This window comes from Pseudomonas sp. L13 (genome assembly GCF_009935965.1).
Classification (GTDB): Bacteria; Pseudomonadota; Gammaproteobacteria; order Pseudomonadales; family Pseudomonadaceae; genus Aquipseudomonas; species Aquipseudomonas lactis.
Map to the genome: position 1 here is coordinate 1 of NZ_QODJ01000006.1, position 113,252 is coordinate 113,252.

108 protein-coding genes and 12 pseudogenes (1 of these 120 running past the window's edge) are annotated in these 113,252 nt (G+C 57.7%); 59 read left to right on the plus strand and 61 right to left on the minus strand.

Annotation, left to right across the window (positions count from 1 at the left end):
- From DK871_RS05500 to DK871_RS05515, 4 genes are all read left to right on the plus strand, one after another.
- Window positions 1-342 (plus strand): transposase (locus tag DK871_RS05500; RefSeq protein ID WP_178116026.1); only part of this gene is annotated, 342 nt, incomplete at its 5' end.
- A gap of 40 nt (window positions 343-382) precedes the next feature.
- Complete coding sequence (locus DK871_RS05505; protein ID WP_161904266.1) at window positions 383-1,303, plus strand: ATP-dependent endonuclease; 921 nt, start codon at window positions 383-385, stop codon at window positions 1,301-1,303.
- Window positions 1,296-2,732 carry a UvrD-helicase domain-containing protein gene (locus DK871_RS05510; RefSeq protein WP_161904267.1) on the plus strand — a complete coding sequence of 479 codons (1,437 nt, stop codon included), beginning with the start codon at window positions 1,296-1,298 and terminating at the stop codon, window positions 2,730-2,732. Before DK871_RS05505 ends, DK871_RS05510 begins: the two co-directional genes overlap by 8 nt.
- Entirely contained in the window at window positions 2,729-4,030 is a 1,302-nt protein-coding gene (locus DK871_RS05515; RefSeq protein WP_161904268.1) for a HEPN/Toprim-associated domain-containing protein, read from the plus strand. Before DK871_RS05510 ends, DK871_RS05515 begins: the two co-directional genes overlap by 4 nt.
- Before the next feature lie 307 nt (window positions 4,031-4,337).
- Here DK871_RS05515 and mobH read toward each other — a convergent pair whose 3' ends face one another.
- The gene (gene mobH, locus DK871_RS05520; protein WP_161904381.1) at window positions 4,338-6,071 is read right to left on the minus strand and encodes a MobH family relaxase; all 1,734 of its coding nucleotides are present in this window, start codon (window positions 6,069-6,071) and stop codon (window positions 4,338-4,340) included.
- Window positions 6,072-6,302: 231 nt separating this feature from the next.
- On the opposite strand from mobH, the gene DK871_RS05525 reads away from it, so the two are divergent.
- Window positions 6,303-6,497, plus strand: coding sequence for a hypothetical protein (locus tag DK871_RS05525; protein ID WP_027912535.1), 195 nt, complete (start codon window positions 6,303-6,305; stop codon window positions 6,495-6,497).
- Window positions 6,498-6,631: 134 nt separating this feature from the next.
- On the opposite strand, the gene DK871_RS05530 is transcribed toward DK871_RS05525, so the two are convergent.
- Window positions 6,632-7,594, minus strand: a complete 963-nt coding sequence (locus DK871_RS05530; protein WP_161904269.1) for an ArdC family protein — start codon at window positions 7,592-7,594, stop codon at window positions 6,632-6,634.
- Window positions 7,595-7,724: 130 nt separating this feature from the next.
- Window positions 7,725-8,054 (minus strand): hypothetical protein, encoded by a 330-nt coding sequence (locus DK871_RS05535; protein ID WP_161904270.1) that lies wholly within the window; start codon window positions 8,052-8,054, stop codon window positions 7,725-7,727.
- A gap of 454 nt (window positions 8,055-8,508) precedes the next feature.
- Here DK871_RS05535 and DK871_RS05540 point away from each other — a divergent pair, with 454 nt between their 5' ends.
- Window positions 8,509-8,907, plus strand: coding sequence for a DUF3742 family protein (locus DK871_RS05540; protein WP_161904271.1), 399 nt, complete (start codon window positions 8,509-8,511; stop codon window positions 8,905-8,907).
- On the opposite strand, the gene DK871_RS05545 is transcribed toward DK871_RS05540, so the two are convergent.
- The 5 genes from DK871_RS05545 to DK871_RS05565 all read right to left on the minus strand — a co-directional run bounded on the left by DK871_RS05545 (window position 8,896) and on the right by DK871_RS05565 (window position 13,455).
- Window positions 8,896-10,437, minus strand: coding sequence for a conjugal transfer protein TraG N-terminal domain-containing protein (locus DK871_RS05545; protein ID WP_161904272.1), 1,542 nt, complete (start codon window positions 10,435-10,437; stop codon window positions 8,896-8,898). The genes DK871_RS05540 and DK871_RS05545 overlap by 12 nt on opposite strands.
- A gap of 10 nt (window positions 10,438-10,447) precedes the next feature.
- Window positions 10,448-10,756: a hypothetical protein gene (locus DK871_RS05550; protein WP_161904273.1), complete on the minus strand. Its 309-nt coding sequence runs from the start codon at window positions 10,754-10,756 to the stop codon at window positions 10,448-10,450.
- Between the two features lie 3 nt (window positions 10,757-10,759).
- Complete coding sequence (locus DK871_RS05555; protein WP_161904274.1) at window positions 10,760-12,142, minus strand: integrating conjugative element protein; 1,383 nt, start codon at window positions 12,140-12,142, stop codon at window positions 10,760-10,762.
- Window positions 12,139-13,095, minus strand: a complete 957-nt coding sequence (locus tag DK871_RS05560; protein WP_161904275.1) for a TIGR03756 family integrating conjugative element protein — start codon at window positions 13,093-13,095, stop codon at window positions 12,139-12,141. The genes DK871_RS05555 and DK871_RS05560 overlap by 4 nt, the downstream gene beginning before the upstream one ends.
- A gap of 105 nt (window positions 13,096-13,200) precedes the next feature.
- Window positions 13,201-13,455, minus strand: a complete 255-nt coding sequence (locus DK871_RS05565) for a helix-turn-helix domain-containing protein (RefSeq protein WP_069787775.1) — start codon at window positions 13,453-13,455, stop codon at window positions 13,201-13,203.
- A gap of 168 nt (window positions 13,456-13,623) precedes the next feature.
- Here DK871_RS05565 and DK871_RS05570 point away from each other — a divergent pair, with 168 nt between their 5' ends.
- The gene (locus DK871_RS05570; protein ID WP_161904276.1) at window positions 13,624-13,896 is read left to right on the plus strand and encodes a LasR-specific antiactivator QslA; all 273 of its coding nucleotides are present in this window, start codon (window positions 13,624-13,626) and stop codon (window positions 13,894-13,896) included.
- A gap of 129 nt (window positions 13,897-14,025) precedes the next feature.
- On the opposite strand, the gene DK871_RS05575 is transcribed toward DK871_RS05570, so the two are convergent.
- From DK871_RS05575 to DK871_RS05620, 10 genes are all read right to left on the minus strand, one after another.
- Complete coding sequence (locus tag DK871_RS05575; RefSeq protein WP_108538386.1) at window positions 14,026-14,298, minus strand: HU family DNA-binding protein; 273 nt, start codon at window positions 14,296-14,298, stop codon at window positions 14,026-14,028.
- A gap of 113 nt (window positions 14,299-14,411) precedes the next feature.
- Window positions 14,412-17,174: a conjugative transfer ATPase gene (locus DK871_RS05580; RefSeq protein WP_161904277.1), complete on the minus strand. Its 2,763-nt coding sequence runs from the start codon at window positions 17,172-17,174 to the stop codon at window positions 14,412-14,414.
- On the minus strand, window positions 17,174-17,590 hold the full coding sequence (locus tag DK871_RS05585; protein ID WP_161904278.1) for a TIGR03751 family conjugal transfer lipoprotein: 417 nt from the start codon (window positions 17,588-17,590) through the stop codon (window positions 17,174-17,176). Before DK871_RS05585 ends, DK871_RS05580 begins: the two co-directional genes overlap by 1 nt.
- Window positions 17,553-19,070 carry a TIGR03752 family integrating conjugative element protein gene (locus DK871_RS05590; RefSeq protein ID WP_161904279.1) on the minus strand — a complete coding sequence of 506 codons (1,518 nt, stop codon included), beginning with the start codon at window positions 19,068-19,070 and terminating at the stop codon, window positions 17,553-17,555. The genes DK871_RS05585 and DK871_RS05590 overlap by 38 nt, the downstream gene beginning before the upstream one ends.
- On the minus strand, window positions 19,060-19,872 hold the full coding sequence (locus DK871_RS05595; RefSeq protein ID WP_161904280.1) for a TIGR03749 family integrating conjugative element protein: 813 nt from the start codon (window positions 19,870-19,872) through the stop codon (window positions 19,060-19,062). The genes DK871_RS05590 and DK871_RS05595 overlap by 11 nt, the downstream gene beginning before the upstream one ends.
- Window positions 19,869-20,510 carry a PFL_4703 family integrating conjugative element protein gene (locus DK871_RS05600; protein ID WP_161904281.1) on the minus strand — a complete coding sequence of 214 codons (642 nt, stop codon included), beginning with the start codon at window positions 20,508-20,510 and terminating at the stop codon, window positions 19,869-19,871. Before DK871_RS05600 ends, DK871_RS05595 begins: the two co-directional genes overlap by 4 nt.
- Window positions 20,507-20,920 (minus strand): TIGR03750 family conjugal transfer protein, encoded by a 414-nt coding sequence (locus DK871_RS05605; protein WP_161904282.1) that lies wholly within the window; start codon window positions 20,918-20,920, stop codon window positions 20,507-20,509. The genes DK871_RS05600 and DK871_RS05605 overlap by 4 nt, the downstream gene beginning before the upstream one ends.
- Window positions 20,921-20,927: 7 nt before the next feature.
- Window positions 20,928-21,299: a TIGR03745 family integrating conjugative element membrane protein gene (locus DK871_RS05610; RefSeq protein WP_046509162.1), complete on the minus strand. Its 372-nt coding sequence runs from the start codon at window positions 21,297-21,299 to the stop codon at window positions 20,928-20,930.
- Window positions 21,300-21,316: 17 nt separating this feature from the next.
- A complete protein-coding gene (locus DK871_RS05615; RefSeq protein WP_161904283.1) occupies window positions 21,317-21,556 on the minus strand; it encodes a TIGR03758 family integrating conjugative element protein in 240 nt (79 codons plus the stop codon).
- Window positions 21,553-21,888, minus strand: coding sequence for an RAQPRD family integrative conjugative element protein (locus tag DK871_RS05620; protein ID WP_161904284.1), 336 nt, complete (start codon window positions 21,886-21,888; stop codon window positions 21,553-21,555). The genes DK871_RS05615 and DK871_RS05620 overlap by 4 nt, the downstream gene beginning before the upstream one ends.
- A gap of 212 nt (window positions 21,889-22,100) precedes the next feature.
- Between DK871_RS05620 and DK871_RS05625 the strand changes: the two genes are divergently transcribed.
- Both DK871_RS05625 and DK871_RS05630 read left to right on the plus strand, forming a co-directional pair.
- Complete coding sequence (locus DK871_RS05625; RefSeq protein ID WP_161904285.1) at window positions 22,101-22,253, plus strand: hypothetical protein; 153 nt, start codon at window positions 22,101-22,103, stop codon at window positions 22,251-22,253.
- Between the two features lie 62 nt (window positions 22,254-22,315).
- Window positions 22,316-22,804, plus strand: coding sequence for a hypothetical protein (locus tag DK871_RS05630; RefSeq protein ID WP_161904286.1), 489 nt, complete (start codon window positions 22,316-22,318; stop codon window positions 22,802-22,804).
- Window positions 22,805-22,881: 77 nt separating this feature from the next.
- Here the strand turns inward: DK871_RS05630 and DK871_RS05635 are convergent, their stop codons facing one another.
- The 12 genes from DK871_RS05635 to DK871_RS05685 all read right to left on the minus strand — a co-directional run bounded on the left by DK871_RS05635 (window position 22,882) and on the right by DK871_RS05685 (window position 32,416).
- A complete protein-coding gene (locus DK871_RS05635; protein WP_161904287.1) occupies window positions 22,882-23,613 on the minus strand; it encodes a TIGR03747 family integrating conjugative element membrane protein in 732 nt (243 codons plus the stop codon).
- An 89-nt stretch (window positions 23,614-23,702) separates the two neighbouring features.
- Window positions 23,703-25,808 (minus strand): type IV conjugative transfer system coupling protein TraD, encoded by a 2,106-nt coding sequence (gene traD, locus DK871_RS05640; RefSeq protein WP_161904288.1) that lies wholly within the window; start codon window positions 25,806-25,808, stop codon window positions 23,703-23,705.
- A 9-nt stretch (window positions 25,809-25,817) separates the two neighbouring features.
- Window positions 25,818-26,333, minus strand: a complete 516-nt coding sequence (locus DK871_RS05645) for an integrating conjugative element protein (RefSeq protein WP_161904289.1) — start codon at window positions 26,331-26,333, stop codon at window positions 25,818-25,820.
- Window positions 26,330-26,878 (minus strand): lytic transglycosylase domain-containing protein, encoded by a 549-nt coding sequence (locus tag DK871_RS05650; protein ID WP_161904290.1) that lies wholly within the window; start codon window positions 26,876-26,878, stop codon window positions 26,330-26,332. Before DK871_RS05650 ends, DK871_RS05645 begins: the two co-directional genes overlap by 4 nt.
- Window positions 26,860-27,579, minus strand: coding sequence for a TIGR03759 family integrating conjugative element protein (locus tag DK871_RS05655; protein WP_161904291.1), 720 nt, complete (start codon window positions 27,577-27,579; stop codon window positions 26,860-26,862). Before DK871_RS05655 ends, DK871_RS05650 begins: the two co-directional genes overlap by 19 nt.
- Window positions 27,580-27,588: 9 nt before the next feature.
- Window positions 27,589-28,260: a chemotaxis protein gene (locus tag DK871_RS05660; RefSeq protein ID WP_161904292.1), complete on the minus strand. Its 672-nt coding sequence runs from the start codon at window positions 28,258-28,260 to the stop codon at window positions 27,589-27,591.
- The gene (locus DK871_RS05665) at window positions 28,257-28,799 is read right to left on the minus strand and encodes a PilL N-terminal domain-containing protein (protein WP_161904293.1); all 543 of its coding nucleotides are present in this window, start codon (window positions 28,797-28,799) and stop codon (window positions 28,257-28,259) included. The genes DK871_RS05660 and DK871_RS05665 overlap by 4 nt, the downstream gene beginning before the upstream one ends.
- Before the next feature lie 106 nt (window positions 28,800-28,905).
- Window positions 28,906-29,652, minus strand: a complete 747-nt coding sequence (locus DK871_RS05670; protein WP_161904294.1) for an ABC transporter substrate-binding protein — start codon at window positions 29,650-29,652, stop codon at window positions 28,906-28,908.
- Window positions 29,653-29,707: 55 nt separating this feature from the next.
- A complete protein-coding gene (gene radC, locus DK871_RS05675) occupies window positions 29,708-30,202 on the minus strand; it encodes a DNA repair protein RadC (protein WP_161904295.1) in 495 nt (164 codons plus the stop codon).
- Between the two features lie 99 nt (window positions 30,203-30,301).
- Window positions 30,302-30,559 (minus strand): hypothetical protein, encoded by a 258-nt coding sequence (locus DK871_RS28965; RefSeq protein ID WP_256677381.1) that lies wholly within the window; start codon window positions 30,557-30,559, stop codon window positions 30,302-30,304.
- Window positions 30,560-30,629: 70 nt separating this feature from the next.
- Window positions 30,630-31,211, minus strand: a complete 582-nt coding sequence (locus DK871_RS05680) for an STY4534 family ICE replication protein (RefSeq protein ID WP_161904296.1) — start codon at window positions 31,209-31,211, stop codon at window positions 30,630-30,632.
- Between the two features lie 863 nt (window positions 31,212-32,074).
- Entirely contained in the window at window positions 32,075-32,416 is a 342-nt protein-coding gene (locus DK871_RS05685) for a helix-turn-helix domain-containing protein (RefSeq protein WP_161904297.1), read from the minus strand.
- Between the two features lie 209 nt (window positions 32,417-32,625).
- Here DK871_RS05685 and DK871_RS05690 point away from each other — a divergent pair, with 209 nt between their 5' ends.
- Window positions 32,626-32,883, plus strand: a complete 258-nt coding sequence (locus DK871_RS05690; RefSeq protein ID WP_161904298.1) for a hypothetical protein — start codon at window positions 32,626-32,628, stop codon at window positions 32,881-32,883.
- 44 nt (window positions 32,884-32,927) lie between these two features.
- On the opposite strand, the gene DK871_RS05695 is transcribed toward DK871_RS05690, so the two are convergent.
- From DK871_RS05695 to DK871_RS05745, 11 genes are all read right to left on the minus strand, one after another.
- Entirely contained in the window at window positions 32,928-34,895 is a 1,968-nt protein-coding gene (locus tag DK871_RS05695; protein WP_161904299.1) for a DNA topoisomerase III, read from the minus strand.
- 221 nt (window positions 34,896-35,116) lie between these two features.
- Complete coding sequence (locus tag DK871_RS05700; RefSeq protein WP_014338763.1) at window positions 35,117-35,587, minus strand: single-stranded DNA-binding protein; 471 nt, start codon at window positions 35,585-35,587, stop codon at window positions 35,117-35,119.
- Window positions 35,584-36,102 (minus strand): DUF3158 family protein, encoded by a 519-nt coding sequence (locus tag DK871_RS05705; RefSeq protein WP_161904300.1) that lies wholly within the window; start codon window positions 36,100-36,102, stop codon window positions 35,584-35,586. Before DK871_RS05705 ends, DK871_RS05700 begins: the two co-directional genes overlap by 4 nt.
- On the minus strand, window positions 36,099-36,854 hold the full coding sequence (locus tag DK871_RS05710) for a PFL_4669 family integrating conjugative element protein (RefSeq protein WP_161904301.1): 756 nt from the start codon (window positions 36,852-36,854) through the stop codon (window positions 36,099-36,101). Before DK871_RS05710 ends, DK871_RS05705 begins: the two co-directional genes overlap by 4 nt.
- A gap of 144 nt (window positions 36,855-36,998) precedes the next feature.
- On the minus strand, window positions 36,999-38,186 hold the full coding sequence (locus tag DK871_RS05715; RefSeq protein WP_161904302.1) for an STY4528 family pathogenicity island replication protein: 1,188 nt from the start codon (window positions 38,184-38,186) through the stop codon (window positions 36,999-37,001).
- Window positions 38,183-38,731, minus strand: a complete 549-nt coding sequence (locus DK871_RS05720) for a DUF2857 domain-containing protein (RefSeq protein ID WP_161904303.1) — start codon at window positions 38,729-38,731, stop codon at window positions 38,183-38,185. Before DK871_RS05720 ends, DK871_RS05715 begins: the two co-directional genes overlap by 4 nt.
- On the minus strand, window positions 38,728-40,311 hold the full coding sequence (locus tag DK871_RS05725; protein WP_161904304.1) for a ParB family protein: 1,584 nt from the start codon (window positions 40,309-40,311) through the stop codon (window positions 38,728-38,730). Before DK871_RS05725 ends, DK871_RS05720 begins: the two co-directional genes overlap by 4 nt.
- 14 nt (window positions 40,312-40,325) lie before the next feature.
- Window positions 40,326-40,460, minus strand: a complete 135-nt coding sequence (locus tag DK871_RS05730) for a hypothetical protein (RefSeq protein WP_256677382.1) — start codon at window positions 40,458-40,460, stop codon at window positions 40,326-40,328.
- Between the two features lie 155 nt (window positions 40,461-40,615).
- Complete coding sequence (locus DK871_RS05735) at window positions 40,616-41,458, minus strand: ParA family protein (RefSeq protein ID WP_161904305.1); 843 nt, start codon at window positions 41,456-41,458, stop codon at window positions 40,616-40,618.
- 4 nt (window positions 41,459-41,462) lie between these two features.
- Window positions 41,463-41,693: an AlpA family phage regulatory protein gene (locus DK871_RS05740; RefSeq protein ID WP_161904306.1), complete on the minus strand. Its 231-nt coding sequence runs from the start codon at window positions 41,691-41,693 to the stop codon at window positions 41,463-41,465.
- A 120-nt stretch (window positions 41,694-41,813) separates the two neighbouring features.
- Window positions 41,814-42,557 carry a hypothetical protein gene (locus DK871_RS05745; protein ID WP_161904307.1) on the minus strand — a complete coding sequence of 248 codons (744 nt, stop codon included), beginning with the start codon at window positions 42,555-42,557 and terminating at the stop codon, window positions 41,814-41,816.
- Window positions 42,558-43,044: 487 nt separating this feature from the next.
- Between DK871_RS05745 and DK871_RS05750 the strand changes: the two genes are divergently transcribed.
- From DK871_RS05750 to DK871_RS05795, 10 genes and pseudogenes are all read left to right on the plus strand, one after another.
- Window positions 43,045-43,395 (plus strand): hypothetical protein, encoded by a 351-nt coding sequence (locus DK871_RS05750; protein WP_161904308.1) that lies wholly within the window; start codon window positions 43,045-43,047, stop codon window positions 43,393-43,395.
- A gap of 374 nt (window positions 43,396-43,769) precedes the next feature.
- Window positions 43,770-44,699, plus strand: a complete 930-nt coding sequence (locus DK871_RS05755; protein ID WP_161904309.1) for a LysR family transcriptional regulator — start codon at window positions 43,770-43,772, stop codon at window positions 44,697-44,699.
- 124 nt (window positions 44,700-44,823) lie between these two features.
- Window positions 44,824-45,318 (plus strand): hydroxyquinol 1,2-dioxygenase, encoded by a 495-nt coding sequence (locus DK871_RS05760; RefSeq protein WP_161904383.1) that lies wholly within the window; start codon window positions 44,824-44,826, stop codon window positions 45,316-45,318.
- Window positions 45,319-45,372: 54 nt separating this feature from the next.
- On the plus strand, window positions 45,373-46,392 hold the full coding sequence (locus tag DK871_RS05765; RefSeq protein ID WP_161904310.1) for a hydroxyquinol 1,2-dioxygenase: 1,020 nt from the start codon (window positions 45,373-45,375) through the stop codon (window positions 46,390-46,392).
- Between the two features lie 92 nt (window positions 46,393-46,484).
- Window positions 46,485-47,948: an aldehyde dehydrogenase family protein gene (locus DK871_RS05770; RefSeq protein WP_161904311.1), complete on the plus strand. Its 1,464-nt coding sequence runs from the start codon at window positions 46,485-46,487 to the stop codon at window positions 47,946-47,948.
- Between the two features lie 8 nt (window positions 47,949-47,956).
- Window positions 47,957-49,027, plus strand: coding sequence for a maleylacetate reductase (locus DK871_RS05775; protein ID WP_161904312.1), 1,071 nt, complete (start codon window positions 47,957-47,959; stop codon window positions 49,025-49,027).
- A gap of 43 nt (window positions 49,028-49,070) precedes the next feature.
- On the plus strand, window positions 49,071-49,943 hold the full coding sequence (locus DK871_RS05780; RefSeq protein ID WP_161904313.1) for a dioxygenase: 873 nt from the start codon (window positions 49,071-49,073) through the stop codon (window positions 49,941-49,943).
- Between the two features lie 3 nt (window positions 49,944-49,946).
- The gene (locus DK871_RS05785; protein WP_161904314.1) at window positions 49,947-50,264 is read left to right on the plus strand and encodes a YciI family protein; all 318 of its coding nucleotides are present in this window, start codon (window positions 49,947-49,949) and stop codon (window positions 50,262-50,264) included.
- Entirely contained in the window at window positions 50,261-50,596 is a 336-nt protein-coding gene (locus DK871_RS05790; protein ID WP_161904315.1) for a Rieske 2Fe-2S domain-containing protein, read from the plus strand. Before DK871_RS05785 ends, DK871_RS05790 begins: the two co-directional genes overlap by 4 nt.
- Window positions 50,597-50,680: 84 nt before the next feature.
- Window positions 50,681-51,085: pseudogene (locus DK871_RS05795) on the plus strand (DDE-type integrase/transposase/recombinase); the annotation flags it as partial.
- 629 nt (window positions 51,086-51,714) lie between these two features.
- On the opposite strand, the gene DK871_RS05800 reads toward DK871_RS05795, so the two are convergent.
- Window positions 51,715-54,861 carry an efflux RND transporter permease subunit gene (locus DK871_RS05800; protein ID WP_161904316.1) on the minus strand — a complete coding sequence of 1,049 codons (3,147 nt, stop codon included), beginning with the start codon at window positions 54,859-54,861 and terminating at the stop codon, window positions 51,715-51,717.
- Between the two features lie 30 nt (window positions 54,862-54,891).
- The gene (locus DK871_RS05805; RefSeq protein WP_161904317.1) at window positions 54,892-56,052 is read right to left on the minus strand and encodes an efflux RND transporter periplasmic adaptor subunit; all 1,161 of its coding nucleotides are present in this window, start codon (window positions 56,050-56,052) and stop codon (window positions 54,892-54,894) included.
- 171 nt (window positions 56,053-56,223) lie between these two features.
- Between DK871_RS05805 and DK871_RS05810 the strand changes: the two genes are divergently transcribed.
- Window positions 56,224-56,802: a TetR/AcrR family transcriptional regulator gene (locus DK871_RS05810; RefSeq protein ID WP_161904318.1), complete on the plus strand. Its 579-nt coding sequence runs from the start codon at window positions 56,224-56,226 to the stop codon at window positions 56,800-56,802.
- On the opposite strand, the gene DK871_RS05815 is transcribed toward DK871_RS05810, so the two are convergent.
- The gene (locus DK871_RS05815; protein WP_161904319.1) at window positions 56,773-57,702 is read right to left on the minus strand and encodes a helix-turn-helix domain-containing protein; all 930 of its coding nucleotides are present in this window, start codon (window positions 57,700-57,702) and stop codon (window positions 56,773-56,775) included. The genes DK871_RS05810 and DK871_RS05815 overlap by 30 nt on opposite strands.
- A gap of 199 nt (window positions 57,703-57,901) precedes the next feature.
- Between DK871_RS05815 and DK871_RS05820 the strand changes: the two genes are divergently transcribed.
- Together DK871_RS05820 and DK871_RS05825 are read left to right on the plus strand one after the other, a co-directional pair.
- Window positions 57,902-59,248 carry an aminotransferase class III-fold pyridoxal phosphate-dependent enzyme gene (locus tag DK871_RS05820; protein WP_161904320.1) on the plus strand — a complete coding sequence of 449 codons (1,347 nt, stop codon included), beginning with the start codon at window positions 57,902-57,904 and terminating at the stop codon, window positions 59,246-59,248.
- 61 nt (window positions 59,249-59,309) lie between these two features.
- Entirely contained in the window at window positions 59,310-60,797 is a 1,488-nt protein-coding gene (locus tag DK871_RS05825) for an aldehyde dehydrogenase family protein (RefSeq protein WP_161904321.1), read from the plus strand.
- A gap of 112 nt (window positions 60,798-60,909) precedes the next feature.
- Here the strand turns inward: DK871_RS05825 and DK871_RS05830 are convergent, their stop codons facing one another.
- The 5 genes from DK871_RS05830 to DK871_RS05850 all read right to left on the minus strand — a co-directional run bounded on the left by DK871_RS05830 (window position 60,910) and on the right by DK871_RS05850 (window position 66,322).
- The gene (locus tag DK871_RS05830) at window positions 60,910-61,386 is read right to left on the minus strand and encodes a MarR family winged helix-turn-helix transcriptional regulator (RefSeq protein ID WP_032803452.1); all 477 of its coding nucleotides are present in this window, start codon (window positions 61,384-61,386) and stop codon (window positions 60,910-60,912) included.
- 109 nt (window positions 61,387-61,495) lie between these two features.
- Complete coding sequence (locus tag DK871_RS05835; protein ID WP_032863778.1) at window positions 61,496-62,272, minus strand: ABC transporter ATP-binding protein; 777 nt, start codon at window positions 62,270-62,272, stop codon at window positions 61,496-61,498.
- Window positions 62,269-64,059, minus strand: coding sequence for an ATP-binding cassette domain-containing protein (locus DK871_RS05840; protein ID WP_161904322.1), 1,791 nt, complete (start codon window positions 64,057-64,059; stop codon window positions 62,269-62,271). The genes DK871_RS05835 and DK871_RS05840 overlap by 4 nt, the downstream gene beginning before the upstream one ends.
- Window positions 64,056-65,093 (minus strand): branched-chain amino acid ABC transporter permease, encoded by a 1,038-nt coding sequence (locus tag DK871_RS05845; RefSeq protein ID WP_032863775.1) that lies wholly within the window; start codon window positions 65,091-65,093, stop codon window positions 64,056-64,058. Before DK871_RS05845 ends, DK871_RS05840 begins: the two co-directional genes overlap by 4 nt.
- 80 nt (window positions 65,094-65,173) lie before the next feature.
- Complete coding sequence (locus DK871_RS05850) at window positions 65,174-66,322, minus strand: ABC transporter substrate-binding protein (protein WP_161904323.1); 1,149 nt, start codon at window positions 66,320-66,322, stop codon at window positions 65,174-65,176.
- A 705-nt stretch (window positions 66,323-67,027) separates the two neighbouring features.
- On the opposite strand from DK871_RS05850, the gene DK871_RS05855 reads away from it, so the two are divergent.
- The 17 genes and pseudogenes from DK871_RS05855 to DK871_RS05945 all read left to right on the plus strand — a co-directional run bounded on the left by DK871_RS05855 (window position 67,028) and on the right by DK871_RS05945 (window position 81,696).
- Window positions 67,028-68,140, plus strand: a complete 1,113-nt coding sequence (locus tag DK871_RS05855) for an amidase (protein ID WP_161904324.1) — start codon at window positions 67,028-67,030, stop codon at window positions 68,138-68,140.
- A 28-nt stretch (window positions 68,141-68,168) separates the two neighbouring features.
- On the plus strand, window positions 68,169-69,341 hold the full coding sequence (locus tag DK871_RS05860; protein WP_005787257.1) for an acyl-CoA dehydrogenase family protein: 1,173 nt from the start codon (window positions 68,169-68,171) through the stop codon (window positions 69,339-69,341).
- A gap of 31 nt (window positions 69,342-69,372) precedes the next feature.
- On the plus strand, window positions 69,373-69,732 hold the full coding sequence (locus tag DK871_RS05865) for a hypothetical protein (RefSeq protein ID WP_005787259.1): 360 nt from the start codon (window positions 69,373-69,375) through the stop codon (window positions 69,730-69,732).
- 9 nt (window positions 69,733-69,741) lie between these two features.
- On the plus strand, window positions 69,742-70,266 hold the full coding sequence (locus DK871_RS05870; RefSeq protein ID WP_161904325.1) for a nuclear transport factor 2 family protein: 525 nt from the start codon (window positions 69,742-69,744) through the stop codon (window positions 70,264-70,266).
- A gap of 47 nt (window positions 70,267-70,313) precedes the next feature.
- Window positions 70,314-71,600 (plus strand): Rieske 2Fe-2S domain-containing protein, encoded by a 1,287-nt coding sequence (locus DK871_RS05875; protein ID WP_161904326.1) that lies wholly within the window; start codon window positions 70,314-70,316, stop codon window positions 71,598-71,600.
- A gap of 2 nt (window positions 71,601-71,602) precedes the next feature.
- Window positions 71,603-72,079 carry an aromatic-ring-hydroxylating dioxygenase subunit beta gene (locus DK871_RS05880; RefSeq protein WP_161904384.1) on the plus strand — a complete coding sequence of 159 codons (477 nt, stop codon included), beginning with the start codon at window positions 71,603-71,605 and terminating at the stop codon, window positions 72,077-72,079.
- A 10-nt stretch (window positions 72,080-72,089) separates the two neighbouring features.
- Entirely contained in the window at window positions 72,090-72,830 is a 741-nt protein-coding gene (locus DK871_RS05885; protein ID WP_161904327.1) for an SDR family NAD(P)-dependent oxidoreductase, read from the plus strand.
- A gap of 60 nt (window positions 72,831-72,890) precedes the next feature.
- Window positions 72,891-73,853 (plus strand): PDR/VanB family oxidoreductase, encoded by a 963-nt coding sequence (locus DK871_RS05890; RefSeq protein WP_161904328.1) that lies wholly within the window; start codon window positions 72,891-72,893, stop codon window positions 73,851-73,853.
- A 19-nt stretch (window positions 73,854-73,872) separates the two neighbouring features.
- Window positions 73,873-74,373 carry a flavin reductase gene (locus tag DK871_RS05895; RefSeq protein ID WP_161904329.1) on the plus strand — a complete coding sequence of 167 codons (501 nt, stop codon included), beginning with the start codon at window positions 73,873-73,875 and terminating at the stop codon, window positions 74,371-74,373.
- 163 nt (window positions 74,374-74,536) lie between these two features.
- Entirely contained in the window at window positions 74,537-75,814 is a 1,278-nt protein-coding gene (locus DK871_RS05900) for an OprD family porin (RefSeq protein ID WP_161904330.1), read from the plus strand.
- A gap of 109 nt (window positions 75,815-75,923) precedes the next feature.
- Window positions 75,924-76,508, plus strand: coding sequence for a cytochrome b (locus DK871_RS05905; protein WP_256677383.1), 585 nt, complete (start codon window positions 75,924-75,926; stop codon window positions 76,506-76,508).
- Window positions 76,509-76,539: 31 nt separating this feature from the next.
- A pseudogene (locus DK871_RS05910) lies at window positions 76,540-76,731 on the plus strand (IS3 family transposase); the annotation flags it as partial.
- A 385-nt stretch (window positions 76,732-77,116) separates the two neighbouring features.
- Window positions 77,117-77,767: a hydrolase gene (locus DK871_RS05915; RefSeq protein WP_161904331.1), complete on the plus strand. Its 651-nt coding sequence runs from the start codon at window positions 77,117-77,119 to the stop codon at window positions 77,765-77,767.
- A 284-nt stretch (window positions 77,768-78,051) separates the two neighbouring features.
- Window positions 78,052-78,312 carry a hypothetical protein gene (locus tag DK871_RS05920; RefSeq protein WP_161904332.1) on the plus strand — a complete coding sequence of 87 codons (261 nt, stop codon included), beginning with the start codon at window positions 78,052-78,054 and terminating at the stop codon, window positions 78,310-78,312.
- Between the two features lie 11 nt (window positions 78,313-78,323).
- Window positions 78,324-79,729 (plus strand): annotated as a pseudogene (locus tag DK871_RS05930) (cytochrome ubiquinol oxidase subunit I).
- Window positions 79,726-80,712: pseudogene (cydB, locus tag DK871_RS28970) on the plus strand (cytochrome d ubiquinol oxidase subunit II). The pseudogenes DK871_RS05930 and cydB overlap by 4 nt, the downstream one beginning before the upstream one ends.
- Before the next feature lie 312 nt (window positions 80,713-81,024).
- A complete protein-coding gene (locus tag DK871_RS05945) occupies window positions 81,025-81,696 on the plus strand; it encodes a glutathione S-transferase family protein (RefSeq protein WP_161904336.1) in 672 nt (223 codons plus the stop codon).
- 255 nt (window positions 81,697-81,951) lie between these two features.
- Here the strand turns inward: DK871_RS05945 and DK871_RS05950 are convergent, their stop codons facing one another.
- Window positions 81,952-82,305 (minus strand): MerR family transcriptional regulator, encoded by a 354-nt coding sequence (locus tag DK871_RS05950; protein WP_161904337.1) that lies wholly within the window; start codon window positions 82,303-82,305, stop codon window positions 81,952-81,954.
- Between the two features lie 54 nt (window positions 82,306-82,359).
- Window positions 82,360-82,722, minus strand: coding sequence for a helix-turn-helix domain-containing protein (locus DK871_RS05955; RefSeq protein ID WP_161904338.1), 363 nt, complete (start codon window positions 82,720-82,722; stop codon window positions 82,360-82,362).
- Between the two features lie 376 nt (window positions 82,723-83,098).
- Between DK871_RS05955 and DK871_RS05960 the strand changes: the two genes are divergently transcribed.
- The gene (locus DK871_RS05960; protein ID WP_375139731.1) at window positions 83,099-84,178 is read left to right on the plus strand and encodes an alkene reductase; all 1,080 of its coding nucleotides are present in this window, start codon (window positions 83,099-83,101) and stop codon (window positions 84,176-84,178) included.
- A 284-nt stretch (window positions 84,179-84,462) separates the two neighbouring features.
- On the opposite strand, the pseudogene DK871_RS05965 reads toward DK871_RS05960, so the two are convergent.
- Window positions 84,463-85,017: pseudogene (locus DK871_RS05965) on the minus strand (outer membrane beta-barrel protein); the annotation flags it as partial.
- Between the two features lie 482 nt (window positions 85,018-85,499).
- On the opposite strand from DK871_RS05965, the gene wrbA reads away from it, so the two are divergent.
- The 4 genes and pseudogenes from wrbA to DK871_RS05990 all read left to right on the plus strand — a co-directional run bounded on the left by wrbA (window position 85,500) and on the right by DK871_RS05990 (window position 89,401).
- On the plus strand, window positions 85,500-86,099 hold the full coding sequence (gene wrbA / locus DK871_RS05975) for an NAD(P)H:quinone oxidoreductase (protein WP_161904339.1): 600 nt from the start codon (window positions 85,500-85,502) through the stop codon (window positions 86,097-86,099).
- Window positions 86,100-86,500: 401 nt separating this feature from the next.
- Window positions 86,501-86,692: pseudogene (locus DK871_RS05980) on the plus strand (DUF1427 family protein); the annotation flags it as partial.
- A gap of 324 nt (window positions 86,693-87,016) precedes the next feature.
- Window positions 87,017-88,912 (plus strand): amidohydrolase, encoded by a 1,896-nt coding sequence (locus DK871_RS05985; RefSeq protein ID WP_256677384.1) that lies wholly within the window; start codon window positions 87,017-87,019, stop codon window positions 88,910-88,912.
- 213 nt (window positions 88,913-89,125) lie between these two features.
- Complete coding sequence (locus DK871_RS05990; RefSeq protein WP_161904342.1) at window positions 89,126-89,401, plus strand: hypothetical protein; 276 nt, start codon at window positions 89,126-89,128, stop codon at window positions 89,399-89,401.
- 540 nt (window positions 89,402-89,941) lie between these two features.
- Here DK871_RS05990 and DK871_RS05995 read toward each other — a convergent pair.
- The 4 genes from DK871_RS05995 to DK871_RS06010 all read right to left on the minus strand — a co-directional run bounded on the left by DK871_RS05995 (window position 89,942) and on the right by DK871_RS06010 (window position 94,901).
- Window positions 89,942-90,811 carry a helix-turn-helix transcriptional regulator gene (locus tag DK871_RS05995; RefSeq protein WP_161904343.1) on the minus strand — a complete coding sequence of 290 codons (870 nt, stop codon included), beginning with the start codon at window positions 90,809-90,811 and terminating at the stop codon, window positions 89,942-89,944.
- 26 nt (window positions 90,812-90,837) lie between these two features.
- The gene (locus DK871_RS06000) at window positions 90,838-91,467 is read right to left on the minus strand and encodes a YbhB/YbcL family Raf kinase inhibitor-like protein (RefSeq protein WP_161904344.1); all 630 of its coding nucleotides are present in this window, start codon (window positions 91,465-91,467) and stop codon (window positions 90,838-90,840) included.
- A gap of 272 nt (window positions 91,468-91,739) precedes the next feature.
- The gene (locus DK871_RS06005; protein ID WP_161904345.1) at window positions 91,740-94,076 is read right to left on the minus strand and encodes a TonB-dependent siderophore receptor; all 2,337 of its coding nucleotides are present in this window, start codon (window positions 94,074-94,076) and stop codon (window positions 91,740-91,742) included.
- A gap of 288 nt (window positions 94,077-94,364) precedes the next feature.
- Window positions 94,365-94,901 carry a glutathione S-transferase family protein gene (locus tag DK871_RS06010; protein ID WP_256677385.1) on the minus strand — a complete coding sequence of 179 codons (537 nt, stop codon included), beginning with the start codon at window positions 94,899-94,901 and terminating at the stop codon, window positions 94,365-94,367.
- A 219-nt stretch (window positions 94,902-95,120) separates the two neighbouring features.
- On the opposite strand from DK871_RS06010, the gene DK871_RS06015 reads away from it, so the two are divergent.
- The 4 genes and pseudogenes from DK871_RS06015 (at window position 95,121) to ycaC (ending at window position 96,499) form a co-directional block, all read left to right on the plus strand.
- On the plus strand, window positions 95,121-95,462 hold the full coding sequence (locus DK871_RS06015) for a helix-turn-helix domain-containing protein (RefSeq protein WP_161904346.1): 342 nt from the start codon (window positions 95,121-95,123) through the stop codon (window positions 95,460-95,462).
- A 33-nt stretch (window positions 95,463-95,495) separates the two neighbouring features.
- Window positions 95,496-95,651 (plus strand): annotated as a pseudogene (locus DK871_RS29635) (hydrolase); the annotation flags it as partial.
- A gap of 23 nt (window positions 95,652-95,674) precedes the next feature.
- Window positions 95,675-95,809: pseudogene (locus tag DK871_RS29640) on the plus strand (hydrolase); the annotation flags it as partial.
- A 63-nt stretch (window positions 95,810-95,872) separates the two neighbouring features.
- A pseudogene (gene ycaC / locus DK871_RS06025) lies at window positions 95,873-96,499 on the plus strand (isochorismate family cysteine hydrolase YcaC).
- Between the two features lie 709 nt (window positions 96,500-97,208).
- Here the strand turns inward: ycaC and DK871_RS06030 are convergent.
- Window positions 97,209-97,901, minus strand: a complete 693-nt coding sequence (locus DK871_RS06030; RefSeq protein ID WP_161904347.1) for a response regulator — start codon at window positions 97,899-97,901, stop codon at window positions 97,209-97,211.
- Complete coding sequence (locus DK871_RS06035) at window positions 97,876-101,259, minus strand: ATP-binding protein (RefSeq protein WP_161904348.1); 3,384 nt, start codon at window positions 101,257-101,259, stop codon at window positions 97,876-97,878. Before DK871_RS06035 ends, DK871_RS06030 begins: the two co-directional genes overlap by 26 nt.
- A 301-nt stretch (window positions 101,260-101,560) precedes the next feature.
- Between DK871_RS06035 and urtA the strand changes: the two genes are divergently transcribed.
- The 8 genes from urtA to DK871_RS06075 all read left to right on the plus strand — a co-directional run bounded on the left by urtA (window position 101,561) and on the right by DK871_RS06075 (window position 109,263).
- The gene (urtA, locus tag DK871_RS06040; protein ID WP_161904349.1) at window positions 101,561-102,769 is read left to right on the plus strand and encodes an urea ABC transporter substrate-binding protein; all 1,209 of its coding nucleotides are present in this window, start codon (window positions 101,561-101,563) and stop codon (window positions 102,767-102,769) included.
- 161 nt (window positions 102,770-102,930) lie between these two features.
- The gene (gene urtB, locus DK871_RS06045) at window positions 102,931-103,848 is read left to right on the plus strand and encodes an urea ABC transporter permease subunit UrtB (RefSeq protein ID WP_161904350.1); all 918 of its coding nucleotides are present in this window, start codon (window positions 102,931-102,933) and stop codon (window positions 103,846-103,848) included.
- 10 nt (window positions 103,849-103,858) lie between these two features.
- Window positions 103,859-105,010 carry an urea ABC transporter permease subunit UrtC gene (gene urtC, locus DK871_RS06050; RefSeq protein WP_161904351.1) on the plus strand — a complete coding sequence of 384 codons (1,152 nt, stop codon included), beginning with the start codon at window positions 103,859-103,861 and terminating at the stop codon, window positions 105,008-105,010.
- Window positions 105,007-105,765: an urea ABC transporter ATP-binding protein UrtD gene (gene urtD / locus DK871_RS06055; RefSeq protein ID WP_161904352.1), complete on the plus strand. Its 759-nt coding sequence runs from the start codon at window positions 105,007-105,009 to the stop codon at window positions 105,763-105,765. The genes urtC and urtD overlap by 4 nt, the downstream gene beginning before the upstream one ends.
- 10 nt (window positions 105,766-105,775) lie before the next feature.
- Window positions 105,776-106,465 (plus strand): urea ABC transporter ATP-binding subunit UrtE, encoded by a 690-nt coding sequence (gene urtE / locus DK871_RS06060; protein WP_161904353.1) that lies wholly within the window; start codon window positions 105,776-105,778, stop codon window positions 106,463-106,465.
- 159 nt (window positions 106,466-106,624) lie between these two features.
- Window positions 106,625-107,854, plus strand: a complete 1,230-nt coding sequence (fmdA, locus tag DK871_RS06065; protein WP_161904354.1) for a formamidase — start codon at window positions 106,625-106,627, stop codon at window positions 107,852-107,854.
- 2 nt (window positions 107,855-107,856) lie between these two features.
- On the plus strand, window positions 107,857-108,204 hold the full coding sequence (locus DK871_RS06070; protein ID WP_161904355.1) for a zinc ribbon domain-containing protein: 348 nt from the start codon (window positions 107,857-107,859) through the stop codon (window positions 108,202-108,204).
- Window positions 108,205-108,219: 15 nt separating this feature from the next.
- Window positions 108,220-109,263 carry an aliphatic amidase gene (locus tag DK871_RS06075; RefSeq protein WP_161904356.1) on the plus strand — a complete coding sequence of 348 codons (1,044 nt, stop codon included), beginning with the start codon at window positions 108,220-108,222 and terminating at the stop codon, window positions 109,261-109,263.
- 62 nt (window positions 109,264-109,325) lie between these two features.
- Here DK871_RS06075 and DK871_RS06080 read toward each other — a convergent pair whose 3' ends face one another.
- From DK871_RS06080 to DK871_RS06090, 3 genes and pseudogenes are all read right to left on the minus strand, one after another.
- Complete coding sequence (locus tag DK871_RS06080; protein WP_256677389.1) at window positions 109,326-110,444, minus strand: DUF1254 domain-containing protein; 1,119 nt, start codon at window positions 110,442-110,444, stop codon at window positions 109,326-109,328.
- 281 nt (window positions 110,445-110,725) lie between these two features.
- Window positions 110,726-111,493, minus strand: a complete 768-nt coding sequence (locus DK871_RS06085) for a hypothetical protein (protein ID WP_256677390.1) — start codon at window positions 111,491-111,493, stop codon at window positions 110,726-110,728.
- A gap of 339 nt (window positions 111,494-111,832) precedes the next feature.
- Window positions 111,833-112,183 (minus strand): annotated as a pseudogene (locus DK871_RS06090) (transposase); the annotation flags it as partial.
- A gap of 3 nt (window positions 112,184-112,186) precedes the next feature.
- On the opposite strand from DK871_RS06090, the pseudogene DK871_RS06095 reads away from it, so the two are divergent.
- Both DK871_RS06095 and DK871_RS06100 read left to right on the plus strand, forming a co-directional pair.
- Window positions 112,187-112,390, plus strand: a pseudogene (locus tag DK871_RS06095) (ANTAR domain-containing protein); the annotation flags it as partial.
- Window positions 112,391-112,528: 138 nt separating this feature from the next.
- Window positions 112,529-113,252 (plus strand): annotated as a pseudogene (locus DK871_RS06100) (amidase family protein); it runs 670 nt beyond the window's last position.

Below are 113,252 nucleotides of genomic sequence, written 5' to 3' on the forward strand. Positions count from 1 at the left end.
CGAGAAACGCCCAAGCATCTTCAGCTGCATTTGATCGTCGACAACTACGCCACGCACAAGCATCCAAAAGTGAAGGAGTGGCTTGAGAAGCACAAACGCTTTCACATGCATTTCACCCCGACCTCCAGTTCGTGGATTAACATGGTTGAACGCTTCTTTCGCGATATCACGGTGTACCTGCGTGACGGCAGTTTCAGTTCGGTTCGCGAACTGGAAAGCTCGATCACCACGTTCCTGGCACTGCGAAATGCGCAGCCGACTCGCTACGTCTGGAACGCCAAGGGGGAAGATATTTTGAACAAGATACAGCGAGCCCGTCAGGCAATTGTTTCGCAGGCTTGAGGGACTTTAATTGTAAGACAGCACACTAGGGTCCAGGCGCATGCTTTTGTGCGGCATTCAGAAGATGGGACTGGATGAAGGTCATATCACTCTGTTCGATGAAGTGGAACTCGGCCTGGAGCCTCACCGGATCACACGACTAATCAAGCACATCAGAGAAGATAAACGGGGCCAATATTTCCTCACGACTCACTCGCCAACAGTGTTGCGTGAGCTGACCATCGACGAACTCTACGTCGTGCACCGTGTAGGTGGCGTAACTCAGGTTATCCCGGCAGCAAAAAAAGGGCTTGAGCAGCATGAACTGCAAGGAAAGGTACGTTCAAGCTCTGACGCATTCTTGGCCAAGAAGATCATCGTGTGCGAAGGCGCAACAGAGGTTGGCTTTCTCCGGGGATTCGATGATTATCAGGTGGAGAATAAGAAAGATCCACTGTCTTACCATGGAGTGGCGTTGCTGGACGTTATCGGTGGGTCAAAGGTGAAGCCTATTGCCAAGGCATTCAAGGCACTTCACTACGAAGTGTCTGCACTCGCCGATGGAGACGCTGACGACCAATTTTCCGAGGCTGATGCGCGTGTGCTTCGGGAGTTGGAGATTCCAGTCTTCATGTGGAGTGACAAGCTGTCATTGGAGGAGCGCGCTTTTCAAGATGTGCCGTGGGAATTCGTCTTGCTTAGCCTCTATCTGGCACGGGATACGTTGAATTACTCGGTTAGGGATCAAGTACTCAATAAGTTCGAAGGTAATTTGGAAAAGGAGCTTGGCCACTGGGAAGACAGCCCTGAGCTGCGAAAGGCCATTGGTATTGCGGCCAAAAAATCTAACTGGTTCAAAGACATCACACGTGGCGACCTATGGTTCAAAACAATTAAGCCTGCGTTCGAGGACGCTGGGTTCGCCAAAACGGACCTTTCCATCCAGCTGACCAAACTTTGGAAGTGGGTCGAGCATGTCTGAAGAATTAGCCATCAAGCTCAACGATTGCAAGACGAAAGGGTACGTAATCGCCCCAGCGGGCTACGGAAAGACGCATCTCATTGCTTTGGCAGCGCGGGTTTCTGACGGTAAGCAGCTGGTTTTGACTCACACCTTCGCCGGCGTCAATTCGATCAGAGCGAAGATGACTTCGCTCGGTGTGCCGACTTCAAAATATCAGGTCGACACCATTGCGAGCTGGTCCCTGCGTCTGTGCTTGGCCTATCCGAAGACATCAGGGTGGAATGTAGACAACCCGACAAATGAACAGTGGAATCAGCTTTATGGATGCTGCTCTGTCCTGCTAGCGAAGTCGTTCATTCGGCATGCCATATCAGCTTCATACGCGGGTATTTATGTTGATGAATATCAGGATTGCTCTGATCTGCAGCACTCTTTGGTATGTGCCTTGGCAGACCTCCTGCCCTGTCGGCTCTTGGGCGATCCAATGCAGGCTATTTATGATTTTGACGACGCCAATCCTGTGGATTGGGGGCGTAGCGTCTATCCCAAATTCGAGTGTCTGGGCCATCTGGAGACACCATGGCGCTGGGCTGATAATCCAGCGTTGGGCGCTTGGCTTAACGACGTCCGGACCAAAATTCAGGCAGGTCAGCAGGTCGATCTTTTAGGGAAGAGGCCTCCCTGCGTAATTCGGTACCGCACCGAACCTGAAGACCTCGAAAAAAAGCAGCGCTCTGCACTTTGGAGCTTGCTAGGTCACAATGAAAGCGTCATCGCACTACACGGTGGAGACCCGCGATCCAAGAATATGACGCACAATTTGGCCCAAGGAATGGCGGGCCGGTTCTCTTCTATTGAGGAAATCGAGGGCAAAGTGCTTCACACATTCCTCAAGCAACTGGCCGCGGCGAAGACCGCCCAGAAGGGGTTGCTACTAGCGCTGACATTTGCGAAAAAGTGTTTCACTGGCGTTGGCAGCGTAGTGGCGGCCGGTACGAGTCGCGGAGAGTCTGCGGTCCTCCGGAAAACTACCAAATACCCAGGCCTGCTTTTGGCTGCAAATGATTACCTCGCAGATCCTACAAGCGGTCACCTAATAGCATTCTTCCTAGAGCTTAAAGCAAACCCGGGGACGGGTGCTTATCGCCGTGATTTGTTGTTTCGCTTGCTCCACGTACTCAAAATGCATAGCGAAAGCGAGGGGTTGACCCTGGTGGAGGTGGGTAAGATCTACCAGCGCGATATGAGACATACGGGACGCCCCATCTCTCACCGCAAACTCATCGGCACCACCTTATTGGTTAAAGGCCTTGAATTCGACCATGCGGTGATACTGGATGCGGATTCTCTCGATGCCAAGCATCTATATGTTGCGATGACTCGCGGCTCCAAGTCTCTGACGATTCTCGGCGCCGGCAGGCTTGTGCCTGTGAGTAGAGACTTATGAGCACACCGATTACTTTGGCTGTAGGCGATATCGACCTCACGTACAATACGGGACACATGGGCATGGACCACGGCATGCTGTTCCAAGAGCGTGACCGTCGTCGCCGTCGTCATGCGAGTATTAATTACGAATACTACGAGAAGCATTCAAGGGATGTTTCACAAAGCGAGCTTTGCTTTTGTCGCACTCTGGGGGCGATGGTCTCGCGGCTGGAACTTCTCGGGCACACACTCAAGTCGGTCGAGGCTGATTATCAAGTTCAAGTATCACTCGACAGCGAACGGTTCGCTTATACCGAAGACGGCGGCCCGTCGCCCAATCGTTTAACGTTCCAGCAGTTCGTTGACTTTATATGCACGAATGCCGTGTGTGATCTGAAGAACGATTACGTTGAAAATTACGATGCCAAGCACGCAGAGGGACACGGTCGGCTCGCTAGCGACCCCGCTGTCTCGCTGCTACCGGCAGGGGATGTTGACCGAGAAAGGGGGGGGTACTCGGAACGCAGTCATTTTTTCGCTCTAATTGAGTTCCTCCACCCGTACTCCATTCTCCGAATTCTTGCTGAGAATTCGTCTAATCTAAGCCTTGATGTGGTGTGGGACTACGGCAACTTCGTCAGTGCAGGCTGGGCGCAAAACGAAGACTTCCTCCCCAATGCCCGTCGTTCTCAGACTTATTTAATCGCGACTGAAGGGACATCCGACACTCGAATCCTGAAGCGAGCCCTCAAGTTTCTCCGACCAGATATCGAAGATTTTTTTCGGTTCATCGACATAGAGGAGCGACATCCATTTTCCGGAACAGGGAGCTTGTCAAAGTTTGCCGAGGGATTGATCAAGATTGATGTCCACAATCGTGTTGTTATCCTATTTGACAACGATGCGGAAGGTGTCGAGGCGTTCGAAGGTCTCCGGCGTTTCAACTTTCCTGCAAACATGCGGACAATGCTTCTGCCTGACCTCGAAGAGCTACGCAGCTTTTCAGCCCGGGGGCCCAGCGGTGTTGAAAATGTAGATATCAATGGTCGTGCAGCAGCCATCGAATGCTATTTGGATCTTCGGTTAATGGGTCGTCCGCCCCCGCAGGTGATTTGGACAAACTACAAGGAATCGTTGGATATCTATCACGGTGCGCTGGAATACAAGGAGAGCTACGCCAAGGCATTTTACAAAGCTACGTCAGATGCCTTGACAACAGGTGCTTACGACTGTAGTAAATTGATCATCGTGATCAATTCGCTTTACGATCAATGTACTGAGATGGCAACGCAGATGCTTCGCTCCGTGCACGGCTAGTTGTTAGGGTTGCATCGAGCCCAGTCCGACAGTTTTAATTCTCAAGTAATTTGAGCTTAAGAGCTTTTTAGGATGCTGCGACAGTTTTGCGAATTTTTTAAGCGCCTTGGAGGCCGCTAAACTTCTACCTGGCTGCGGTAGCTTTAACTCTCAAAATTCAGATTGGAGCGGAAAGATTGGGTCGGGAGGGGGCGATGCTAACTGCGGTCAATCCATCATTGAGCGCGAAGATCCGCTGCGGGGAGCAAGAAAGCGGTTCAGTGACGGGGGCACAGCATTGTTTCTGCGTAAAAGCTCTTTTGGGATACTACGGAAAGTCATGCTTTTCCAATTTAAGAAAAGGATTGTCAGCAGGTATAGTATCGAACAATAGTGCCGATTTTTCCAGTAGATAACCTTTGAGTTTCGCTTTCTTTCGAGGACCTTCCACCTGACAGATCCAAATGTTCAAGCCATCTCCCCGTTTTCTATGGAACTTCAGTTTCTCAAACTCTTTCTGCACCCGGCGCCATTTTTCAGTTTCTTGATCGCCCCTCTGTGAAATACCGGGATATTCCTGCGCGTAGCGTTGGAAAAGACCAGGTGTTACCAGAAACACCATGCCGTCCACCGTGTGAATCTTCGCCTTGCTATCGTTGATGATCAGCTTGTGGTTCTGGATGCCTGATTTGACCCAATTCAGGAATGTCTGACCAGGGTTGTCCGATGAAGGATTTGAGATTTCGAGGGTGCCTGCTGACGATGCATTGCTGACCTCAGACTCTTCCAGCTCGAACATATCCAACAACGTGCCGAGGTAGTCGGCATTTTCCATCGTCAGCGGATCGGGCTGCGATGGGCTTTGACGCGATCCTGCACTGACAGTCTCGGTCGCTGCAGGTGATACCGGAGTGTTGGGCTGATTGTCATCGCGTGCAACGCTTACCGTTCCGTTGAAAGCCTCGGGGCGCTCTTCGCTCCCCCAAATGAGTGCCGGTTGAAGGCGCAGAAAGGTGAAACTCTGCTGCCAATTTCCCTGTGTCACAAGCGCGGTCCAGATGGCTTTGCCTTCCGGTGTGGACTCAACCAATCCATATGACTGCAGCTCGTCAAACACCGCGAGGTTGGACGAGGGAATGCCCTCAATCGATTGCGACAGCAGATAGGCTCGCAGCTTGTCTGTGACCGTCTTACTGACCAGCCACAGTGCGTCCTGGGTCAGCCATCCCGCGGCACCCGGCTGGTTGAGTTTCAGTTCGTGCTGAACCAGATGACGCAGTCCGCTGATCAAGTGATGTTGCAGCGAATGAGTCGGCGCTCGCAGCGCCTTGCTCGGGTTACCACCGATGTTCTGTGCGGTCGAAACACGGTCTGCCTGCATCACTAATTCGCCCAGCACGCCGGCACGTTCATACTGGCCCGCCAGGACATACAGCAGACTGGCCCACAGTGACGGAAATCCACTGAGCCAATCGAGGATTGGGCGGTCGAGAATCTGGTTGTAGAGCAAGCCTGCGGCGGCGCCGTGCAAGTGGTAGTCGCGACCCTTGATATAACGAAAACGATACGGCTGATCCAGGGATCCCTGCCAAGGATGCCAGACACTACCGTCTTGGCGTTCGACCAGCAGGTCCACGGCGATCTTGCCGATGTCATGGAGCAACGCGCCATAGGCGATGCCAGCGGACCAAGCGTCGGTCTGGGCGGCTTGGTCTTCAGGTGCGGCGCCGGTGGGAAGCAGATACGACTGACGCAATTTCAAACTACAAGCGACCAGCTCCAACCCATGGTCGAGCATGCCGCCAAGATAAGCATGGTGGTGCATCTCGCTGGCTGGAAGCTGCTGGACCAGCCCGGCGTAGCGATGGATCGGATTTAAATAGAGCTGGCTGAATTGCGGATGGGAGAGGGCGGTGTACTGCCAAATGCGATCGAGCAACTGGCGGCGATGCTCGGCTGCTAACAAACTCTGGGACGATTCGATAGGCAGGTACCCATCGGCGACGTTTACGGTGGGTGGCGGAGGAGGCTTTTGCCTTTTGTGCCGAAACAGACTGAGCATCATGGTCCTCCCGGGAACTGGCAGAGTCAGTGGCCTTTTAGCCTTTTCGGATAGGGCTCTTACCCTTGACTCCCCATTCCCTTCCAACCCTTACCGGTCCTTTTGACGCGGTTCCCTTTGTGCGGCAATTGGAATATCGATTTGTCCTGGTGCCATTTTGTTGGGTGCGCATGCTGGTACGAAAAAGGAAAGTGTCGGTACACTGCGGTGCGAATTTTATTGGGTCTTGCCATGAACCTCACTGACGCCACGCTCATACTGCTGCTCGCGGCACGTATCCATGGAACAGACGAAGCCGTCAGGGCCTCGGCGAAGAGCGTGGTCAAGAAGCTGCCGCGTAGCAAACGTGATCTGATCTACAAGGTGATCGACAGCCGAAGTCCACTCGAGCTGGTGGATTACCTGGCGGAGAATCTGGATACGTAGCGGCGTACTGCAGTTACGGGATTACCTCATGTTCTTTGCGTCAGATCTTCGCAGTGTGGGGATTTTTCTGGGCATAGAAAAAAGGTCCAACTCGTGTTGGACCCTATGAAGCGTGTGCAGCGGTGAGGTGACGATCAAGCTCCGTCGTTCATGCATCGCGAGTTATCCATTACCGTCTGCTTCTGTTGTTGCTCCAGGTTGAGCACATACTCCGAAGCGCATCGGGCCTGGCCACTGGCGCGGAAGATCGCGCGGTTGTCAGCCTTGAGCAGGCCGAGCCAGGAGTCGATATAGCCCTCGTGCCGAAGTTCTCCCCGTATACCGGCGTAGGCACATAAAAAAGCGGCGCCCATTTCGGCGATCAATTCTTCAAATGCATAGCCTGGCGAGCCAAATGGACACGGAGAGGTCACGCTTTCGCGCTGCAGTCGAGAGTGGTGGCCGGTCCAGTGCGTCAGCTCGTGAAGTGCGGTGGCGTAGTACCCACCTTGATCGTGAAATTGCGCTTTTGTCGGCAGTTGGATGAGATCCCTGATCGGGTGGTAAAAGGCTTCGTCGGCAAATCGATGAATGATATTTGCGCCCGAACTTAGCAACAGACTTTCGGCAGCACTGGTGGGGAAGAAGGGATCGCTCGGTTCCGTCTCGAGCAAAGTTTCGTTGAGTGTTTCGAGCCCCTCCGTTTGCTCGATGTTGAACAGAAAATGCGTCCTGAGAATGCCAAAGTGAGCGACCTTGGGCTGACCGTTTTCATCGAGTACGGGTTGGCCTGATTCGTTCTGCTCCTCGCGCTCCATCGGTTTGTAGAGCACTGCCAGTGTGCTGTGCTCACCCTTACGGATGTGCCCGCCGGCTTTTTTGGCTTGGTTGAAGGTCAGCCAGCGGTCTTGAGGGAACCCCTGCAACCTGGCCTCGGCCCAGAGCAACGGTAAATTGATGCCCGAATAGGGGCGCTGTGTGATGGCGTTGATGGGATAGGGCTGGTGATGAGCGACGTCAGTTGAGCCATTTGAGGACCAGGGTTTGATCCAGGGCGCTACGCCTTGGTCTAACGCGGTAACGATCTTGTCTGTCACGTCTTGGTAGATATTGCGCATGGCATTTTCCTCGAAAAACCGGAGGAACGCCTTGCCCGTCGGGGAGGGTTCCCCGGTGGGTGTTGATTGGATTGGTGCAAGACTGCGTACAGCCTGAGTTGGAGCAGTGGCCGGGTATGGCCGTTTGCGTTTAGCGTTGCTGCTCTTCCGCAAGCGCTATCAGTAAGGCGTTAGGTTGGTCTGATGCCTGAAGCAGGCTGAGGCTCAGTCGCAGCAACGGTTCATGATCTGCATCACTCGCTGAGACGAACTTAGCTACCTCAAACACCACGTAGGGTGCGTTTGGATCGGCCAGGTGAGCTTTGAAGGCTGCGCGTATCACATTGCTCAGCCTATCGAGCTGCAGTTCTTCAGGATGATTTGATCCATCGAGCAATACTGCGTGTTGCCACGCCTCTGGAGTGAACACAACGGGTAAGCGCAGAGTGTTCAGTGCTTCGCTTGTGAGTGAGTCGGACATGGTGTGCCTCCGTTGATAGCGCGAAGAAACCTGTCCCCTAGGGGAAAGGAATTTCCCCGCGGTGGGTTGAAGAAAAGCAAGAGGGTTTGGGACGAGCCGAGCTCGAAAGACGCTCGGGAGAGCAGTAGGCGTTCATCACCCGTGAAACGTGACCGTGCGAGCCACCGAACGCTAATCGCACTTGGGGGGAACCATCACAGGAGTGACGTAGCCTTGAAGGTTCTGGCTACCTGGGCTGGTGCTGTCGATAACAGCGATCCGTACCCTCTATGTAGCTGGATGATATGGATGGGTCAACGGCCATAGAGGCGCTGGTGCACGAGCTGCGTCTTCTTTATTCCAGTGAAGAGTTTTTCGACCGAGCAAGCTGATAAACGGTTAAGCATGGGCGGTTTTCAGTAGTAGTCTGTAATCTCAACTTTCCACAAGAACACGCTCAGAAGAGGGCGCGATCATGTCGGCTCAGCAGCCAGTTCAAGTTTCCCGCACACACCGCTGGGCATATGCATGCGGTATGTTCGCAAAACGTGGTTATCGCAAGTTGAAAGGGTTTGAATCCCGCGTAGCTAAACGTGCGGTCGCGACAGGTATACCTGCGGGTGGGCTATTGGTTCGTGGGGGCTTTCTGGTTACGAAGCTGGCATTGCTCCTTGGGTTGCTCCTTATCGGTTTCTGGTTGGTCGCTTCTGTGGTGACGATGATTGCTATGATTGGTCTTCTGGTATCCAAGGCTGCCATTGATGCGGATATCAAAGAGGCGGCACCCGGGCCAGACTATCTTGGTGCCGACCTCTACATCGGTGATTTCGACGACAACGGGCATTACATCGGCGACAGCAAATCATCTAATTGAGCGGCTAGCCGCCCCCACTATTTGATCCGTACCTTTGCTTGCTGAATCACTTGCTGCTTTGCTGCCGTTCGCCAACATGCCTTGAATCCCGTTTCCTACTGCATATCCTGTCCAGCTCATAGCACCAAGGAACAGCATAGGCAGTACGATGAACATTGCCCCCATCACATACTCAATCACCTGCGCCGTGACCGTTCCATCCATAAATCCGGATGTCGGCAGCGACAACAGTACCTGATTGGAAGTCGACACTTGGTTATACAAGGTGTCGAGCATGCTGGAGTCGACCCAACGGGCCAGCTCCCACCAGAAGGTCAGCATGTGCAGCGTGAACAGCGCGAACGTCACCGTCATGACGGTCTTTAGCTGGTAGGTACTGACCAGCAAGATCAGCGGCAAGCTGATGATGACGCCCATGATCAGGAAAGCCTGCACCATCGGCAGGGCGGCGCGTAGTGCATTCATTGCCGGGAAGTTGCTGAACGAACCAAGGGCCAGCCCGGTGTTGGTGGCCAGGTTATTGAGCCCCTGATTGATCGACCCACCGCGAGCACTGGAGCCATATTCTTGGTACACCTGTCCGGGCGACATGGACATCGATTGTTGGCGTGGACTGACCAGTTCGCGCAGGGTGGCATCCTCGATCTCGTTGCTTGAGCGACCAGTCAACCAACCTTTTAGCTGAGTCAGCAGCGTAGGGTCTACCTGCTCGATCAAGCGCTCGCGCAACCCGACACCACTGTCGCTCCACCACTGTTTGCAGGTGGGATAGCCTGCACCATTCTCCAGCCGCGGCAATGAAACATCGCGGGTTTCATCATAGGGCCAGCTAATTCTTGGAGTCCGTGAACGATCGGTGTCGTAGTAGCCCGGAGTGTCGAGAAAATAGCTTGAGCCAATCCAGGACGCATCATGACTTTGGGCCTTGTCTAACTGCGGACGATTGGTGAACAGCCGAGAGCGGGAATAGCCGTAGCAGTCACGAGTGAAGTCTGCGACTTCCTGCAGCAGGATCTGACTGTCGATGCGCGAACTGTCGATCTCCATGCGCATCTGCCGGATATCCGGTGCGCAGGGAATGGAGGCGATGGCCGCCGCCGTCACCCCTTTGCTCAAGGCATGAACCAGAAACCACCAGATTGGCACGTTGGCAGAGCGTTCGCCGATGGTATTGAAGGTGATCCCCCAGGCGGTTTCTGCTGGCTTAGCCACACTGATACCGCAGCGCTGGCTCGCTGCATCATCGAACGCCATTGACGTGAGGCTCAATGGAAAGACCGGCGCGCAGCCGAACAAGACGACGATGTAGGCCAGCCACAGCCGGTTCTCTATCCGCGGTACAGAGAGCAATCCCTTGTTGCCTTCATCCGCGCCTTGCTGGCGGGCCGACAACCACTCTTGCAGGATGATCGCGCCGAAGGGCGCGGCGAATAAACCAGTATCGGAAAGGACGTTCCAGATACCGTTGTTGATGATCCAGGCTAGTAGGGAAAGATAAAACTCCAGGTAGCTGTTGGTGCTCATGAGCATAGTGATGACCTCACAATCGGGTGAGCTCGAAGCAGGTAGAAAGCACGAGCCCCAATACCCCGATGCGTTTCACACGCGGTTGATCTTGTGGTCGATTTCGGTAGCGCCTGAGTAGGTCCCACCAGAGCGTGAAGAGGACGCTGTAGAGCAAGGCACGCCACCACCACAGATAATGCCTCGCGGATTCCAGTGCGTCCTGCCAGACCTCGAAGCTACCCAGCGCAGTGCAGCCGATCCAGGCAACCAATGCGGCGGTTAGGATCATCAATGCGGCAATCCCCAGGCTCGAAAGCAAAGTTAATAGCGGCGAACGTTTCATGGCTCACTTACGCCTGGCGTCAGCATCATTGAGTCGGCCCGGCTCAGGGTCGCCTTGCTCGACGGTGCGCGAAGCATCGGCACCACCGGCATGCCGATCGAGCACCAGGCTGGCGGTGTTGGTGGCCAGGATCTGCCGAACCTGCAGTTCTGTCTGCAGCAGGCGGATTTCGCGTTCCAGGGCGTCGATGTTTTTCGTCAAGGCGGTCTGGGCCGGCTCGGCTGAGGCGATGTTCGGTTCGTGACTGCCTGCCAGCAGCGTGCGCAATAGCAGCAGTGCCTTGTCGAGTACGCTGGACAGGGCCGTTTCACTGGCCAGGCGCCGCGCCAGGAGTTCCTGATCAGGATCGTCGCGCAGGGCTTCGATCACACCGCGGGTGACCGGCAGCATCGGGCTGGAGGCTTTCGCCAGGTTGTCTGGGGTAGGCGGCAGTGAACCCGACAGCAGCCCTTGCAGGGCCTTGAGGTGCTCGCTGTAGGCCTCCTGGATCAGGGGCGTCAACCCACTGCCTGCAGTAGCCCGTAGGGTTTCGCAGGTGTCGCAGGTTGAGACTTCGCTCTCGCCCAACACGCGAACAGCCCAGTCGGATTCCTCTTGGGGCGAGGCCCAGGTCTGGCAAATCGCACCGCCGAGGCACTCGCTGCTACTGACCGAAGTGCTATCGTCTACTCCACGGTTATGCAGTAAGTTATAGCCCGCGCGCACTACGTCGGCGGTCACCCGAATGGGCGTCTGCCCGTTACCTCCGGCCTTTGAGCCACCAACCCAGGACACCCCATTGTTGCCGTTATGGGCCTCGGTGTTTTTCACCGCGGCCACCGCATCACCGCTGGTCTGCTCCAAGTTGCCCTGCATCTCCTGGTTCTTGGCCAGCGCGCCCCAGCCGGCTTGACCGACCTTGTCCGCCATTTTTTCGGCCATGGCCTGGCAAGTCAGTTTGGAGCGGTCGAAGTCGATACGCCCCTGCATCACCCCGTTACTGAGTAACTCATAGAGACCGGGGTTGGCGCGCTGGATGATCAACGCCGGCAGCGACATCACGGCTTGGGTCGCGTTCTGTACGATGCTGCCCATGATCTGCTGGAAGCCTTCGGTGGCGCCGTTCAGCTGGTTTTGCAGGGTGTTGGTGAGGCTCATGTTTCCACACATCATGTTCGCTCGCCATGAAGCGCCGACGCCGAGCCCGTTGGGGCGATAGAGCGAACTTGGTGAGCCCGCTGCCGAGCCGCCACCGATGGTGTACATCACCCGGTCGTCGAGCACTTCGCCTTGAGTGCCCAGGCGGTAATCGCCTTCGGCGGCGTGGGCATGCGTGGCAATGCCGAGCAGTCCGCAGAGCAATAGACTCACCAGGCTCAACCATGATCGCGCGAGAAACCGGCTCATGAAGCACCACCTTCGAAGTCGATGCTGAACAGGAAGGTCTGTCCTTCACGCTTGCAGCAGCTATAGGGGCGCCACAGCGACCAGACATAGCCGCCATCCGCGCTCTGCACAGGACCGCTGGGAAAGATGGCGCACGTGGGTTGAACCAGAGGGTAGAGCAATTGCCATTTGTGGGTCGAAGCGTCGTTTTCCATGATCGGGCCGGGCGGCCAGTAACCGTCGCGTGGAAAAGGTGTGAGCGGCAAGTACACATGTGGCTGCCAGTTGCGAGTAATGAAATCACCCGCCCGTTGCGCCATCACCGCAGCGGCTTTGAAGTCGTCGGGTTGTACCAGAAATCCTTGCCGGGGATAGACGTTGCCCCACATGTTTCCCGCGATCTGATGACCGATTTCACGGACCCCCGGTATCAGCGACTCGGGGTAAAGGCTTTCCGGTATGCCCAGGCGCCAGGCCAGCGAGTCCAGAGTGCTCAGGTAGTAGGGCATGAACGCAGTGGCGCCGCTGGCGCAGGCGTAACCGGATTGCGAAGCCAGTTGTGTGGCGACCCAGCCACCAGGGTGACCGATGCCATCGACGTTCTTGAAGTGGGGTAGGTTGTCGCGCTGGGTGTTCGGCGTGATCAGGTTTCCGCCACCTTCCGCACCATTGATGGGAGCGGAGAGGGTGCCCATCTCGGTCCATGGATTATTGCCGGTGGTGGCGTAGCTCGAAACCACCAGCTCAGGAATGAAATGACGAACCTTGGTCGAGGTTTTGACTGTGCAGCCGAAGGGTGTGCACAGGAGCCAGAAACAAATACCGACGACTCTGTATTCGAGACAGCTTGGCGAAAGCGCAGAGGACGTAATGCTGCCGGTGTCCAGCGCCATGCTTGGGCCACACACCAGCAGCACGCTCAGCGCCAATGGCCGTAGCTTTGTGGGCGGGATGGACGAGCAGGCAACGGGCATGGTCCAGGCTCTCGGTGTATGGCCTGGGCAGGTTCGGTTAGGGACTGAAGACTGTCAGTGGGAATTATGAAGGTGGATCTGTCGGATTTGTGAGACGAGAGACTATTATTTGACGTGAAGGGTGCTGCGTAGGATATCGGGTTCTACAAGTAGCTGATCTGCGGTAACTTCGAAAATATTGGCGAGTTTGCATAGGACCAGCAGCGACGGATTGGCCGTGCATCGTTCGATTTGACTGACGTAGGTACGATCCAGCTCGGCCATGAGCGCCAATTGCTCTTGGGTAAGGTTTTTCACGCGTCGCATCAAGCGGATGTTTTCCGCCAACTGCAGACGGAGCTGTTCAAAGTCTTGAGTCATGCGCGCAAATTGCGCCTTGAGGGACTCTCAATCCACGGGATATAGTCTACATTGGCATTGATCTAGGCTATTTGATGCCCTTGCCTGTTATTGAGCGCTCATTTGGTGTCGTTAAGATTTCGAGGCTGGACTGCGCGTTTAACAATAAATCAGAAATCTAGGGTGTGTATGGACGAAAACTACGTTTCAATTCCTGCGGCGGATGGTTGCTCGAGTCTTCTGACACCTTGGGGCAACGAATTTGCCCCAATGATCGAACGTGGCGTGCAATGCGCCCAGGCTTGGCTTGATACGTCCGGCGAGGTTCCACTGTGGTGGGAATTGGCGCAAACGCGCAAAACCTTTCCTGTCGGTGACTGCCAGGATGCTTTTGAAGCTGGTTTTTTGTTGAGGATTCAGCAGCGGCTAAGCAGTGTGCCACCCAGCCCAAATCAAAGCTGAAAGAAACTTCGCTAAAGACGCGTTCAAACATATAGCTTGAAGGCTCCCAGAGTTCAGCCAGCGTTTCGGCTGCTGAAGCCCAATACCAGCGCTCTCGCAGAGTTGGTATTGGGTAATCGCCACCAGCGTCTAGTTAACCGCGTCTTTCAGTGACTTACCGGCTTTGAAACTAGGCGTGTTCGAGGCTGCGATCTTGATGGTGGCACCCGTTTGAGGGTTACGTCCGTCGCGCGCTGCACGCGCTTTCACCGCAAAGGTACCAAATCCCACCAAGGTGACGTTCTCACCGCCTTTCAACGCAGTGGATATGATGGTTGTGAGGGCATCCAGTGCGCGTCCGGCAGTGGACTTCGGGAGGTCGGCGGAGCTCGCTATGGCCTCGATTAGATCGTTTTTATTCATGTGTGACTCCTTCCGCTTGGCTGAGTGTCGATGAGTAATCTACTCAGATAGTTCGGGCACATCCACCAAAAAGCGGCACTCCAGCCCTGCGCAGACGTAACGCCATATGGGCTCTAAATCTGCCCTTCTGTCTCGATTCCTCGGGCCTGGTCAATACGCTCAGCTACCTGGAAAGCCGCTTCCAACTCCGAGCAACCGTTCTCCTGCATCAACCTCCAGCGCTCGGCTTTTTCCTCGGGCTCCGTCATGGCCAAGGCGAGATAGAGGCTGGGTGGTACAGCTCGAAACAGCGTTTCGAGTTTTTTCGACAGCACGACTCCCTCAGTGTATTTCCCAGGCTCCTTACTGGCGGAGAGCAACAAAGCTTTCTGTGCCGGCGTGAGCTTCTTGAAACGGGCGATTTCCTCAATCTCCGCAGGTGGCATGTTTAAACAAATCCACCATTCGATCATGTTGAGCATGGTCTGCGCGGCCGTGGGGAAGTCGGCAAGGTTTTGCGTCGCCAGCCAGAACCAGGCCCCGAGCTTGCGCCACATCTTCGTGCCCTTGACCACGAATGGCGCCAGCAGCGGGTTTTTGGTGATGATATGGCCTTCGTCGGTGACCATGATGATTGGCCTCCCCAGGAACTGGTCGCGCTCGGCAAGGTTGTTCACGGTGTTCATCAGGCTGATGTAGCTGATGGACATCTGGGCTTCGTAGCCTTCGCGAGCGTAAGTGGCGAGATCGACAATGGTCACATCGCTCTCGGGCCAAGGCGTGCCCTCGCGATCGAACAGTTCACCCTCGAAACCTTGGCAAAAAAGGTCGATGGACTCACCCATTTCCTGGGCACGCTCGCGACGCTTCTCCGGTAAGTGCAAGTCGACGGCGGTGCGCAGCAAGGCGTCACGCACGTCGCGGGTCAGTACCTGGCGACCCGCCGCGACACACGCCTGCGCCGCATCCAGAATGCATTCACGGATCAGACTGCGATCGGCCCGGCTGAGACGAGCTTCTTCCTTGGCCTCGCCTCCAGTGATCATCAGCCGGGCGGTGATCTCCAATTCGCCGAGCACATCACGTTGGTCTTCACGATTGGTTACCGCCTCATCGTCCCACTCATCAATCGACAGACTCACCACCTGATCTGGCTGCTCGACTAGACGGTAAGCATCAGCGAAAGGCGCGAGGCTGACCAAGGCGCCAGGTTTCAATTGGACCTTGTTGACCGATAGGCCCTGTGTCGCAAAGTGGTCACCCTGTAAGCCGAATGAGTTACCGGCCTCAACGATGAACAGGCGAGGGCGGTACACCGCCATGACCTGCATCAGCAGGGTGACCAGGGTGGCCGACTTACCGGCGCCGGTCGGGCCGAACAGCAGCAGATGGCCGTTCATGGCCCGGTCTAGTCGAGACAACGGATCAAAGCTCAACGGTGAGCCACCACGATTGAACAGAGTGATACCCGGGTGGCCGGTGCCGGTGCTACGGCCCCACACCGGAACCAGGTTTGCCAGGTGCTGGGCGAACATCAGGCGAGTGTACCAGTTGCGTGTGTCGCGGGCCGGGTTGTAAACCATCGGTAGCCAACGCAGGTAACTGTTGCAGGCGGCGACTTCATCGCCTTCGCGTACCGGTTGCAGCCCCGTGCCCAACAGCGCGTTGGCCAGGCTGACCGAGCGCTGGTGCAGTTGCTGTTCATCGTGACCGCGCACATAGAACGCCAGGGTGCCGCGGTACAGCTTGTGCTGGCGACCGATGATCGCACGAGCCTCTTCGACATCCTGACGGGTCTGGGTCGAGGCCAGGTTTTCACCGATGGCTTTGCGCGCCAATCGGTTTAACTGGTCTTCGAGCACATCCTGCGGCTTGACCACCAAGGTCAGACTCATCACCGTGCCTTCGGGTAACTGGTCGAACAGGGCATTGACTGCATCACCCTTACGGGTTTCTCCGGTGAGTTGACCAATCGACGGTGCCCGTCGCAGTTTGTCCACCACCATGACCCGATGGGGTTGCCCATCGAAGTACCAGAGTCCTCGTTGCACATCCGAACACGGTTCGTTGAAGAACAACCGTTCAGCGAAGTCGTGATCGAAGGGCAATTCCAGCGACTCGCCACCAGCAGGCTCCGGATAGGCAACACGTTTGTAAAAGTCCTCGGGCGCTTCATCGGTGAGCCTAGGCGCCGGATTGAACCAGGGTAATAACCAGGCATACAAACCGTGGCCATCAACTGGTACTGATTGCACGCCGCACGCCTGCAACGAAGCCGCAATACGTTCGCAAGCCTGCTGCAGGGATTGCACAGGGGTGAGTCCCGTCTCGTCGGCGCCAGACTCGAGCCAGCGATAGACCACCAGGCGCACCCGGCGGTTATTGCCGCGCCAGGGCAGGCGCGTCACCACCTTATCCTCGAACAGCCCGCTGGGCTTGGTGATGGCCTTTAGATGACGGCGGCTGAGTACCAAATACGCCTCGGTGAAGACCGTGCCCCGTGCGCTGTCCTGAATATAATCCGTGAGCTGTGTCAGGTAGGGGGTGAAGTCGTTGTCGTCCTGGCAGAAAAACTGCGCCACCCAAGGCGATTGATCCAGCTCATCAAAACTGTCCTGTAGGGCATCCTCAAGGGCATCGCGGGCGGCCATCAACCAATCGGGTTCGCGCCCTTCGGTGCCGATGGGCAGTAACTCGAACACCGCGCCCACCGAGCGATTGTCATCCAGGAGAAAACACTGCGCAGTCTCGAGGTATTCGACCCAAGGCAGGTGATCAGTGAAGCTGGGATTGTGCGCATAGAGGGCAGCTTCATCGGCCAAGGTGGCGCGAGGGCGCGCTGGGTGGCGCCAGGCCTTCCACGCGGCAGTGCAGCTGCCCGAATTGTGGGTACGCACTACAGGTCTTCCTGTCGTTCACCCGGCAGTGCGTATTGCACCCGTTGGTAGAACGGAAAGACAGCTGAGTAACCCGGCACCGGTGCCTGCTCGGTACCGCTCAAATGTGGGTATACGTACAGCACCAGATCGGGATTGGGCAGGCGAGGGAACAGGCTGTGGATCTCGTTCGCTGCGGTGCGCGTATACGGTTCCTGGAGAGCAACGGAGAAATCTGCTTGAGTCAACGGGCGGCGTAACTGCTGCCGAGCATCCAGCAGTTGCTGCTGAGTGCCTTGCGAACCGGCACCGTTCCAGATGTCCAGCATGGTTTGCTCGCCATGGGGCAGCAGCGTGTCTTTGTCGGTGGAACACCCCGCCAAGCCCCAGCAGAACAGGCTAATCCAGGTCAGGCAAAGAGGCATGGTCTTTTTCATGGCGAACGCTCCGGCCCTTGGGCTCGTAGTCGATGGTGATCTCATGGTCGAGGTGCAGTGTGACTTGGGCGGCCGGCGGCACGTATACGGCAGCAAAGGCTTCGCCGTAGAGTTTGTTGATCCACTCACGGATGTCGCTGACCCCGCCACTGAGAATTGAATTCAGCGCGCTATTGCCACTGCTATTGGTGACCTCGAGCGTACTGCCTCCCGAACTGATCATGCTGCTGTTGTTCCGCTCATCCCCGAGCAAGGCAGCCACACCCGCGCCGGCCGCGGTGATCAAGCTCTGGCTGCCGAGGTATTGTTGGGCGTTCGAGCGGCGCTCGCCGGCAATGCAAGGAATGCCATACGGATCGGACAGGTAACCGAGCCCGCCACGAATCTTGTCGGTGTTCGAACTCTGGGCGGTGGAGGCATTGCGGCTGGCTACCGTCTTCGGCTGAGGCACCGTGCGGATGGTGCCGTCTGTGAATACGAAAGTGATCGACTCGACCTGTCCGCGGACGCAGGACAGGGTCCAGTCACCAGACGCCGTGCCGCTCATTACGGCCCCCGAGACGTCTGGTAGGTCGATACCGTTGGCAGTCAGGTTCTCGGGGCCGACCAGCACCTTGAAGGGGTAGGGATCATTCACGGTGCCGTCGACAGGGACTCGGCCGATCAGCGCGGTCATGGCGACCGAACCCATCAATGTTGCGTTTTCGGGAATGGTGTAGACCGGCTTCGCGCCTTCGGTACGCTCAGCGGAGCGTTTCAGGTCACGTCCACCCTTGGTGACCTCGCGTAACTGCTTCTGGCTGCGGTCGACGGCATTATCCTTCAAACCCTCCAATGAGCTGAATGCAGTAGGCAGACTCAGAGCGGACGCGGTCTTAGTTTTGCCTCGGGCGTCGGTGGACGGAGCATCCGAGGGCTCAATCCACTGCAGCGCATTATCGGCTGAGTGCTGCCCTTCGAACTGCTCCCCGTCGCCTGGCTCAAGCCCCAATCCAATCGGCATATCCTTGCCTTTGCCGGTCAGCCCCGACAGCTGTTCCTGCAATTGCGTCAGCAGACCGCGAGCTTGACGACTGTCTTGTTCCGCTTTGAGTCGGGCCTCGTTGGCTTGTCGGCGGCTTTCTTCGACCTGCTGGGTTACGCTGCCAAGAGCGGTCTGGATGCGCGAATCGACACTATTCTCCCGCTGGCGAAGGCGGTTGTTCTCCGTCTGTAGCGATTCGTTGTGTTTTTTCAGGCCGAGCATGTCGCTGCGCATGGCCTTCACCTGGCCGACCAGGGTGGCAACCGTGTCGCGTGGGGTATCACCCGCAATGCCGAGCGACTTGGCCTGCTCGGCGGATAACTGGAGGTTATCCTGAGCGGTCGGACTTACTGGCGAAGGCGTGGTAGCGCCCGCGACCCAGGATTTCAAGATGATGAACACCACGCCGAGCAGCACAGCCGGTACCAGCCACTTGAGCAAGGCGTTAGCTTTCATCGTCAGCACCTCGCGCGATGGGCGGAAGCAGCACGGCTCGTTCGAGGCCGGCACCGTGGGTGACGAGGTAGGCAATCGTGGTGTCTTCAGGGCTGCCGATAGGCCCGAGGAAAGCATGCTGGAAGGACGCGGCGAACAACTTGGCCTGAAGCTGACGCGGATCGAGTTGCACCGTCGCTACACCACGGTTGCGTAACTTCACCGCCGTCACCCAGTAATCACCCAGTCGCCAGACGGCGATGGGCGTGCTGGACACGTTTTCAGTCGGCAGCAGGGTCGGCAGTGCAGTGCGCAGCTTGAGCGGGACGCGACGTATGCCGGGCAGAGGCTCAACGGTACGTAAAGGTGCGTACAGGCTTTGTGCGGCGTAGCGCGTCAAAGCGACCGGGATCGGCGTACGTTCTGGAACAAGGACGGTGCTGGATTCCGTCTCGGTAGTCTGCACCGGAGCATTCTTGCTAATACGCACGGGCTCGAGCGGTTGATCGCCAGGCGTGGCGGCGATATCCAGCAGGATGATCTCGCCCGTCGCGACCGATTGCAGTTGTAATCGGGTAGGTGCAATGGCTTCTGACGCGCGCAGGTACAGCGTGCAGCCGGTAGATTGCACGCGCAGCTTGCCGGTCAGAGTTGAGGGGACGCCGACTCGGACATCCTCATCGATAAAGACCACCCGCTCCTGATTAATCACCAGCGGGACCGCGAGAGGGAGGCGTTCCCAGCGCATCAACTCGATGGCCTGCGCTGCAGCTCCCCATAGCATCAGTGCGATGGTGAGCCCCAGGGTAGGAATCCATTTCATGGCTCACCTCCAGGCAGGGAGATTTTTTGCGGTGTGCCCTGATAACAATCCAGTGCGAGTCCCCACTTGTTGCGCTCGGGATCCAGGTCAAAACGCACTACGCGTAATGGATATCGCACCACCACCCGTTTCACCGGTTCCGCGGCGTAATACTCATCGGCGTTGAGATCGAGCTTGACCAGCCAGCTGTCGCGGTCGAGTTGCTTGACCCTGAGTTCCGGATCTTCGCTGTAACCTCGGCCCAGAATTTCGTACACCCCACGCACCCGCTGGCGCAGTTCACCGGCGGCCTTGCGGTATTCGTAGTCGCCGTCGAGGAAGGCCTTGCAGGCAGGTGTAAGGTAGGACTGCAAGCCATAGATAGCGCGGCGATAGTCCTCCTCGCCATCCGAGGGCCAGCGGTTGAGCTGACCAAAGATATACAGGGCAAAGGCATAGACATTTTCTGAGGGGATATCCCACCACTTGCGAGTGCTGCCCGAGCGCAGATCCGGTGGTACATGCACGGTCAGATCGGTCGGTGCCGAGCGCCAGCCGTACCATAGCCCGGCGCAGACCAGGGCAAGGATAACTACCGCCAGACGCAGGCTGAAGATATGGGCTTGTTGGGCGTCCACCTTGTTCCGAAATCGGCTCATGGCTGCCACCGGGACAGGGCAGGGCGCAATCGACGCGAACGACGAACCGTCCAGGTGCCGGAGTGCAGGATCAAACCTCCGCGCCCCAGGCGCCAACGGCTAGCCAGTACCCATCCCAGTTTGCGGTACAACCAGGTCTCGGGGCGGGCGCGTTTGGCCCGACGCAGTAGCGTGCCACCGGCAAATAACACCACGGCCATGCCTCCGATCATGCTGGTCGGCGCCACGGCAATGGAGGCGGTGGCAATCGCCAGAGGGACACCCAGCACTAGGCCGATAAATGCGCCAGCACCGAGGGCCACCCACATCTCATCATTGGTCAAACCGCGTAACACAGCGGGATCACGATTGAGTCGCTCAGGCAGAAAGACCAAAGTGCCGTCGACAAGGCGTTCGATGGTGTCATTCATGTCGATCTCACAGAATTGCGGCGGCCTTGGTCAGGAACCAGATGATGATCACCACCAACAGCGCTCCAATGCCGACCACGGCGCCGAGGTCCTTCCAGGTCTTGCGCTGGTTCTGCACGTCGGCGTAGACGGTCAGCGAATGCCAGGCCACACCGAGAAAGGCGAGCAGGGCGATCAGCAGCCCGAGCAGGATGCCGCCGTCGTAGGCGTAGTTTTTGATCGTCTCGATCAACCCGGAACCTTCGCCACGCGAAGGGGCTTCCATGGTGGGAAGTTCGGCAAATGCCAAACTTGGACCGAGCACCAGCAGCAGACCGATCAAGCGCTGGCTGGCACGATCGCGCAGGTTGTTTTTCAGGGGGGCAAAGCACTTGAGCATGGCGGCGATCTCCTGGATTAGGACAGCGTGAAGAACATCAGGACGAGTAGGGCGAGCAAGACGCGGGCGACACTGCCGCCGAAGGCTCCGAAACGCACACTGCCAGCCGCCCAACCCCGGTAAGCTGTCCACATCACCCAGGCACACCAGAGCAAAGCCAGGACGAGAACCAGGGATAGCCACAGCGTGGAACTGTTCTGTGCCGAGAAACCGGAGGCATTTTGGAAGGCAGCGGTCTGAGCGTCAGTCATGCTCATGGCGAGGGCTCCGTGGGCGGCGTTTCGAGTAGGTAATCGCCGGTTAGCTCGCTGGGGTCGCGAGGTTGAGCGCGGGAAGGGGAGACATAGTTCTGTACACCTTGGCGGATGCGCTGGATATCTTCAGTCAGCCGGGAATAGTCGAAGCGATAGCGTTCATTTGGTTCAATGAAACTGGATGCTTCAGCTTTCTGGACTGAGGCCTCTATAGTGTCGAGTTGCCGTTGAATAAGGCTGAGTTGGACCTGCTCTTGGTCGGACGTGGCATAGCAACTGCCATGGAGGATGGTCAGCGAGAGAAATAACAGGTAGTGAATGACAGAAACCGGCATGATTATGGCCCCTGATTGACTAGGGAGCAGAATCGGGGACGTGTGACAATAAAACTGTAGAAAAACTGAACCTAGGGCTATCGTTTTGATGAGCGGAACAATGTTGATATTCTACAGGCATAGCTCTAAAGGGAAATGATTAAGTGGGGATGACTGTATGGTGTGGAGCCCCTGAAAACATTAAGGTTTGGATTGAAGGAAGGAGGCGTCTTGTGAGCTACTTGTTGTCGTTTCTTGCTTTTGTAATTGCCTTGGCTGGAGTGAAGGGAGGAACTTGGGATCCAAAGGCAGTAGGAGTTCGAAAGATTAATTTTACAGGTTGGATTGTTGTTGTATCTTCGCTGGCTGTGCTTTTTTTTCTTTGACGCAGGAATATCGGAAAAACCTCCTTGATGAGCAGGTAATGAGATACCCCTATAAGAGGTTTATGGATGCGTTAGAAGTTTCATTGGGACCATTTAATGTAGTTTATAGTGAGGCGGGCGGGGTTTTGGCGTATCACGAGAACCCGTTTGCGATTCTTGATAGGAAAGATGCGGCTGGCGTGATAAGTAAGTTTGACTTCGAAAGGACCCAGGAGGGGGCAAATATTTGGAGTTCAGATTTTAGTGGAAATTATGCGTCGTATACTTGTCAAGAACTCAGTGATGCTGTTGATTTGATGGAGTTTACGCTGGTAAGCAACCTTGCTGTTCTTGATCGGGAAGTGGTTGTGTTGGTGCAGGAATTTAAGCAGTCAGGTTATGTTCGAGAGTTTCTTCTTAATAAATGTGATTATTATGTTGGGGTGCGTCGTGGCGGGAATATGGTTAGAGTCTATCCTCCAAAGTTGACGGAGAATAAGGTGAAAGTTACTTTTGATTCAATTATTTCTATTAGGCGGCATCTAATGAAGGTGCTGGGTGAGTCGGCTTAGTGGTGCTATATGGATCGTTCAAGATTTTGGGTTGGTGTTAACCATCGTTTGGCTTTGGGGGTGGTGTTATGTTGGACTCAAAGATACTTCTTGAAAGTCGACGATGTAATTGCAGTGGTCAGACCAAGCGTGACGGCGCAAGGTATAAAAACTACCATAGGATTGAGCGAAAAGGGCAGCGACAGGTAAATGATCCAGGGCACGATCAGCAGTGGCATCACTGCCCGTTTGGCGCGGTGATAGACGAAGCTACTTTCTCGGCCCGCGCCAAATTTTCGTAGATCCCGGCGCATTAAACCATCCACAAAACCGGTGAGCGCGGCCAGCAGAAACAAGGGTGTCGCCAGGACCAGAATGGTCAGGCGCACCACGAAGGTAAAGGTCACATACACCGCCGCCAGCACAAAATCTTCAATGCTCACGTAAAACTGGTTGATCCACCCACAGAAGCTTTTGTCCATGCTCGATACCCGCGCCTGCTGGGAAAAATCCGCAAAGCCAGTCTTGACCAGCAACCATTGATTGAGAAAATCCAGTACTTGAACAATCCTTCGCCCGGGTTGTTGGAGGATGAGAGAAGCTTTGAAGTGCTCGCTGAGCCACCCCAGCTCACTATTCAGCATGACCTGGCTGTGCCGCCAACCCTGATCGCCCCAGAACAGCAGCAAACCGGCGAACTCGATGAGTATCGAGAACAGTAACGAGGCGATCAGCAAACCGATGATGCGTAAGACGAAGCCAATAACCGAGACGATCAATCCCGGGCGCTGGATCGGTTGTGGCGGCGTGTTCTGTACGGAAGTCGCCATCCTTTACTCCATTGCGCACCGTTAAGTTGATGCTGCCACGGCGCCTGCCGAATACGTGTTTGCTGAATCAAAACCTGTAGCGGGGCGGGCTACCCCACCTGATCCAGATCGAAGTTGGTTGTCGGGCCGCCACCGCTCGCACTCCACCATTGGCCCGCCTGTTCGTTGTAAGTGGCGCGCATCCGCTGGGTAAGCTCCTGCAGGTCCTTGGGCATGGCATCGTCGTTGGAGGGTTTCGGCAATGGAATGCGGACTTTCCAAAGCTGTCCACCGGCCTGGAAGGAAAACATTTGTCCCTTGGGCAAACTAACGATATGAGCGGGCTCGATCAGCGGCGCACTGGTGCTACTGACACGGTCCTGTGAGGACGAGGTGAAGTCGGTGTTGGCCTCAGGATCGGAGGTGTCGGTGGCGCCCGAGACCAGGGTCTTGGTCAGCACATTAACTTTGGGCAACTGTTGAGTGAGCAGTTCCGCAGTGGCGGTTTCGCGCACCCGCAGCATTTGCAGGGTGTTGAAGTTGCCAATCACCTGGCCAGCTTTGGCGCGGTTGCCGATACGTGCTTCGATATCGCTGAGGGTCTGGGTGTAGGCGGTTACCTGGACGCCGGCACCGCCACCCTTGTTGATCAGCGGGATGAATTCATCGCCCATCAACTCGTTGAACTCGTCAGCGTGCAGGTTGATGGGCAGCTTGTCGCCGGTGCCGCCCGATTGGGGTAGGCCATGGTCAATGCCATGTTTGTAGATGTGGCCCGCGACCGAGACCAAGTCGGCGAACATGGAGTTGCCGACGGCGGCAGCCACCTCGGCATCGGTCAGTGCATCCAGGCCGACGTAAACGATGCCGCGTTTACGGATGATCTGCATCCAGTCGAATATTGGCCGCGGGTCATCTAAATCGGTGTAGTTGGGAGCCAGTAGCTGGGCGGTCTTGCCGGTGGTGAGTTTCTCCAGCAGCGGCAGTAGCGAAGCCACGATTTTGTCGAAGTAAGTACGGTCGTAGCGTACCGCCGAACGCAATCCGTCCAGTACCGGATCAAATACCCGTTCCACCGCCAGGTACTGCTCGACGGCCACCACGCGCTTTTCGCGCCCGACCATATGCCGGGGAATATTCTTTTCAGTCAGCTTGCCTTCAAGCTGGACAATCACTTCCCACGCTTTCGGATCGGTCTTGGCGAAAAACTGTTGCGCGTATTCGATGAACAACGCGTCGATATTGACCACATGTCGCTGGATTTGGAGGTAGTCCGGACGTCGGCCCAACTCGATTAAAGCCCGAGCAATGATATTGACGAAGCGCCAGGCAAACTCACGGAAAGCTGCGGAGTTTCCTTCGCCGCTGAGTTGCCCGGCGATGCGAGACGCCACTTCCGAAATGCGCCCGAAACGTCCTACGGCGTTGTAACGCGCGGAGATCTCTGGCCAGCCTAGATGGAAAACATAGAATTCCTTCTCCCGACCGGCGCGTTTGGCTTCGACGTACATGCGCTTGAGCAGGTCGGCGTCGCCCTTTGGATCGAAGACGATGACTACCTCATGTTCGATGCGATGAATGTCCTGGGTGATGTACACCTCGGCGAGTCGCGTTTTGCCAACACGAGTCGTGCCCAGCACCAGGGTGTGTCCGACCCGTTCGCTCAGGGGCAGGCTGACTTCCGTTTCGTCGGGCTCGACCCCATGCAGCAGCGGTGAACCACCGACCGGGGGCAACGGGCGCAGCGGATTGAAGGCCCTGTCCCAGGCGGTGAGACGGGCCAGTGTCGAGAGCGGAAACGGTGCATGCTCCAGGCGTCGTTCGAGTCCACGGGCCAGGCGGTAACAGGTAGGTTGGTCGACATAGTGGGCGACCGCAGGGTCTTGGGCTTCGACCATGCGTTGGGTGTGCAGGCGGGTCCAGCGAAAGCCGCGGCCCATGAACAGACGTTTGCGGCTCACCGGAATCTGCCGGCTGGTCAGTTCGTAGCGAGGCAGCCGGCGGATATTGCGCCGATAGCGCAACACCTCCCAGGCTTGTCGGAGGCGGATCAAACCGAACAGGGCATAGGCCAGAGCCGCAACTAGACCGAGTTCGGATGATAGCGCCACGGCCCAGGGCGAATACAGGCATAACACCGCCGCGGCGACGCAGATCGCCACGGTATACAGCTCGACTGCGGGCCTGAGTTTGGACTCCATCGCGTGCTCGGCCATGACCCAGACTCACTGTTCCAGTGAGGTGGCTGTGATTAAGACAGGGTAGTGCTCAATTTTCAGGCGAGAGGCGATGTCGTTGCCGTTGACCGGCAGGATGGTGATGCCCGGCGCGGCTGCTCGAATTCGGGCCAGGGCTTCAGTATCGGTCACTTCGACGGCGAGGCCGGCCGCCCCCATGTCTTGCAGTTCAGTCGCACGCTGATGCAGCCAAGCCAACGATTGGGGATCCTCCCCGACCAGGAAAAATGGCTGCAAGCCCGGCATGTCCAGGGTGCGATTTGTGATTTGGCCTGGGCTCAAGTGAGAGCTGCGCACGGGCAGTAACCAGGTTTCATCGGCAAATGCAGATAGGTCTGCATGTATGGCCCGAGCAGGCTGGGTCTTGTTGTTTATTGGCGGCCTGGAAGCTTCAAACTGGGGGCGGGTGACACCGCCAGGCTGAACTTCCGCAAACGACAGTCCCGGCTGGGCGAGCGCAGCCAAGAGCACGGCGAAGTAATACGCACTGGGAATTCGCTTCATGGTGGTGTGCCCTGTTTGAGGGAAACCTGCAGTCGTTCGAGTTGTTGAGAAAAGACCGCGCGGTAACGCGCGGCCGGCGTTCCTCCTGCCGGGCGGTGATATCGGCCAGCAGCTGACACCCAATCACCGGTGACCGCGTGATGCTCTTGCAGCAACGCGGCAGTTACGGCCAAATTGCGATAGGGTTCGAGGGCTTCGCAGGGACTGGAAAAATGCTGTCCGTGATAACCCAGGTTGATTTGCCCAAGCCCGGCATCGACCCGCTTGGCGTCATACCGAGCAAGCGCCTGAAGCAAGGCGTGACAGGCGGTCTGACGATTGGCGAAACGGTAAGGGCGACCGGCAATATTCAGCGTCCAGGGCCAGGGCAGCAGTCGACCACGGAGGCGGGCGCCACTCTCCTGCAGGGCAATCGCGAACAACACCGTGGAAGGGACGTTGGCGTCATGCGCTGCCAGTTGATAAGCCGGAGGCGGAAGTTCGTCTGCCCGGACGGCGTGCACCGTCAGCAGGAGCGCAATAGCAATCAATCGAGACGTTGCCATTGTCCGTTCACCTGCTGAAATGTGACGGGTAACGGTCTCGGGGCTCCCAGGCTGAACCAGCGCCCGCGATCATGGTTCAGGGTGATTTGCCGGTGTTGGACCTTGCTCGCATCAATGCCTGCTTGCCGCGCCCAGCCACGGACATGTTCATCCTCACCTTGGCTGCCCACCAGGTAGATATCGAACGCTGTATCACTGCTTTGCAGACGCTGCGCTTCAGCGGTGCACGCAGGGCAATGGTCTTCGACAAACAGCGCTTGGCGCGGCTCTACCAAAGAGCTGGCAGGGGACGGGGATGCCATACCCTGGATCGGCAACAGTCCCGGAAACAGCTTGGCCCAGGCTGCGGTGTAAGCGTTTTGGTAGGCCAACTCGCGCTCGGCACGTTTAGCTTCCAGCGCTACCTGCAATTCGGCATAGCGCTGACGCTCCTGGTTGGTCTCTGCTTCGACGCCGAGTGCAGTCAGCGGATCGAGATTCGGGCTCCAGAAACCACGCGGGCCGGCTTGGATCTGTTCGAAGCGCGTCCACTCCTGCTCGGTCAAACCCCAGCTTGCCGCCTGTTCTGAGTGCGAACGCTCCAGCGGAGCAGACTGCGTGTCCTGGGTCCGTGACGGTGTCGTGACGGGGTTGGCCAGCGCAGCGCCCGTGCTCAGCAATGAAATGAAACAGACGATGGGGTTCAGCGGAGCTCTGTTCATGATCGCTTCTCAAGGGAGGTGCACGGTCTGGTCTGGCTGAGCGGTCACCGCGAAGATAGCCGCGTTCGGCTCCAGCGCCTTCAGTTGCCATGTGCCGAACTGCTCGCCGTTGTGCAGCAACTGGATATCATTGAGCGAGCGACTGTCAGGAGGTGCGACCGCCAGAAAGCGCTCGCCACCGCGGTACTCGACGCTCAACACTGAAAATGGCGGCAGGAGCGGGGCAGGCTTGGGCTGAGCGGTTTTTTTCGGCTTGGCCGAGGAAGGCGTCAGTGGTGGGAGTGGTGGTTGGCTTTTGAGGTCCAGGAGTTGCTGCTCGACGTGCTCAAGTCGTGCGCGTAGCGCGACCATGTCGGCTTCGGTGGCGCGGTCTGCCAGAGCGTCGCGAAGCTCCTGAATCTCTTGCGCCCATTGATCCAGCATCGGATCGAGGGTATTGGCCTGTTGCTCACCGGTATCGACCGTTTGCTTCAGGTCTTTCAGTGAGTACTGCAGCTTTTCCTGTGCGTCCATGAGCGTATTGGAGTCACGTTGCAGGGTATCCAGGGTCTGCAGGCGTTGGGCGTTCGCATTTTCCAGCTCGGTCACGCGTTGATACTGGTTATACAAACCACCACTCAGCCCGGAGACCGCCAGGCAAAGTGAGCCGACAATGAGGGTTTGAAACGTTGTGGCTTTCATGGGCGTGCCTCCGGCTGATGGGCCGCGCTGGGTGCGAGCCGCACGACGGCAGCATCATTTTTTTGCCGTTCGAAGCAGACCAAACGGCTAACCTCATCGATCGTGAGTAGCCAGGCGGGGCCAGCCAGTACTCGTAGCGCGTTGCGTAGTGAGATCGGGCCGAGCCGGTAATGGGCGGCGGGCAGAGGCCGGGTAAACATTATTTTTACTGGTTCGGCAGCAGGGCAGAGCGAATAACCTGAGCGCTGCAGCACGTAGTGCATCGCCTCCTGTACGGAAGGATTTAGGTTGGACGGAATGCTCACGTCAATGATTTGAGCGAGAAGATCACGTTGCTCTGCCGTGGGCTCGGTGCTGACCAGCGTATAGCGGCCATAGCGGAGCTCTGTCGGATGACTCTCTTCGACTGTACTCCTCGAAAGCTGGGCCCGATTGGAGCCACCGGCATTCTCTGGACTAGTTGGCAATGGGGTGGGGATCTGGGCCGTGCAGGCGCTCAATAAACCCAGCAGGCAGACAGGCGTGAAAAAACGCTCCATGGAAAAAACCTCATGTCAGATTCAGTGCAGAACCTGACATGAGGTGAAGGCGTCATTCAGTGAGAAGGTTGATTCAAGGCGAGTCGTGTTAACGCCGAAGGCATTGCTACTCATCAAAAATGGCTAGCCCATCCAAGACGGCAGCGTCGGGGTCGAAAATCAACAACCTCACATCCGCTAATGCCGCCAGATACAGTACGTTGACCAAGGCCTCTGGCGTACCGGCGTCGAGCTGCTCTTGCCTCAGCGAAGAGTAAGGATTGCCCTCGATCTTCACCAAGTTATCGTCGGTCCAGGGCGTTCCGATCAGCTTACATCCGACGCCATTGCAGTCTGGCAGGGCAAAGGGTTCAAACAGCAGTCCGGTTGGTCTGGAGTCGAAATTGCCAACTCGGCTTTCCAAGTGGTGCAGTGCTTCTTCAGTGAGGTGTGCGGCGCTGATCTCCCAGGCTCGACTGTAATGTCCTGTGTCGAAGCTCAAACGATGGACCATGGCTTGGGCTTCTTCGAGGGAGTACAGATCGCCAACGTGATGCCGCTCGCTGAGCATTTCACTATTCACGGCGTAGATCACTTGGCGCACCAGCCCGGTGGATTGGCAACGTTCATCCAACTCATCCGGAATCAATTGGTCTCCACTGATTATGGCGAAATCATCGCAGAACAGGCAGGGGAACAGTTCTAGCGCATCGTCGGGCAGATGAGTTTGTGAGTCGTGTACGGAGCGAAAACAGGGAGGGCAGTCGTTCGCGTAGGTGATCAGCAGCAGCCGTTCGATAGATAGATTGTCATAGCCGCGAACGAATGGGTTTGAGGCCTCCAGCATCGCTGGGGTTTGGGTAGTGGAATTCATGAGTATCCTCCAGGATGAAAATGAACAAGGCGCCCGAAGGCGCCTATTGAGGGGATTAAAGCCAGCCATGCTCAGCAAGGGAGAGAGGACGACCTTCGCCGACGATGAAGTGATCCAGTACGCGCACTTCGATCAAGTCCAACGCCTCTTTCAACCGTGCGGTCAAGGCGCGATCCGTGAGGCTGGGGTCCGTGCAACCGGAGGGGTGGTTGTGAACGACAATTACAGCAGCTGCGTTATGTGCGAGGGAGCGCTTGACGACTTGGCGAGGGTAAACACTGGCGCCATCGATGCTTCCGTGAAAAAGGATCTCGAATGCCAGAACGCGATGGCGAGCATCGAGAAAAATCACACCGAAAACCTCATGCTCTTGAGGTGCAATATGCAGTTTTAGGTATGAGGCCACGACGTCAGGTGACGTCAGGTTGGGTCCGCGGGTGAACAGCCGACGATCCAGAATGTGCAGCGCTTCGTCGATCACCTGGTTTTCCTGGGCGATACGACCGGCCTCGACATCCGAGGTTTCAATCAGGGTGAGTTGGGTGCTCATGGGTACCTCCGAAGGGAACAATCCGGGGGTACACACCCGAGGGGAGTGGTGTCCCCGAGGTGGATATAGAGTCAAGGACATTGCCCGATGACGCGCTGTTTACAGCCGAGTGAATCGGTGTCGTTGTCCGTGCAGGTGTGAATCACAACCATCGCAGGTCAATGGGGAGCAGGTTCGTATTCCACGGCCAGTTTCGAGGTCGAAGTCGGCACTGATGGGCATTAGCCGAACCAGCCCGCGATGGAGGCCGGCGATGCGTTTCTCGATTTCATCCGTCGTGTAGTAGAGCGATAACATGCTGTAGTCCTCGTAAGCCGCAGCGAACATGCAATCGTCGCAAAGCCAGAAGGATTCCATATGGGCTCTCCTGTGCGGATTGAAGAAAGGCGCTCGATTGAGCGCCTTGATGTAAAACACCCTGGGCTGTTCAGGCGGACTGAGCAGCACGCGTGGCGACACGGCGGGCCGTGCGGGGAGCGGATGCAGATTCAGGTTCTGTCCTGGATTCTGTTGGGTTCTGGGTATCCTCAGCTTCGGCATCAGCCGACGTTGGGGATGGCACACTGTTTGGCGCTGGCTCAGCAGGTGCTGTTGCCTCCTGCCTGGCGGGCGCTTTGTACTCGAATACGCCGTTGACCCTGATCCAGTCGATGAACAGCAGACGACCTTTCAGGCTGGCGCCCGGTTGACCTTGTTTATCTCCTTTCTCATAGAGAAATGGATTGATCCACAGGTCGCCGATACGGAACGACAGCAAGACCTTTTTCTCGGCTTTGACGGCGTCCATATAGAGACGAATCAAGCGTTCAGCTTCGCCCCCAGCGACTTTGCAGTCGAAGCGGGTGTACTCGACTGCATCGGTTGCACCGTGCAGAGCAGCGATATCGCAGGCCATGAACGGCTGGCCGCGGCGGACTTGTACTTCACGAACGCGGTTGAGGTAGCCGATGCCGATGGTGTGCAGATTGAAGTAAGTAGTTGCTTCTTGGGATTGGTTGGCGTGGGCCATGGTGGTTCTCCTTTCAAGGAAAAACGGTGACGCACAGTTCCCTGACGGGGAAGTGAGCCCCGTCAGGGTGGGTAAGGTGAACGATGAACGACTCGACACCGGCAAGCCGATGACAATCAGAACGATGCGCCCGGGGAATAGCGATGCAGCAGAAGAGGATCCGCAGTAGTGGTTTGCGGATCTGGGGATAGTGGGCATTCATCACCGCTGAAGCGGTAATCGTGCGAGCCTCCGAATGCTGATCGCTCTTGGGTAAACCACCACAAGCGTGGCGTAGCCTTGAAGGTTCAAGCTACCTGGGCTGGGCTGTCAACGACAGCGAACCACGCCCTTTGTATAAGCCTGTCACAGGGGCGCGTCAAGACGCCGTAAGCTGATTTTTCATAGCCGGAATACAGTGGAAATTATTGGACTGAAAAAAATGAAGAGCGGGCCTGGCGGGGTGCCAGGCGAGGAATAGAAAAGCCACCTTAGGCGGTCTGACGCAGTCGACAAGCTCCTCGCAAAACTTGATTTAACTGCGCCATGATTCGCCAACCGACCCTTATCGTGGCCTGGGTCGGAATACGCTGGCACGCATCCGCGCACAAAGGGTGCCCAGTGTTTCCCCGGCGGGCTCCGGGACTGAATGGGATCGCCGTAGCGGATGACCGCTGATGCCTGGCAGAGGCAACAGTGGTCATCCGCCACATTGATCCAGTCGAGCACAAAGCGGGAATGAAATTCCGCAGAAGAGAAGGCTCCGAACTCTAAGAGTCCGACCGAGCTACCCGGAGAGAATCGGTCTTGGGTCGCCGTAAGCGATGATCCTGAGGCACTACAGCAGAGCGGGTGTGACGACGTCAAGCCAGTGGGCGAAGCGGTTATTTGCTACTGAGATGAGCGGCCAGCTGTTCGACGGTCGTCAGGATAAAGGCACGGTCGCTTTCTTGCAGGCCGCTCAGCAGGCCCGCGATCATCTGGCCCTGGTCGTTGGGGCGATTGCTCGACTCCGTCAGCAGTTCATCCATCCGGCAATCGAAGATGTCCGCCAGTTGCATCAGCTTGACCACGGAAAGCTCCACGACACCCCGCTCAAGGCGCGAAATGGCTTCGCTGCCGATCCCCAGGCGTTCGGCCACCTCTTCCTGGGTCAGATTACGCTGAGTGCGGTGTTTCGCGATCATGCGCCCGATTTGCGCTTGGGTCGGATGTTTAGGTGCCAAGTGATGAGTTCTCCAGTTCAACCCGAATAGTTGAGCAAAGACCCATTGACATGAACATCCTTAACGGTTGAGTATCGACTTTTAAGGTTGTTTTATTGACTGAAATAGCTGTTTGTCGCGACGTGATATCTGTTCCTCCAGGAATCAGAGGCCGAAGTGACCAGCGAGACTGAGCGGCCTGATACGGGCAAAGGGAGGAAAGGTTGAGCATGGATGAGCAGCGCGAGAACGTCATGGACCTGATCTGGGAACGAACACTGGAGCTGTTCATCAAGATCCATGATTGCCCTGATAACCCCGCACACTTCGACAGCCTTGTTCATTGGCTCAACGAAGATCCTGCTCACCTAAAAGCGTTCAACGAACTGGGGCAGATATGGATCGCGACAGGCATCGCTTTGGCCCGTGAAATCGGACAACCGCTAAGTGATTTGGAGGAAGATCAACCTCCATTGATGACGCACTGACCCTATACATCAACTCTAAGATTTTGGTGATCACGAATGGCGCGTCATGTGTGTCGCGTCCCTTTGCTGATCGGAAGTGTGCCTTTGCAGTTCGGGTAGTGGGAGCATGACCAGAACGGTCCTGATTTTCCCTTCCGCCTGAGCATTGAGGCGTTGCAAATGGGGCAGGCAGGCCCGGCTTCGGCCGCTACCGCTAAGGTAAGCGCTCCGCAGTTTGCGATCAGCTGGGTAATCCACTGCGCCTGCTTAGCAACGAATGCATCCAGGGTCAGACGTCCCGCTTCGATTTCATCCAGAGCTTGCTCCCAGATTGCTGTCATACCCGGATCCGCGACTGCAGCGGGTACCGCTTCGATCAGGGTATGGGCCGCTGCGGAGGCCGTTAACGCACGTTTTTTCTTCAGCAAGTAACCGCGATCAATCAACCCCTTGATGATGCCGGCTCGCGTGGCTTCGGTGCCGATACCGGTGGTGTCCCGAAGTTTCTGTTTCAGGCGCGGGTCGTTGACCAGCTTGGCCACATTTTTCATCGCCTTGATCAGATCGCCCTCGGTGAGCGGTTTGGGCGCAGTGGTGCGCATGGACTTGAGTTCCACGTCGTCCACTGCGCACTGTGTACCCTGTTGTAGGACGGGCAATACCTGGGACTTTTGACTGAGTTCATTGTCTTCGGCGTTGTCGGAGAGTAAGTCTTTCCAGCCTTGGACGAGGATCTGTTTGCCAACAGCAGTCAAACGTTCGGCGCCGCACTCCAGTTCGACCTCGGTTCGATCAGACTCGTGATGCGGTAGAAACTGCGCGAGGTAGTGGCTACGAATCAGTTCGTAGACTTGGCGCTCTTGTTCTGACATCCGCCCAAGGTTCGCCGGTTCTGTGGTGGGGATGATGGCGTGGTGCGCGGTGACCTTGGCATCGTTCCATACTCGTGAGCGCAATGATCGATCGACGCTTCCGAGCGTTGGGCGCAATGCGGAATCCATTCTGAGTAGGGCATCGAATACCGCGGCTACCTCGTTGAACATGCTCTCTGGCAAATAACGGCAATCGCTGCGCGGATAGCTGGTGGCTTTGTGGGTTTCATACAAGGCTTGGGCGATGTTCAGTGTTTCCTGAGCGCCGAGTCCCAACTTGCGTGAACAGACTTCTTGCAGTGTGCTCAGGTCGAAGGGCAGGGGTGGCGCTTCGCGCAAATGCTTAGTCTGCAGCGAGACTACGGTGGCGGTCTTGCTGCCAGAAAGCGCTTGGACGGCTTGACTGGCGAGCGCCTGCTGCAGGCAGCGACCGGCTTCGTCACGTCCTGAGCTTGGTCGTATCCACGACGCGATGAAGGGTTGCCCCCTTGAGGACAGGTGCACATCCACCACCCAGTACGGCACAGAGACGAAGCTGGCAATCGCGCGGTCTCGTTCAACCACCAAGCGCAAAGTGGGTGTTTGGACGCGTCCAACCGACAGCACGCCGTCATAGCCCGCCCGCCGTCCTAGGAGGGTAAACAAACGACTGAGGTTCATACCAATCAGCCAATCGGCGCGGCTGCGGGCGAGGGCTGAATGATAGAGCGGGAAGGTCTCCTGGCTAGACTTCAGCGACGACAGTGCTTTGCGAATCGACGCCTCGTTGAGTGCGGATAACCAGAGGCGCTCAACAGAACCACGATAGTTGCAGAGCTCTAATAACTCGCGGGCAATCATTTCACCTTCGCGATCGGCGTCGGTGGCGATGACGACGGTGGTAGCTTCGTTGAGCAGCTGTTTGATGATTTTGAACTGCGCGACAGTCTTGGGTTTGACCTCAACCCTCCATTGCGCGGGAATGATCGGGAGATGATCCAATGACCAGGTTTTGTACTGATCGCCATAGGCTTCAGGTGGGGCCGTTTCCAGCAGGTGACCGATACACCAGGTGACGGTTGTCTCGCGTCCGATCAAGCAACCATCGCCACGTCGGCTGGCTCCGAGAACCTTGGCGATGTCACGACCTTGGGAGGGTTTCTCGCAGAGAAAGAGACGCATAGACCTGCTCCGTATTGAGTTCGGCGCAGCGTTCTTGGAAACAGCAGTGGCGAGCTATGAGAAACCTGAATAGCAGGTTCCTCATATTAGTTGGTGAGGGCGGTCTTGAATGGGGGGCGAGGCTGCTACCTCGTAGTCGCGGACGACAGTGCTTCACGAGCAGCGGGTAATGACAGATCAGGCACTTCGCGCAAAGGCGCAATTTTTATGCCTCAAGTTAGTCATGCCGATGGTGGCTGCCCTCTGCGCTTTTTGGACTTCGACGCAGGCGAGCTGGCCTGGTCTGTAGCCTGCCCGACGGGAGCCGCAGACGAGGCTGATTCACTTGAGCGCTCCCGCATGACTACGTTCTGCACGCGATGAGGCAGGATGCCGACACGACGCGCCTCGATCTTGAAGGTGACCCGCGCATTGTCTTCACTGTCCTCCCACTCATCGCGCACGGTGCGGCCCTCTACCAACACGCGCATGCCTTTCTGGTACAGTGTGCTCCAGTGTTCAGCCTCGCGGTGCCAGAGCTCGACCGGCGCCCAATAGCCGCCTCGATCCTCATAGCTGCCATCGCGTGGCACGGGGTTGTCGAAGTACACATTCAGGCGCAGCAAACGCCGTGGCTCGTCATTGCCTGACGGGAACTCCTGGAACTCTGGCGCACTACCGATGTTGCCTTCGCCGACGAAAAAAGTACTCATCGTGATATCTCCGCTGCTGGTGTGAACTGGCGCAGCAGTCGTTCGGCGCTGGCCATTTTGATCGCGCAGGTTGAAGCCTGGCGGTAGAGCGAATGCACCACGCTCATCTGCAAGTTCAGTGCAATGCGCTCGCATTCGAAACGGTGCAATCCCTCGTGTACGGTTTGCGGCAAGGCCTTGTTGGAGACCTGGCGTTCCCAGACCGCAACCCCCATACGAGCGAAGTCTCGGGTGCGCCAACGCAAAAAGGTGCTGCCCGCATTGGTGTTCTGCAGCACCAATCGGGTATCCAGCAGTGAGTAAGGAGGTTGTTCGGTGTGCTGCGCCACAGCCTCCATCAGGCGACGTAACTGCGCCTCGATTCCCCTCGCCACCTGCGCCAGGTGTTCCAGCTCCCCCTTACCCTTAAATGGTTTTAAAAGGCCTTTTAGGGAGGCAGCGTGTTCGAGCTGTCGATAGGCATCCGGTGTGAGTGTTTCGAGGGGCATTGGTTGAGTCGGGATCACGGGGTTCATACTTCGTCCTCCGGCTCATCGACTGTCGCAGATGGCTCTATCGAGTTCTCCGCCAACGCTTCAGCGTCATCCACCGCCACAGCACCATGACGAACGATGGGTGGCGAGAACTGGGAGCGGCGATGCCCCTCAAGGATGTCCATAGGGGGTAATCCAAACTTCTCCATAGCCGCAAGAGCACGAGCGTTATTCGCCGCCATATCATCACGGGTGACGCCGGCATGCCGATAACGCTGCGCCTGGCCAAACAAGCTGCGCAGCAGATGAGCACCGTCGTCGATCCAAGCTTCCATGTCCCTACGACCGATCAAGGCGGTGTGATGAGCCAACAGCGTATGTCGCACCAAAGTGTCGTAGTCAGTCAGCAGGTAAACGGCGAGGAAGCCCAGTTGGCTGCCGATGTACAACGGTAAGGTGACGGGATGGATGTTGAGGTTGTCGCCCATGTCGATCTGCGTCGGCAGCTCTTGTCTGATCCGGTCCAACTGCTGGGTCAGTTCCAGCATCCCATCCTTGGCCTGCATCAATTTTTCTTCGAGCTGCACGATCGCCCAATCGGCATAAGGATCGTCCTGCGCTGCGGCCTGTTTGATCAGGTTGGTGACGCTGATGTAGCCGGCCATACCCATAATCGAGTGGACGCCTTCGCGTGCGGTTCGACCTTGCCAGATTCGGGCGGCGTGGTGGGTATGCAGTGTCAGGGTGATGCTGCTGCGCAATGAGCCCAGGTTGAGCTGATAGTGATCGGCCACGGTGTCGTCCTCGCATAGGCTTGGACGGGAACGTTGCGACAGACGAAGGTCAAGGACAGCTGAAAAGCTGAATGCTATCTGTTCGATTTGGTTCGAGACGGTTGATTTTCGAGACGCTCGACAATGATGCCAGTGGCATCAAATCTACTGACGTCCAGGGCGTTTGCTACGCAGCTGGCGCAGTTCATCCAGGCACGCTTGGGCGAGGGCAGAGGCGGGTTCGCCCTTTTTCCTAAGTTGGCGCGGGGGAGCGGGTGGCGGTTCTGCAATGGGTAACGATTCAGCCTGACCTGCCCAAGGGTGGAAATCGCCTTTCAGCGCCCGCTGGATCAGGCCCATCAGATACGCCGCGGGTTTGCGGATACCGCCGGCCGCACATCGCGCCCCCGCTTCGTTGAGCACCGCCTGCCGATCTTCTGGTTTTAGCTTGTTCAGCGTCACGGTGACGGCCTGCCGCTCGCTCAGACTCAGGTGCAACGGATCAGGCCAGTGCAGGTTATCCACTGCCGGGTTCGCGCGCGGTACAGTACATATACTTTCTTTTAATACAGTACAGGCGGCATTCGGATTCCGAACGTTGCCGGAAACCTTGGCGTTCAGACCCGGTTCGGAATCCGAACGAGGTTCCACACGATTCCGAACGCGGTGACCGCCACCCCGTTCGGAATCGTGTAACGCTTCATCGGTCGCCTGATCCAATCCTTGCTGTGTCCAATGTTCGCTCCAACTGTCGAGCCGGGAGGGCAGTCGACCCAGATCGATATCGGTGTCTTGACGGATTTCTTCCAAAACATGCTGAGCGACGATTCGCACGGCCTTGGTCGCATGAGAGAGGGCATGTCCGACCAGCTCCAGGTAGTCTTGATCCAGCTCCATGGCTTCGGCGGGGGTTAACGGTTCATCATGCAGGACGTACAGAGAACCTTGTAGCCGCCCGCTGAGCCGATCGCGACCACGACTCACCAAGCTAAGCCAGCGCGTCAGCCTGAGCATCGTTAAGACGCGAGCGATGGTTTCCCGGGAGGCTGACGAAGCGTAGGGCACGCTGGATAGGTAAGGTTGCAAATCCTCATAACGTGGCGTGACCACGCCCTGGCCTTGCAGCATGAGTCGAAACACTTGCCAGGCATTACGTTCCAAAGGCGTCAACCGACTATCCAACAGCAGGCGACGTGGCACGACTTCGTGAGATTGGCCACTGAACAGAAAGCCAGCCTGTAGAGCTTGGTTGGAGGGCGGTTCAGTGGTGGGGCGTGCGGGCCAGCGTTCGCTCAGCTGCTGGGTGCATTGTTGCAGGACACGTTGCCAGCGACCGGACGGGGCAGTGTTCATGTTCCGTTGCTGTAATGGTCGATCTGCTGCCAAACGATGGTCAAGCTGATCTGTTGCTCTTCCGCCAACATCATCATGGCATCGAGCTGATCCTCAGCGGCATCCTCAGCACGTAGTTGGCACCAACGCTGCCAGAGCGCATGTTCCTGCGCTTCGCTCAAGTTCTGGGGGCGGCCCTTACGTGTTTCTATTTTGAGCAGACGTCGGCGCAGGGCTGTTTCAGAATGCGCCAAGCCAAAGCACTGATACATGATGGTACTGCTAGCGCCGAGCTTGAGCGCTCGGTTGATCAAGCGCTCGTTCTGTTCGTCGCGTTCGGCCTGGTCGATCAACCGATGCAGCACCGGCGAATCAATCTTGACCTCAACCCAAGGGACAGTGGCATGGGCCAGGCGCGACAACGTAGTGGGCGGTAAGGATTGCAACAGGTAGATGTCGTCTTCGCCCAGTCCGAGTGCTTTGCAGCGTTGCAGATTGCCCAGACGCAACTCGTGAAGGACTTGAGTCAGCATGGCCTGGTTGAGCACATTGAAGGACAGGTTCATGGCAGCTCCCTTGGTGAATCGTCTTCATGGGTAAGCGTTAAGTCGATCAGGCGCCGGGCTAAGCGAATGAGGCGATACAGTTTGATTAACAGATAATCGGGCAGTCGTTCCAGTCCTACGTCCACGGCGGGGCGATCCGCCAGCGGGAGCTGATAGACCCCCAATAGCAGTTGCCCGAACAGGGCTGATGGCAATTGCTTGCGATCCTCCCAGTTCACCTCGTCTTGGGCACGTAACAGGGCCAACAACAATAGGTGAACGCCGGCCGCACGAGGCGCTGCAAGATCAAGTTGCTCGATGCTGAGGGCGAAGCCCAGGCCATGCTTCTGGTCGATGATGCTCTCGGGATGTCCGGCATAAGCCGCCATTTCCAGAGCCAGTCCGGCAATGGCTAAACGTAGTTGTTCGGGGGTATCCAGTGTGGGTGCGATGATCCAGATGTCGTCGATCGGGCTGATTTCGACGGTCTGTGCTATTTCGGAGGCAGCGGCGCGCTCAATCTGTTCGCGGATCTGCTGGACACGTGACGAAGGGCTGACTGCTAATGCGACATTCGTTTCGGGCAGTGTGACCTGGTCCTCTCGCTCTGTTTCGGTCTGCGTCCTGGTTTCAGCTGATTTGGAATGCGGCTCGAAGGGGGGAGGCTCGGCCGCGGGCTCATCAACGCTCGGCAGAAGGTTGTTCTGCGGGGGCGTGACGACTACGCCGGGCGTCTGGATAACCCGTTGGGTATCGCCCAACTCCAGGGCCAACATGCGGTAGGACTGTCCGACTAAGCGACTCATGCGTTCGAGCAGTTCATCCTGGATTTGCTCAAGGTCGAAGGACTCTGGGTCGGCATCGAATTGCCCTAGGGTGTCGAGCCAAAACTCGGGAAAAGCGATGGCGTCGGCTGGATAACGATTCCAGGTTCGTTCCGCCTGGCTACGCAGACCAATCAGGCGTTCAATTTTTGGTTTTCCCAGCCCGGCATACAAGGTTTGTGGAATTGCGGGCAGTAAATGTTCGAGGGTGTCCAGCATACGGCTGATGTGCGACTGCGAAACGGGGTAGCCCCCAGCGGTAAGACGTCGTGCCAGCTCACGTTGCGAGAGTCTTGCTCCATCTGATTCGAGCATGGCCTTGAGTTTGGCCACCGCCAGAGCCCGCTCGATGAAAGTGAGTTGACCGTGCAGATCGCTTTCGGCCAAATGGCCGAGTAGGGCAGTGATTTCATTAGTCCAAGGTCGGAACAGGCAGTGGATGCGGAAGAAACGCTCGTCGCGGGTTTCGTGCCACAGCTCGCCAAGAATTGCCAAGCGCGTATTACCGCCGTTGCGGATGATGAAGTGGGTTTCACCCGGGCGGCGGGTAATCGGCGGCGGTTGATCCAGCCCGCGTTCACGGATCGAGGCCTTGATATCGTCATAAAGCGGGTTACGGATGAAGCGAGGGTTGTGTTCGTAGGGCCGCAACAGCTCCAGAGTGACCAGCATAGGCGTATCACTGAGTGGATCGGATAAGCGCCCCAGTTCTGGACCTTGAGGGAAGTGGTCCTGGTGCAGTTTTTCGGTGATTTCCTCCTGAGTGAGCTTCTTCATTGGAGCTACCTCAGTTAACGCCGGGTGCGCAAATGGTCACCAACCTCGAACTTGACGGTCTCGGCAGTCCCCGAGCCATCGAAATAACGAGACAGGTCCGCGAGGAACCAACCCATGGCGGAGCGCCCGTCTTGTAGACGAAAGACCACTGTGCAGTATTCCTCACTAGGTGGGTGGCAGGGGGTGGATGGTTGAACAATGATAGGAAGTTGATCCAACATCAGAAGACTCCTAGCCAAACGGTTGGCCTCAAGGTCGATCAAACACAATGACTGGGTGAGAAATGCCAGTTGGGTGATTCGTCTCATTGAACCTCCGCGCATCCGGTTACCGTAGAGATCGCTTCGCGCCATTTCGGAAACAGTTCGATGGCCAGCGCTTGCATGGTTTCCAGCGCTGATGGCGAGCGTCGTTCCCGTGACCGGTGCGTCTCGATTCGGTGGACCGGTAGGCCAAGGGTGGCGGCATTGAGATACGCCACTCGGTCTGGAACTACGGTGTCTAGTACCGAGATATTGGACACCCCAGCGAAAGTCTCGCGCAGGCTGTGGGTGATCATCCGGGTGTCCACCCGAATGGCATTCACTTGGTTCAGTAGCAGTCGTAAGGGTGGTGGTGTAATGCCCTGGCGGCGGAGTGGTTCGAGTTCGCTGAGCAGCTTCAAGGTGCCGCGCTTCAGTTCGCGGGCTGCTAGCATTTCCGGTGTGATGGGGGAGAGGGCGATATCGCAGGCGAGGATAGCCATTTCCAGCAGCACGCTACGTGCGCCTTGGGTGTCGATCAAAAGTAGGTCGTAACGCGTGCGGAAATCGTCGAGCAAATTGCTCAGCCTTAATCGCCCGTCAGGGGCGTGCAGCAGTAGTGTATTCAACTGGTCATGAGCGTCGTTGGAGATGATCAGATCGAGCCCTGTAATCACCGTCTTGGAAATAATCTGTGCAGGAGTTGTCATGTTGAATGCAATGAGCTCGTACGCACCAGCAACAGCTTTCTGGCTCAAAGCGTAATAGCTGGAGAGGGTGGGTTGGCTATCCAGATCGAGCAGCAGGACGCGTAGGCCAGCATCCGCCAGCAAACCGCCGAGATTGGCCGCCACCGTGGTTTTGCCTACACCACCTTTGGTGGAAATCACCGATACCACACGCATGGCATCAGGCCCTATGACCTAAACGCTCAACGACCCACCGCTCGATCTCCACTGAGTCCCAGCCAACAGCGCGCAACCCAATACGCTTAGCCTGAGGGAACTTCCCTTCTTTCATCAAGTTGTAGATGTGCGCCCGTTTGAAACCGGTTTTTCGTTCGACTTCTTCGCGCCGCATGATGTGGCGTTCGATCTGTGGTTGAGGTGTTTCAACTGTGGATGAGGATTGGCTGGACATGCTGGTCACTCCTGGCGCAGATTGGTGCGTGGTGGCAAGTGACCTGAATTGAATAGCAGAAATAGGGGAAAGTCATTGCACTGCAATTCGTGGGATTGCAGTGCAACGCTATGGTTTAGGTTACTTTATGAGGCTTCGGTTGGCCGCCGCGAATTTTTCGTCTAACGTTCGCTTACTGAGGCCAGGAATATTTTTATAGCGTGCAGTTATGGCATCGACAATTGCAGACTGGCTTTTGAACACAGAAAGGGGCTTGCCCGCCGGTGACTGTCCCAGAAAAATACTGAGTAAGGCTCCAATAATTTGCAGATATGTGAGCTCACTGCGCTCGTCGATTCTCCCCTGTGTCTTGACTAACTGCTTGAGGCTTTCCTGTTCCAGTCCTACCTTTTGGAGATCTGACAGAACTTCTTGGTATAGACGTCGGAGTATCTCAAGCTCAAGTGTAAGAGCTTCGCGATCAGCTTGGAGGGATAGGTAAGTACCAATGCTAACTTTTTCATGTGCATTATAGCTTGACCCAAATAGAAAATTAGGTTTTTGATCAGGATAGTTAAGTGACATCCAAAGTCGTAGGTCAGAATGACGTACCGTTAGCTGGTTGCAATCTATCTTAGTTCCCGCAGGAACTGTTATTCCAAGACAGCCATATGGTAATTCTCGGTTGCGAATTGCATCATGGATTTTTTCTACGTTAACATGAAGACAAGGCCACTGCGGGAAAAGTACTGCGAGTTCGTGGGGGGATAAACAGTTTGCCTGTAAGATTTTTTCCTCATGGTAAAGCAGGTTACACCAGCGCAAGGCAGCCTCAATAGGCCGATAAAAGCTCTTGAAGTGCGAGTTAAAATTGTTTGTAAACATATCCAGAGGGTCTCCATTCCCAATATATAGTCTGGCTGATTCTTTCGGGCTGGCAGAATGGTGTTGCTGGATAAGTTTGTGTTTAGGATTAAATCAATGTTTCGCGAAGACTATAATTTTTAGCGCAGAATTGTGCGGCGTGCGTGCCGCAAGTAACAAGCTCTTTTTGGCAATTTCAGAATTTGTGATTTTCAAACAATAAATTTTATTTTTGGCTTTTTTTATAACGCGTGGACTTCCTCCTGCGCCGTAGAAATCTCCAGCCTATGCCCAACGGTGGTTGTGGTTTCATTTCAAGCGCACGTTGGTGTTCAGTGGGTTTCAGCACTTGGGGACTGGGAAAACACCTACGACAATATCGAGCTCGCCTATTACTTGGCCCAGTAGCAAATATGGCGTCTGCTGGCCAATCACGCAAGCCTGATCTCGGCGGGTCAGCAGGTATTCGTCTATCTGAACGGCTATCTGTTATTTATGTTGTTCACACATGTTGTTAGCGGTTTTGTTCTCCGGGGTGTTGGTGGCCTTATCGGAGACTCTCACGACGCTGACCGTGTTCCGGTTGTGCGGCGCCTATTTCGCCATTGGTGCCTGGATTGGTGTAGATAAGTCATTTTTCGATGATGGCTCCGCACAAAAACCGCCCGCAGCCATCGTGCGGCAGATCGGTAGTGATCGGGACGAGCGCGAAATGCTGATCCAATTCACTGTACTGGCCATTGCGATTGTTGCGGTGGCTGTGGCGTCTGCTGTGCTCATGACAGCGGGCCTAGCCCCAGCCGCGATTCGCGATTCTGAGGCTGTGTCCGGTCGGTCAACCCTTTCCGGGTCAAGTTGATGGTGTATGTGCTTGCAGCCAGATGGAGCGTTCAGCCTGCAGGACTAGACTGCGTGGTGATCTTTATCGTCATCATTTGCACTCTAGAAAAACTGTCGATCGGTACGTGGATTTACTTTCTATCGCGTTGCCTGGCTCAGTACGGGCCTTGTACATAATCCTGCTCGGCTTGGCTGCTGTGCTAATGATTCTCAAGGCGCCGCAAGGTGTCCGGGGCCCGATCAGCGAACGCTTAGGCTGGCATGTTTCCCCATGCTGCGGTGATTGTCGGTCCATGGCTGGATTTCGCGTGTGTCGAGGCGGTGGAGTGAAAGAGGTTGTCAGGTTAACCTCGGCGTTCCTATAAGAACAAAAGCCTCCAGAGAACTTACCCCATGGACCGTTTACTCAGTGTCGAAGCCTTTGTGCGTGTGGCCGAAACCGGCAATTTCGCCAAGGCAGCTCTGCAAATGGGCGTGACCCGCTCGGTGATCACTCATCGCATTCAACAATTGGAACAGTTCATCAATGCCCCGCTGTTCCATCGCAGTACACGGCATGTGCGGCTTTCCGAGGTGGGCGAGACGTACTACAAGGAATGCGCGGATCTGGTAGCCAGTTTCAACTCGCTGACCGAACACATGCGTGAGTTGCGCGCCAAGCCCACCGGTAAATTGCGCGTACAGATGCTGCCTGGCTTTGCTATCGGTCATTTCGGCAGGATGTTGGCCGAGTTCACGGGGTTGTACCCGGACATTGAGGTCGACGTCATCGTCAACGACCGGGTGGTGGACCCGATCGAAGAGGGTTTCGATGTAGCCTTCCAGATGTTCCCGCCCACGGCTGAGACCCTGATTGAGCGCAAGCTGTTCAGCGTCCGCCGGTTGTTTTGCATGTCGCCCGATTATGTCGCCAAGTTCGGCGCGCCCAGGCACCCGCAAGAACTGGTGCAACACAAGATTGCCTTGTACGAGGGCTATCCGTCACGTAACCGCTGGATCTTCACTGGCGACAATCAACAGGTGGAACTGAGCCTGCCGGGCCAGGTGCGCTCCAACTCGGTGCATTTGTTGCGCGATTACGCGGTAACCGGGGTGTGTATTGTTTGCCTGCCTACGCTGGTGGCAAGCGATGACTTGCTCAGTGGCCGGCTGATTCCGGTCCTGCCTGAATATACGCTGTCCTCCTTCAACTTTTCAGCAGTGTACCCGGCGACCCAACGCCGGGCATTGAAGGTGCGCACATTGATTGATTTTCTGGTGGATAACTTCGGTGACGAACCTTGCTGGGACAAGCCTTTGCTGGAGCGCGGCTGGGTGCGGTGAGTGAGAATTCTGGCATGCCAGTGTTTGCATTTCGCAAACACTGTTGTCGCAGGTGCAGTCATTGTTACCAAGGGATGTGCGACGTATCGTTCTTTCACTGTTATACAACAAGACGGTGAAAACCATGGGTAGCACTGCAATCGAAACGATCTTCGGTTCACTGGAAAAATACGACAAAGGCTCGGTTGAAATCATTAAGGGGCAGGCCAGCCATTATGCCTTTTCAAATATTTTTGAAGTGGCGCAAAGTTCCTTGCCTTACGAAAAAGTCGTGGTCGGCCTCAATCTTGGCTATGTCATTGAAACCCTGCGTGCCGAAGGCCAATCGCCTTGGTTCACGTGCGCGCACGATGAGTTCGCCATCGCCATGGACGGTGAGGTCCGTGTGGACTTTCTCAAACTCGATGAGCCTGTGAAAACCAGCGAAGGCACGCAATTGGCCGGTGAGCAGCCGGCGGGCAAACCGATGGGCTATGTGCTGCTCAAGCGGGGTCATCAGTGCATGCTACCAGCAGGGACGGCGTATCGTTTCGACAGCAGCCGTCCGGGCGTGATCCTGCAACAGACCATTAAGGGCGTGTTGTCGGTCGAGAAATGGGCAGACATCTGCTTGCAATGATCCGCGTTGTTGTCTTGTGACAAGAACCATCAAAACAATAAGAGGAATGCCGTCATGGCCATGCTTGAAAAAACTGTCGATCTCCCGTCCTTTGCCAATAATGAAGTTCAGGCCAGCGCTCCCCATGCGGTCACTGGCTATTGCACCTTCAAGCTTGGGGCCTTCGAACTATCGCGTGATGAATATTTTGCTCGTATTTCCTGGCCCGCCTGGGGGCAGACCCGCTCGCACCTGATGCCGATCGATGCCTTTCTGCGCGCCATGATGCGAGACGTGGCGTGGGGCTTTTTCTATGGCTGGGTCAACTTCGACCACGTCATTGGGACCCGAAATTATTACGGTAAAGTCGACCTGTACGCCGGCACATTTAATGGCACGCTTAAGGCAGCCGGCGTAAATTACACCGAGAACTTTGAAACACCGTTGATCATGGCGACCTTCAAAGCCATTTTATACGACTGGACTAATACCACCTTTGATCCCTTCGCCGCGCCGGAAGAGACGGGGACCGCATTCGGTCGCAAAAACGGGCACAACATCGAGGCCATCGAGCGTTTTCGCATTGCCACCAAACGCATGCCCGGCATGACAGATGACTCGCCACTGCGTGACGAACTGCCGGTCAATCGCCAATTCATCGACGTGGACCAGGATGAGCCGCAAGTCCACGCCGCGGTGGGTTTCGAGGGGCAACTGCATGCGTTCAACCTGTTCAAGTACCTGTCGCGCTCTGATGTGACCTGGAACCCATCGGTAACCTCCGTGTGCAAGGCCAGTCTGTTTTGCCCTACGACGGAAGAGTTCATCCTACCGGTGTTTCATGGCAATGACCGGGTTGAGTGGTTCATGCAACTGTCCGACGAAATCATCTGGGACGTTGGCGATAAGGAGGACGGCAGCCCGCGCGCACGTATCACTATGCGCGCTGGCGATATCTGTGCCATGCCGGCAGACATCCGTCACCAGGGATATTCGACTAAACGCTCAATGTTACTGGTCTGGGAAAACGCAACCCCCGATCTGCCGCAACGCTATGAAAGCGGCGAGCTCAAACCCTACCCGATCGAATTCTAAGACCTTGCGCCTGGCCCGGTTCCCGTCGGGTCATATTCTCCAGAATCATGTCGTCAGACGCTGTGCCAGTGGCACGGTGTGAGGAAAGTATTATGCAAAATAAGCTCTATATCGATGGCCGATTTGTGGATGCGGTAGCGGGGGGCACGATTGACGTAGTGTCGCCCCATGATGGTTCTTTGATCACTCGTATTGCGGCTGCCGAAGCCGCCGATGTCGATCTTGCAGTCGCTGCCGCCAAGTGCGCATTTGCGCCATGGTCGGCGCTGGGGGCCGCAGAGCGTGGGCGTTTGTTGCTCAAGCTGGCGGACAAGATCGAAGCGTGCGCTGAAGAGCTGGCGCAGCTTGAGTCGCTGAACACCGGCCATCCGATTCGTGACTCCCGTGGCCTGGATGTGCCACGTACGGCAGCCTGTTTCCGCTACTTCGGGGGCATGGCCGACAAGATCGAAGGGGCAGTGATTCCGGTGGAGGCCGGGTTCCTCAATTACGTACAGCGCAAGCCGATTGGTGTAGTCGGTCAGATCGTGCCGTGGAACTTTCCGCTGATGTTTACCAGTTGGAAAATGGGGCCGGCCTTGGCGGCGGGTAACACCATCGTCATCAAACCCTCTGAAATCACTCCACTATCGACTTTGCGGATTGTTGAGTTAATGGCCGAAGTAGGGTTCCCCAAGGGCGTCGTGAATGTTGTGCCGGGCTACGGCCATACCGCTGGCCAAGCATTGGCGGAACACCCGGATGTAGGCAAGATTGCTTTTACGGGTTCGACGTTGACCGGCCGTCGGATCGTGGAGGCGTCAAAAGGTAACCTCAAGCGCGTTCAGCTGGAATTGGGAGGCAAGGGCGCCAACATTGTGTTCGAAGATGCCAACCTGGACGCGGCGGTCAACGGCGCCGCCTGGGCGATCTTTCACAACCAGGGCCAGGCCTGCATTGCCGGTTCACGCTTGATTCTGCACAAGAATATTGCCGACCTGTTTCTGGAGCGTTTTATCGCGTTGGCCAAGTCCATTCGTCTTGGCGACCCGATGGACCCCGCGACCGAGATGGGGCCACTGACGTCAGCCCTGCACCGTAATCGAGTGCTGGCTTACGTCGATATCGCGTTAGAGCAGGGCGGCAAGATCCTTACCGGTGCAAAGGCCCCCGACGATCCTGTACTGGCCAATGGTTTCTATGTGGAGCCGACCGTTATCGAGGCGTCGCCTGAAGATCGCGTGTGCCAGGAGGAAGTTTTCGGGCCCTTCGTCACGGTTGTGCGGTTCAGCACCGATGAAGAGGCGCTGGCCATCGCTAATAGCACTGAGTATGGGCTGGGTAGCGGTCTGTGGACCCAGGACCTGACCCGGGCCCACAAGATGGCAGATGCCATCCATGCCGGTATGTGCTGGATTAACTGCTACAAACGCGTCAGCCCCGGTAGCCCTTTTGGTGGCATCGGCCAGTCGGGCTACGGCCGGGAGATGGGCTTTGAGGCGATCCATGATTACACCGAGGCCCGTTCGGTCTGGGTCAATATCGACGCCAAAATCGCCCCTCATTTCAAACGCTGAGGCTTGCCATGAATGCATTTGTGTACCAAAGCCTACCGACTCGCGTGGTGTTCGGTTGGGGCAAACTTTCGACGTTGGCAGAAGAGATCGAGCGCCTGGGGGCAAAACGCGCGCTGATTCTCACCACGCCGGAGCAACAGGGGCTTGGCGAACGAGTGGCAGCGCTGCTCAGTGAGCGTGCGGCGGGTGTGTATCCCAAGGCGGTGATGCATGTGCCGTTGGAAGTGGCACAAGCCGCGCGTCTGGAGGCGGCCCGTCTCGGGGCCGATTGCTGCGTGGCCATTGGCGGTGGCTCTACAATTGGCCTGGGCAAGGCAATTGCGATGGAGTCGGGCTTGCCGATCGTCGCCGTGCCGACGACTTATGCGGGTTCGGAAATGACCCCGATTTACGGGGTGACCGAAAGTCGCCTGAAGAAAACGGGACGCGATCCCAGGGTTTTACCCAAGACCGTCATCTACGACCCGCAACTGACGCAGTCCCTGCCAACGCAGATTAGCGCGTGCTCCGGGATGAACGCCATGGCCCATGCGGTGGAAGCGCTGTATGCCGAGGATGCTAACCCGATTATCGGTTTTATGGCCGAGGAGTCCATTCGTTCCCTGGCGCAGGCCTTGCCGGGCGTGGTCAAGGATCCCCATGATCCACACGCCCGCAGTCAGGCGTTGTATGGCGCGTGGTTAGCCGGTATTTGCCTGGGGTCGGTAGGGATGGCCTTGCACCATAAGCTCTGCCATACCCTGGGCGGGACGTTCAACCTGCCCCATGCTCAGGCTCACGCGATCGTTCTGCCCCATGCGGCGCATTACAACCGGAAGGCGGCGGCTGGACCTTTACAACGGGCTGCGCTTGCCTTGGGGGGGAAGGAGGCCGCAGAGGTGGGGGAATTGTTGTACGCCTTGAATCAACAGTTGGGGATTCCCTTGGCCTTGGCTGAAATCGGCCTGCCTGAACACGGGCCGGCTGAGGCGGCGAAAATCTCCTGCGCCAGTCCGTACTACAACCCGAGGCCGTTCGAGCTCCACCCCATCGAAGCGCTGTTGACACGTGCCAGGAACGGACTGGCGCCAGCCGATTGAATCGGCACCTGTGTGCCCTCAAAGTTCTTTCGGAGTAATCACAATGAGCGATCACAACACTCAAATTGAGGCGCAGATTTCCCGGCAGGTGCTGAGCAGCTTCGACAGCACACCGGATGCCCGATTCAAACAGATCATGCAAAGTCTTGTTTATCATTTGCATAGGTTTGTCCGCGACGTTGAACTGACCGAGCGCGAATGGCTGGAAGGTATCCGGTTTCTGACGGACACCGGGCACACGTGTGACGGCCTGGTGCGCCAGGAATTCATTCTGTTGTCCGATACCCTCGGTGTGTCGATGCTGGTCGATGCGATCAACCACCGACACAGTGTCGATGCCACGCAAACCACGGTTTTCGGACCGTTCTATATCGAAGGCATGCCTGAACGGGCCTACGGCGAAAACATGGCGTTCACCCCAGGCGAGAGGGCGCTGGTACGCGGGCGTGTGGTGGACGGTCATGGCAATCCCATGGTCGGCGCAGTGATGGACGTTTGGCAGACGGCTGAAAATGGCATGTATTCGGGCCAGGACCCAGAGCAGCCTATTGGTAACTTGCGGGGTCGTTATCGTACTGATTCCAAAGGTTATTTTGCGATCTGTACGATAGTCCCGGTGTGTTATCCGATACCCACCGACGGCCCCGTCGGCCGTATGCTCAAGGCCGCCAACCGCCATCCATGGCGTCCCGCGCACCTGCATTTCATGATTGAGAAACCGGGCTATCGCACGCTGGTGACCCATTTGTTCAATCGGGATGATCCGTACCTGGAGTCTGACGCGGTGTTTGGCGTCAAACAGTCATTGCAGGTGATATATGAAGATCGGATGACCCATGACGATGTGTCCTCCCTACTAGGAATCACATTGCCGTTCAAGCGTGCGAGTTATGAGTTTGTCATGGAGGCCGAGTAAGCCATGGTGCAGCTGTTTGCGATATTCGCCTCTGACCACCCCGACTCCCAAGCCTTGCGCCAGCGATTGCGGCCCAGTCATCAAGCGCACTTGCGGGCAACACAGGTACACCGAGTGGTGGTGCGGTTTGGTGGGCCGACCCTCGATGACGGCGGTGTCAACATGAACGGCACGTTATTGGTCATCGAGGCCGGCAGCCTGGCCGACGTGCAAGCATTCGTTCAGGACGATCCCTATGTCCAAGGTGGGTTGTTTGCCTCGCTGCAGATCCGCCCTTGGCATTGGAGCCTGGGTAACCCACACCTTCAGGCCCCGACATGACTGGCATCACGTTGTGCCGGTTGGAGGACATCGCCGATGGAGGTGCCCTGGGGTTGCCCGGACATCAGCAGCTGTACACCTCGGGTCTGGTGGCGGTGCGCCAGGGTCGAGATGTGTGGGTGTACATCAATCGCTGCCCGCATTTCTCGGTGCCGCTCAACTATCACCCTCAACGGTTCTGTACCTATCAAGGCAGCCTGCTGATGTGTGCTCACCACAGTGCGATGTTTCGTTTCAAGGATGGCGCCTGTATCGATGGGCCCTGCAAAGGGGCGCACTTGGAACCTGTCGTGGTGCGGCGGGTGGGTGACCGTGTCGTACTGGATGTCTGAAAGTGTTGCTCCAATGGCCAGAGGGGCCTGCTTGGATAAATAAAACCAACAATAATAAGGTGAATCCATGTGCAAACTTCTGCGGTTGGTTGGTCAATGAAGGCGCAGATGACCAGTGATTTGGCTATTGATGCGTTGTTGATGGCGGTTTGGAGGCGTAAATCTAAGCAAGAGGTGATGGCTCATTCCAACCAAGGCAGCCAGTACAGCAGCTTCGATTGGCGCAGCTTTTTGAAGGCAAACAATTTGGTTGCCAGCATGAGTCGCCGGGGCAATTGTCATGACAACGCTGTGGCCAAGAGCTTTTTCCAGCTTCTGAAACGGGAACGGATCAAGCGGAGAATTTACACCACGCGGGAAGATGCTCGTAGTGATGTATTCGATTACATCGAGATGTTCTCCAACGTAAAACGCCGCTATGGTTTCAACCGTCAGCTGTCACCGGTAGAGTTTGAAAAGCGTTACGCATTGAGCTTGCAAGGTGTTTAGAGAATCCGGGGCGATTCAAACAACCGAAGCCTAAGTAGTTTACTTCAAGCAAAATAACCTCGGTGATACCTCGTTCAGCCAACTCCAAAGCGGCGTTAATATCAGATGATCCGCCACCAATGATTACAACTGGTGTTTAGAGATCGCACTTGTGATCGCCGTAATGCAGGTCGTATTTTCGAATCATGGTGCAGTATGAAGAAGATTTTTCAAAGACAAAGACATATAAATTTACCTTGTTATCTGAGATGTGAGCCTCGAAAACTCCGTTAGGTCAATTCATTCGTAAGTCGCCTTCAGGCTTCCATGCCCGTGCTACTTATATATTAAGTGCTGCCAGCGATTGTCATAGTGTGTAAGAGCTTAATGATGCTGGCATGTCCCGTATTGCCGGGCTTTTGGTCGAGCCTTGCAATCTGGATTTCCCCTGCCCTCAACTGAGTTACTGGTCATCCAAGTCATTCCAATGAGGTAAATGACCTTCACATAAACCGAATATGCTGGCAAACGCGACCCAGAGATGCACCAGACCAAGAAGATTAACCAGTACTGTTTCGGTTGAATGCATGGCAGATAAAAATATCAAAATGACCGCGACCATCGCGGCATGGTCCATGCCAGCTTGTGGCTTACTCTTCCATCCGCACGGCTGGCAGTGTGTTGTCATCCGGGCTGACAACCGGTTTGTGCTTGAGCATTGAAAGCACCCAGACAAAGAAAACCGGCACAAACACCACCCCCAATATCGTTGCGCTGAGCATCCCGCCGACCACGCCGGTGCCGATGGCGCGTTGGCTGGCAGCACCCGCGCCGGTGGCGATGGCCAGGGGCACGACGCCGAGGATAAAGGCCATGGAGGTCATGACGATGGGACGAAAGCGCAGGCGCGCGGCTTCGATGGCGGCGTCACGCAGGGAGTAGCCCTGGGCCCACAGGTCCTTGGCAAACTCGACGATCAGGATCGCATTCTTGGCCGCCAGCCCGATGATGGTGATCAGGCCGACCTTGAAGTACACGTCGTTGGGCATGCCCAGGCTGGTCACGGCCAGCACCGACCCCAGGGCGCCCACCGGTACGATCAGCATCACCACAAAGGGGATGGCCCAGCTTTCATACAGCGCCACCAGCAGCAGGAACACCACCACGAATGCCAGCGCGAACAGTTGCAAGGCTTGGCCGCTGGCGATCTTTTCCTGGTACGACAAACCGGTCCATTCATAGCCAATCCCTGCCGGCAGCGTGGACACCAGGCGTTCGATCTCGGCCATCGCTTCCCCGGTGCTGACCCCGGACGGCGCATCGCCGGCGATACGGATCGACGGGTAGCCGTTATAGCGGGCGATTTGCACTGGGCCTTGCTCCCACTGGGTGCTGACAAAGGCGCTCATGGGCACCAGGGCGCCGAGGTTATTGGGGATGAACAGTTTGAGCACGCTGTCCGGCGTCATCCGGTCCTGCTGATCGGCCTGCACCACCACCCGTTGCTGGCGCCCGGCGTTGGCAAAATCGTTGACCACCGCCGAGCCGAACGCGGTCGACAAGGTGTTGTTGATTGCATCAAACCCGACGCCCAGGGCCTCGGCTTTTTCCCGATCGATGGTCAGGCGCAATTGCGGGGCCTCGGCCAGGCCTTCCATCATCGCGTAGAGGATTTTCGGATTGCCGTTGGCCTGGCCCAGCAACTGGTCCCGTGCAGCGAGCAAGGCTTCGCGGCCCAGCCCAGCGCGGTCCTGCAGGCGCAGGGAGAACCCACCGGAGTTGCCCATGCCGTCGATGGGCGGAGGGTTCACCGCCATGATCGCGCCGTCGCTGGGGTTGGCAAAGTGTTGATTGACCCCTGCGATTTGCGCTTCGGCAGATTGCTCGTCGCCGCGCAACGACCAGTCCTTTAGGGTCGGAAAGGCCAGGCCGGCGTTTTCGCCCATCCCGGAAAAGCTGAAGCCCAGGACCAGGAAGGTGCTGGCGACCGCGTCACGGGAGGCGAGAAACTGCTCCAGCTCCTGGCCGGTCGCCGATGTCCGCTCCCGCGAGGCGCCGGGCGGCAGTTGCACGTCAACGATCATATAACCCTGGTCTTCCACCGGGACGAAGGATTCTGGCAAGCGCAGGTAGGTAAAGCCCAACAGGACCACCAGCCCCAGATACACCAGCATCACTCGGCCTGCGCGTTTTACCAGGTGGTGATTGAGGGCGCTGTAGCGATCGGTCAGGCGTCCGAACAGGCGGTTGAAGGCGCCAAAGAACCCACGTTTTTCATGATGCCCCTCGGCCACGGGCTTGAGCAGGGTTGCACACAGTGCCGGGGTGAAGGTCAGGGCCAGGAACCCCGAGAACAGAATCGACACCGCCAGGGTCAGGGAAAACTGCTGGTAGATGACTCCCACCGAACCGGCCATGAAAGCCAGGGGCAGGAATACCGCCGACAGCACCACTGTAATGCCGATGATCGCCCCCGATACCTGGCCCATGGCCTTGACGGTGGCGGCCACCGGCGACAGTCCCTCATCGGCCATGATCCGCTCGACGTTTTCCACCACCACAATGGCGTCGTCCACCAGGATACCGATGGCCAGCACCATGCCGAACATGGTCATCATGTTGACCGAGAAACCCAGCAGGTACATCACCATCAACGTGCCTAACAGACACACCGGCACCACAATGCTGGGGATCAAGGTGTAGCGTACGTTCTGTAGGAACAGGAACATCACTAGGAACACCAGGACCATGGCTTCGATCAGGGTATAGATCACCTTTTCGATGGCCACGTCGACAAAGCGCGAGGTGTCATAGGGCACCGAGAATTCAACGTTTGGCGCAAAATTCACCGACAGTTCCTGCAGGCGCTCCTTGACGGCACTGGCGGTCTTCAGCGCGTTCGCCCCCGGCGACAGTTGCACTGCCGCACCCACTGCCGGCTTGCCATTGAGGCGCGTGGTGAAGTTGTAGTCCTGGCTGCCGACCTCGATTCGCGCCACGTCGGCGAGGGTGACCCTGGAACCATCCTGATTGGCGCGCAGCACAATGCGCCCGAACTCTTCAGGGTTGTCCAGGGTGCCCTTGACCGCCAGGGTCGCCGTCAACTCCTGGCCGACTGCGCCCGGGGAGCTGCCGAAGCTGCCTGCGGGAACCTGGACGTTCTGGGCACTGATCGCTCGGCTTACGTCATCGATGGACAACCCGTAGCCCACCAGGCTTTGCGGATCGAGCCAGATACGCATCGCGGCTTCCGAGGCAAAGAATTGCAGCTTGCCCACGCCTTCGACCCGACGGATTTCGTTGTTGACGTTACGCGCGGCGTAGTCGGCCAGTAGGGTCGTATCCTGCGTCGCCGTGCCTTCCTTGTAGCTCAGGGCGTAGATCAGCAGAAAGCCCGCGCTGGTCTGCTCCACCTGGATGCCCTGGTTGAGCACCGCCTGGGGCATGCGTGCCTCGGCCTTTTTCAGGCGGTTCTGCACCTCGACCTGGGCTAGGTCCGGCTGTGTGCCGGGCTTGAAGGTCACGACAATTTCCGCCATGCCGTTGGAGTTGCTGGTGGAGTCGAAGTAGAGCAGGCCCTTGGCGCCATTGAGTTCTTCTTCGATGACGCTGGTGACCGAATCCACCAGCACCTTGGCCGACGCACCGGGATAGGTGGCGGTGACGGTGATTTGCGGCGGGGCGACACTCGGGTACTGAGCCACCGGCAGGGCCGGGATGATCAGTAGCCCGGCCATGGAGATAAACAGCGCAATGACCCAGGCAAACTTGGGGCGCTTGATAAAAAACACAGACATGGTGTGACCTCGAACGCGGTGATACCGGGCTTACTGGCGTGCTGCTTGTTGTTGGACGGCGGGGGCAACAGGCGCTTTCATCACCACCTTGTCACCTGGGGCGAGGCCGTTCTGGCCGCCGATGATGACTCGGTCACCGGCCTCCAGGCCTTGGGTGATCTGCCAGCGCTGGCCCTGCATGGCGCCGGTTTGTACCGCGCGCGGGCTGACGCTGTCGTTGGCATCCACCACCAGCACCTGGGCCTGGCCGTCACTGCCGCGCTGCACGGCGCGCTGGGGCACCAGCAAGGCTTGTTGATCGGTGCCCTGAGGCACTTTCACGCGCACATACATGCCCGGCAACAACACCCCTTCAGGATTGCTGAAGCGTCCGCGCAACGACACTTGGCCGGTGCCACGGTCCACCGCCACGTCAGAGAACAACAGCGTGCCCTGGCTATGGAAGTCGGTGCCTTCGACTTGCAATGACAGCTGCGATGAGTCGCCGGCCAACAAACTGCCGTGCTTGAGGGCCTGGCGCAGGTTCAGCGCTTGCGCCACCGGTTGGGTGAAGTCGGCGTAGATCGGGTCCAGTTGCTGGATGCTTGCCATCAAGGTCGCTTCGCCCTGGCCAACCAGCGCACCTTCGGTCACCAGGGCGCGGCCGATGCGCCCGGAGATCGGCGCGCGGACCGTGGCGTAGCCCAGGTTCAGGCTAGCGGTTTGCAAGTCGGCCCGCGCCGATTGTTGGGCGGCCTGGCTGCTTTTCAGGGCGGCGCGGGCGGTGTCGAGGTCTTGGCGACTGATGGCTTCGACGTCGGCCAGTTGTTCATAGCGCTTGACCTTGGCCTGGTTCTCGAACAACTGCGCCTCGATGCGTGCCAGCTCGCCCTGGGCCCGTGACGCGGCTGCCTTGAGGGGCGCGGGATCGATCTGGAACAGCAGGTCGCCGGCCTTGATTTCGGCGCCTTCCTCGAAGTTGCGCCGCAACACGATCCCAGCAACCCGGGCACGGACTTGTGCCACGCGCACCGGCTCGATACGCCCAGGCAGCACCGTGGAGAGTGAAAAGGCTTCGGGGGCGACGGTTACGGTCTCCACTTCCCGGGGCTGTAAGGCCGCCTTGGGTTGATCGGGAGCGCCACAACCGGCGAGGCCGACAAGGGCTGCCGCTGCAAAGCTGAAAATACGCAGGTCGCGCAAAACGTTCATGTGTCACCTGGAGGGTGGGTCTGTAAAGGCGGCATGATATATATATGCCTCCAATGAGACAATAACGTCTCAGTAGATTCTTTTGTGTTTAAAAGTGTCATTTTCCTTGAGGTCGAGGGGGATTTCGGCACAATGCCTTTCATTTCACGTCCGACCAATGAGCCAGTTGCCATGTCTTCGCCCGCTCCCAATGAAAAACTTCTCAAGGCCTTGGCGGTTGCCATCGTTGACCATCCCCGGGCCACGCTTCAGGAGCTGGCGCGGGCGGCAGGCATCAGCAAGGCCACGCTGCACCGTTTTTGTGGCACGCGGGAACACCTGATCGAGATGCTGTTGGCGTACTCGCGTGAGGTTATGCAGCAGGTGGTCGACGACGCAGACCTTGAGCGCGACGCGCTGGCCGAGGTCCTGCGTGGCCTGATCGACAAGCACTTGGCCCGCCGTGAGTGGGTGTTGTTCATGGTGTTCCAGTACCGCCCGGACACCTTGAACAGTCACGGTTGGCAACCGTACCTGAACGTCCTGGACCGCTTCTTCCTGCGGGGGCAGCAGGCTGGGGTGTTTCGCATCGATATCACGGCGGCGGTCATGACCGAGCTGTTCACATCGCTACTGTGTGGCCTGGTCGAGGCAGAGCGCCTGGGCCGGGCCGCACCGGCGGGGACGGCCTGGGTGATGGAGCAGATGTTCTTGCACGGTGTGAGCGCTGCGCCGCCGCACTCAGCGCTGTCGCAGGGTCTGCGAAGGTAACTCGCCAAACAGCGCCTTGTACTGACCGGCAAAGTGGCTCAGGTGGTAAAAGCCCCATTGGGCCGCCGCGTCGCCAATGCTCAATTCGGCCGGCGACGACATGACCAGGCGGCGCCGCACCGCATTCAGGCGCACGCTGCGCAAGTAGTCCACGGGGCTGGTGCTGGTGATGGTCTGGAAGCTGTATTGCAGGGCACGCCGGCTGACGTGCAGGCGTTCGCACAGATCGACAATGGTGATGGGCTCGTCGTGGCTTTCGAGGGCGATCTGCTGGCTCATCTTTACCAGGTACTGGCGCGTGGGGGCGCTGGGCCGTCGACGTTTTTCAGGGTTCTCGACGCTCCCCAGCAGATCGAGGAAACCACTGAGCAAGCCATGTTCCATGAGTTTGGCCGTGGCTTCATTGAAGTGTTGCGGCGGGCAATCCAGTGCCTGGCCAAGTTGCAGGCGTACACGCTGGTACACCTCACGGGTGCGCTGCCATGGCGACTGCAGCGACGGTGCGGCGGTCAACTGCCGGTAGCTGCGGGGGCTCAGGTTCAGCGCGGCCAGTGCCAGGACCTGCTGGCGGGCAAAGGTCGCGGCAAAGACCTGGGTGTTTTCCGGGGCATGGAACATGAACTCTTCGTGGTTGTTCAGGATTGCCAGGCAGTCCTGCGTGCCGTGGCTGTCGGTGCACAGCGGAATCGAAAAGCACATACGCTCGGCGGGTGACTGGCCGTATTGCACGATGCGCCGGTTCAATTGCTCGTGGAATATCTGGAAGTGCCCGCTACACAGTTGCCGCAAGTGGCTGGCAAACAGGCCGGGGGACAGTTGGTCGTAGGTCTGCTCCCAGTCATGCACCGAGCGCGCGTGCTGGCTGGCGTCGGTAAAGCTAAGGCTTTCGATCTGCGTCATGGTCGTCACCGGTGCGCGGGTGTCCGCCCGTTATTGAAATGTCCGTTGGCGGTGCGGCATCAATACATCACGGTTGCCTCAGGTCCTGCAACCGCTGCAAAAGTGTGCCGATTTGGGATAACGGCCCAGGTACCTCGCTCCCTACAGTCCAGGCTGGCCCGAAACCTCTCGGCCCACCTCTTTGGAAGGGAGTGCAATCATGTACGCGCATTATCAGAACGCCGAAAAAAAATTCTGGCACCCGATGCGAGCGGCCGCGGCCGTTGCGGGGGAACAGACCCTGATCATTGCCAGGGGCAATGGCAACTACGTCACCGATATCCATGGCTGGCGCATGCTCGACGGTATCGCCGGGTTGTGGAACGTCAACGTCGGTCATAACCGTGAAAGCGTCAAGCAGGCGATCCACCGCCAGATGGATGAGCTGGCGTACTACCAGACCTTCGACGGCATTGCCCATCCCAGGGTGTATGATCTGGCTGAACGCTTGACCGGCATGTTTGCCCAGGAAGACATGCAGCGGGTGCTGTTTTCCAGTGGTGGCTCCGATGCCATTGAAACTGCATTGAAAATGAGCCGCCAGTATTGGATTGCCGTCGGGGAGCCCGAGCGCACACGGTTTCTGTCGTTGCGCAACGGCTATCACGGCGTGCACATGGGGGGCACCTCGGTCGGTGGGATCAGTGCCTATCAATTCAACCATGGGCCGCTGCTGGCGGGCTGCACGTTGCTGGATGCTCCGTGGTCCTATCGCAACCCGTGGGACTGCGAAGACCCGCAGGCCCTGACCGGCCACTGCATTCGCCAATTGGAAGAGCAGATCCGCGCGCTAGGGCCGCAGACGATTGCCGCGTTCATCGCCGAGCCGGTGCAGGGCGCGGGCGGGGTGATTGTCCCGCCTGCAGGCTACTGGCCGCAGCTGCGTGCGGTGTGCGATCGCTACGGCATTTTGTTGATCGCCGATGAAGTGGTCACCGGTTTTGGCCGCACCGGCTCGATGCTGGGATCGCGGGGTTGGGGCGTGGCGCCTGACATTCTGTGCCTGGCCAAGGGCATTTCCGCCGGCTACATCCCCTTGGGCGCCACGGTGTTCAATGGGCGCATTGCCCGGGCCATCGAAACCGCTGAAAACTTCGGCCAGGTGATCATGCACGGCTACACCTACAGCGGCCATCCGACGGCTTGCGCGGCCTCCCTGGCGGTGTTGGATATCGTCGAGCAGGAGAACCTGTCGGGCAATGCGGCAAAGGTCGGCGCCTATCTGCTGGAGCGGCTCAAGCCCCTGAGCGAACGCTTCGAGGTGGTCGGCGAGGTGCGGGGCAAAGGCCTGATGCTGGCCCTGGACCTGGTGAGCGACAAGCGTCTGCGCACCCCCGTCGACCCGGCCGAGGGCTACGCCTCGCGCCTGGCGGAACGGGTACGCCTGGAAGGGGTGCTGGTACGTCCGGTGGGCACCAAGATCATCCTGTCGCCGCCCCTGACCCTGACGCTCGAAGAAGCCGACCTGATCTGCCATGCCCTGGAAACCGGCCTGGCCAATACCTGATCTCCCCTTGAACGGCGCCCATTGGGCGCCGCACTGACGATTGCCTTCAGGAGTCCTGTTGATGAGTGACATTGCCTTGCTGCCTGCGGTTACCGAATTTCTTGCCCGCGCACCGGCCAACTTTATAGAAGGGGCTTACCAGCCCAGTACGTCCACACAGCGAATCGCCGTGCGAAACCCTGCGACCGGCCAGGTGATCAGCCATATCCTCGATGCCAGCGACGAGGATATCGAGCATGCCGTCGCCAGTGCGCGCAAGGCGTTCAAGGGCGCGTGGGCGGACACCTCGCCCTACGCCCGAGGTGTGATCCTTAACCGATTTGCCGATTTGCTTGAGGTGCATGCCGAGGAGTTGGCGCAGTTGGAAACCCTGTGCTCGGGCAAGTCGATCAACCTGTCACGCGGCCTGGAAGTGGCCCAGAGCGTGGTGTTCCTGCGCTACTTCGCGGGCTGGGCGAGCAAGATCAACGGCCAGACCATGAGCCCCTCGATTCCGTCCATGGGCGGCGAGCAGTACCTGGCCTACACCCTGCGTGAACCCGTGGGCGTGGTCGCCGGGATTGTGCCGTGGAATTTCTCGGTGATGATCGGCATCTGGAAGATTGCCAGCGCGCTGGTCACCGGTTGCACCATTGTGATCAAGCCCAGTGAGTTCACGCCCCTGGCGTTGTTGCGGGTGGCTGAGCTGGCGTTCGAGGCGGGCTTGCCGGCCGGCGCATTTAACGTGGTCAACGGGACAGGGCAGGTGGGGCAGCAATTGATCGCCCATGCCGCAATCAGCAAAGTCGCGTTCACCGGGTCTGTGCCGACCGGGATCGCCGTGGGCAAGGCGGCGATGGCCGCCGACCTGACGCGCGCGACCCTGGAGCTGGGCGGCAAGAACCCGGCGGCGTTGTTGGCCGATGTCGATATGGACCAGGCAGTGGCCGGGATGGTGCAGATGGCTTATGTGCATCAGGGGCAGGTGTGCGCCGCACCGGAACGCCTCTATGTACACCGCTCACGGGTCAGCGAGTTCCTGGAAAAGCTCGGGCAGGCCCTGGGGACCTTGAAGATTGGCTCACCCCTCGATGAAAGCACCCAGTTTGGCCCGCTGGCCAACCAGGCGCACCTGGAAAAGATCCTCGACTTCTTCGCCAGGGCCAATCAGAACAACACGGTAATCTGCGGTGCCAAGGCCATTGACCGGCCGGGCTACTTTGTCGAACCGACGCTGATCCTGGCCAATGGCCCGGATGACCCTTTGCTGCGGGAAGAGGCGTTCGGTCCGGTACTCTGTGTATTGCCCTACGACACAGAGGAGGAGCTGGTGACCCTGATGAACGACTCGCCCTACGGCCTCACGGCCAGTGTCTGGACCAACAACTTGTCCAAGGCATTGCGCCTGATCCCGCAAATAGAGGCCGGTACGGTATGGGTCAATATGCACACCTTTCTGGACCCGGCACTGCCGTTTGGCGGGGTCAAGGCGTCGGGTGTGGGCAGGGAATTTGGCGATGCGTTTATAGAGGCCTATACCGAGCTCAAGTCGGTGATGATCCGCTATTAGTTGTAGGAGCGAGCTTGCTCGCGAAAAACGTTAACGATAACGCAGCGCCAACAGGTAGCCCGTGGCGCTTGTGGGATTTTCGCGAGCAAGCTCGCTTCTACAGGGGGGAGGGTCAGTCTTCGGGCAGGTTGTCGAACAGGGTCTCCAGCAAGCTGTTGAGCTTGTTGAGTTGCGCGTCCGTCAGGCCCTTGAAACTGGTCTTGAAAATATCCGCCGTGACCTTGTGGCTCTGCTCGATGGTCTGGTACCCGGCCTCTGTCAAGGAGACCTGGGTGACGCGCCCATCGTTGGCGCAGACATTGGTCTGCACCAGGCCGTCGGCTTTCATGCGGTAGACGATTTTGGTCACCGTGGGCAGCTTGGCGATGGCGTGGGTGGAGATTTCCGAGATGCTCGACGAGCCGTTGTCCTTGAGGATCAGGAGGATGCGCCAGCGCGGAATGTCCATGTCGACTTTTTTCAGGGCCTTTTCCATCGCCATGGAATAGCGCCCGTTGACCCGGGCGAGCCAGTAGAAGGGGAACTCTTCTTTCTTGAAATCCTGGCTGGCAGGGTTATGACGATTCACACGTTTTTTCGCGGTGGTCATGCTCGGGCTTCGAATAATGGACAACGGCCGATTGTTGCATATTCACGTGATTGACGTCGCGCTTGTCGCGCCGTGTGGGAGCCATCGGGCCCCACACGGGATAGAGCAATCAGCTCGCGAGCATTTCCTGATGCTTGCTGCTCAGGCCCAGGTAGGCCTCGATCACCCTAGGGTCGTCGGCCAGTTGCCGGGCGGGGCCGTGCATGGCGATCTGGCCGGTTTCCAGGACATAGGCGTAGTCGGCGACCCGCAGCGCCGCCCGTGCATTCTGTTCCACCAGCAGGATCGATACCCCTTGCTCGCGCAGGCTGCTGATGATGCGGAAGATCTCGCGGGTCACCAGGGGCGCCAGGCCCAGGCTGGGCTCATCGAGCATCAGCAAGCGTGGCTTGGCCATCAGCGCCCGGCCAACGGCGAGCATCTGCCGCTCGCCGCCCGACAAGGTCGCGGCCAATTGCTCGCGTCGCTCCCATAGGCGCGGGAACAGGTCATATACCTGCTTGAGTGTCTGGCCGTGGTCACGCTCGCCCCGGCGGTGACGCTGGAACGCCCCCAGCAGCAGGTTGTCCGCGACGCTCATCGAGGTGAAGAGTTCGCGTTTTTCCGGCACCAGGCCCAGGCCCCGGCCCACCATCACTTCCACCTCGGGCACGCTTTGCAGAGTGCCGTCGAAGTTGACCTGGCCCCGGGAGCCCAGGACGCCCATGATTGCCGACAGCAGGGTGGTCTTGCCGGCCCCGTTGGGGCCGATGACGGTGACAATCTGCCCTTCGCCGACGCGCAGGCTGGCGTTGCTCAAGGCTTCAACCTTGCCATAGGCCACGCTCAGGTTATCGATTTGCAGCAGGGTGGTGCCGGCGTTGCACGGTTCCATTGGCATATTCATGCGTCTGCGCCTCCCAAATAGGCTTCAAGCACTGCGGGGTTGTTTTGCACTTCTTCAGGCAGGCCCCGGGCGATGGGCTGGCCGAACTCCATGACCACCACGCGATCCACCAGGCCCATGACGAAGTCCATGTCGTGCTCCACCAGCAGGATCGCCATGCCTTCGGCGCGCAGGCGTTTGAGCAGGGCGGCCAGGGCTTGTTTCTCCTGGAGGCGCAGGCCGGCGGCGGGCTCGTCCAGCAGCAACAGGCAAGGATCGGCACACAGGGCGCGGGCGATTTCGAGGATACGTTGCTGCCCCAGTGCCAGGCTCGCGGCGTCCTCCTGCAACGCGTCACCCAGGCCGACCCGTTCCAGTTGATAACGGGCTTCGGCCAGCAACTGCTGCTCCTCGGCACGGTCCAGGTTCAGGCTGGCGGCGATCACCCCCTGGTGCCCGCGCAAATGGGCGCCGAGGGCGGCGTTCTCCAGCACGCTCATCCCAGGCAGGAGCTTGACGTGCTGAAAGGTACGGCTCATGCCCAGGCGGGCGACATGTCGTGAGGTTTTGCCATTGAGGGGCAGGCCTTTGAAGTGGATATCGCCTGAGGTGGGCCTGTCGACCCCGGACAACAGGTTGAACAAGGTGCTTTTGCCAGCGCCATTTGGACCGATCAGGGCGAGGATTTCCCCGGCGTCGATGTGCAGGTTCATCTGGTTGTTGGCGACGAGGCCGCCGTAGCGCTTGGTCACCTGGTTGGCCTGCAGGATGCGGGTGCCGTGTTCGACCGCAGCGCGACGCGGCAGGGCCTGTGCCTGGGGCAACGGCGCGGTGCGTGTGCGGCCCTTGAACCACTTGCCCAGCCATGGCGTCAGGCCGCCCGGCGCGCAGTGCATCAGCAGCACGATCAGGATGCCGAAGACGATGGTTTCGTAGTTGCCGCCATCGCCCAGCAGGTGGGGCAGCCAATCTTGCAGCCATTCCTTGAGCACGGTGAGGATGCCGGCGCCCAACAGTGCGCCCCAGATACTGGCCACCCCGCCGATCAGCGCCATGAACAGGTAATCGATACCCATGCCCAGGCCGAACGGGGTCGGATTGACGAAGCGCTGGGTATGGGCGTACAGCCAGCCCGATACGGCGGCAAACAGCGCGGCGATGACAAAGATCACCATCTTCGAACGGAAGGTGTTGACGCCCATGGACTCAGCCATCAACTGGCCGCCCTTGAGCGCACGGATGGCGCGGCCTTCCCGGGAGTCGAGCAGGTTGTGGGTGATCAGCATCGCTGCGCCCAGCACCAGCCAGATCAGGTAGAACATCTTTTCCCCCTGGTCCAGGGAAATCCCGCCGAGGGAAATGGCTGGCAGCCCGCCGACGCCGGTATGGCCACCCAGGGGTTCCAGGGTGCCGAACAGATAGTAGAGCGAAAGCCCCCAGGCGATGGTGCCCAGTGGCAGGTAGTGCCCGGACAGACGCAGGGTCAGGGCGCCCAGCATCAGCGCCACCGTCACCGTCAGGGCCACGCCCACCAGCAGAGTCAGCCACGGCGAGGCACTCGCCCATTGCAGCCAGGTCGGCAGCTGCTCGGCGGTAGTCAGCCATGCCGTGGTGTAGGCCCCAAGGCCGACAAAAGCGGCCTGGCCAAAGCTGGTCATGCCGCCGACCCCGGTCAACAGCACCAGGCCAAGTACCACCAGGGCATACAGGCCGATGTAGTTGAGCAAGGTCACGTAGTAGGGGGCGAGCACCAGTGGCGCCAGGCCCAGCAGGGTAATCAGTCCGAGGATCAGGTAGCGTGGTTTCATTCGTGTTCCTCCACGTGACGGCTGGTGAGGGAGCGCCACAGCAGGAACGGAATGATCAGGGTGAAGACAATCACTTCCTTGTAGGCGCTGGCCCAGAACATCGAGAAGGCTTCGATCAGGCCCACCGCGAGGGCGCCCAGGGCGGCCACGGGGTAGCTGACCAGCCCACCCATGATCGCACCGACAAAGCCCTTGAGGCTGATGATGAAACCGGAGTCGAAGTACAGGGTGGTGATGGGGGCGATCAGAATCCCGGACAGGGTGCCGATCAGGGCGGCCAGGACGAAGGTGCTCTTGCCGGCCATCTCCGGGGAAATGCCCATCAGGCGTGCGCCCATGCGGTTCACTGCCGTGGCGCGCAGGGCCTTGCCGTACAGGGTGCGCTCAAAGAACACAAACAAGCCGATGATCAGGCCCAGGGACGCGGCGATAATCCACAGCGTCTGGCTGTTGAGCGCCACCGGGCCCAGTTCCAGGCCTTGTTCGGAGAAGGGCCGGGTCCGCGCGCCTTCCGGGCCGAACAACAGCAGGCCCATGCCCACCAGGCTTACATGCACTGCAATCGAGACAATCAGCAACACCAGCGAGCTGGCCGAGGCGATGGGTTGGAAGGCCAGTCGATAGATCAACGGCCCCAACGGCACGACCAACGCCAGGGTCAGCAGGGCCTGCAATGCCATGGGCAGTTGTGCCAGCGGCAGGTTGTTGACCAGGCCCACCATCGCCGCCGCGTAGGCGATCTTTACCAGGCTCTTGCGCGGCAAGCGCCAGGCGTGGGGGCGGCGGATCGAGGCGAGCAGGTCGAGTGCGCCATCGAGCAGGGTCAGGGCCAGCAGCAGCCAGACCAGTGCAGTGGGCTGGCCCGCTTGCAGGCTGGCCATGGTCAGGGCGCCATAGGTGACGAACTCACCCTGGGGGATCAACAGGATCCGGGTCACGGTAAACACCAGGAGAATCGACAAGGCCAGCAGCGCATAAATGGCGCCATTGGTGATGCCGTCCTGGCCAAGCAGCAAGGCTATCTGGGCATTCATAGGGCAACTCTTTGCACGGGGTCATCAGGCTTGCGGCGCCCGTCGGACACGGCTGGCCGAGCGGGCGATTGGGGGCACTCTCAGTCTTTGAGCAGGGTCCAGGTGCCATTTTTCACCTGGATCAACTCCCGGCCTCGCTCATCGAACCCACTGTGGTCGTCCGGGGTCATGCTGTAGACCCCTTGGGTGCCCGCCAACTCGTGGGTGCTTTCCAGGGCGTCACGCAGCGCCCGGCGGAACTCCACGGTGCCCGGCGCGGCCTTGGCGGCAGCCAGCGGGATTGCCGCTTGCAGCAGCAGGCCGGCATCGAAGGTATTGGCGCCGAAGGTGGCGGGCTTGCTGCCATAGAGTTTTTCGTAGGCGGCGGTGTAGTCGGCAGCGATTTTTTTCGACGGATTGCTGTCGGGAATTTCATCGAGCACCAGCATCAGGCTGGCGGCGAGGATCGTCCCTTCGACTTTCTTGCCACCCAGCTTGAGGAAGTCCGGTAGCGCGGCGCCATGGGTCTGGTAGACCTGGCCACGGTAGCCCTGGTCGAACAGCGTGGCCTGGGGCATTACGGCCGGGCTGCCAGGCGCGGCTACCAGCACCGCGTCGGGGCGTGCAGCGAGCACTTTCAGGCTTTGCCCGGTGATTGAGGTGTCCTGGCGCTGGAAGCGTTCGTTGGCGACGATCTTGATCCCATGCTCGGTCGCCAGCGCCGTGGCTACCTTGGCCCAGTTCTCGCCATACGGGTCGGCGGTGCCGATCAGGCCCAGGGTTTTTACCTGATGCCTGGCCATGTGTTTGAACAGCGCCTTGGCGATCAGTTCGTCATTTTGGGTGGTCTTGAACACCCATTTCTTCTCTGCCGTCATCGGCAGGATCACCGCCGCGGTGCCCACGGGCGACAGCAGCGGGACCTGGGCCTGGGCGACAAACGAGATAACTCCGATGGCATTGGGCGAGCCGCTTGGGCCGATGATCGCATCCACGTTGTCTTCGCTGATCAGCTTCTTCAGGGCCTTGACCGTGGCCGTCGGGTCGCTGCCGTCGTCCAGCGCGATGTAGCGGATGGCCTGGTCCCCGACCTGGGTCGGCAGCAGCGCCACGGTGTTTTTCTGTGGCACGCCGATCATGGCCAACGGGCCTGCGGCCGAGGTGATCACGCCGACCGTGACTTGCGCCTGGGCCAGGGATACGCAGGCCGCACTCAGTAGCAAGGTGGACACAGCTTTTTTCAAGAGCATGGAGTTCTCCGAAGCATTGCAAGGCTAAGCAAGCGCCCGTCCCTCGGCCCGTCTCCGCTTGAACAGCGGTCGCGATGCGCGATGGAGGCGAGCCCTTGGCGGTTGCCGCAACGGCGCGAGCCGCTGTTGATGGGCGAGTAGGGCGATAGCAGGTTGCATGCCAGAAAAATTCGGGACAGCTGTGTGAAGCAGGGTTTATCCCGGGCAGTGGTCGCTGTGTTTGTCGTTCCGGGGCGAGGCAAGCCAGCGGTATGCGAAGGCGCTAGCTCGCGGTTTTATCGCTGTTTTTTATGGTTTTTTAATCGAAAAAAATATGCAAAAAATCAGAATTATTTCGATGGTTTTTGTTGCAAGAAAACAATCGGTAACTTTTCGTTTCTGCGTATTTTTTAAGATTTTTGTGCTTCAGGTAAACAGAAGTAAAGCGTTGTCGATGTTGTTGTTTTTTTTTATCTATTTGAAATGTAAGTACTTATTATAATTTTTCGTTTGGATTTTGCGTTTTCAAGAGTGTTACCGAAATGCACGGCTCCGGTGCATCTTGTGGGAAATGTGCACCGAAAATACCCATATTTTAAAATAGATAATTCAATTGACATTTCACGTAAATATTATGATTTTAGATTTAAGCGTTGGGCAGGGGTTGATCTGTCCAGTCCACTGACAGGCGACGCACAGGCGTCACAACATTGAGCGGGAGGTGGCATGACTATCGTCGTCGAGCATATGGCGTTGGGGGGGAGTGGTCTGTCGGTGATGGTCAAGGACACGATCGACATCGCAGGCTTTGCAACCCGTGCTGGCAGCCAGGCTTTGGAGAACGCAGCAGCGGCGCAGGAACATGCCCAAGTGGTCGAGGCCCTGCTCGCGGGCAACTGTCGGATTCTCGGCAAGACCAGCCTGCATGAGTTGGCCTTTGGCACCACCGGGATCAACCACTGGAGCGGCACCGCCGACAACCCGCTGTACCCCGGGTTGATTCCTGGCGGCTCCTCCAGTGGTTCGGCGGCGGCGGTTGCGGCAGGGCTGGTGGACTTCGCCCTGGGCACCGATACGGGTGGCTCGGTGCGTGTGCCGGCCGCCTGTTGTGGCGTGTTTGGCCTCAAGCCGACCTTTGGCCGGATCAGCCGTGCGGGGGTGATGCCCGGCGTCTCCAGCCTCGATTGTGTCGGCCCCTTTGCCGCCAGCATGGAACTGTTGATCGCGGCCATGCAGGTCATTGACCCTGGGTTTATTGCCCAGTCCTGCCCACCCAATCTCAGCATCGGCGTGGTGCCCGTCACGGCGCACCCGCAGATCCTGCAAACCCTCGACGCGGCATTGGCCCGCAGCGGTTTTGCCCTGCACCCAACGCCGCTGCCTGGCATGGAGGCGGCCTACAACGCGGGCCTGGCCGTGATCAATCGTGAGACCTGGAACGCCTGTGGCCACCTGCTGCCCAGCGGCCTGCTGGGCGAGGACATCGCAGCACGCCTGCAAGCCGCGGCCTTGACCAGCGACGAAGCACTGCAGCAGGCCGAACAGGTGCGCGAAGCGTTCACCCATGAGGTGGACGCGGCCCTGGCGCAGCACCCGATCCTGGCCTTGCCCACCCTGCCCGATTACCCCCTGCAAGTGGCACAGGCGGCAGACACCCGCGCCGCCATCGGCATGACCCGCCTGGTGCGCCCCTTCAACCTCACCGGCCACCCGGCCCTGAGCCTGCCGCTGCAAGGTCCGAGTGGCCTGCCAATGGGCCTGCAACTGATCGCCGGCAAAGGCCAGGACGCGTTGTTGTGCGCCGTGGCCCTGATGATTTCGCAACGCCTAGAACAATAACCAGCCTGATTCTTTTTGGAGGTATTCCATGACTGCACTCCGTGCACAAAGTCCGAGGTCCGACCTGTCGATCATCGACGGTGAAGACTTCCAGCAACTGTTGGATGACATCCGTCGGCGCGCGCGTAGCGGTGAGTTCGACCAGCAAAAACACATCAGTCAGGACATCATCGAGCGCTTCCGCACCCTGGGTGTGTATCGGGCCCTGGTACCCAAGCGTTTTGGCGGGGACGAGTGTTCGCCGGCGCAGTTCTGCCAGATGGTCGAAGACATTGCCCATGCCGACGGCTCCGCCGGCTGGGTCGCGAGTTTTGGCATGAGCCTGGTGTACCTCTCGGCCTTGCCCCTGGCGAGTATCGAGCAGGTTTACGCCAACGGCCCGGATGTGGTGTTCGCCGGAGGGATCTTCCCGCCGCAACCGGCCGCGTTTGTCGACGGTGGCCTGGAGGTCAACGGGCGCTGGAAGTTCTCCAGCGGCTGCATGGGCGCCTCGTTGATCGGGGTCGGTATCGCCCCGAAAAATGGCGACATGCTCGGCCTACCACGCATGGCCGTAATGCCCAGGGACAAGGTGCGCATCGAGCAGACCTGGGACGTGACCGGGCTGATCGGTACCGGCAGCCACGACCTGGTGGTCGAGGGCGTGGTGGTACCGGAGGAGTGGACGTTTGTGCGTGGCGGGCCGTCGAGCCTGACCGAGCCGTTGTTTCGCTACCCGTCGCTGTCGTTCGCCACCCAGGTGTTGTCGGTGGTCGGGCTGGGCGTGGCGCGTGCTGCACTGGATGAACTCAGTGGCATGGCCAATGGGCGCATTTCGGTGACTGGCGCGCCGTCCTTGTCCGATCGCCCCCTGGCCCAGGTGGAAGTGGCCAAGGCCGAGGCGGCCTTGCTTTCGGCGCGGGCCTGGTTCTACCAGGCCATCGATGATGCCTGGAGCAGCATCCTCGCCGGCGACCCGGTGTCGGTGGAACAAACCAACCTGCTGCGCCTGTCGTCGACCCATGCCACCCGCGTGGCCGCTGATGTGGCGCGCACCGCGCAGATGCTCTCGGGGATGAGCGGGGTGTACCGCAGCAGCCCGCTGTCGCGCTTCGTCAACGACGCCCAGGTCATCACCCAGCACGCCTTTATGGGCGACATGACTTACCAAAGCGCCGGTGCGATTTTCTTCGGCAACAAGCCGTTGCCCGGCTACCTGTGACGTTCAATTCTCAAGAAAAAAGGTGACTGCAATGAGCGATACCAAAGCCTTGCGCGTGCTGTTTTGCATGGGCATCAACCAGAATTTCTTCGACGCCCCGCGGGACGAGCAACTGCAAGTCTGGGCGGCGTTCAGCCAGATGTGGAATGGCATCCATGACCTGCCGGGCGTCAAGGTGTTCGGCAACATGGATGACGACCAGAGCATGGTCGGCCCGTCCACCGGCTACCCCTGGACCACCTACCTGCTGGCGGACGTGCCGGATATCGCCAGCGTGCATGCGGCTTGCAACCTGTTTCGCAGCACCCCGGTGGGGGACGGCACCTACAAGCTGTGGAAGTACTGCAAGGTCGAGGCCCGCACCGGCCGCGAACTGATTATCCAGCGCTGAGGCCCGGCCATGAACGACTCACTCCAAGCCCTGGAACAACGCCTGGACGCCCTGGAAAGTGCCAGCGCCATCCGTGCCTGCATGAACCGTTACATGCAGCTGTGCGACGACCTGGGCGCCCACTCGCCCCTGGACGAACTGGCCGGCCTGTTCACCCCCAACGCGATCTGGGAAGGCAAGGGCAGCAAGTACCAGGAGGCCTTTGGTGGCTATCACGGGCGTGCGGCCATTCGCGGGATGTTTGCCACCTACATGGTCGAGCCCGCGCACTTTGCCCTCAACGTGCACTTCCTGACCAGCGAACAGATTGAGGTCCGGGGCCTGCAGGCCAGCGGTGCCTGGGTGATGTTGCAGACCTCGACCTTTGCCAGTGGCGCGTCCCATTTGAACAGTGCACGCCTGAGCGTGACCTTCGAGTGTGAGGACGGCCAGTGGCGGATCGCCCATTTCCAGACCGAGAACCTGTTCAGCCGCCCCGTGAGCCTGTGGAACCACAGCGCCCGGTTGCCGGTGCCCCATAAGCCGGGTGAGTGAAACCCGCATTCAAGTGAGTCGGCCCGGCGGGTCGACGAGGAGACATCGTGAATAACCTGATTCAAGCCGTGAACCTTGAAAGTTGCCCGTCCGAACGCGTCCTGCCGGACCGGGTGCACACGTCGCTGTACACCGATGCGCAAGTCTTCGACCAGGAGCTGGAGAAGATTTTCTACAAGACCTGGATCTGGGTCGGCCACGTCAGTGAAATTCCCGACGCGGGCAGCTACAAGACCACCTTCGTCGGCAAGCAGCCGGTGATTGTGGTGCGTGACCGCAAGCAGGCGATCCATGTGCTGCTCAACCGTTGCCGCCACCGCGCCGCGACGGTGTGCGAGCACAAGAAGGGCAAGACCAACAGCTTCGTCTGCCCCTACCACGGCTGGAGCTACGCCCTCGACGGTTCGCTGCGTGGCGTGCCCCATCCGGAGAGTTACGCCGACATGCTGGACAAGGGCGAGCACCCCTTGGTGAGCCTGCGGGTCGAGCAATACGCGGGGATGATTTTCGCCACCTTCAACGACGCCATCGAGCCGTTGGAAGACTTTCTCGGCGCGGCGAAAAAATGGATGGACCTGTTTATGAAACAGGGCGGTGGCTATCCGATCAAGGTCGCCGGTGAACACCGCTTCCGCTTCCCCGGCAACTGGAAAATCCAGCTGGAAAACACCACTGACGCCTACCACTTCCCGTTGGTGCACAAGTCGTTCCTGTCGTCGGTGGATAAGCAGACCGAAGAAATGCTCAATTTTGTCGGCGGCAGCGGTTATGTCGAGGACCTGGGCAACGGCCATAGCGTGATGGTGATGATCCCCGACCTGATCGACCTGGAAGCCAACCTTGAGTTGCCGATCCCGGCGCGTTTCGAAGAACTGGCCGGGCAACTGCGCGAAGAAGGGCATGACGAGCAAGCAGTGCGGCGCATCGTCCGCGCCGTGGGCGGCTCGGGGTTCAACCTCAATCTGTTCCCCAACATCGCGTGCTCGATGGCGTTCTTCCGGGTGCTGCAACCGATTGCCGTGGACGAGACCGAGATCCACCACGCAGTGATCACCATGGACGGCGGCCCGGCGGTCGCCAACCGCTACCGCTTGCGCCTGCATGAGCACTTCCAGGGGCCGATGGGCTTTGGCACGCCAGACGACTCCGAGGCGTGGGAGCGGGTGCAGAAGGGCGCCAGCGCCGGCACCGACCTGTGGGTCATGCTCAATCGCGGCCTGGCGGGCGAGCAGGCCAGCGCCGATGGCCTGGTCAGTGATGTCAGCGCCGAAACCGGCATGCGCGCCGGCTATCAGCAGTGGAAAAAAATGATGTCGGCCCAGGAGACCCAGTGATGATCAACCTACAACTGCTCAACCAGGCCAGCGCCTTTATCTGGCAAGAAGCGGACATGCTCGATCACGGTGAGTTTGAATCATGGCTGGCGATCTGGACCCAGGATGCGACCTACATCATCCCCATCGACCCGCTGGAAACCGACTTTGAGAACACCCTCAACTATGCCTATGACGACCATCACATGCGCCAGTTACGGGTCACACGCCTGACCAGCGGCGAGTCGATTTCCACCACGCCACGGGCGCGCACCGTGCGCACGCTGTCACGGTTTCGCCTGCTCGCCGATGACGGCAAAACCGTCACCGTGCGCTGCGCACAGAACCTGCGCGAATGCCGCAAGGACGTGCTCAAGCACTACACCGCCGATATCACGTTCGAGCTGCTGCGTGACGGCGACAGTTTCAAGATCCAGCGCAAGCTGATCCACCTGATCAACTCCACCGACACCCTCGCCGGTATCGGTTACATCCTGTGAGGGCGTCGGCATGACATACATAGCCTTAGTGACGGGCGCTGCCCAGGGCCTGGGGTACGCCATCGCCGCCCAGTTGTACGCGGCGGGGTATGCGGTGGTGCTCAGCGACCTTTCCCTGGCGGCGGCAAACGCCAGTGCCCGGCGCCTGGACCCGAGCGGCGAGCGCGTGTTGGCGCTACGTCTGGACGTGGGCTGCAAGGCCGATTTCGAGCAGGCACTGGCGGCGACCCTCGAGCGTTTCGGTGCCCTGCATGTGTTGGTCAACAATGCGGCCATGACCCTGGCAACGCCGTTGATGCAGATCAGCCCAGAGGAGTTCGAGCGGGTCACCAACATCAACCAGCGCGGCACCTTTGTCGGTTGCCAGGTATTGGGGGCTTACCTGGCTGACCAGGGCTATGGGCGGATCATCAACATGGCGTCCCTGGCCGGGCAGAACGGCGGGACTGCTACCGGTGGGCATTACGCGGCGTCCAAGGGCGCGATCATCACCCTGACCAAGATCTTCGCCAAGGAACTGGCGGCACGCGGGGTGACGGTCAATGCCATCGCCCCGGGGCCGATCGACTCGCCGGCAGTGCATGCCGTGGTCGCGCCCGAGCGCATGGAGCAACTGCTCGAAGCGATCCCGGTCAAGCGCCTGGGCAGTGCCGATTACATCGGTCGCCTGGTGGTGCAACTGGCGGAACAGGATGCCTATTTCGTCACAGGAGCGACCTGGGACGTCAACGGCGGGCTATTCATGCGCTGATGCGACAACGGGCCGACCGTGATCGGCCTTGGCCAATAATAACCAGCGGAACGAGCCGATATGAGCGTGCAAACATTATTGAAAGTGGTGGTGCAAAAACGCCAGGAACAGGGCCAGGGGGTGGTGGTCCTCGACCTGGCCGACCCTGATGGCCAGGCGTTGCCGGCCTTCGAGGCCGGGGCCCATGTGGACATTCACCTGCAAGCGGGCCTGGTCCGCCAGTACTCGCTGTGTGGCGACCCGGCCAATTCCCGGGTCTATCGCCTGGGCGTGTTGAAAGATCCGGGCTCGCGCGGCGGCTCCCTGGCGGTACACGAGCAACTGCTCGAAGGCCAGGTGGTACAGATCAGCGCGCCGCGCAACCTGTTTCCCCTGGCGGCCGATGCGCAACGCTCGATCCTGATCGGCGGTGGTATCGGCATCACGCCCATGGTGGCCATGGCGTATGCCTTGCAGGCCCAGGAGCGGGAATTCCAGCTGCACTATTGCGCGCGGTCACGCAGCCTCTGCGGCTTTATTGACGAGCTGCAGCACGCGTCATTCGCGTCGCGGGTACACACCCATTTCGATGACGAAGACCAGGGGCAACGGCTTGATCTGCAAGCGGTGCTCGGGGTGCCGGGCGCTGGGGTTCATGTCTACGTCTGCGGGCCGGCCGGCTTCATGGATTGGGTCATCAGTGAGGCGGCCAAGGCCGGTCATGCCCAGGACCATATCCATCGTGAGTACTTCCAGGTCGAGGTCGATAGCAGCGGCCAGGGCTTTGAAGTGGTCGCCGCGCGCAGCGGCAAGCAGGTGCAGGTGCAAGAAGGCCAAAGCATCCTCGATGCCCTGGCCAGTGTCGGTATCAAGATTGAAATCTCCTGCGAGCAGGGGGTGTGCGGGACGTGTCTGTGCGATGTGCTGGAAGGTGAGCCCGACCATCGGGATGTCTACCTCACCGACGACGAAAAGGCCGCCAATGACCAGATCCTGGTGTGTTGCTCGCGGGCCAAATCGAAAAAACTGGTGCTGGACATCTGAATTGGCGGAGGGCAAGACCATGGTAGATACAACAGGTTTTCGCAATGCAATGGCATTGCTCGGCGGCGCCGTCTCGGTGATCGCCACCGATGGCGCAGCCGGGCGCTTCGGCTTTACGGCCTCGGCGGTATGCAGCGTGACGGATCAGCCGCCGACCCTGCTGGTGTGCATGAACCGGGCGTCGACGTCCAATATCAACTTCAAGAGCAACGGTGTGTTGAGTGTCAACGTACTGACCGCCGATCACCAGGCGATTTCCGGGGTGTTTGCCAACCGTGACATGAACACCGAGCAGCGTTTTGCCTGTGCCCAGTGGGTGACCCTGGAAAGTGGCGCGCCGATTTTGCAGGCGTCTCTGGTGAGTTTCGATTGCCGCATCGCCCAGGCCCATGAGGTGGGCTCCCATACGATTTTCTACTGCGAGGTGCTGGGTATCTGCAATGGCGAAAGCCAGGAAGGCCTGGTGTATTTCAACCGTGCCTATCATCGCCTGGGGGACGCATCGAAGGCCGCTTCTTGATCGTTGCCAACTAACTTGTCCGGTTCTCCAAAACAACAATAAGCGTACCCCGCACGCATGCGTCTTTTTGCAGCAAGTGGTTATAAAAACAAGACTGCGGATTAACTACCCATTAGTGATCTGCCCCACTCAAATGTTTTGCGCGCATATAAAGGAACCACCGATGCCTCTTGAAAATAGAATGGCCCGCGACTGCGTGTTCGTCGGCCTGCTGGGCTGCCTGACGCCGCTATTTGCCCACGCCGACTTTATCAACGACCGTCAAATCAGCCTTGGCCTGCGTAACTTCTACCTGGACCGGGACTTTCACCAGACGGATGCACCCAAGTCCCGGGTCGGCAGTTGGACCCAGGGTTTCGACTTCAAGGCCGCCTCAGGCTACACCGAAGGCCCTGTGCAGTTCGCCCTCGATCTCTACGGGCAGTATGCGTACCGCCTGGACGGCGGCGGCGGGCGCGGGCCGGACTCGGTGATCCCCTACGACGACAGCCGTGGCGAACCGGTGCAGGACTACGGCCGGGCGGCGTTCGCGGCGAAAGTCCGCTATTCGAAAACCGAATTGAAGCTGGGCGAGCACCGCCCGACCTTGCCGGTGGCGTATTACGACGATACCCGGCAATTGGTGACCACATTTAATGGGGTCAGTATCGAGTCCAAGGACATTGATAAGTGGACATTGACCGCCGGGCGTTTCAACCAGATCAGTTCACGGGAATCATCCGACCGCGAAAAAATGTACCTGTTTAATGGCCCGGATATAAAACGCCGCAGCGACGGCCTGAACTTCGCCGGTGCCACTTATGCACTGACCCCACAGTTATCGGCGACGTATTTCTACGGCCAGTTGGAAGATATCTACCAGCAGCAATACTTCGGCCTGAGCCATGACCTCGACCTGGGTGGCGGCTATGCCTTGAAAAGCGACCTGCGTTATTTCGATAACCGCGAAGATGGCAAGGCGCTGTACGGAAACATCGACAACCGCTCCTATGGCCTGATGACCGCCTTGAAAAAGGGCGGCCATACTTTTGGCGTCGCCTACCAGCGCATGCTCGGTGACAGTGGTTTCCCCACCATCAACGGCTATGCACCCCAGCCGTACCTGGTGAACTGGTCCGTGGTGTCTTACGTCAAGCCCAATGAGAGCTCCTGGTCAGTGAGTTATGACTACAACTTCGCAGCGATGAGCGTCCCGGGGTTGAAGTTCAAGACTCGCTACTTCCGCGGGACAGGCATCGACCGTGGCAACAACGCCCTGGACCAGAACGTGGAAAGCGAACGCTGGCTGGCCCTTGGCTATGTGGTGCAGGCCGGGACCTTCAAGAGCCTAGGGCTGGAGTTGCGTCGCTTCGACGTCAAGACCCGCTACGGCAGTGGTGGAGCGGCGGGCGCCGACTACACCGAAACACGTTTGATCACCACCTATGTGCTCAAGTTCTAAGCACATTGGCTAATGGGGGTACGCAATTGGGTGCATGCCAATGAATCGATGGAGTCGATAATTTCTAGCAATAATTACGTTTTTTTTGATTTTTTTCAAAGGCAATAATATGCGCTCAATCATGCCGGAAAAGGTAGAGGTTTTGGCAAAAGCTCAGAACTACACAAGTCTTGCGAAGTGGTTGCATTGGGGTATGGCACTCCTCTGGGTCGGCGCCTGGCTCATTGGAATCCTAGCAACTCACTGGCGTGATGAGTTCAATGCCCACCATGAGCTGACATTCCTGCACAAAGCTCTGGCAAGCCCGTTGCTATTTTTGATTGTAGTGCGTATCGCTTGGAGGATTACTCACCCCGCGCCGGTTTTGCCTGAGACAATGAGCCCACTGATGAAGCGGGGTGCCTTGCTTGGCCACTTGTTGCTTTACGGAGTCGCTCTGATTGGTTTACCACTCTCCGGGTGGTATTGGAGTTCGGTAGCGGATAAACCCATCTCGGTGGCGGGGCTCTTTCTACTACCGCCCCTGGTCGATCCAGATCAAAGTCTCTATGAGTTGGCGAAAGCGATTCATACCTACATCTCTTGGCTATGTGGAGCTTTGGTGGGAGGGCACGTTCTCGTGGCACTCACGCATCACTTCGTACAGAAAGATGAGGTGCTCAAAGGCATGCTGCCTCGCCGTAATAATCCGTAACATCGCTTGCAAACAATGCTTCTTGTGCGTTGCTGTGGCCGAGAGCTTTTTCCAGTTTCTGAAACGGGAACGGATCAAGTGAAAAATTTACACCACGCGGGAAGAAGCTCGTAGCGATGTGTTCGATTACATCGAAATTTTCTACAACGCAAAACGCCGCCATGGTTTGAACAATCGGCTGTCACCGGTAGAGTTTGAAAAGCGTTACACAATGAGCTTGTAAGCCTACCCACTAGGGGCTCCGGACCGTTCCATTTTTGAGATGGTGAAGCTTAATTCAACCACTACCGGACAGTAGTAGAGGCTACTAATGTGGCCTCAATATCTTTCGGGGGGGCATCATGAGAAAGATGTGCCCAAATCACCGTCAGATTGGTGCTGGTTTTCGGGGCGATCGCTGCTTCTAATCAACTTCCTGGGCCTTTGAACTGCATCGCGACTGATGCACGATATCGAAAGCTTGGGAACCTTGTTCTCCAACCACATCCCGAACTATCGCAACCTGTTCACCCGCTACAACGTGTTAACTGAAGGTAAGCAAGTCCAGGTTGGGGGGCTGTGCGAGTACCGGCAATCTCCGTTTTAGTCCGATATTAAGGAATGTTCAGATGACAAAGAGTAAGGTTCCATCCAACGACCCATTGTTGACGGCGGACAATCACGCACTGCTGTTGATTGATCATCAGTACCTCCAACTGCTGGCTGTTCGCTCTCATTCGGCAGAAACGGTGGTTACCAACACCACCTTGCTGGCCAAGGGGGCGAAGATCTTCAATGTCCCGACGCTGCTGACCACCGCCTACGCCGAACGCCAGGAGATTTTCCAGGAATTGCAGGGGGTGTTTCCCGAACAGCAGCCGATCGACCGCACCAGCCTGAACTCCTGGGACGACCCACGGGTGCGCAAGTGGGTGGAGAAAACCGGCAAGAAAAAGCTGGTGATTGCGGGTTTGTGGACTGAGGTCTGCTTGAGCTTTGCGGTGCTGAGTACGCTGGCTGAAGGGTATGAGGTGTATATCGTCACCGATGCCGCGGGTGGGGGCAGTGTGGAAGGTCATGAGCGGGGTGTTCAGCGTATGGTGCAAGCCGGCGCTCGACCACTGACGGCAGCGGTCTATATCAGTGAGTTGCAACGAGACTGGTCCCGTGAAGAAACCGCCGGTGATGTGGCCAAACTCTTTGCCGAGTTGGGCGGTGCTTTTGGTCAAGGGTTGCGCTGGGAGTGGCAACTTCTTGGGCTTAAAGAAGGGACTCGATAAGGTTGCAGCAAGACAGGGGGCTTTGTCATTATCGGATGCTTAATGTATTCAGCACTTTGTTCGGTTCAAGTCGCAATAGATGGCTAAGTTAACAAGAATCTCTTAAAGAACCCCTGAGTCTGGCGCGCTATATCGCTGTATATGGCGTGCTTGGACGCTCGTTAGTGAAGTGATAACAAGCAAAGTCGCAAGCTTCTATGGGCGAGCCCTTTGTCCAGCCGTGCTGAGCGATGTTATTCAGGCCTCACTCCTCATCAACGATTACTGTCTATCCTGGGGATGCCATGAATACGGCAGAAGAGCGTTCATCAGTCAGTCGCCGACGGCGGGCTCCACATTTCAAAGGTGCCAACACCGGCTCAGTCAAGACAGGGGTGCTGGTAGCGATCGGCATTCCCGTCGGCCTGATCTGGGCCGGTGCTGCCTTGAACCTGTTCGGTGACACGGTGGGGGTGATCTCGGTAGTGACGTTTGTCGTGATCGCGGCCCTGTCGTGGAAGCGCACGGACTCTTCGGTAGACTCGTCCAGCGACCAGGGCGATTGAGGGGAAATATTATGGAATTTGATCCGCTTCTTCTCTCGCGAATACAGTTTGGGCTGACCGTTACCTTCCATATCATCTTCCCAACCATTTCCATTGGCTTGGCTATGTTCCTTACCGTGTTCGAAGGGCTATGGCTGTGGACTAGAATGAACTCTACCGGCGGATCTATCGCTTCTGGGTGGTTATTTTTGCCATGGGCTTCGGCGTTGGGGTAGTCACCGGGATTGTGTTGTCCTTCCAGTTCGGTACCAACTTCGCAACCTTTGCCCGGCTGGCGGGCCCGGTGATCGGCCCGCTGATCGGCCTTGAAGTGCTCTCGGCCTTTTTCTTGGAGGCGGGATTCCTCGGCATTATGTTGTTTGGCATGGGCCGTGTGAGTCCCCGGATTCATTTCCTGGCCACTTTTATGGTGGCGCTGGGGACTACGATCTTCGCGTCCTGGATCATGGCGGCTAACTCGTGGATGCAGACCCCGGCTGGATTCGAGGTCATCGAGGGTCGCTATGTGGTCACCGACTGGCTAGAGGTGATCTTCAACCCGTCTTACCTTTACCGGCTCCCGCACATGCTGTTGGCGGCTTACATCACCGCCTCGCTGTTGGTGGCGGGGGTCGCCAGCTGGTATTTGCTGAAGGGGCAGCATCGCGAGTTCGCACGCAAAACGCTTTCCATCGGGACCGGCCTGCTGAGTCTGTTAATCGTCGTGCAGATGTTCGTGGGTGACGCCGTGGCCATGAAGATGATTCCCTATCAGCCCTCGAAGTTTCAGGCGCTGGAGGGGAACTGGGACACCACGCGTTCGGCTCCGTACCTGCTGTTCATCATTCCCGATCAGGCCGCGCAGACCAACCATATGCAGTTCGGTATTCCTTACTTGGGCAGCTTGTTTATTTCGCACACCCTTGATGGCCCGGTACCGGGGCTGAAAGAAACCCCGCGTGAATTGCAGCCACCGATGGGGCCAGTGTTCTACGCCTTCCGCCTGATGTTTGTGCTGGGGCTAACGCTGTTTGCCATGGCCTGTGTCAGCATCGTTCTGCGCTGGCGTGGTCGGCTGTTTACCTCGCGCGGGTTTCACAAGACCATGGTGATCCTCTCGCCAGCGGGCGTGGTTGCTACGGTCGCGGGCTGGTACACCGCGGAGATTGGCCGACAGCCCTGGACCATCTTTGGTCATCTCAAGACGGTCGATGCGGTGTCACCGGTCACCGGTAGTTCGGTGATGACCTCGCTGGTGCTCTTCAGCGTGGTGTACTTGGTCTTCATGGTGGCGTTTCTCACGCTCACGCTCCGCTTCATCAAGCGTGGTCCTGAAAACGTACCGGAACACTCCACTGTCAGCGGGCAGTCCCGCCGCGGCTTTATGATTGACGAGGCGGCGGATGGCAGCCTGTCTACCGAGGGCGAACGGTCATGACGCTGACAGTCTTTGCGGCCACAGTGGTGGTGTTTGCTCTCATCATGTACGTACTGTTGGATGGGTTCGACCTGGGGGTTGGCAATTTGGTGCTGACAACCTTCGATGAAACGGAGCGGGACGCCATGGTGGAGTCTATTGCCCCGGTCTGGGACGGCAATGAAACGTGGCTGATCCTGCTCGGGGTGACGCTGTTGGCGGCTTTCCCGCTGGCCTACAGCACCATTTTGCCGGCGCTTTACCTGCCGGTGATGATTATGCTGTTGGCGCTGGGTTTTCGCGGCGTGTCCTTCGAGTTTCGTGCCCAGGCCACGCGCAACCGGCGGTACTGGGATTACGCATTCTTTAGCGGCTCCGTTATCGCGAGTCTGTGTCAGGGGCTCATGCTCGGGGGCGTGCTCAGCGGAGTGCCAATTAATGGCATGGAGTCCGCTGGCGAAGTGTCGGTATTCAGTGTGTTCGGCATCATGATCGCCATTTTGACTGCTGTGGCTTACACCATGCTGGGGGCCGCCTGACTCAACTGGCGAACAGAGGGCCGCCTCCAGCAGAGGGCGGCCTGGCAAATGCAGGCGTCCATGCTGGCCTTTGCCGCGCTGGCTTGCGCTGTGGTGACCTGGGTGCTGTACACCGACAGCCGGGCAGGGCAGACGTGGCGCGAGACCCCCATCCTGTCGGTCGTATTCGGTGCCCTGGCGGTTGCATTATGGCTGATCAGTTGGTGCTCCATTGCCAACGAACAGGGGCGTGCACGCGCTTTCTCGATGCTGTTGGTGGCGCTATTCCTGGTGGGTATCGTCATTACGGTATGGCCGTACATTGTTCCGTACTCCATCACCATCTGGGAGGCCTCGGCGCCTTCCAGCAGTCAGCAACTGTTGATGACCGGGGTTGTGATCATGCTGCCGATGGTGCTGGCTAACACCATCTACGTGTACTGGACGTTCCGGCGCAAACCACCGGTCAGTGCCGGGAGCGAGTAAGGCCCTGTTGAAGCGACTGCGCATCAAGCCCGAAACGGCCTGGGCAATCGGGCTCTACATGGTCGGTGTGCTGACCATGGCGGTAGTCTCCTACGGATTGCGGTTCCTCATTGCTTGATGCCATGGAAAGCCTGGCTGAGCGCGAGGTTTAAGTAACCCTCGAGTAACTGGAATTTGATATAAGGAGAGTCTGTCCGGGTGTTATTTCTTATTGATTGCGCTAATGTGGCTAACGTAAGAAGTTAGCTTGCCAACTATCCATATTGATTGTTTGGTATAGCGTGGTCTATCACTTGAGTGAGGTAGCTTTGAATGAGATTTTATTATCATCCTTCGCCAAACCCTGCAAAAGTCGCCTTGTTTTTAGAGGAAGCGGGGCTGTCTTATGAGTTGATTCCGGTTGATACAGGAAGGGGAGAGCAGCATTTACCCGATTACATTGCTATAAACCCTAATGCTAAAACACCCGCTCTACTGGATGGCGATGCCGTATTGTTCGATAGCAGTGCGATCTTGTTGTATCTGGCACAAAAGACGGGTAGGTTCCTTGGCTCGGACACTGACCAGACACGGGCGCAGATGTACTCTTGGTTGATGTTCGTCGCCAGTGGTATTGGTCCGTTTTCTGGGCAGCTTGTACACTTTCGATACTTCGCACCAGAGCCCAAGGATTATGCACTGAATCGTTATGAGTTCGAAGCTTGGCGGCACTGGCGAATTCTGGAAGCGAGACTTTCGCAAATGCCGTACATGCTCGGTGATGAATACAGTCTGGTGGATATGGCTGTATGGGGTTGGGCGCGGGCGGTTCCATTTGTGCTGGGGGAACATGCATGGGATGAGTTGCCGAATGTCAAACGCTTGCTCGATGAAATAAGTGCACGCCCGGCGGCTCAGCGTGTCGAAGCGTTAAAAACCCAATACTCGTTCAAATCAGATATTGATGATGAGACACGTAAGGCGCTATTTCCGCATTTGAATTGAGATGGGTCGTGCTTTATGTTGGGCGATGTAGCCAATGAAATGGCAGATATTAAAGTCCTGGCGGAGGCATTAGTGCGCTCTAGTCGTTCGAGGGGAGAGCGAGATGCCGTTGCGAGGACTTTGGAGTATTATAATTCAGTTACTCCTGCGAGGGTTTTATTGTTGATTTCCGAGCTAGAGCGTTTAAGAGGTATTGTAGATGCGTATAGGTGAGTTTTTACTTGTTGGGCCGGTCAGCAGAGGTTCGTATGGCATTTATACTATATGGTTGATGAAGTCGTAGATGATTGCTTGGGCCTTGTTCAGGTTGTCTAGCTCAACGTTGATCTCCTTGTATTTCTTCTCCAGGAGTATGAGTACGTCGGGGTGCTTGCCTCGCTCGGCGGTATGGCAGACCTTGATGAAATCATTGATTTTTTTGATTTCACTCAGGGAGAAACCAATATTCGTGAGCATTTTTATCTTCTCTAGATGCACTGCAGTGCTTTCATCATAAGACCTGTAACCATTACCTTTTCGTGTAGGGCTGTCGATAATTCCCTGTTTTTCATAGAATCTTATCGTTGAGACACTGATGTTGGTCTGATTCGCTATTTCACCTATTCGCATCGTTTGCTCCTCAATCGGGGTTCACTTTAAACCCCTGTGGCTTGACACGTGATATCAGCTGAACTCGTTATATTCTGGAGTCATGTTGGTTAACCGGTGCCCGATTTTAGTGAGGTCGTTGAGAATAGGTAAAAAGTCCTGACTCAGCGCTGACAAAACATACTGGGAAGAAGGCGGAGGACTTTGCATCGGTTGTCGTACCACCAAGCCTCGAGCCTCAAGTTCATGCAGTCGGATACTTAGGACACGTGCAGAGATAGTTGGCAGGTCATGGCGCAGTTCGCCAAAACGGCGAGGCAGTATGCTCAGGTTCCAGATAATGGCCAGCGCCCAGGCTTTGCTGAGCAGGTCAACTACATCCGTCAGCGGACAGTTGGTTGGCCGCTCGATTTTGTTCTTGCGTAATATCAGCCCCATGAATGGTCTCTTTATCTTCAATATTACAAGAGTCGTTGATATGGAATGGCCGTCACCCAGTCATCTGCGCCTATGAAGTTCTAATTGAGTGCATTGAAGTTTATAGGTAAAAGGTGAACCGGTTTGGCTCATCTGTCAATGCCAAATAACATGGCGCAGAACCTCTAGGCGGGTCCGAAAACGAGGGCTTTGAAATTTTCAGAGTGTCTCGTTGCGAGTTTGAGATACCGATATCACCCGCACACGGCGTACGTCCCACGAGTAACGCTTGACCTTGAATCGTGGTTCAACGTTAGTGTCATTTGGCCAGGAGCCCTGGAACTATCAAGCAAACGAACAACGAGGAGATGCAGTTGTGACCGATATAACGAGTTCAATCGATACCTTGTTCGAGCCCATCGTCGTTGGCGATATTGCGTTGAGCAATCGCATTGTCATGGCACCTATGACACGCGCCCGTTGTAACCCTGAAGGTGTTCCCACGCCGTTGATGCGCGAGTATTACACCCAGCGCTCCAGCGCCGGATTGATTATCGCCGAAGCCAGCCAGATATCGCTCGAAGGACGAGGCTATGTGAATACCCCGGGAATCCATACGCAGCAACAGGTGCAGGGCTGGAAGTCGATCACCCAGGCGGTACATGACCGGGGTGGAAAGATAGCCTTGCAGTTGTGGCACGTCGGCCGGATTTCCCATGTCAGCCTGCAAGAGGGCGGGAAGGCGCCGGTCGCGCCATCAGCGATCCAGGCCAACACCCGCACCTTTACAGCCCAGGGATTTGAAGCGGTATCCGCGCCGCGCGCCTTGGAGTCCCGGGAAGTTCTGCGGGTCATACACGATTATCGGGATGCGGCTTTGTGTGCGATGGATGCGGGGTTCGATGGAGTGGAAATTCACGGTGCCAACGGTTACCTGATCGACCAGTTCCTGCGTGATGGCAGTAATCAGCGCAGTGACGAATGGGGGGGCGATCTGCAACGGCGTACGCGTTTCCTGTATGAGGTGGCTCAAGCGGTAGCCTCGGTTGTGGGGAAGGGCCGTACAGGCGTGCGGCTATCGCTGGCTGACCCGGTCAGCGATGCCAGTGACTCCGACCCGCAGAGACTCATGGAGCATGCTATTCAACGCCTCGATAGCCTGGGATTGGCCTATGTCCATGTGATCGAAGGAGACATCGGCGCCCCTCGGCCCGACGGCTTCGACTATGCCAAGCTGCGCAGCCTGTTCTCGGGGGCCTGGTTGGCAAACAACGCTTATACGGCTGAAGGCGCCGCGCAGTCTATCGCCAGTGGAAGGTCCGACTTTGTATCGTTCGGCCGTCCCTTTATCGCTAACCCGGATTTAGTCGCGCGCATTCGCCATGGCTATCCCCTGACGGATGTACGGATGGACCTGATCTACGGCGGTGAGGGCGCCGAAGGCTATACGGATTATCGGGAGTACGTCTTGAAATAGATGATCGATAGCCAAGACAGAGCCGGCGCCTCGACGGCAGGCATTACCATCATGGCGCAGAAACCACCGAAACCGATGGCAGACATGACGATCCCCATCTGTTGCATACCTATATGCAGGTAGTCAGTCAGGTAGTTCGGCAACATAACCGAGCTGACGAACAGGCAGGTCAGCATGCAGAACATGCAGGCGACGTTGAGCAGCCTATTGCGTTAGCGAAGCTCGGCCATCCAATGAGGCTGAGGCTCCTCTTCGTGCTGCGCAGCCGACGCACAAGGGAGGGGTCAGAAATAAACCAGTGCCTCAACCAGCCCGGTCAGTTGCGTGCGGTCGCGGCCGTTGCCGTATAGGCGATCGTGTTCAAGCGGCTCGAACCAGTCGTAGCGCAGTTCGGGACGCAGGCTGAGGTTTTTGCTGACATCCCAGCGAAAGCCAACGGTCAGGGCGTTGAAGTCGCCCCGCGCGGTGCTGGTGGGGAACAGTACAAAGCCGTCGCGGTCACGAAAGTGTTCAGCTCGCAGAGAAAATGCCAGGTCAGGACGTGATTGGTAGGTCAGTACGCTGTTGACGCCCCACCAGGAGGCCCCGTCGAAGCCTGGCCCGGTGACGATGTCCACGGTTTCGGCCTTGCCATCGCGGACTGGCGTCCATAGACCAGTTCAGCGCCCATCGACCATCGCTTATCAAAGGCATGCCAACCGTTGAGTGAATGCCATTGGCGAAGTTGACCGTGGGGGGGAAATCAGCCGTGTGCCGGGCGCCTGTACATCGTCGACGTTGTGGTTTTCCTCGTCGCCCACCATGAACTCGTAGTCAACCCATTTGCCCACATCTGCGGTACAGCCATTGAGCCCAGAAATCCGGGATGCTGATGCAGTTATGCGAAGCAGAAGGCAATACGGAGCATGGCGTTATACGCCAGTAATGCTCTGATCCCGCGCGGTCGGAGACCCTGTGCACGTCGGGAAGTCCTTCGCACAGAAACTGGCAGATCTCAGCGGTGCCCGGTGCGCAGGCACCGGGCGGAGCAGGAAAGGCCAAAAGCCGTAACCCTGCTGTCCACGCCGCTGAGAAGTCGGACACGTCCGTAGTACCTGAGAAGCTGTCGAACAAAGGGTTCTGCCTTGCGGAGACAGTGGAGTGAACTTATCGATTTTATTGAACATAAACGACAACATTTTAACATATTAATCTAAGGGTAATTGAATGGATTATAGAAAAATCACATTTGGCGCAGGGTGAAATGGTGAGATGGATAACTAACCTGATCAAAGCTTTGACGAGCGAGTCAGTTCAAAACACAACTCAAGAGGAAGTACACATGGCTAAGGTATTGGTTCTTTATCATTCGATGTACGGTCATATCGAAACGATGGCTAAAAGTGTGGCGGAAGGCGCTCGGAGCGTAGCAGGGGTCGAGGTCACCGTGAAGCGCGTACCAGAGACTATGGACCTGGAAGCCTTCAAGGCAGCCCATGGTAAAGAAGGTCAGACTGCTTCAGTTGCAACGCCAGATGAACTGGGCGATTACGACGCGATCATCATTGGCACTCCGACCCGCTTCGGCAATATGTCAGGTCAGATGCGCAACTTCTTAGATCAGACCGGCGGCCTTTGGGCCAAGGGCGGTTTGGTTGGCAAACTGGCCAGCGTATTCACCTCGACTGGGACCGGTGGTGGCGAAGAGATGACCATTACGTCCACATGGACGACATTGGCTCACCACGGCATGATCATCGTGCCTATCGGCTACAGTTCGCCAGCCTTGTTCGACATTTCCACTGTCAGCGGCGGTACGCCTTATGGCGCCTCGACCATCGCCGGTGGCGATGGCTCACGTCAACCTGATGCCCGTGAACTAGGTATTGCCCAACACCAAGGCCAATATGTTGCGCAACTGGCTCTCAAGCTGGTCAAGTAAACAAGCTAAAAAACGTCGATGGAGGGGCTTGTATGTTGCCCTCTACCACGCTTAAACACTTGGTATTGCTGTTATTGCTTCGTTTGTTTCGCTCCTTCAGCTCACTTAAGGAGAACCCCGGGGCGATTACGACATCTATCTGGTGACCGATGCCTCTGGTGGGACGTCCTGCGGGGCACATAAGTACTATATTGATCGTCTCGAGCAGGTCGCTCTATAGTGCCAGTGACTGCAGCACTGCGAATGTATTGGCCGGAGTCAGCTGAATCAAGGCTGCTCTGTGCGTCAGGTAGTAGTGCAATCGCGGAACCGGCCGGCGTAAGTGTCTTTGCTTTATCTCGTCTAGATTGGTGATGAGAGGCGGTGAGTTTCTTCTGTCTGTCTCTGAGTTGAGGTATGCCATGAAATTGTATGCTTTATCCATAGGGGCCGGGTTATTGGTGGGCATTCTCTATAGCCTGTTGAGCGTGCACTCTCCGGCACCGCCTCTGATTGCGCTGGTGGGGCTGTTGGGCATTTTGTTGGGTGAGCAGGTCATACCGGTTGGTAAGCAGTTATTGGGCGGCACCGCTGTCAGTGCCCTCCATGAAAAGAATGAAAGAAAGCCCCCAAGCGAGTGAGCTCGTGCCAGGGCAGTTGCGTCATCGCAATGACGCTAGGTCGGCACTGCAAGAGTCACAAGAGCAAGAACAAACACCTACGAAAAAATGTAGCCGGTGGTCCCATGTCGCGGCCAATTCAGATACTGCCACCGCGATGGTCGAACGCTAGTAGCTATATCCACCTTGTGAGGGCTTTTTCCTATGCCATCTCGTCGAGATATCCTGGGCGCTGCTGCTACATTGGCATCCTCTGTGGCACTGAGCAGTCTACTTGGCCGCACTTCATCTGCAGAAGCCATGGGGCAAGGAACTGCTATGGTTGACTCCACGCCCGACATCATTTTTTATAATGGTCAGATCACCACCTTTGATCGTCGAAATCCAGTAGCTAGTGCAGTGGCAATCAAGGGTGGCCGTTTTGTCGCGGTGGGCACCGATGCCGAGGTGTTGACCTTGGTCAATTCAGGCACTCGGACTATCGATCTCAAGCGTCGAAGCGTGCTGCCCGGTCTGTTCGACAACCACACTCACGTGGTGCGTGGGGGACTGAATTACAATCTGGAGTTGCGTTGGGACGGCGTCCGATCATTGGCCGATGCCATGGACATGCTCAGACGTCAGGTGGCTGTGACCCCCGCACCACAATGGGTGCGAGTAATTGGCGGTTTTACCGAGCACCAGTTCATTGAGAAACGACTGCCGACTCTCGCCGAGATCAACGCCATCGCTCCTGACACTCCGGTGTTTCTGCTGCACCTGTACGACCGTGCGCTACTTAATGGTGCCGCATTGCGTGCGGTGGGCTACACACGCGACACACCACAGCCACCCGGAGGGGAAATCACTCGTGACAGTAACGGTAATCCGACTGGACTGTTGCTGGCCAGGCCCAATGCACAAATCCTTTACGCGACCCTTGCCAAGGGCCCTAAGCTGCCTTTCGATTATCAGGTCAACTCCACCCGCCACTTCATGCGTGAGCTCAACCGTCTTGGCGTCACGGGGGTGATTGATGCTGGTGGTGGTTTTCAGAACTACCCCGACGACTACGCAGTGATTCAGAAATTAGCTGATGAAGACCAGATCACAGTGCGTATTGCCTACAACCTATTTACTCAGAAGCCCAAGGAGGAGAAAGAGGATTTTCTCAAATGGACCTCCTCGGTTAAGTACAAGCAGGGCGACGACTATTTTCGCCATAATGGCGCGGGCGAGATGCTTGTGTACTCGGCTGCAGACTTCGAGGACTTTCGCGTCGAGCGTCCGGACATGCCGCCGCAGATGGAAGGCGAGCTGGAAGAAGTGGTGCGCGTTCTGGCGCAGAACAAGTGGCCATGGCGTTTACACGCGACCTACGACGAAACCATCACCCGTGCGCTGGACGTGTTCGAAAAAGTCAACCAGGACATCCCTCTGCAGGGTATCAACTGGTTCTTTGATCATGCCGAAACGATCTCTGAGAAATCCATCGATCGCATCGCGGCGCTGGGTGGTGGCATCGCGGTGCAGCACCGCATGGCCTACCAGGGTGAATACTTTGTCGAACGCTATGGCAATCGTGCCGCGGAGGCGACCCCGCCGGTCAAGCGGATTCTTGAAAAGGGCGTTAAGGTTTCGGCCGGTACCGATGCCACGCGTGTAGCGTCTTATAATCCTTGGGTATCATTGTCATGGATGATCACTGGCAAGACAGTGGGCGGCCTGAATCTGTACCCGCAGCACAACTTGCTTGACCGTGAGACAGCGCTGCGCATGTGGACCGAGAATGTGGCCTGGTTCTCGAACGAAGAGGGTAAGCGCGGTCGCATACAGGCGGGGCAGTTCGCCGACATGATTGTGCCGAACAAGGATTATTTCAACGTCCCCGAGGACGAAATTTCCTTCCTGACCTCGGACCTGACGGTTGTCGGTGGCCGTATTGTGTATGGCGCTGGCGAGTTCCTGACTCTGGACGATAACCCGCTCCCGCCGGCAATGCCCGACTGGTCGCCGACGCGCACTTTCAAGGGCTATGGCGCTTGGGGTGAGCCCGATGGGGCTGGTAAGAACTCATTGGCGCCATTGCGTGCGCAGGCGGTGGCCTCGTGCGGCTGCGCCAGTGCCTGCGGCCTACACGGCCATGATCACGCACGTGCCTGGGCATCCAACACCCCGGTATCGGATCTAAAAGGCTTCTTCGGTGCCCTGGGCTGCTCATGCTGGGCAGTCTGAAACTGAGAACGGATCCATATTTGTGAGAGCAGCTCGGCTACATCCGGCTCGGCCCACATTAGTTCAGAATGACGCCGTCTCATAGCAGTATCCCACGGCCAATAGTCAAGCTTGCACTTCCTGCACGCGTTTCGCCACGAACTGGCAGGTGAGAGGCGTACACCTCGCGTGGATCGGCCAGTTGTTTGACGCTGTACCTGTTGGGCATAAAGCATGCCCCCATGGCATTCAAATCCGGCGACAGAATCGCTTCACCAAACGCTCGCGAGCAGAGCAGAGCAGCGTGGCTGCGGCATCGGTCAACAGACTTTCTGGCTTGGTCTTCTATGTTTGCGTTCGGCAGAAGAGAGGGTTGAGCAGCGCGGCATACTGACAGTATTTGACGTGCCGGATTGTTGTGTCAGCACTGGCGATGTTTCAGACAACAAAACCAAGATGATCAATGCCAGTAAAGTCCTCGGTTTGACAACAAGTTTTTTTCATCATTGACAGAAGTTATATTAAGCGTGGCTGATGTCAGCGACATGCGCATGAATACATGCCATGTATTATATTGTAAGGTTATTATGTAGCCTATACCTATTTTTTGTTCTGCGCAAAGTGCCGACGCTCAGGTTCTGGGGCATTGGCATGGTCTGTATCTGGCGATGGGCAGTGGGTTTGCACTTATAAAATCGCAAACCTCACCTTCGTAAGTTTAATTCATTCTGTAACTTCCTAAGTTACCGAGGTGATCGGTAGTTCAAAGTGTTATCGGGGCTCGTTGTTATAGGGGGGCAGAGATCGGAAAATAAAGCACGACAAGCCGATTGCAGCGGCAGTAGTGGCTGTAAATACCCGAAAAGACGAGTCATAGATCCTTTTCGTTAATCAAAGTCTGCAAGCTCTTACAGGGGGGGAGCAAAGAGAGCGTTAACTAGGGTTTGCATTGGTTTTTGGGTCCATTGCTCTCCAACCCCTATATCTAATGGTTTTTCCGAAAGGAGGCCAAGGAGAAGAGGGAACAACCAAAAGAAGGTATCCGCGCTCTTACCTGACCGCCGAAGGCAAATACCCGAAGCGTTTCTTGAAGCGCTCGGAGAAACGCGCTCGCGAGAGATAACCGCAGGTCTCGGCGATGCGACCGATGTTCCAGTCGGTGCTTTGGATCAGCATCAGGCCGTGGTGCATCCGGACGTCGATTAGCAGTTCATTGAAACTCATCTGCTCCTGGGTCAGACGCCTGCGCAGCGTGGCTTCACTCATGGCTAAGGCCCGACCGGTTTCCCGGACGGTCCATGGATAGGATGGGGCTTCGCTGAGCAACAGCCGCACCCGCCCCGCGGTGCCTGGTGATCGAGGGGGGGCATAACCCACGCCGCGTTCCGCCAGCGCGGCGAGCAGGTCCAGCAATCGATAGCACAAGCGCTCGTCGCTGATATCAGGCGACGACACGCTGATGCATAGCTGCCGCAAGGTCGAATTGAGTTCCCCATCCAGTGGCAAGCTGCGTACAGGCTCGGAGTTATGTCGGGCAGTGGATCGTCTGTCACCGTGGAAGCGTGCCAGCAGTCCGGGGCTGAAAGTCAGGAACACCGAGCGAAAGCGTTTCTCCGGGCCTGCCGGTTTTTTTTGCAGATTGGCCCAGGTGCCGGGCTCCACCAGCAGCAGGGAGGTGCCGGTCTCGATCATAATGTCGCGGGTCGGGCTGTGCATGTCCAGCCTGCCCGATGTGACCAGCAGCAAGGTCGCGTCCTGGAAAAAGAAGTTGGGGGTGTGCTGCGTGCGGCGCAGGCAGGGCTGGGCAAGGCCGCACACCCCTCGGCGCAGGATAGGCGGCGCGGATGGCTGTTGCCAAGGGCCAGTGCCATCCGGCAGGTCGAGAGCAGAGGTCGGTGGCTTCAGCGTGGCGATGTTCATGGTACTCTCAACAGTGCAGGCAAAGTTTATGCAACGTCAGGGTTCAAGGTATAGCGTCCGGTCAGGCTCGCCTGACCCAGCACTTTGGCTTCCTTCAGTGCCAGGAGCACGTTGGCTCCAGTGAGTTCCCCGCGCACTTCGAGCCTGGGGGCGGCCAGTGCGTAGAGGGTGAAGGTATAGCGGTGTACCAGGGTATCGTTCCAGGGCGGGCAGGGGCCATCATAGCCAAAATAGGTGCCTTTCATCTGCGCGTCGCCGGCGAACCAGGCGGTGTAATCATTGATGCCGTGGCGCAAGCCTTGGGGAGCATCCGGCCCGGGCTTGCCGTTAATGGTCACGGTGCTAGATTGCGAACCCGCGGCAATCGCGGTCACATCGATGGGGATATCCAGCAGCAGCCAGTGGAAAAAGTCCATCCGTGGAAAAGAGGCGGGAATTATCCGGCCTTCCTGGTTCACATCGCGGCCATCGCTGGGAACATCCGGGTCGTGACAGACCAGCAGCAACGACTGTGTGCCCGCGGGGACGTCGTTCCAGGACAGGTGCGGGTTCTTGTTATATGACAGTTCGATGTGCGAGGTGGCGCTTGCAATGGCGAAGGCGAACTCGCCAGGGATGTGCTCACCTTCACGAAAACTTTGACTAAAGAGTTGCATAGGTTGTCTCGCTGCGTATTTAGGAAGAGGTCCGCATGTTAGCAAGCGCGAGATGGCAAGAGGCAGCATACCCACTCAAAATGATCACAAGGCCAATCATTCTGAGTGGATAGGGGATGCTCGGGAAGTTATGACAAGCACCAACTTCGGAGCAGAGAGGATGGATAAGGGCTTCAGTTCACCTGCCCCATAATGTGCTCCTCACGATCTGAGACTTTGAAACTCCAATACATGAATTCGGCTGATTTCCGCCAGGGTCTACGTTCGTTCCCTTAGAATTCGTAGTCCATGGATAAAATGGCCGCGCGCCCATCGCCTGGAACCGCCCAGCCATTGTTGCGGATGCGGCTCAGGTAGAATTTGTCGAACAGATTATTTACGTTCAACCGTAACAGCAGCTCAGGCGATACCCGGTAAGATAACATGGCGCGATGCACGGTGTAGCCCGGCGCCGTGGGGGCGTTATGGGCGCTGGCCAAGTAAAGCCGACTTTGCGTGGTCAAGCCATAGCCAACCTGCCAGTCATGGGGCAAGTCATAGGTCGTCCACAGACTCATCGCATGCTTGGGCGTAAGGGTCAAGGGAGCACCCTCGGCGGTATCGATGCCCGTCTGTTCGCGGGTGTAGTCGGACACTGACTGGAGTACCTTAGAGTCGAGGTAGGTGTAGTTGGCGAAGACATGCCAGTTAGGCGTCAGCGACCCTGTCATGCCCAAGGTCATGCCGTCAACTCTGGCCTTGCCATCCAACGGCTGTTCCCCACTGAGATTGGTCGGGTCGCTACTGGCTACCCGATAGTTGGTGCGATCGTTGCGAAATAACGCGGCCGTGAGGGATAAGTCATTATCCAGCACATCCCATTTCACACCAACCTCGTAGGTGACCGACTCTTCCGGATCGGCATTGCAGTTATTGGTACTCACACCGCTGCGCCCTGCTCTGAAACAGCTATCATTCACCGATGCTTGGGATGGCGTCTTGGTGTTGCCGTAGGCGACGTAGACGCTGGCGTTTTCCACAGGTTTGTAAACGATCCCGGCACGGTAGGAAAGCAAGTCGTCGGTGTTCTCCTGGCGCTGCCCTCGCGTCACCACGCCGGTCGTAGCGTTGATCGCATTATTGCGCGAATCGCCCTCGTTACGCTCATAGCGCAGCCCGCCACTCACTTCCCAGCGTGGGCCGAACTTGAGGGTATCAAATACATAGAACGCGCGGTTATCCACTGCTCCGGTGATATGAGCGGTCTTACTGAAATAATGCGGCCCCACCCAGTGCGAGTTGGGCGAAGAGATGCTGTTATCCGGGGGGACAATGACCCCGCCTTCTTGGGTGCGCATCCAACTGCCGGTATGCGACTCGGACTCCTCCCGCGAAAACGCCATTCCCATTACCAGCGCATGCTCAATGAAGCCGCTATTGAAGTGGCTGGTTAGGTCAGTCTGGTTGGTGAACACCTTGTTGGTGGTGTCTCGAGTGCTGCCTTGTGTACCTCCGTTGGTTGGCCGGTAATAGCCTGGTGCGATCAGCACATAAGGATTGCTCGCGGTGCCAGCTCCGGTGCGGCAAGCTTCGCCCGCTGGAGTGAGTCCGGTGTCTGAGAGGCAATAGGTACCTTCGGGGCTGGAGGTGCGGCTGAGCTGCTGAACCTGCGCGACGCTGGTGTGGTTGCGGATCGACATCGTATCGGAAAAGTCGTGCTCGAGATTGAGACTCAGACTATCAGCTTCGATCTCCTGAGTATTGATATTGCTGTAACCGTAATAATTGTCCTGGTGAGCTCCGTTCAGCACCTTGCCGTTGTAGATCGGCAAGCCGTACTGCGGAATGTTCTTGTCCTCCTGATGCACGTAGTTGATCACCGCCCGCGTTGGAGTACCCAAGCCGAAGGCAAGCGACGGCGCAACTCCCCAGCGCTTGAAGTTCTCCTTGTCGCGACCGGACACTTCATTGCGGTGGCCCATCAGGTTGAGGCGAAACCCCGTCGTATCGTTGAGCTGCTGGTTGGTGTCCAGGGTCAATCGCTGGTATTGGTCGGTCCCCAGGCCAATGCTGATCTTGTTGGCATTACCCTCGTGGGCACTCTTGGTTACCAGGTTGATGGTGCCGCCAACCGAGCCCGCCCCAGAATACACAGAGTTCGCACCATTGGTCACCTCGACCCGCTCAAGGTTGAAAGGATCGCTGCGGGTATATTCGCCGCTGTCGCGCACGCCGTTTATGTAGATGTCACTCTGCGCGGAGAAACCTCGGATATACACGCTGTCGCCATAGTTTCCGCCTCCTTCGCCCGCCCCAAAAGTAATTCCCGGAACTGTGCTGAGAACCTCACGCAAGGTCAGCAAAGCCTGTTCTTCGATAACTTGCTGTGGAATGACTGTAATGGTCTGCGGCGTATCGCGAAGCGGCTCAGTGTATTTTGCTGAGCTGGGCTTGATCGCGCGGTACGGATCCTTACGCTCCCCTGTGACCTGTATTTCCCCCATCTCCAGGACAGCCTTTTCATCGCTCAGATTGCTTGTCGCCATTGTTGGTCCGGAAAGAACGATGCCGACCGAAGTCAGGATGAATGAACATTTATCAAATTTTACAATGCGATAAGTATGACGCATACAATCAACTCCCTAGCTGGGTGTTTTAGTATAAGTGCCAGCAAGCACGCGAAAAGTTGATCACGGTTGTTTTAATAATTTTAACGACGGGTCATTCCAGAATCCATTGATTATATTTAGATTTTTACGTGCAATTTAAACGTCTAACGTTGTTTGTTCAGGAAGAGCGCCTTGCGTGATTCTTCATCGCTCCCCATCTTGAAGGAATATTGACTCATCAATGCCTCGACACGTTATGCAGCTGGACGCGCGCTGATTTCGTCTATTAGGCGTTTGACATTGGGCAACTCATCCCAGGCCTGCTGGCCTAGCAAGAAGGGAAGTTCGCGCCCATCCCCATACCGCCATGTTGACCAAAGTGTACTCATCACCGAGCATGTACCGTGATTTCGAAAGTCGGGCTTCCAGAATTCGCCAATGACGCCATGCTTCGAACTCATAGCGCATCAGCGCATAGTCCTTGTGATCGGCAGCGAAATGCCGGAAATGTACCGCCTGCCCGGAATAAGGCCTGATTCCGCTGGCGATGAACTTCAGCCAGGAGTACATCTGGGCTCGAACCTGCTGAGTGTTGCGGGCAAGGAACAACCTAGTCTTGTCTGCCAGATACAGCAAAATGGCACCACTGTCGAAAGCCACTGTATCGCCCTTGACTAACGACGGAGTCTTGGCGTCAGGATTGATAGCGATATAATTCAGTAGATGTTGCTCGCCTTTGCCAGGATCGACTGGAATAAGCTCGTAGCGTAAACCGCTTTCTTCGCGAAACAGGGCAACCTGGTTAGGGTTAGGGTTAGGTGAGAGGTGGTAGTAAAGTTGGATCATTGCGACTGCCTCATTAATGGAAACGCTAGACGTAACATCGTCTCGTTGCATTATTGACAACACCTCAGGATGACTTAAAAATCAATACGCCACGTATTCATGACATTTATTTAACTGCATCGTGATACAAAAGAACAGGCACGATAGGCGGCTCGACTGATAATGTGGTAACTCGAAAGTAACCAGAGCACTCATAAGCAATCTAGCAAGGAGTACCCCATGGGACTGCCATTGCGCAAAAGTAAGGTCGAACTACCGGCAACCTGCCCGCTCGTAGATGCACTGGCGATGTTGCGCGGAGCCTGGGCCCCCAATGTCATTTGGAGCCTGAGCGCCGGCCCTCGCCGTTTCGGAGAGTTACGTACCGATCTGCCGGGAATTTCCGCGAGAATCCTCAGCAAGCGCCTGCGCGAACTGGAAACACAAGGCATAGTGACTCGACAGCAGATGGATACTTCTCCGCCCACCGCCCAGTACGCGCTTTCGGAGTTGGGTAGCGAATTCCTGCCGGTCATCCGAGAACTAGCTGCGGTCGGTCGCAAACTGCGCCAACTCAAGTGAAAGGGACTTGGCGAGGCATAGAGCCAATGGTATTCCCGCGGTGGCGAGATCAATGCCTGGGACAGGCCCTGAATCCGTGCTGCCGTCAAAGCCACTTGGAAGAAGACCCTGATCATTGCTGGCATCCTCACCAGTGTGTATCTGGCGTTCCCCTCCATTGCCGCCGTGTACGTAGGCTACAAGGTATTCTGTCGGAGCTGTAAGGTTCGTAGAACCGTCCGGATGCCCAGAAGTGGGCGAACGTCTATCCCCAGGCCATGCCGCACTATCAATTGCTGATCGAGAGCTACATCAAAGTGCAGGAATTGGTAAATAACCACGAAAAGCTTGACTCCCAGCGCAAGTAAATTCGACGGACCTTTCCCGGTGCGGCCCATTTCGGGGAGCACCTTATTACTAGGAGCATCATAATGTCTAAACCCTACGTTCGCCTGGACAAAGACAACGCAGCTGTGCTGCTGGTTGACCATCAGGCTGGTTTGTTGTCACTGGTCAGCGATATCGAGCCCGACAAGTTCAAGAACAACGTCCTGGCCCTGGCTGACCTGGCCTAGTACTTCAAGCTGCCGACCATCCTCACCACCAGTTTCGAAACCGGCCCCAACGGCCCGCTGGTGCCGGAGCTCAAGGGCCTGTTCCCGGACGCGCCGTACATCGCCCGCCCTGGTCAGATCAACGCCTGGGACAACGAAGACTTCGTCAAGGCCATCAAGGCCACCGGCAAGAAGCAACTGATCATCGCCGGCGTGGTGACCGAGGTGTGCGTGGCGTTCCCGGCACTGTCGGCCCTGGCTAAAGGTTATGACGTGTTGGTGGCTTCCGATGCCTCCGGCACTTTCAACGAACTGACCCAGCAATCGGCCTGGGCGCGCATGACCACCAACGGCGCACAGTTGATGACCTGGTTTGGCCTGGCCTATGAGTTGCACCGCGACTGGCGCAACGATATCGAAGGCCTGGGGACCTTGTTCTCCAACCACATCCCGGACTATCGCAACCTGTTCACCAGCTACAACGCGTTGGCTGAGGGCAAGTAAGCCCAGGTGTGGAGGCTGTGTTGCGACAGGCAGCCTCCACTTCCGCCCGAGACGGGGAGCGCTCAGATGAAAAACAACCAGGTTCCAGCTAACGACCCTTTATTGACCGCAGACAACCACGCCCTGCTGTTGATTGACCATCAATATCTGTAACTGTTGGCGGTTCGCTCCATTCGGCAGATACGATTGTTACCAACACCCCCTTGCTGGGGCAGCCGGGTCCTTTTTAATGAAGTGACAATAAGTAGAAGCAGTTTTTCTATATCCGCAGTCAGTTGGCGGTAAAGGAGCAGGTATGAGTAAGTAGGAACCCTCCAATCAGTTGCCCACCTCATCTGACTGTCCGATGGCTGAGGGCGTTCGTGAGATTCAGCGTAGTGCTGCGTGTACAGCTGGGATTACAATCAATCGGCTCATGCCCTCCAAGCAGCATACTCCGTCCATATATTGATAGCGTCTGATATTTGGCTGACACCGCAACGAGTACGATGCCCAGTTGTATTACGGCGTGCATGCAACCTAATATTTGTTAATTCGACCTGACATCCTGTAATTGCTCAATCCGAGTGGTGTCAGCGAGGTTGAAATTGCTTGGGTGGGAGGGGTGAAAATCCAGAGTAGTTTCTATCGTTCCACTTTTATCCACCAGGCCATGTCATGGACGAAACGCTCCTGGAACTAATCCAGAATTACGTCTGGTTATCGTGGCTTACCTTGGAGCACTGTTGCGAGAATCGGTTATGGCCGACAAGGCCACGCAGGTCGCCGCGGTACGAGTTTCTACACCTAACTTCACATACACATGTTCCAGATGCTTGTTCACGGTGCGTGGGCTCAGATCAAGAATGGTGCCGATGTCGCGGTTGGTTTTGCCGCAGGCCACCCAGCGCAGCACTTCGACTTCGCGACCTGTGAGCTGGAAGCGTGCCGACAGCACCTTGTGCGCAGGCTCGTCGTCCAGGCTCTGAGCGGGTGGTTGTGACGCCGCGCGTGCCGACAATAAAATGCGCGATGTACGCAAATGCGCCGCCACCCGCGCCAGCACTTCTTCGGTCTGGATCGGCTTGGTCACGTAGTCGCTGCCACCCACTTCAAAACCTTGCACCACGTGCTGGCTGTCGGTCAGCCCGGTCATGAACACTACCGGGATGTCGGCGCTTTCGGGTTGCGCCTTGAGCCGGCGGCAGGTTTCGAAGCCGTCCAGGCCCGGCATCATGGCGTCCAGCAGGATCAGGTCCGGGCGCCGACGTTGCACGCGGTTCAGTGCGCTGAGGCCATCAAGGGCCACCAGTACCAGGTAGCCTGCGTTGTCCAGAGCATCCGAGAGCATGGCCAGATTGTCTGGCGTATCGTCGACGATCAGCACCACGCCGGGTTCAGTGCTGCGGGTGAGGGCATTCATCTTCGGCCTCCTTCAGGGTTCGATTGAGTTCATCCAGGCGAAAATTCTTGAGCAACCCACGCACCTTGGTGATGAAAGGCTCGGTGTCGGGGTGCTGTTCAAGGATGGTGTCGAGTCTGGCGTGCAGGCCGCGCACATAACCCATGTTGCTGAGTTCAGTGAGGGCGGCGAGGTCTGCGGCGCTGGGCAGTACGCTAGGGGGCGGCGGTGGCACCAGGCTCCTGGTGCGCCGCAGCCATTGCAGGTCCAGATGCTGCTGCAGGCACCCGAGCAATTCCGGGGTGCGTACCGGCTTTGCCAGGTAGTCGTTGCAGGCGGCTTTGACACTGCGCTCGCGGTCGTCGGTAAAGGCGTTGGCGGAAATCACAATAATCGGCGCGGTGGATAGCGCATTACGGCGGATCAGCCGGCTGGTTTCATAGCCATCCAGGGTCGGCATCGACAGGTCCATCAGGATCAGGTCTGGCGCCAGCAGTGCAACCTGGCGAATCGCATCCTGGCCGTTGCTCGCCTGCACCACGTCAAAACCCAGTGGCGTGAGCAGGCCGCTGAGTACCTTGCGATGGTCCACGTGGTCGTCCACCACCAGGATGCGCCGGCGCTCGCCCTGATAACCGACGATGTCGTGTTCCACATGCACCACGGCCTGCGGTGCACGCACCTGGGACAGGAACAGTCGCACCTGAAAGCAGGTGCCTTTGTCCAGTTCGCTGGTTACCCGCAACTCGCCGCCCATCAATGAGGTGAGCATGCGTGTGATGGTCAGCCCCAGGCCTACGCCCTTGTCCTGCCGTATCAGGTCGCCGCGTTCGAACGGTTGGAAAATCCGCTCCAGCTGGCCAGGGTCAATGCCGATGCCGGTGTCGATAATCTCGAAGTTGGCGGTCTCACGCCTGTAGCTGACGCGCAGGCACACCTCACCGCTGTCGGTGAAGTTCACTGCGTTGCCCAGCAGGTTGATCAGGATCTGACGCACACGCTTTTCGTCACCGCGCACCACCGCCGGGACCTTGCCCACGCAGTCCAGGCGAAAGTGAAGACCCTTGTCCCGGGCCTGGGGCGTGAACATGTGCTCCAGGTCGTGGAGCAATTGCGGGAAGGGGATTTCGGTCAGTTCCAGGTGCAGCTTGCCGGCTTCGATCTTGGCGACGTCGAGCAACCCGTCGATCAGTGAGACCAAGTGCGAGCCGCTGCGCAAGATGGTTGCCAGGGCGTCCTGATGCTGATCGGGCATGGCGCTGTCACGTTGCAGAATCTGGGTGAACCCCAGAATGCTGTTCAGCGGCGTGCGCAACTCGTGGGACAGCCCGGTGATATAGCGGCTCTTGGCGGCGTTCGCGGCTTCGGAGGCTTCCTTGGCTTGTTGCAAGGCTTGGTCGGTGAGATTGTGGGCGTCGATTTCCTGCATCAGCAGCAGGGTCTGGCGGTCAGACTCTTGCTGGGCGACGCGCCGGCTTTCGCGGGTCAGTACCACCCACCAGGCGAGCACGGCGGCGAGGACCGACAGGGTCAGGAACGCCTTGAAGAACGCCTGGTATAAGGTTTGCGAATACGGTAAACCCTGGGCGGCCTGTATGTAGATCAAGGCCAGGGCCGCGGCGAGCAGCAGCACCAACGCCAGCAGTAGGCCCAGGTAGTGGGCCAGTCGCGTATGCAGACGTGGAACCAGGGTAGTGGGCAGCAGCCAGCGCAGTATGCCTTCGACCTGTGTGGCCAGCCGTCCATGGGGTTTGCAGCGGTCGCCGCAGCGCGCATCCAGCGAACAACATAGCGAGCAGATCGGTGTGCTGTACGCCGGGCAGAACGCCATATCGGCCGTTTCAAACGGGTTGCTGCACAGCCCGCACACCACGTGGCTGGCGGGGGCTATCGGATGAATCAACTGGGCATCGCTATTGCGTGCGATGTAATACTTGCCTCGGGTCAGCCAGGCCAACAGCGGCGCCATCCCCAGTGCGGTGCCGAGGGCGACTAAAGGTGGCGCGGCTTGGGCCTGCGCGCCGAACAGGCCGAAGTGGGCGAGGATCGACAGCAGCGACGCAATCAGCATCGAGCCGACGCCTACCGGGTTGATGTCGTAGAGGTGTGCGCGCTTGAACTCGATATGGCGGGGCGACAGCCCCAGCGGCTTGTTGATCACCAGGTCCGCCACCAGCGTGCCGATCCAGGCAATCGCGACATTGGCGTAGAGCCCCAGCACCTGGTCGATCACGTCGAAAACCCCGAGCTCCATCAGCATCAAGGCAATGGCGACGTTGAACACCAACCACACCACCCGGCCGGGGTGACTATGGGTCACGCGGGCGAAGAAGTTCGACCAGGCCAGGGAGCCGGCGTAGGCGTTGGTCAGGTTGATCTTCATCTGCGAGATGAACACGAATAGCACCATCGCGCCGAGTGCCCACTCTGGCGAGCTGAACACATAGCCGAACGCGACCAGGTACATCTGGGTTGGCTCGGCGGCACGTTCCATGGGGATTTCATGTTGCAGGGCGAGAAATGCCAGGAATGCACCGGCAAACATCTTCAGTGCGCCGGGAATGATCCAGCCAGGGCCGGCGCAGAGCAGGGCGGCCCACCAGCGTTTGCGGTTGGCGGCGGTTTTCTCCGGTAGAAAACGCAGGTAGTCCACTTGTTCGCCAATTTGTGTCACCAGCGACAACGCCACGGTGCAGGCAGCACAGAACGCCAGCAGGTTGAAGTCACCGCCGTCGTTGCTGCGCCCGACGAAGCTGGTCCAGTCGCTGAAGGCGTCGGGGTTTTTCCACCCTACGAACGCGTAGGGCAGCACCAGCAATAACAGCCAGAGGGGTTGCGTCCATAGTTGCAGGCGGCTGATCAGTGTCACGCCGTAAGCCACCAGCGGGATCACCAACAGCGAGCAGATCACGTAGGCAATCCCCAGGGGGATATGGAAGTACAACTCCAGGGCCAGGGCCATGATCGCCGCTTCCAAGGCAAAGAACAGAAAGGTGAAGCTGGCGTAGATCAGCGAGGTGATGGTGGAACCGATATAGCCGAAGCCGGCGCCACGGGTGAGCAGGTCCATGTCGACGCCGTAGCGCGCCGCGTAATAACTGATGGGCAGGCCAGTGAAGAAGATCACCAGGCTGACCGTGAGGATGGCCCAGAAGGTGTTGGTGAACCCGTAACTCAAGGCCAGCACGCCGCCAATGGCTTCCAGCGCCAGGAACGAAACCGCGCCCAGGGCCGTATTGGCAATGCGCAGCTCCGACCATTTGCGAAACGACTTGGACGTGTAGCGCAGGGCGTAGTCCTCCATGGTCTCGTCGGCGACCCAGGAGTTGTAGTCACGACGGATCTTGACGATGCGCTGGGTGCCGGGGGTGGAGTGCACAGGGGAGGCTCCGGGAAAAGGGCAGGGTTGAGCGAGCAAATTCCATGCCCTATTCAAAATGTGGACGCTGGCTTGCCTGCGATGGCTGTGGGCCAGCCACTGGAGAGCTCGGCTGAGGTAATCGCTATCGCAGGCAAGCCAACTCCCACAGAGGGTTGTGATGTCTGTGGGGGCGCGATCCTGCCCTTAAACGGTGCGCGCCGGCATACGTCAAATGACGTACATCGTTACGTCAGGCTGCGTATACCCGCGCTGGACCACTGCCGCCATGCTGGAGCCCTCATTGCAGAGGAGTCGCCCCATGGAACCACGATTGATCCGCTCCAAACCGCTGTTGGCCTTGTCATTATTGGCGGCGACGCTGTTCAGCCAGGGCGTGCTGGCCGATAACGAAGGGCTGGCCGTGACCCTCACCGAAGTCACTGTCGGCCAGTTGCACTCGGCCACCGGCACCATGGCAATTTCCGAGACCGGCTCAATCCAGGCCGAGCGCCTGGCCATTGAGCAAATCAACGCATCGGGCGGGATATTGGGACGGCAGATCAAGGTGATCCAGGAAGATGGCGCCTCCGATTGGCCGACCTTCGCCGAAAAAGCCAAGAAACTGTTGGTCAACGACAAAGTTGCCGCCGTGTTCGGCTGCTGGACGTCGGCTTCACGTAAAGCCGTACTTCCGATCTTTGAGAAAGAAAACGGCCTGCTCTATTACCCGACCTTCTATGAAGGCCTGGAACAGTCGAAAAATGTGATCTACACCGGGCAGGAAGCCACCCAGCAAATCCTCGCCAGCCTCGACTGGATCGCCAAGACCAAAGGTGCCAAGACCTTCTACCTGGTCGGTTCCGACTATATCTGGCCGCGCACTTCGATGAAGATCGCACGCAAGCACATTGAAAACGTGCTGCACGGCACCGTGGTCGGCGAAGACTACTACCCGCTGGGCAACACCCAGTTCGGCTCGCTGATCAACAAGGTCAAGCTGAAAAAACCTGACGTGGTGTTCGCGGCGGTGGTGGGTGGCTCAAACGTGGCTTTCTATAAACAACTGAATGCGGCGGGTGTGAACTCGGCCAAGCAAACCCTGCTGACCCTGTCGGTAACTGAAGACGAACTGCTGGGCATCGGTGGCGAAAACATGGCCGGTTTCTATGCCTCGATGAAGTACTTCCAGAGCTTGGACAACCCCAACAACAAAGCTTTCGTTGATGCCTTCAAGGCCAAGTACGGCAAGGATGCGGTAATCGGCGACGTGACTCAGGCGGCCTATCTTGGCCCGTGGCTGTGGAAAGCTGCCGTGGAGAAGGCCGGCAGTTTCGACGTGGACAAAGTCGTCGCCGCAAGCCCCGGTATCGAACTGAGAACCGCGCCGGAAGGTTACGTGAAGATCCACGAGAACCATCACCTGTGGAGCAAGTCGCGCATCGGTGAAGTGCAGCCGAACGGCCAGTTCAAGGTGATCTACGAGTCGGACCTGATTGAGCCGAACCCGTTTCCAAAAGGCTACCAATAACTTAAGGCTGGCATTGATCTGAATGTGAGGGCTGGCTTGCCTGCGATTGTTTCACCTCGGTGCAACGGTACGACTTCAGTCGCCTGCATCGCAGGCAAGCCAGCTCCCACATAAAGCAGAGGCAGCTTGCCTTTCAACCTCCCGCTCAGGAGACCGTCATCATGGAATGGCTATCGGAATTTGGAGCCATCGCGGCGATGCAGGGGTTCAACGGCTTGTCCGTGTTCTGCGTGCTGTTGCTGATGGCATTGGGGCTGGCGATCATCTTTGGCCAGATGGGCGTGATCAACATGGCCCACGGTGAATTCCTGACCATCGGCGCCTACACCACCTACGTATGTTCCAGCCTCACCGCGCACTTTGCGCCCGGCTTGCAGCCCTATTACTTCTTTTTTGCCATTGCTTTGTCGTTCCTGGTTGCCGGCGCCGTCGGTTGGCTGGTGGAGTGGGCAATGATCAGCCGCTTGTACAAGCGGCCGCTGGATACGCTGCTCGCCACCTGGGGCCTGTCCCTGGTGATGCAGCAAACCTTCCGCTCGGTGTTCGGCGCCCGTGAAGTCAGTGCCGAACCGCCGGCCTGGTTGATGGGCTCGGTCAACTTGACCGACGCCATCGAAATCCCGCGCAACGGCCTGTTCATGATGGGCCTGACCCTGCTGCTGACCGGCACGATTTTCCTGATGCTCTACCGTTCGCGCTGGGGCTTGCAGGTGCGCGCCACGGTGCAGAACCGCCTGATGAGCCGCGCGGTGGGCATCAATACGCGCAAGGTCGACCGCATGACATTTGCCCTGGGCTGCGGGGTGGCCGGGGTAGCGGGCGCGGCGTTCACCACCATTGGCTCCACGGGGCCGACGGCAGGTTCGCAGTATATCGTCGACACCTTTCTGGTGGTGGTGTTCGGCGGCGCGCAAAGCCTGTTCGGCACCATCGCCTCGGCGTTCGTGATTGCCCAGACCCAATCGTTGTCCGAGTTTTTCCTCAGTGGCTCGATGGCCAAGGTGCTGACCTTGTCCTCGGTGATTCTGATCCTGATGCTGCGCCCGCAAGGGTTGTTCTCCATCAAAGTGCGCAAGTAGAGGTGAGCAGATGAAGGCTTTAGACAAGCTGCTGGGCGGCCAGCAAAACCTGATCGGCATCCTGTTGCTGGCGTTGCTGGTCCTGGTGGTATTTCCCCTGACCCTGGATGCGTTCCGCCTGAATATGGTCGGCAAGTACCTCACCTACGCATTCGTCGCCGTGGGCTTGGTGCTGTGCTGGGGGTACGGCGGTATTCTCAGCCTGGGGCAGGGCGTGTTCTTTGGCGTGGGCGGCTACTGCATGGCGATGTTCCTCAAGCTGGAAGCCTCCGACCCGGAAAGTACCAAGATCCAATCCACCCGCGGCATTCCAGATTTCATGGACTGGAACCAGATCACCGAGCTGCCCTGGCTGTGGCAGCCGTTTCACAGTTTCAGCTTTACCCTGGTGGCGGTGATCGCGGTGCCTGTGCTGCTGGCCTTTATCATCGGCATGGCGTTGTTCAAGCGGCGCGTGGGCGATGTGTATTTCTCCATCGTCACCCAGGCGATTGCGCTGATCCTCACGGTGCTGATCGTTGGCCAGCAGGGCCTGACGGGGGGTGTCAACGGCATTACCGACCTCAAGACTCTGCTCGGCTGGGACCTGCGCACCGACAGCGCCAAGCTGGTCCTGTACTTCGTTAACGCCGGTTTGCTGTTTGGCTGCATCTTCATCGGCCGTTTTATCCTCGCCTCCAAGCTCGGCCGGCTGCTCATGGCGATGCGCGACAAGGAAGAGCGTGTGCGCTTTTCTGGCTATGACGTGGCTAGCTTCAAGATCTTCGTCTTCTGCATCGCTGCTGCGTTCTCGGCGGTGGGCGGTGCGATGTTCGCCTTGCAGGTGGGCTTTATGTCGCCGTCGTTCGTGGGCATCGTGCCGTCGATCGAGATGGTGATCTTCGCCGCGGTGGGCGGGCGCATGTCGCTGCTCGGCGCGGTATATGGTGCGTTGTTGGTGAACTACGGCAAGACGTATTTCTCCGAGTCCTTTCCGGAGCTGTGGCTGTACCTGATGGGCGGTTTGTTTATCGCGGTGGTCATGTACTTTCCCAACGGCCTGGCGGGGTTGTGGGAAAGCCATGGACGCCAGGCCCTGGCCAGGCTGTTGCGGCGCCAGCCCGAGGTAAAAGCCCCGGTCAAACCCAAGGCGAAAACCAAGCTCCTGGAGACCCAGCCATGACTGCCGTCGGCTTTGAAATGAAAAAACCGGTACTGGCCATTGAAGGCCTTACCGTGTCGTTCGACGGCTTCAAGGCGGTCGACAACCTCAACCTATATATCGACCGCAACGAAGTGCGCGTGGTAATCGGCCCCAACGGCGCCGGCAAGACCACCGTGCTCGACCTGATCTGCGGCAAGACCCGCGCCACCAGCGGCAGCATCCAGTTCGACGGCAAGGAGCTGACGAAGATGCGTGAATACAACATCGTCCGCGCAGGCGTGGGGCGCAAGTTCCAGAATCCTTCGATCTACGAAAACCTCACGGTGTTCGAAAACCTCGAAATGTCTTATCCGGCGGGGCGCAAGGTGTGGGGCGCGCTGTTTTTCAAGCGCAGTGCCCAGGTGATTGCGCGGGTGCAAGAGGTGGCGCGGGAGATCTTCCTGGGCGACTTGCTGCAACAGCAGGCCGACCTGCTGTCCCACGGGCAAAAGCAGTGGCTGGAGATTGGCATGTTGTTGATGCAAGACCCCGAGTTGTTGATGCTCGATGAGCCGGTGGCAGGCATGAGTGTGAGCGAGCGTGCGCAAACCGCCGAGTTGCTCAACCGCATCAGCCAGGGCCGTTCGGTGCTGGTGATCGAGCACGACATGGAGTTTGTCAAAAGCATTGCCCACAAAGTCACGGTGTTGCATCAGGGCAAGGTGCTGGCCGAGGGCAGCATGCAGTCGGTGCAAAGCAACCCTAAAGTCATCGAAGTGTATTTGGGCCACTGAGGAGCCGGGCATGTTCAAGATCGACCAGTTGTCCTGTGGCTACGGGCAGAGCCAGATCCTTCACGATTTGCACCTGCACGTGGCCAAGCGCGAGATTGTCGCGGTGATGGGCCGCAATGGCATGGGCAAGACCACCCTGTTCAAGAGCCTGATGGGTATCCTGCCGCAATGGCAAGGCCAAGTGAGCGTTGACGGGCAGGATGTGTCGGCCCTGGACACCCACCAGCGGGTCGAGCGTGGTATTGCCTATGTGCCCCAGGGCCGCATGATTTTCCCCAGCATGAGCGTGCTGGAAAACATCCAGACCGGTTTGCCGGCATCAGCGCGGGGCAAGGTGCCGGAGGACTTGTACGCATTGTTTCCAGTGCTGTACGACATGCAGTCGCGCAAGGGCGGCAACCTATCCGGCGGGCAGCAACAGCAACTGGCGATTGCCCGGGCGTTGGCGACCAACCCGAAGGTGTTGCTGCTGGATGAGCCGACGGAGGGGATCCAGCCCTCGATCATCAAGGACATTGCGCGCACGTTGAAGGAGATCCGCAACCTGCGCGACTTGACCATTGTGGTGTCGGAGCAGGTGTTGTCCTTTACCCTGGAAATCGCCGACCGTTTTCTGGTGATCGAAAAGGGGCGCTTTGTCATTGAAGAAACCCGCGATCGGGTAGATGAGGCGACGATAAGCCGCTACCTGTCCGTGTGAGCAACACCGTTCATATGTGGGAGCTGGCCAAAGCCAGCTCCCACTTTTTTTGACCCTGTCTTATTCCATTCTTTATACGTCATCCAACGTATTCCCCGTTTTCCCCCGCTCCCCGAGACTGGTTTCAACGCAGCAGACCATCCGCTCAGGAGCCAGCCCATGACCGATACGCTGATCAAAGTCGACCTTAACCAGCCCGTTACTGAAAACGAACAGATCCACAACCGCTGGCACCCTGATATCCCGATGGCGTGCTGGGTGAAGCCGGGCGATGATTTCATCCTGGAAACCTACGACTGGACCGCCGGTGCGATCAAGAACAACGACGACGCCAGCGATGTGCGTGACGTGGACCTTTCGACCGTGCATTACCTCTCAGGCCCGGTGGGCGTGCAGGGCGCCGAACCGGGCGACTTGCTGGTGGTGGACTTGCTCGATATCGGCGCCAGGGCCGATTCCCAATGGGGCTTCAACGGGTTCTTCTCGCGGCAGAACGGCGGTGGTTTTCTCACGGACCATTTTCCCAGTGCCCAAAAAGCAATCTGGGATTTCAAGGGCATGTTCACCCGCTCACGGCATATTCCGGGGGTGAATTTTGCCGGTTTGATCCACCCTGGCCTCATCGGTTGCCTGCCCGACCCGGTGATGCTCGCTGACTGGAACCGTCGCGAGCAGGAACTGATCGACACCCAGCCGACCCGCGTGCCGCCCCTGGCCAACCCACCGCTGGCCGCCACGGCACATATGGGCAAGCTGAAGGGCCAGGCCCGTGATGACGCCGCTGCCACGGGGGCACGCACGGTGCCGCCGCGCGAGCATGGCGGCAACTGCGACATCAAGGATCTGTCACGGGGGGCGAAGATTTTCTTCCCGGTCTACGTCAACGGCGCCGGACTGTCGGTGGGCGATTTGCACTTCAGCCAGGGCGACGGTGAAATCACCTTTTGCGGCGCTATTGAAATGGCCGGTTGGGTGCATATGAAAGTCGAGCTGATCAAGGGCGGCATGGCCAAGTATGGGATCAAGAACCCCGTGTTCAAGCCGAGCCCGATCACGCCCAATTACAAGAACTACCTGATCTTCGAAGGCATTTCGGTGGACGAGCAGGGCCAGCAGCACTATCTGGACGTCAATGTCGCCTACCGCCAGGCGTGCCTGAATGCGATCAACTACCTGACCAAGTTCGGTTACTCACCGGCCCAGGGCTATGCCTTGCTGGGTTCGGCACCGGTGCAGGGGCATATCAGTGGGGTGGTGGATATTCCCAATGCCTGTGCCACCTTGTGGTTGCCCACCGAGATCTTCGAGTTCGATATCAACCCCAACGCCAACGGCCCGACCCAATTCCTCGACGGCAGCATCGACCTGCCCATCGCCCCGGACCTGTAGCCATGCCGACCTACGAATACGCGTGTCAAACGTGCGGCACCTTCACGATGCTAAGGCCCATCGCCGAGCGCAACGAGCCCAGTTGCTGCCCTTACTGCGAAGGGGTAGGCGGGCAACTGCTGGTGTCGGCCCCGGCGCTGCAAACCTTGTCGAACCACCAGCGCAAGGCCATCACCGGCAACGAGCGCAGCGCCCACGCACCGCAAACCGTCGGCGAATACCAGGACAGCCGTCGGCACCCGGCCGGTTGCAGTTGCTGCGGCAGCAGCAAGCAAGTACTGCCGAGCAAGGCCAACCCGCTGGGCCTCAAGACCAGGACCGGGCCACGCCCGTGGATGATCAGCCACTAGACCAGGAGCATTGTTATGCGTCATGGCGATATTTCCAGCAGCCCCGACACCGTAGGGGTCGCGGTGGTGAACTACAAGATGCCGCGCCTTCACAGCAAGGCCCAGGTCATCGAAAACGCGAAGGCGATTGCCCAGATCATTGCCGGCATCAAGCAAGGCCTGCCCGGCATGGACCTGGTAGTGTTTCCCGAGTACAGCACCATGGGCATCATGTATGACCATGACGAGATGATGGCCACGGCTGCGAGTATTCCGGGTGAAGAAACCGCGATTTTCTCGGCGGCGTGTCGGCAGGCCAATACCTGGGGAGTGTTCTCCCTGACCGGCGAGCGCCACGAAGAGCATCCCTACAAGGCGCCCTACAACACCCTGGTGCTGATCAACAACCTTGGCGAGATCGTGCAGCGTTACCGAAAGTGCATCCCCTGGTGTCCCATTGAAGGTTGGTATCCCGGTGATCGCACGTATGTGTGCGACGGGCCCAAGGGCATGAAGATCAGCCTGATCATCTGCGACGACGGCAATTACCCGGAAATCTGGCGCGATTGCGCGATGACGGGCGCCGAGTTGATCGTGCGCTGCCAAGGCTATATGTACCCGGCCAAGGAGCAACAGGTGCAGATGTCCAAGAGCATGGCCTGGGCCAATAACTGCTATGTGGCAGTGGCCAATGCGGCGGGCTTCGATGGGGTGTATTCGTACTTTGGCCACTCGGCAATCATCGGGTTTGACGGGCGAACCCTGGGCGAGTGTGGCGAGGAGGAAATGGGCATTCAATATGCGCAACTGTCGGTGTCGCAGATTCGTGATGCGCGGGCCAATGACCAGTCGCAGAACCACCTGTTCAAGCTGTTGCACCGTGGCTACACCGGTATGCATGCCTCTGGCGACGGTGACAAGGGTGTGGCCGATTGCCCGTTCGAGTTCTACCGTACCTGGGTATTGGACGCGCAAAAGGCCCAGGAGAATGTCGAGAAAATCACCCGCAGTACAGTGGGCGTCGCCGATTGCCCGGTAGTGCAACTGCCCCATGCCGGCAAAGAGCAGGCAGCGGGGTAAGGCATGCGTTTTACCTTTGAACCGGGCCAAGTCATGGCTTTGCTGCGCAGCCGTATTGTCGGTCAGGACGCCGCAGTATGACAAGTATTTTCAATTAAGTCGGTTAAAGGATACCGATCTGCACCTGCAAGCCCGATTGAGTGGGTCATGCTCGCGGGGAGTGTCCTAATCTCAGAGTGGTCCATGCTACCTCTTGACAGATGCCAGATATCCAGGAATAGCCCAGCATTGTCTTGTCCACAGTCTTCCATGACTCCGCGTGCTCCTGAGATACTTCTGACGGTGTCAAGAGGAGTGACTTCGAACATAAATTTGCCATCGAGCCAATCGCCTTTCTCGTCGGTGTAAGAGCCGAGATAGGTCGGGCCCAGCCCAGGGGTCCTGGAGACCATGCCTTTGGTGTTTGTCACAGCGTCATAGAACCACGCACTGCGCTCCCACAGCTGATCGTAAAAGGCCACTCGCTGTGACGGCTCGGCAATGTTCAACACAGTGTCCCATTGACGGTCCGGCCAGTATTGAACACCCGGAAATCGCTTGGCGAAGGTGTTGGCCTTGGCGACAAGTTCGCCCATCTGGGCGCCTTGCTCCAGAGCCTTGCGCTGTGCCTCCGCGGGGTTGAACGGTTTATCCTTTTCGATCTCCAGACTGGCGAGCATTGCCATGTAGAACCGGTCACGTTCATTGACCGGCTCTTTTTGAATGATCTGATGCAAGCGTTCCCAGTACGCCATGCGCTTGGGCTGAGTTCCCGACCACGCTTTTCCTCCTGGGGTTAACAGATTGGTTCGGGTTGGTTGGGCGCGATTGGAGTAGGGGTACATTCTGAATTTCTCGACCAGCGCCTTGCCCTTGCCGGGGTCGGGGTCCAGCACGCGAAAGCCCACCAGGACATTCATCGTCTCTGACTTGGCGAGATAGTAGTCACCACTGTCCGCCGGTATGGCCGCGCCCGGAGGGAGCACAAGGTATTTGCCACCTTTGCCTTTATCAGGACCTGTCTCGCCCATATCGATGATTGCGCGCTGCCAGAAATCACCAACACCACCAGCGGTAGGCCCTGGCGGTAACTCAACCACCAGCGGGCCAGTTTCATTGAGATCAACAAAGCCGAGAATATAAGGTGTAGTTGCATTGGCGGTGATGACGCCGAGCTTGTCTTCGTAACTGTTGAGCACCATCAAATCGCCGCTTTTCGCGCCAAGCTTGTCGCGAAACTCCCCTTGCCATTGCGCATAGGACACCAACGGAAGCGCCCACAGATAAGCTTGTGTCGCTTGCTGGAAATCCAGTTCGGCATACAGCGAAGCGATAGAGGTGTGCGAGCAGGCAGCTGCCCCTCCATGGCGATCTTGCCAATTCGGGTATCGGGGGACGAAGAGTGCGTTCCCGTAGCGCAGCCTGCGACTAATGCAAGCAGGGAAAAACCAGCCCACCTAACAACTCCACGCATAGCCTGTCCTCATTTTCCGAAAGTGACATTGATGCCGGCAAAAAGAGTGAATTGCGGCAAACCATCGCCTTTGCGCTCGACTGTCCACTGAGGTTCAACAAAAGCGTTGAGGATATTGCTGCCGGATTTCCAGGCCTTGCCGACGCCCAGTCCGATGGGGATGAAGTGCGTGTCGTTCTTCAGGTCAAAGGTCCAGGTGCCGGTGGAGCGCAGGTACCAGCCTCTGGGCAGGTTATGGATGATGAATGGCTGGAAAGTGGTGGTCTCAACGTGCTGACGGTCGCTGTCACCTGCAAAGGAACTTTGGTATTGCACCAGCGCGCCGAACAATCCACGGGGCGAGGCGTCGATGGCCACGGCAGCCAGACCCGCCTGCCACTTGCCGGTGCCCAGTTCGTCCTGGATCGCCGTCGGGGCGGTAATCTGCGGGCCGACGCCTAGTTGTACACCTCCGGTTTTCAGCAAGAAGATATCGAAAAGGTTCAGGTCACCTATGCCGGTGCTGTAGCCATGACGCGGATCGGGGCGCGTACTGATCGGCAACGTGGCACGCAGAATTTGCGGGACGCCAATGAAGTCGCCCGCAGCGACCGGCAAGGTACCGCGCAGTAGCGCATCGTTGGTGTGCACGTTGGTGTCGTACAGTTTTGGCGTGTAATAGTCTTGCAGGTTGGCGCCGGGGGCGAGGTTTAACGGGTTATTGCTCTTGTTGGCGGTATCGGCATTGTCTGCATGAGCACTCATGGCGAGTGGCAACATCGTGATCAAAAACATCATCCGTTTAAAGCTGTTATTAGTCATGGCCCCAATCCTGTGTGCACCACTGATGGTTTTGTGACCATGCGCCAAAGCTCATAGGTCTCCATAAGAAGCTAGCAGAGGTCGGTCATTCGCCTAGGAATGCGGCTTGATTTTTAGAACCTAATACGTTCCAGGCGACGAACGTCCGCTCCTGGCCGATTCTGTTGAAAAAGTCGGATTTTCAGCTCGCCTGAACTCAGGCACGACCACCACCGGAGAACCTACTCACCACATTGAGTGGTTTTTCGGCCCTTCGTTGAGCTTTGCAGCTCGGTTAGTGGGTTGGTTTGAGGTTTTTGCTTCCTGCAGGCGCACCTATCCGGTAGCAAGTGGCCCTTGAGAGGTAAATTTGGCCAGATGTCGCAGGTTCTGCACCGCGGCGGCCAGCGTGAACTCGTCGGTCGCGCCACTCATGCCACGTAGCCGCAAGCGATCCAGTTTCAGGATGCGCTTGAGGTGAGCAAACAACATTTCGACCTTCTTACGCTCGTGGCGAGAGAGCTGATATGTCGGCGTCGCTGCGATGCGCCGAGCCACATCACGAGCGGCTTCATGGACGCTGCGAGCAATCTTGCGGAACGATGTGTTTGGGCAGCACTTGGCTTTCATCGGACAGGCAACGCAGTCGGTCTGCCGGGATCGGAAGATGATGGTGTTGGCTATGGTGGGCACGTCAAGCGCCTGGAAGCGCGCATGGCGGTCATGCGCACCGTGCAGCAGGCCAAAATAATCCTCATCGAAACCAAGGGCATGTCGGAGACCGATGCCTACAACGCGTTGCGAGCTCAAGCCATGGCCAAACGCGAACCGGTGGAAAAAATCGCCGAAGCGCTGGTCAAGGCCCACGAGTTGTTCCGACAAGCCTGTTCCTGAACAGCTTTTGAGCATCAAGCTTGTGATGGCTTGATCCTCTTCTGCGTGGACGTTTGCCATACGCCTCCCCTGGCAGGTATGGATCACCGCGTGGCGACCGGCGTGGACAATGGAGTCCTCCGGAGCGAGCCGTAACCTGTGCATTGGGCACGGGCGGCTTGAGCCAATGAACGCCCGATATCGGGTGGTTTTTAACGTCACTTGGAGAACACCATGTCCGTAAAACGCCCCAGCAAAGCCGATTTTTTGATTGCCGCCGAAGACCACGGTTATCACCTGACAGATAGCCAGATGGAGGCCTTCCTCAACCTGGCCGACGAAACGTTGAACTCCTACGAAGCCATCGATGCGCTGTACGCCGCCAACGTCGCGCAGCAAGCGCCTGAACGCGCATACACCAAAGCCGCCGAGGCAGACAACCTGCACGGCGCCTGGTACGTGAAAACCCGAATCGTCGGTGCGGCGCAAGGACCGTTGGCCGGCAAGACTGTGATCATCAAGGACAACGTGTCAGTGGCTGGCATCCCCATGGCTAACGGCTCATTGAGCCTGGACGGCATCGGAGGCGATCAGGGCGGTTCGATCCGAATGCCGTCGGCCTGGAGCGGCATCGTCGGGCACAAACCGACTTACGGCCTGGTGCCTTACACCGGCGCTTTTCCGATTGAGCGGACCATCGACCATGTGGGCCCGATGGCCAATAACGTGCGCGATGTTGCAATGATGCTCGACGTCATTGCGGGGGTCGACGGGCTTGATTCCCGGCAGAAAAATCCGCAAGCGGTCAACTGCCTCGCGACACTGGATCAGGGCGTTGCCGGCTTGAGAATCGGCTTGCTGCGAGAAGGTTTTGCTATCCCGG

Coding starts and splice junctions, on each gene's coding strand:
- DK871_RS05505 (WP_161904266.1), top strand. CDS start 383: ATGCTTTTGTGCGGCATTCAGAAGATGGGACTGGATGAAGGTCATATC.
- DK871_RS05510 (WP_161904267.1), top strand. CDS start 1,296: ATGTCTGAAGAATTAGCCATCAAGCTCAACGATTGCAAGACGAAAGGG.
- DK871_RS05515 (WP_161904268.1), top strand. CDS start 2,729: ATGAGCACACCGATTACTTTGGCTGTAGGCGATATCGACCTCACGTAC.
- mobH (WP_161904381.1), bottom strand. CDS start 6,071: ATGCTCAGTCTGTTTCGGCACAAAAGGCAAAAGCCTCCTCCGCCACCC.
- DK871_RS05525 (WP_027912535.1), top strand. CDS start 6,303: ATGAACCTCACTGACGCCACGCTCATACTGCTGCTCGCGGCACGTATC.
- DK871_RS05530 (WP_161904269.1), bottom strand. CDS start 7,594: ATGCGCAATATCTACCAAGACGTGACAGACAAGATCGTTACCGCGTTA.
- DK871_RS05535 (WP_161904270.1), bottom strand. CDS start 8,054: ATGTCCGACTCACTCACAAGCGAAGCACTGAACACTCTGCGCTTACCC.
- DK871_RS05540 (WP_161904271.1), top strand. CDS start 8,509: ATGTCGGCTCAGCAGCCAGTTCAAGTTTCCCGCACACACCGCTGGGCA.
- DK871_RS05545 (WP_161904272.1), bottom strand. CDS start 10,437: ATGCTCATGAGCACCAACAGCTACCTGGAGTTTTATCTTTCCCTACTA.
- DK871_RS05550 (WP_161904273.1), bottom strand. CDS start 10,756: ATGAAACGTTCGCCGCTATTAACTTTGCTTTCGAGCCTGGGGATTGCC.
- DK871_RS05555 (WP_161904274.1), bottom strand. CDS start 12,142: ATGAGCCGGTTTCTCGCGCGATCATGGTTGAGCCTGGTGAGTCTATTG.
- DK871_RS05560 (WP_161904275.1), bottom strand. CDS start 13,095: ATGCCCGTTGCCTGCTCGTCCATCCCGCCCACAAAGCTACGGCCATTG.
- DK871_RS05565 (WP_069787775.1), bottom strand. CDS start 13,455: ATGACTCAAGACTTTGAACAGCTCCGTCTGCAGTTGGCGGAAAACATC.
- DK871_RS05570 (WP_161904276.1), top strand. CDS start 13,624: ATGGACGAAAACTACGTTTCAATTCCTGCGGCGGATGGTTGCTCGAGT.
- DK871_RS05575 (WP_108538386.1), bottom strand. CDS start 14,298: ATGAATAAAAACGATCTAATCGAGGCCATAGCGAGCTCCGCCGACCTC.
- DK871_RS05585 (WP_161904278.1), bottom strand. CDS start 17,590: ATGAAAAAGACCATGCCTCTTTGCCTGACCTGGATTAGCCTGTTCTGC.
- DK871_RS05590 (WP_161904279.1), bottom strand. CDS start 19,070: ATGAAAGCTAACGCCTTGCTCAAGTGGCTGGTACCGGCTGTGCTGCTC.
- DK871_RS05595 (WP_161904280.1), bottom strand. CDS start 19,872: ATGAAATGGATTCCTACCCTGGGGCTCACCATCGCACTGATGCTATGG.
- DK871_RS05600 (WP_161904281.1), bottom strand. CDS start 20,510: ATGAGCCGATTTCGGAACAAGGTGGACGCCCAACAAGCCCATATCTTC.
- DK871_RS05605 (WP_161904282.1), bottom strand. CDS start 20,920: ATGAATGACACCATCGAACGCCTTGTCGACGGCACTTTGGTCTTTCTG.
- DK871_RS05610 (WP_046509162.1), bottom strand. CDS start 21,299: ATGCTCAAGTGCTTTGCCCCCCTGAAAAACAACCTGCGCGATCGTGCC.
- DK871_RS05615 (WP_161904283.1), bottom strand. CDS start 21,556: ATGAGCATGACTGACGCTCAGACCGCTGCCTTCCAAAATGCCTCCGGT.
- DK871_RS05620 (WP_161904284.1), bottom strand. CDS start 21,888: ATGCCGGTTTCTGTCATTCACTACCTGTTATTTCTCTCGCTGACCATC.
- DK871_RS05630 (WP_161904286.1), top strand. CDS start 22,316: ATGGATGCGTTAGAAGTTTCATTGGGACCATTTAATGTAGTTTATAGT.
- DK871_RS05635 (WP_161904287.1), bottom strand. CDS start 23,613: ATGGCGACTTCCGTACAGAACACGCCGCCACAACCGATCCAGCGCCCG.
- traD (WP_161904288.1), bottom strand. CDS start 25,808: ATGGCCGAGCACGCGATGGAGTCCAAACTCAGGCCCGCAGTCGAGCTG.
- DK871_RS05645 (WP_161904289.1), bottom strand. CDS start 26,333: ATGAAGCGAATTCCCAGTGCGTATTACTTCGCCGTGCTCTTGGCTGCG.
- DK871_RS05650 (WP_161904290.1), bottom strand. CDS start 26,878: ATGGCAACGTCTCGATTGATTGCTATTGCGCTCCTGCTGACGGTGCAC.
- DK871_RS05655 (WP_161904291.1), bottom strand. CDS start 27,579: ATGAACAGAGCTCCGCTGAACCCCATCGTCTGTTTCATTTCATTGCTG.
- DK871_RS05660 (WP_161904292.1), bottom strand. CDS start 28,260: ATGAAAGCCACAACGTTTCAAACCCTCATTGTCGGCTCACTTTGCCTG.
- DK871_RS05665 (WP_161904293.1), bottom strand. CDS start 28,799: ATGGAGCGTTTTTTCACGCCTGTCTGCCTGCTGGGTTTATTGAGCGCC.
- DK871_RS05670 (WP_161904294.1), bottom strand. CDS start 29,652: ATGAATTCCACTACCCAAACCCCAGCGATGCTGGAGGCCTCAAACCCA.
- radC (WP_161904295.1), bottom strand. CDS start 30,202: ATGAGCACCCAACTCACCCTGATTGAAACCTCGGATGTCGAGGCCGGT.
- DK871_RS28965 (WP_256677381.1), bottom strand. CDS start 30,559: ATGGAATCCTTCTGGCTTTGCGACGATTGCATGTTCGCTGCGGCTTAC.
- DK871_RS05680 (WP_161904296.1), bottom strand. CDS start 31,211: ATGGCCCACGCCAACCAATCCCAAGAAGCAACTACTTACTTCAATCTG.
- DK871_RS05690 (WP_161904298.1), top strand. CDS start 32,626: ATGGATGAGCAGCGCGAGAACGTCATGGACCTGATCTGGGAACGAACA.
- DK871_RS05695 (WP_161904299.1), bottom strand. CDS start 34,895: ATGCGTCTCTTTCTCTGCGAGAAACCCTCCCAAGGTCGTGACATCGCC.
- DK871_RS05700 (WP_014338763.1), bottom strand. CDS start 35,587: ATGAGTACTTTTTTCGTCGGCGAAGGCAACATCGGTAGTGCGCCAGAG.
- DK871_RS05705 (WP_161904300.1), bottom strand. CDS start 36,102: ATGAACCCCGTGATCCCGACTCAACCAATGCCCCTCGAAACACTCACA.
- DK871_RS05715 (WP_161904302.1), bottom strand. CDS start 38,186: ATGAACACTGCCCCGTCCGGTCGCTGGCAACGTGTCCTGCAACAATGC.
- DK871_RS05720 (WP_161904303.1), bottom strand. CDS start 38,731: ATGAACCTGTCCTTCAATGTGCTCAACCAGGCCATGCTGACTCAAGTC.
- DK871_RS05725 (WP_161904304.1), bottom strand. CDS start 40,311: ATGAAGAAGCTCACTCAGGAGGAAATCACCGAAAAACTGCACCAGGAC.
- DK871_RS05735 (WP_161904305.1), bottom strand. CDS start 41,458: ATGCGTGTGGTATCGGTGATTTCCACCAAAGGTGGTGTAGGCAAAACC.
- DK871_RS05740 (WP_161904306.1), bottom strand. CDS start 41,693: ATGTCCAGCCAATCCTCATCCACAGTTGAAACACCTCAACCACAGATC.
- DK871_RS05745 (WP_161904307.1), bottom strand. CDS start 42,557: ATGTTTACAAACAATTTTAACTCGCACTTCAAGAGCTTTTATCGGCCT.
- DK871_RS05750 (WP_161904308.1), top strand. CDS start 43,045: ATGTTGTTAGCGGTTTTGTTCTCCGGGGTGTTGGTGGCCTTATCGGAG.
- DK871_RS05755 (WP_161904309.1), top strand. CDS start 43,770: ATGGACCGTTTACTCAGTGTCGAAGCCTTTGTGCGTGTGGCCGAAACC.
- DK871_RS05760 (WP_161904383.1), top strand. CDS start 44,824: ATGGGTAGCACTGCAATCGAAACGATCTTCGGTTCACTGGAAAAATAC.
- DK871_RS05765 (WP_161904310.1), top strand. CDS start 45,373: ATGGCCATGCTTGAAAAAACTGTCGATCTCCCGTCCTTTGCCAATAAT.
- DK871_RS05770 (WP_161904311.1), top strand. CDS start 46,485: ATGCAAAATAAGCTCTATATCGATGGCCGATTTGTGGATGCGGTAGCG.
- DK871_RS05775 (WP_161904312.1), top strand. CDS start 47,957: ATGAATGCATTTGTGTACCAAAGCCTACCGACTCGCGTGGTGTTCGGT.
- DK871_RS05780 (WP_161904313.1), top strand. CDS start 49,071: ATGAGCGATCACAACACTCAAATTGAGGCGCAGATTTCCCGGCAGGTG.
- DK871_RS05785 (WP_161904314.1), top strand. CDS start 49,947: ATGGTGCAGCTGTTTGCGATATTCGCCTCTGACCACCCCGACTCCCAA.
- DK871_RS05790 (WP_161904315.1), top strand. CDS start 50,261: ATGACTGGCATCACGTTGTGCCGGTTGGAGGACATCGCCGATGGAGGT.
- DK871_RS05800 (WP_161904316.1), bottom strand. CDS start 54,861: ATGTCTGTGTTTTTTATCAAGCGCCCCAAGTTTGCCTGGGTCATTGCG.
- DK871_RS05805 (WP_161904317.1), bottom strand. CDS start 56,052: ATGAACGTTTTGCGCGACCTGCGTATTTTCAGCTTTGCAGCGGCAGCC.
- DK871_RS05810 (WP_161904318.1), top strand. CDS start 56,224: ATGTCTTCGCCCGCTCCCAATGAAAAACTTCTCAAGGCCTTGGCGGTT.
- DK871_RS05815 (WP_161904319.1), bottom strand. CDS start 57,702: ATGACGCAGATCGAAAGCCTTAGCTTTACCGACGCCAGCCAGCACGCG.
- DK871_RS05820 (WP_161904320.1), top strand. CDS start 57,902: ATGTACGCGCATTATCAGAACGCCGAAAAAAAATTCTGGCACCCGATG.
- DK871_RS05825 (WP_161904321.1), top strand. CDS start 59,310: ATGAGTGACATTGCCTTGCTGCCTGCGGTTACCGAATTTCTTGCCCGC.
- DK871_RS05830 (WP_032803452.1), bottom strand. CDS start 61,386: ATGACCACCGCGAAAAAACGTGTGAATCGTCATAACCCTGCCAGCCAG.
- DK871_RS05835 (WP_032863778.1), bottom strand. CDS start 62,272: ATGAATATGCCAATGGAACCGTGCAACGCCGGCACCACCCTGCTGCAA.
- DK871_RS05840 (WP_161904322.1), bottom strand. CDS start 64,059: ATGAAACCACGCTACCTGATCCTCGGACTGATTACCCTGCTGGGCCTG.
- DK871_RS05845 (WP_032863775.1), bottom strand. CDS start 65,093: ATGAATGCCCAGATAGCCTTGCTGCTTGGCCAGGACGGCATCACCAAT.
- DK871_RS05850 (WP_161904323.1), bottom strand. CDS start 66,322: ATGCTCTTGAAAAAAGCTGTGTCCACCTTGCTACTGAGTGCGGCCTGC.
- DK871_RS05855 (WP_161904324.1), top strand. CDS start 67,028: ATGACTATCGTCGTCGAGCATATGGCGTTGGGGGGGAGTGGTCTGTCG.
- DK871_RS05860 (WP_005787257.1), top strand. CDS start 68,169: ATGACTGCACTCCGTGCACAAAGTCCGAGGTCCGACCTGTCGATCATC.
- DK871_RS05865 (WP_005787259.1), top strand. CDS start 69,373: ATGAGCGATACCAAAGCCTTGCGCGTGCTGTTTTGCATGGGCATCAAC.
- DK871_RS05870 (WP_161904325.1), top strand. CDS start 69,742: ATGAACGACTCACTCCAAGCCCTGGAACAACGCCTGGACGCCCTGGAA.
- DK871_RS05885 (WP_161904327.1), top strand. CDS start 72,090: ATGACATACATAGCCTTAGTGACGGGCGCTGCCCAGGGCCTGGGGTAC.
- DK871_RS05890 (WP_161904328.1), top strand. CDS start 72,891: ATGAGCGTGCAAACATTATTGAAAGTGGTGGTGCAAAAACGCCAGGAA.
- DK871_RS05895 (WP_161904329.1), top strand. CDS start 73,873: ATGGTAGATACAACAGGTTTTCGCAATGCAATGGCATTGCTCGGCGGC.
- DK871_RS05900 (WP_161904330.1), top strand. CDS start 74,537: ATGCCTCTTGAAAATAGAATGGCCCGCGACTGCGTGTTCGTCGGCCTG.
- DK871_RS05905 (WP_256677383.1), top strand. CDS start 75,924: ATGCGCTCAATCATGCCGGAAAAGGTAGAGGTTTTGGCAAAAGCTCAG.
- DK871_RS05915 (WP_161904331.1), top strand. CDS start 77,117: ATGACAAAGAGTAAGGTTCCATCCAACGACCCATTGTTGACGGCGGAC.
- DK871_RS05920 (WP_161904332.1), top strand. CDS start 78,052: ATGAATACGGCAGAAGAGCGTTCATCAGTCAGTCGCCGACGGCGGGCT.
- DK871_RS05945 (WP_161904336.1), top strand. CDS start 81,025: ATGAGATTTTATTATCATCCTTCGCCAAACCCTGCAAAAGTCGCCTTG.
- DK871_RS05950 (WP_161904337.1), bottom strand. CDS start 82,305: ATGCGAATAGGTGAAATAGCGAATCAGACCAACATCAGTGTCTCAACG.
- DK871_RS05955 (WP_161904338.1), bottom strand. CDS start 82,722: ATGGGGCTGATATTACGCAAGAACAAAATCGAGCGGCCAACCAACTGT.
- wrbA (WP_161904339.1), top strand. CDS start 85,500: ATGGCTAAGGTATTGGTTCTTTATCATTCGATGTACGGTCATATCGAA.
- DK871_RS05985 (WP_256677384.1), top strand. CDS start 87,017: ATGGTTGACTCCACGCCCGACATCATTTTTTATAATGGTCAGATCACC.
- DK871_RS05990 (WP_161904342.1), top strand. CDS start 89,126: ATGCCCCCATGGCATTCAAATCCGGCGACAGAATCGCTTCACCAAACG.
- DK871_RS05995 (WP_161904343.1), bottom strand. CDS start 90,811: ATGAACATCGCCACGCTGAAGCCACCGACCTCTGCTCTCGACCTGCCG.
- DK871_RS06000 (WP_161904344.1), bottom strand. CDS start 91,467: ATGCAACTCTTTAGTCAAAGTTTTCGTGAAGGTGAGCACATCCCTGGC.
- DK871_RS06005 (WP_161904345.1), bottom strand. CDS start 94,076: ATGCGTCATACTTATCGCATTGTAAAATTTGATAAATGTTCATTCATC.
- DK871_RS06010 (WP_256677385.1), bottom strand. CDS start 94,901: ATGATCCAACTTTACTACCACCTCTCACCTAACCCTAACCCTAACCAG.
- DK871_RS06015 (WP_161904346.1), top strand. CDS start 95,121: ATGGGACTGCCATTGCGCAAAAGTAAGGTCGAACTACCGGCAACCTGC.
- DK871_RS06030 (WP_161904347.1), bottom strand. CDS start 97,901: ATGAATGCCCTCACCCGCAGCACTGAACCCGGCGTGGTGCTGATCGTC.
- urtA (WP_161904349.1), top strand. CDS start 101,561: ATGGAACCACGATTGATCCGCTCCAAACCGCTGTTGGCCTTGTCATTA.
- urtB (WP_161904350.1), top strand. CDS start 102,931: ATGGAATGGCTATCGGAATTTGGAGCCATCGCGGCGATGCAGGGGTTC.
- urtC (WP_161904351.1), top strand. CDS start 103,859: ATGAAGGCTTTAGACAAGCTGCTGGGCGGCCAGCAAAACCTGATCGGC.
- urtD (WP_161904352.1), top strand. CDS start 105,007: ATGACTGCCGTCGGCTTTGAAATGAAAAAACCGGTACTGGCCATTGAA.
- urtE (WP_161904353.1), top strand. CDS start 105,776: ATGTTCAAGATCGACCAGTTGTCCTGTGGCTACGGGCAGAGCCAGATC.
- fmdA (WP_161904354.1), top strand. CDS start 106,625: ATGACCGATACGCTGATCAAAGTCGACCTTAACCAGCCCGTTACTGAA.
- DK871_RS06070 (WP_161904355.1), top strand. CDS start 107,857: ATGCCGACCTACGAATACGCGTGTCAAACGTGCGGCACCTTCACGATG.
- DK871_RS06075 (WP_161904356.1), top strand. CDS start 108,220: ATGCGTCATGGCGATATTTCCAGCAGCCCCGACACCGTAGGGGTCGCG.
- DK871_RS06080 (WP_256677389.1), bottom strand. CDS start 110,444: ATGGTGCTCAACAGTTACGAAGACAAGCTCGGCGTCATCACCGCCAAT.
- DK871_RS06085 (WP_256677390.1), bottom strand. CDS start 111,493: ATGATGTTTTTGATCACGATGTTGCCACTCGCCATGAGTGCTCATGCA.